Annotated in this window: 96 protein-coding genes (2 of these 96 running past the window's edge); 62 read left to right on the top strand and 34 right to left on the bottom strand. The window is 68.4% G+C overall.

Features of this window, described 5'->3' with window-relative positions:
- Positions 1 to 130 carry the final stretch of a pyruvate carboxylase gene (locus AC1DBD_RS15110; protein WP_476892762.1) on the top strand. The gene continues 3,266 nt to the left of window position 1, outside the view, so only the last 130 of its 3,396 coding nucleotides appear in the window; its start codon lies off the left edge, out of view; its stop codon occupies positions 128 to 130.
- Between the two features lie 92 nt (positions 131 to 222).
- Here the strand turns inward: AC1DBD_RS15110 and AC1DBD_RS15105 are convergent, their stop codons facing one another.
- Entirely contained in the window at positions 223 to 2,043 is a 1,821-nt protein-coding gene (locus AC1DBD_RS15105) for an AMP-dependent synthetase/ligase (protein WP_476982412.1), read from the bottom strand.
- 253 nt (positions 2,044 to 2,296) lie between these two features.
- Between AC1DBD_RS15105 and AC1DBD_RS15100 the strand changes: the two genes are divergently transcribed.
- Positions 2,297 to 3,319: an ROK family glucokinase gene (locus AC1DBD_RS15100; protein WP_476982426.1), complete on the top strand. Its 1,023-nt coding sequence runs from the start codon at positions 2,297 to 2,299 to the stop codon at positions 3,317 to 3,319.
- A 45-nt stretch (positions 3,320 to 3,364) separates the two neighbouring features.
- Here AC1DBD_RS15100 and AC1DBD_RS15095 read toward each other — a convergent pair whose 3' ends face one another.
- From AC1DBD_RS15095 to AC1DBD_RS15085, 3 genes are read right to left on the bottom strand one after another with little or no spacing between them, the layout of a single operon-like run.
- Entirely contained in the window at positions 3,365 to 3,913 is a 549-nt protein-coding gene (locus AC1DBD_RS15095) for a hypothetical protein (protein WP_476982411.1), read from the bottom strand.
- Positions 3,906 to 4,709 carry an alpha/beta hydrolase gene (locus tag AC1DBD_RS15090; protein WP_476892761.1) on the bottom strand — a complete coding sequence of 268 codons (804 nt, stop codon included), beginning with the start codon at positions 4,707 to 4,709 and terminating at the stop codon, positions 3,906 to 3,908. Before AC1DBD_RS15090 ends, AC1DBD_RS15095 begins: the two co-directional genes overlap by 8 nt.
- 14 nt (positions 4,710 to 4,723) lie before the next feature.
- The gene (locus AC1DBD_RS15085) at positions 4,724 to 5,548 is read right to left on the bottom strand and encodes an alpha/beta hydrolase (RefSeq protein WP_476982410.1); all 825 of its coding nucleotides are present in this window, start codon (positions 5,546 to 5,548) and stop codon (positions 4,724 to 4,726) included.
- A gap of 111 nt (positions 5,549 to 5,659) precedes the next feature.
- Here AC1DBD_RS15085 and AC1DBD_RS15080 point away from each other — a divergent pair, with 111 nt between their 5' ends.
- Both AC1DBD_RS15080 and AC1DBD_RS15075 read left to right on the top strand, forming a co-directional pair.
- Entirely contained in the window at positions 5,660 to 6,400 is a 741-nt protein-coding gene (locus AC1DBD_RS15080) for a lysophospholipid acyltransferase family protein (protein WP_175321586.1), read from the top strand.
- Positions 6,401 to 6,465: 65 nt separating this feature from the next.
- Positions 6,466 to 7,914, top strand: coding sequence for a class II 3-deoxy-7-phosphoheptulonate synthase (locus AC1DBD_RS15075; RefSeq protein ID WP_441418894.1), 1,449 nt, complete (start codon positions 6,466 to 6,468; stop codon positions 7,912 to 7,914).
- Between the two features lie 110 nt (positions 7,915 to 8,024).
- Here AC1DBD_RS15075 and AC1DBD_RS15070 read toward each other — a convergent pair whose 3' ends face one another.
- Both AC1DBD_RS15070 and AC1DBD_RS15065 read right to left on the bottom strand, forming a co-directional pair.
- Positions 8,025 to 10,154, bottom strand: a complete 2,130-nt coding sequence (locus AC1DBD_RS15070) for a protein kinase domain-containing protein (RefSeq protein WP_476982409.1) — start codon at positions 10,152 to 10,154, stop codon at positions 8,025 to 8,027.
- A gap of 104 nt (positions 10,155 to 10,258) precedes the next feature.
- On the bottom strand, positions 10,259 to 11,662 hold the full coding sequence (locus tag AC1DBD_RS15065) for a lytic transglycosylase (protein WP_476982408.1): 1,404 nt from the start codon (positions 11,660 to 11,662) through the stop codon (positions 10,259 to 10,261).
- 315 nt (positions 11,663 to 11,977) lie between these two features.
- On the opposite strand from AC1DBD_RS15065, the gene AC1DBD_RS15060 reads away from it, so the two are divergent.
- The gene (locus tag AC1DBD_RS15060) at positions 11,978 to 12,331 is read left to right on the top strand and encodes an Rv2175c family DNA-binding protein (RefSeq protein ID WP_441418891.1); all 354 of its coding nucleotides are present in this window, start codon (positions 11,978 to 11,980) and stop codon (positions 12,329 to 12,331) included.
- A 113-nt stretch (positions 12,332 to 12,444) separates the two neighbouring features.
- Here the strand turns inward: AC1DBD_RS15060 and AC1DBD_RS15055 are convergent, their stop codons facing one another.
- Both AC1DBD_RS15055 and AC1DBD_RS15050 read right to left on the bottom strand, forming a co-directional pair.
- Entirely contained in the window at positions 12,445 to 13,539 is a 1,095-nt protein-coding gene (locus AC1DBD_RS15055) for a polyprenyl synthetase family protein (RefSeq protein ID WP_476982407.1), read from the bottom strand.
- Positions 13,536 to 14,063, bottom strand: a complete 528-nt coding sequence (locus tag AC1DBD_RS15050) for a hypothetical protein (RefSeq protein ID WP_476892756.1) — start codon at positions 14,061 to 14,063, stop codon at positions 13,536 to 13,538. Before AC1DBD_RS15050 ends, AC1DBD_RS15055 begins: the two co-directional genes overlap by 4 nt.
- A gap of 97 nt (positions 14,064 to 14,160) precedes the next feature.
- Here AC1DBD_RS15050 and dinB point away from each other — a divergent pair, with 97 nt between their 5' ends.
- From dinB to dnaE, 23 genes are all read left to right on the top strand, one after another.
- A complete protein-coding gene (gene dinB / locus AC1DBD_RS15045) occupies positions 14,161 to 15,387 on the top strand; it encodes a DNA polymerase IV (protein ID WP_476909557.1) in 1,227 nt (408 codons plus the stop codon).
- A 319-nt stretch (positions 15,388 to 15,706) separates the two neighbouring features.
- Positions 15,707 to 16,078: a DUF3040 domain-containing protein gene (locus AC1DBD_RS15040; RefSeq protein WP_175321592.1), complete on the top strand. Its 372-nt coding sequence runs from the start codon at positions 15,707 to 15,709 to the stop codon at positions 16,076 to 16,078.
- A gap of 351 nt (positions 16,079 to 16,429) precedes the next feature.
- Positions 16,430 to 16,858 carry a division/cell wall cluster transcriptional repressor MraZ gene (gene mraZ, locus AC1DBD_RS15035; RefSeq protein ID WP_056740915.1) on the top strand — a complete coding sequence of 143 codons (429 nt, stop codon included), beginning with the start codon at positions 16,430 to 16,432 and terminating at the stop codon, positions 16,856 to 16,858.
- Positions 16,859 to 17,043: 185 nt separating this feature from the next.
- On the top strand, positions 17,044 to 18,045 hold the full coding sequence (gene rsmH, locus AC1DBD_RS15030; RefSeq protein WP_476917443.1) for a 16S rRNA (cytosine(1402)-N(4))-methyltransferase RsmH: 1,002 nt from the start codon (positions 17,044 to 17,046) through the stop codon (positions 18,043 to 18,045).
- On the top strand, positions 18,042 to 18,713 hold the full coding sequence (gene ftsL, locus AC1DBD_RS15025; protein ID WP_441418886.1) for a cell division protein FtsL: 672 nt from the start codon (positions 18,042 to 18,044) through the stop codon (positions 18,711 to 18,713). The genes rsmH and ftsL overlap by 4 nt, the downstream gene beginning before the upstream one ends.
- Before the next feature lie 45 nt (positions 18,714 to 18,758).
- On the top strand, positions 18,759 to 20,561 hold the full coding sequence (locus AC1DBD_RS15020; protein ID WP_476982406.1) for a peptidoglycan D,D-transpeptidase FtsI family protein: 1,803 nt from the start codon (positions 18,759 to 18,761) through the stop codon (positions 20,559 to 20,561).
- Between the two features lie 113 nt (positions 20,562 to 20,674).
- Positions 20,675 to 22,330 (top strand): UDP-N-acetylmuramoyl-L-alanyl-D-glutamate--2,6-diaminopimelate ligase, encoded by a 1,656-nt coding sequence (locus tag AC1DBD_RS15015; RefSeq protein WP_476982405.1) that lies wholly within the window; start codon positions 20,675 to 20,677, stop codon positions 22,328 to 22,330.
- Positions 22,331 to 22,336: 6 nt separating this feature from the next.
- The gene (locus tag AC1DBD_RS15010; protein ID WP_476982404.1) at positions 22,337 to 23,860 is read left to right on the top strand and encodes a UDP-N-acetylmuramoyl-tripeptide--D-alanyl-D-alanine ligase; all 1,524 of its coding nucleotides are present in this window, start codon (positions 22,337 to 22,339) and stop codon (positions 23,858 to 23,860) included.
- The gene (gene mraY / locus AC1DBD_RS15005; protein ID WP_175321598.1) at positions 23,857 to 24,966 is read left to right on the top strand and encodes a phospho-N-acetylmuramoyl-pentapeptide-transferase; all 1,110 of its coding nucleotides are present in this window, start codon (positions 23,857 to 23,859) and stop codon (positions 24,964 to 24,966) included. The genes AC1DBD_RS15010 and mraY overlap by 4 nt, the downstream gene beginning before the upstream one ends.
- Positions 24,948 to 26,549, top strand: a complete 1,602-nt coding sequence (murD, locus tag AC1DBD_RS15000) for a UDP-N-acetylmuramoyl-L-alanine--D-glutamate ligase (protein ID WP_476982403.1) — start codon at positions 24,948 to 24,950, stop codon at positions 26,547 to 26,549. The genes mraY and murD overlap by 19 nt, the downstream gene beginning before the upstream one ends.
- Positions 26,550 to 26,551: 2 nt before the next feature.
- Complete coding sequence (gene ftsW / locus AC1DBD_RS14995; protein WP_476982402.1) at positions 26,552 to 28,066, top strand: putative lipid II flippase FtsW; 1,515 nt, start codon at positions 26,552 to 26,554, stop codon at positions 28,064 to 28,066.
- 6 nt (positions 28,067 to 28,072) lie between these two features.
- Positions 28,073 to 29,200 carry an undecaprenyldiphospho-muramoylpentapeptide beta-N-acetylglucosaminyltransferase gene (gene murG / locus AC1DBD_RS14990; RefSeq protein ID WP_476917440.1) on the top strand — a complete coding sequence of 376 codons (1,128 nt, stop codon included), beginning with the start codon at positions 28,073 to 28,075 and terminating at the stop codon, positions 29,198 to 29,200.
- A 91-nt stretch (positions 29,201 to 29,291) separates the two neighbouring features.
- Positions 29,292 to 30,704, top strand: a complete 1,413-nt coding sequence (gene murC / locus AC1DBD_RS14985) for a UDP-N-acetylmuramate--L-alanine ligase (protein WP_476982401.1) — start codon at positions 29,292 to 29,294, stop codon at positions 30,702 to 30,704.
- Positions 30,697 to 31,599: a cell division protein FtsQ/DivIB gene (locus AC1DBD_RS14980; RefSeq protein WP_476982400.1), complete on the top strand. Its 903-nt coding sequence runs from the start codon at positions 30,697 to 30,699 to the stop codon at positions 31,597 to 31,599. The genes murC and AC1DBD_RS14980 overlap by 8 nt, the downstream gene beginning before the upstream one ends.
- 285 nt (positions 31,600 to 31,884) lie before the next feature.
- On the top strand, positions 31,885 to 33,099 hold the full coding sequence (gene ftsZ, locus AC1DBD_RS14975) for a cell division protein FtsZ (protein WP_175321604.1): 1,215 nt from the start codon (positions 31,885 to 31,887) through the stop codon (positions 33,097 to 33,099).
- Between the two features lie 129 nt (positions 33,100 to 33,228).
- Positions 33,229 to 33,987: a purine nucleoside phosphorylase YfiH/LACC1 family protein gene (locus AC1DBD_RS14970; RefSeq protein WP_441418877.1), complete on the top strand. Its 759-nt coding sequence runs from the start codon at positions 33,229 to 33,231 to the stop codon at positions 33,985 to 33,987.
- Positions 33,984 to 34,721 carry a YggS family pyridoxal phosphate-dependent enzyme gene (locus AC1DBD_RS14965; protein ID WP_476982399.1) on the top strand — a complete coding sequence of 246 codons (738 nt, stop codon included), beginning with the start codon at positions 33,984 to 33,986 and terminating at the stop codon, positions 34,719 to 34,721. The genes AC1DBD_RS14970 and AC1DBD_RS14965 overlap by 4 nt, the downstream gene beginning before the upstream one ends.
- 101 nt (positions 34,722 to 34,822) lie before the next feature.
- On the top strand, positions 34,823 to 35,353 hold the full coding sequence (locus AC1DBD_RS14960) for a cell division protein SepF (protein ID WP_175321607.1): 531 nt from the start codon (positions 34,823 to 34,825) through the stop codon (positions 35,351 to 35,353).
- Between the two features lie 150 nt (positions 35,354 to 35,503).
- Positions 35,504 to 35,812: a YggT family protein gene (locus AC1DBD_RS14955; RefSeq protein WP_441418875.1), complete on the top strand. Its 309-nt coding sequence runs from the start codon at positions 35,504 to 35,506 to the stop codon at positions 35,810 to 35,812.
- A gap of 150 nt (positions 35,813 to 35,962) precedes the next feature.
- Positions 35,963 to 36,646 carry a DivIVA domain-containing protein gene (locus AC1DBD_RS14950; RefSeq protein ID WP_476982398.1) on the top strand — a complete coding sequence of 228 codons (684 nt, stop codon included), beginning with the start codon at positions 35,963 to 35,965 and terminating at the stop codon, positions 36,644 to 36,646.
- Positions 36,647 to 36,796: 150 nt separating this feature from the next.
- Complete coding sequence (gene lspA / locus AC1DBD_RS14945) at positions 36,797 to 37,444, top strand: signal peptidase II (RefSeq protein ID WP_476982397.1); 648 nt, start codon at positions 36,797 to 36,799, stop codon at positions 37,442 to 37,444.
- A complete protein-coding gene (locus AC1DBD_RS14940; protein WP_476892745.1) occupies positions 37,437 to 38,393 on the top strand; it encodes an RluA family pseudouridine synthase in 957 nt (318 codons plus the stop codon). The genes lspA and AC1DBD_RS14940 overlap by 8 nt, the downstream gene beginning before the upstream one ends.
- A 65-nt stretch (positions 38,394 to 38,458) precedes the next feature.
- Positions 38,459 to 42,016 (top strand): DNA polymerase III subunit alpha, encoded by a 3,558-nt coding sequence (gene dnaE, locus AC1DBD_RS14935; RefSeq protein WP_476982396.1) that lies wholly within the window; start codon positions 38,459 to 38,461, stop codon positions 42,014 to 42,016.
- 83 nt (positions 42,017 to 42,099) lie between these two features.
- On the opposite strand, the gene AC1DBD_RS14930 is transcribed toward dnaE, so the two are convergent.
- A complete protein-coding gene (locus AC1DBD_RS14930) occupies positions 42,100 to 42,558 on the bottom strand; it encodes a flavin reductase family protein (RefSeq protein WP_175321743.1) in 459 nt (152 codons plus the stop codon).
- Positions 42,559 to 42,764: 206 nt separating this feature from the next.
- On the opposite strand from AC1DBD_RS14930, the gene AC1DBD_RS14925 reads away from it, so the two are divergent.
- From AC1DBD_RS14925 to nrdR, 3 genes are all read left to right on the top strand, one after another.
- Positions 42,765 to 43,346: a hypothetical protein gene (locus AC1DBD_RS14925; RefSeq protein WP_441418870.1), complete on the top strand. Its 582-nt coding sequence runs from the start codon at positions 42,765 to 42,767 to the stop codon at positions 43,344 to 43,346.
- Positions 43,343 to 44,764: a histidinol dehydrogenase gene (hisD, locus tag AC1DBD_RS14920; protein WP_476982395.1), complete on the top strand. Its 1,422-nt coding sequence runs from the start codon at positions 43,343 to 43,345 to the stop codon at positions 44,762 to 44,764. The genes AC1DBD_RS14925 and hisD overlap by 4 nt, the downstream gene beginning before the upstream one ends.
- Before the next feature lie 163 nt (positions 44,765 to 44,927).
- Positions 44,928 to 45,419 (top strand): transcriptional regulator NrdR, encoded by a 492-nt coding sequence (nrdR, locus tag AC1DBD_RS14915; protein WP_175321615.1) that lies wholly within the window; start codon positions 44,928 to 44,930, stop codon positions 45,417 to 45,419.
- A gap of 142 nt (positions 45,420 to 45,561) precedes the next feature.
- Here the strand turns inward: nrdR and ppgK are convergent, their stop codons facing one another.
- The gene (ppgK, locus tag AC1DBD_RS14910; RefSeq protein ID WP_441418868.1) at positions 45,562 to 46,365 is read right to left on the bottom strand and encodes a polyphosphate--glucose phosphotransferase; all 804 of its coding nucleotides are present in this window, start codon (positions 46,363 to 46,365) and stop codon (positions 45,562 to 45,564) included.
- 66 nt (positions 46,366 to 46,431) lie between these two features.
- Positions 46,432 to 47,310 carry a type I methionyl aminopeptidase gene (map, locus tag AC1DBD_RS14905; protein ID WP_441418867.1) on the bottom strand — a complete coding sequence of 293 codons (879 nt, stop codon included), beginning with the start codon at positions 47,308 to 47,310 and terminating at the stop codon, positions 46,432 to 46,434.
- Positions 47,311 to 47,408: 98 nt separating this feature from the next.
- On the opposite strand from map, the gene AC1DBD_RS14900 reads away from it, so the two are divergent.
- Entirely contained in the window at positions 47,409 to 47,576 is a 168-nt protein-coding gene (locus tag AC1DBD_RS14900; RefSeq protein WP_175321618.1) for an SPOR domain-containing protein, read from the top strand.
- A 132-nt stretch (positions 47,577 to 47,708) separates the two neighbouring features.
- On the opposite strand, the gene panB is transcribed toward AC1DBD_RS14900, so the two are convergent.
- A complete protein-coding gene (panB, locus tag AC1DBD_RS14895; RefSeq protein WP_441418866.1) occupies positions 47,709 to 48,659 on the bottom strand; it encodes a 3-methyl-2-oxobutanoate hydroxymethyltransferase in 951 nt (316 codons plus the stop codon).
- 273 nt (positions 48,660 to 48,932) lie between these two features.
- Between panB and glnA (AC1DBD_RS14890) the strand changes: the two genes are divergently transcribed.
- The 5 genes from glnA (AC1DBD_RS14890) (at position 48,933) to AC1DBD_RS14870 (ending at position 56,246) form a co-directional block, all read left to right on the top strand.
- A complete protein-coding gene (glnA, locus tag AC1DBD_RS14890) occupies positions 48,933 to 50,273 on the top strand; it encodes a type I glutamate--ammonia ligase (RefSeq protein ID WP_138769615.1) in 1,341 nt (446 codons plus the stop codon).
- Between the two features lie 9 nt (positions 50,274 to 50,282).
- A complete protein-coding gene (locus AC1DBD_RS14885; protein ID WP_476892741.1) occupies positions 50,283 to 53,294 on the top strand; it encodes a bifunctional [glutamine synthetase] adenylyltransferase/[glutamine synthetase]-adenylyl-L-tyrosine phosphorylase in 3,012 nt (1,003 codons plus the stop codon).
- A 186-nt stretch (positions 53,295 to 53,480) separates the two neighbouring features.
- Positions 53,481 to 54,926, top strand: a complete 1,446-nt coding sequence (locus tag AC1DBD_RS14880; protein WP_441418934.1) for an amino acid ABC transporter substrate-binding protein/permease — start codon at positions 53,481 to 53,483, stop codon at positions 54,924 to 54,926.
- Positions 54,923 to 55,672, top strand: a complete 750-nt coding sequence (locus AC1DBD_RS14875) for an amino acid ABC transporter ATP-binding protein (RefSeq protein ID WP_441418864.1) — start codon at positions 54,923 to 54,925, stop codon at positions 55,670 to 55,672. Before AC1DBD_RS14880 ends, AC1DBD_RS14875 begins: the two co-directional genes overlap by 4 nt.
- Before the next feature lie 58 nt (positions 55,673 to 55,730).
- Positions 55,731 to 56,246 (top strand): GNAT family N-acetyltransferase, encoded by a 516-nt coding sequence (locus tag AC1DBD_RS14870; RefSeq protein ID WP_441418863.1) that lies wholly within the window; start codon positions 55,731 to 55,733, stop codon positions 56,244 to 56,246.
- A 63-nt stretch (positions 56,247 to 56,309) separates the two neighbouring features.
- Here AC1DBD_RS14870 and AC1DBD_RS14865 read toward each other — a convergent pair whose 3' ends face one another.
- From AC1DBD_RS14865 to glnA (AC1DBD_RS14855), 3 genes are all read right to left on the bottom strand, one after another.
- A complete protein-coding gene (locus AC1DBD_RS14865) occupies positions 56,310 to 56,594 on the bottom strand; it encodes a DUF6221 family protein (protein ID WP_441418862.1) in 285 nt (94 codons plus the stop codon).
- Positions 56,595 to 56,624: 30 nt separating this feature from the next.
- Positions 56,625 to 57,074, bottom strand: coding sequence for a hypothetical protein (locus tag AC1DBD_RS14860; RefSeq protein ID WP_476909510.1), 450 nt, complete (start codon positions 57,072 to 57,074; stop codon positions 56,625 to 56,627).
- Between the two features lie 191 nt (positions 57,075 to 57,265).
- Positions 57,266 to 58,690: a type I glutamate--ammonia ligase gene (gene glnA, locus AC1DBD_RS14855; RefSeq protein WP_476982394.1), complete on the bottom strand. Its 1,425-nt coding sequence runs from the start codon at positions 58,688 to 58,690 to the stop codon at positions 57,266 to 57,268.
- A gap of 298 nt (positions 58,691 to 58,988) precedes the next feature.
- On the opposite strand from glnA (AC1DBD_RS14855), the gene AC1DBD_RS14850 reads away from it, so the two are divergent.
- Positions 58,989 to 59,426, top strand: coding sequence for an RDD family protein (locus tag AC1DBD_RS14850; protein WP_476982393.1), 438 nt, complete (start codon positions 58,989 to 58,991; stop codon positions 59,424 to 59,426).
- 160 nt (positions 59,427 to 59,586) lie between these two features.
- Here the strand turns inward: AC1DBD_RS14850 and AC1DBD_RS14845 are convergent, their stop codons facing one another.
- From AC1DBD_RS14845 to lipB, 4 genes are all read right to left on the bottom strand, one after another.
- Complete coding sequence (locus AC1DBD_RS14845; protein ID WP_476909511.1) at positions 59,587 to 59,949, bottom strand: DUF3817 domain-containing protein; 363 nt, start codon at positions 59,947 to 59,949, stop codon at positions 59,587 to 59,589.
- Positions 59,950 to 60,117: 168 nt separating this feature from the next.
- Complete coding sequence (locus AC1DBD_RS14840) at positions 60,118 to 60,879, bottom strand: DUF4191 domain-containing protein (RefSeq protein WP_175321643.1); 762 nt, start codon at positions 60,877 to 60,879, stop codon at positions 60,118 to 60,120.
- A 90-nt stretch (positions 60,880 to 60,969) separates the two neighbouring features.
- Positions 60,970 to 61,977, bottom strand: a complete 1,008-nt coding sequence (lipA, locus tag AC1DBD_RS14835) for a lipoyl synthase (protein WP_175321644.1) — start codon at positions 61,975 to 61,977, stop codon at positions 60,970 to 60,972.
- Entirely contained in the window at positions 61,974 to 62,642 is a 669-nt protein-coding gene (lipB, locus tag AC1DBD_RS14830) for a lipoyl(octanoyl) transferase LipB (RefSeq protein WP_441418858.1), read from the bottom strand. The genes lipA and lipB overlap by 4 nt, the downstream gene beginning before the upstream one ends.
- 107 nt (positions 62,643 to 62,749) lie before the next feature.
- Between lipB and AC1DBD_RS14825 the strand changes: the two genes are divergently transcribed.
- Positions 62,750 to 64,456, top strand: coding sequence for a protein kinase domain-containing protein (locus tag AC1DBD_RS14825; protein ID WP_476982392.1), 1,707 nt, complete (start codon positions 62,750 to 62,752; stop codon positions 64,454 to 64,456).
- 25 nt (positions 64,457 to 64,481) lie between these two features.
- On the opposite strand, the gene AC1DBD_RS14820 is transcribed toward AC1DBD_RS14825, so the two are convergent.
- Complete coding sequence (locus tag AC1DBD_RS14820; protein WP_476982391.1) at positions 64,482 to 65,375, bottom strand: TIGR01777 family oxidoreductase; 894 nt, start codon at positions 65,373 to 65,375, stop codon at positions 64,482 to 64,484.
- A gap of 74 nt (positions 65,376 to 65,449) precedes the next feature.
- Here AC1DBD_RS14820 and AC1DBD_RS14815 point away from each other — a divergent pair, with 74 nt between their 5' ends.
- A complete protein-coding gene (locus AC1DBD_RS14815; RefSeq protein WP_476982390.1) occupies positions 65,450 to 69,070 on the top strand; it encodes a S41 family peptidase in 3,621 nt (1,206 codons plus the stop codon).
- Positions 69,071 to 69,141: 71 nt separating this feature from the next.
- Here the strand turns inward: AC1DBD_RS14815 and AC1DBD_RS14810 are convergent, their stop codons facing one another.
- The 5 genes from AC1DBD_RS14810 to AC1DBD_RS14790 all read right to left on the bottom strand — a co-directional run bounded on the left by AC1DBD_RS14810 (position 69,142) and on the right by AC1DBD_RS14790 (position 75,390).
- Complete coding sequence (locus AC1DBD_RS14810; RefSeq protein ID WP_441418854.1) at positions 69,142 to 69,570, bottom strand: OsmC family protein; 429 nt, start codon at positions 69,568 to 69,570, stop codon at positions 69,142 to 69,144.
- Positions 69,571 to 69,805: 235 nt separating this feature from the next.
- Positions 69,806 to 70,156, bottom strand: a complete 351-nt coding sequence (locus AC1DBD_RS14805; RefSeq protein ID WP_441418853.1) for a hypothetical protein — start codon at positions 70,154 to 70,156, stop codon at positions 69,806 to 69,808.
- Between the two features lie 96 nt (positions 70,157 to 70,252).
- Positions 70,253 to 72,040, bottom strand: coding sequence for a 2-oxoglutarate dehydrogenase, E2 component, dihydrolipoamide succinyltransferase (sucB, locus tag AC1DBD_RS14800; protein WP_476982389.1), 1,788 nt, complete (start codon positions 72,038 to 72,040; stop codon positions 70,253 to 70,255).
- Positions 72,041 to 72,166: 126 nt separating this feature from the next.
- Entirely contained in the window at positions 72,167 to 73,552 is a 1,386-nt protein-coding gene (lpdA, locus tag AC1DBD_RS14795; RefSeq protein WP_441418851.1) for a dihydrolipoyl dehydrogenase, read from the bottom strand.
- A gap of 311 nt (positions 73,553 to 73,863) precedes the next feature.
- Positions 73,864 to 75,390, bottom strand: a complete 1,527-nt coding sequence (locus tag AC1DBD_RS14790) for a leucyl aminopeptidase (RefSeq protein ID WP_476982388.1) — start codon at positions 75,388 to 75,390, stop codon at positions 73,864 to 73,866.
- A 335-nt stretch (positions 75,391 to 75,725) separates the two neighbouring features.
- On the opposite strand from AC1DBD_RS14790, the gene AC1DBD_RS14785 reads away from it, so the two are divergent.
- From AC1DBD_RS14785 to AC1DBD_RS14770, 4 genes are all read left to right on the top strand, one after another.
- A complete protein-coding gene (locus tag AC1DBD_RS14785; protein ID WP_441418849.1) occupies positions 75,726 to 76,664 on the top strand; it encodes a proteasome assembly chaperone family protein in 939 nt (312 codons plus the stop codon).
- Positions 76,665 to 76,698: 34 nt separating this feature from the next.
- Positions 76,699 to 78,030, top strand: a complete 1,332-nt coding sequence (locus tag AC1DBD_RS14780) for an MFS transporter (protein WP_476892736.1) — start codon at positions 76,699 to 76,701, stop codon at positions 78,028 to 78,030.
- 66 nt (positions 78,031 to 78,096) lie between these two features.
- Positions 78,097 to 79,464 carry a DUF4192 family protein gene (locus AC1DBD_RS14775; protein ID WP_476982387.1) on the top strand — a complete coding sequence of 456 codons (1,368 nt, stop codon included), beginning with the start codon at positions 78,097 to 78,099 and terminating at the stop codon, positions 79,462 to 79,464.
- A 275-nt stretch (positions 79,465 to 79,739) separates the two neighbouring features.
- Entirely contained in the window at positions 79,740 to 81,074 is a 1,335-nt protein-coding gene (locus AC1DBD_RS14770; protein ID WP_441418846.1) for an RNA polymerase sigma factor, read from the top strand.
- Positions 81,075 to 81,278: 204 nt separating this feature from the next.
- On the opposite strand, the gene AC1DBD_RS14765 is transcribed toward AC1DBD_RS14770, so the two are convergent.
- Positions 81,279 to 81,500 carry a DUF7455 domain-containing protein gene (locus AC1DBD_RS14765; RefSeq protein WP_441418845.1) on the bottom strand — a complete coding sequence of 74 codons (222 nt, stop codon included), beginning with the start codon at positions 81,498 to 81,500 and terminating at the stop codon, positions 81,279 to 81,281.
- Positions 81,501 to 81,726: 226 nt separating this feature from the next.
- On the opposite strand from AC1DBD_RS14765, the gene AC1DBD_RS14760 reads away from it, so the two are divergent.
- Positions 81,727 to 83,835 (top strand): DNA gyrase/topoisomerase IV subunit B, encoded by a 2,109-nt coding sequence (locus AC1DBD_RS14760; protein WP_476917427.1) that lies wholly within the window; start codon positions 81,727 to 81,729, stop codon positions 83,833 to 83,835.
- A gap of 55 nt (positions 83,836 to 83,890) precedes the next feature.
- Here AC1DBD_RS14760 and AC1DBD_RS14755 read toward each other — a convergent pair whose 3' ends face one another.
- Both AC1DBD_RS14755 and AC1DBD_RS14750 read right to left on the bottom strand, forming a co-directional pair.
- Complete coding sequence (locus AC1DBD_RS14755; protein ID WP_476909520.1) at positions 83,891 to 84,895, bottom strand: M56 family metallopeptidase; 1,005 nt, start codon at positions 84,893 to 84,895, stop codon at positions 83,891 to 83,893.
- 5 nt (positions 84,896 to 84,900) lie between these two features.
- The gene (locus AC1DBD_RS14750) at positions 84,901 to 85,287 is read right to left on the bottom strand and encodes a BlaI/MecI/CopY family transcriptional regulator (protein ID WP_441418842.1); all 387 of its coding nucleotides are present in this window, start codon (positions 85,285 to 85,287) and stop codon (positions 84,901 to 84,903) included.
- A gap of 310 nt (positions 85,288 to 85,597) precedes the next feature.
- Here AC1DBD_RS14750 and AC1DBD_RS14745 point away from each other — a divergent pair, with 310 nt between their 5' ends.
- The 4 genes from AC1DBD_RS14745 to AC1DBD_RS14730 are packed head-to-tail and all read left to right on the top strand — an operon-like array spanning position 85,598 to position 92,819.
- On the top strand, positions 85,598 to 87,196 hold the full coding sequence (locus tag AC1DBD_RS14745; RefSeq protein WP_476917425.1) for a cytochrome ubiquinol oxidase subunit I: 1,599 nt from the start codon (positions 85,598 to 85,600) through the stop codon (positions 87,194 to 87,196).
- A gap of 34 nt (positions 87,197 to 87,230) precedes the next feature.
- Entirely contained in the window at positions 87,231 to 88,280 is a 1,050-nt protein-coding gene (cydB, locus tag AC1DBD_RS14740) for a cytochrome d ubiquinol oxidase subunit II (RefSeq protein ID WP_476982386.1), read from the top strand.
- A gap of 6 nt (positions 88,281 to 88,286) precedes the next feature.
- Positions 88,287 to 91,808 (top strand): thiol reductant ABC exporter subunit CydD, encoded by a 3,522-nt coding sequence (gene cydD / locus AC1DBD_RS14735; RefSeq protein ID WP_476982385.1) that lies wholly within the window; start codon positions 88,287 to 88,289, stop codon positions 91,806 to 91,808.
- A 21-nt stretch (positions 91,809 to 91,829) separates the two neighbouring features.
- A complete protein-coding gene (locus tag AC1DBD_RS14730) occupies positions 91,830 to 92,819 on the top strand; it encodes a GNAT family N-acetyltransferase (RefSeq protein ID WP_476982384.1) in 990 nt (329 codons plus the stop codon).
- A gap of 30 nt (positions 92,820 to 92,849) precedes the next feature.
- Here AC1DBD_RS14730 and AC1DBD_RS14725 read toward each other — a convergent pair whose 3' ends face one another.
- Complete coding sequence (locus AC1DBD_RS14725) at positions 92,850 to 93,368, bottom strand: DinB family protein (protein WP_476982383.1); 519 nt, start codon at positions 93,366 to 93,368, stop codon at positions 92,850 to 92,852.
- 64 nt (positions 93,369 to 93,432) lie between these two features.
- On the opposite strand from AC1DBD_RS14725, the gene AC1DBD_RS14720 reads away from it, so the two are divergent.
- Positions 93,433 to 93,816 (top strand): VOC family protein, encoded by a 384-nt coding sequence (locus AC1DBD_RS14720; protein WP_441418836.1) that lies wholly within the window; start codon positions 93,433 to 93,435, stop codon positions 93,814 to 93,816.
- Between the two features lie 327 nt (positions 93,817 to 94,143).
- On the opposite strand, the gene AC1DBD_RS14715 is transcribed toward AC1DBD_RS14720, so the two are convergent.
- Positions 94,144 to 96,666: a DNA gyrase/topoisomerase IV subunit A gene (locus AC1DBD_RS14715; RefSeq protein WP_476982382.1), complete on the bottom strand. Its 2,523-nt coding sequence runs from the start codon at positions 96,664 to 96,666 to the stop codon at positions 94,144 to 94,146.
- A gap of 110 nt (positions 96,667 to 96,776) precedes the next feature.
- Between AC1DBD_RS14715 and AC1DBD_RS14710 the strand changes: the two genes are divergently transcribed.
- The 3 genes from AC1DBD_RS14710 to AC1DBD_RS14700 all read left to right on the top strand — a co-directional run bounded on the left by AC1DBD_RS14710 (position 96,777) and on the right by AC1DBD_RS14700 (position 101,586).
- Entirely contained in the window at positions 96,777 to 99,524 is a 2,748-nt protein-coding gene (locus tag AC1DBD_RS14710; protein ID WP_476982381.1) for a bifunctional acetate--CoA ligase family protein/GNAT family N-acetyltransferase, read from the top strand.
- A 33-nt stretch (positions 99,525 to 99,557) separates the two neighbouring features.
- Positions 99,558 to 100,301: a DUF5998 family protein gene (locus tag AC1DBD_RS14705; RefSeq protein ID WP_441418833.1), complete on the top strand. Its 744-nt coding sequence runs from the start codon at positions 99,558 to 99,560 to the stop codon at positions 100,299 to 100,301.
- Positions 100,302 to 100,380: 79 nt separating this feature from the next.
- Positions 100,381 to 101,586, top strand: a complete 1,206-nt coding sequence (locus AC1DBD_RS14700; RefSeq protein WP_476982380.1) for an alkaline phosphatase family protein — start codon at positions 100,381 to 100,383, stop codon at positions 101,584 to 101,586.
- 25 nt (positions 101,587 to 101,611) lie between these two features.
- Here the strand turns inward: AC1DBD_RS14700 and sepH are convergent, their stop codons facing one another.
- Complete coding sequence (gene sepH, locus AC1DBD_RS14695; RefSeq protein WP_476982379.1) at positions 101,612 to 103,018, bottom strand: septation protein SepH; 1,407 nt, start codon at positions 103,016 to 103,018, stop codon at positions 101,612 to 101,614.
- A gap of 324 nt (positions 103,019 to 103,342) precedes the next feature.
- Between sepH and AC1DBD_RS14690 the strand changes: the two genes are divergently transcribed.
- Entirely contained in the window at positions 103,343 to 103,642 is a 300-nt protein-coding gene (locus tag AC1DBD_RS14690) for a DUF4193 domain-containing protein (RefSeq protein ID WP_138769577.1), read from the top strand.
- A gap of 57 nt (positions 103,643 to 103,699) precedes the next feature.
- Here AC1DBD_RS14690 and AC1DBD_RS14685 read toward each other — a convergent pair whose 3' ends face one another.
- The gene (locus AC1DBD_RS14685; protein ID WP_476892724.1) at positions 103,700 to 104,185 is read right to left on the bottom strand and encodes a DUF3093 domain-containing protein; all 486 of its coding nucleotides are present in this window, start codon (positions 104,183 to 104,185) and stop codon (positions 103,700 to 103,702) included.
- Between the two features lie 120 nt (positions 104,186 to 104,305).
- Between AC1DBD_RS14685 and dut the strand changes: the two genes are divergently transcribed.
- The 4 genes from dut to AC1DBD_RS14665 all read left to right on the top strand — a co-directional run bounded on the left by dut (position 104,306) and on the right by AC1DBD_RS14665 (position 106,733).
- The gene (gene dut, locus AC1DBD_RS14680) at positions 104,306 to 104,836 is read left to right on the top strand and encodes a dUTP diphosphatase (RefSeq protein ID WP_476892723.1); all 531 of its coding nucleotides are present in this window, start codon (positions 104,306 to 104,308) and stop codon (positions 104,834 to 104,836) included.
- 79 nt (positions 104,837 to 104,915) lie between these two features.
- Positions 104,916 to 105,632: a DUF3710 domain-containing protein gene (locus AC1DBD_RS14675; protein WP_441418829.1), complete on the top strand. Its 717-nt coding sequence runs from the start codon at positions 104,916 to 104,918 to the stop codon at positions 105,630 to 105,632.
- On the top strand, positions 105,625 to 106,032 hold the full coding sequence (locus AC1DBD_RS14670; RefSeq protein WP_441418828.1) for a hypothetical protein: 408 nt from the start codon (positions 105,625 to 105,627) through the stop codon (positions 106,030 to 106,032). Before AC1DBD_RS14675 ends, AC1DBD_RS14670 begins: the two co-directional genes overlap by 8 nt.
- Positions 106,029 to 106,733, top strand: a complete 705-nt coding sequence (locus AC1DBD_RS14665; protein ID WP_441418827.1) for a DUF3159 domain-containing protein — start codon at positions 106,029 to 106,031, stop codon at positions 106,731 to 106,733. Before AC1DBD_RS14670 ends, AC1DBD_RS14665 begins: the two co-directional genes overlap by 4 nt.
- Before the next feature lie 61 nt (positions 106,734 to 106,794).
- Here AC1DBD_RS14665 and AC1DBD_RS14660 read toward each other — a convergent pair whose 3' ends face one another.
- Entirely contained in the window at positions 106,795 to 107,565 is a 771-nt protein-coding gene (locus AC1DBD_RS14660; protein WP_476917421.1) for a potassium channel family protein, read from the bottom strand.
- The gene (locus AC1DBD_RS14655) at positions 107,566 to 108,237 is read right to left on the bottom strand and encodes a potassium channel family protein (protein WP_441418825.1); all 672 of its coding nucleotides are present in this window, start codon (positions 108,235 to 108,237) and stop codon (positions 107,566 to 107,568) included. It lies immediately after the preceding gene.
- A gap of 154 nt (positions 108,238 to 108,391) precedes the next feature.
- Here AC1DBD_RS14655 and AC1DBD_RS14650 point away from each other — a divergent pair, with 154 nt between their 5' ends.
- From AC1DBD_RS14650 to dxs, 4 genes are all read left to right on the top strand, one after another.
- Entirely contained in the window at positions 108,392 to 110,368 is a 1,977-nt protein-coding gene (locus AC1DBD_RS14650) for an APC family permease (RefSeq protein ID WP_441418824.1), read from the top strand.
- A complete protein-coding gene (locus AC1DBD_RS14645) occupies positions 110,365 to 111,711 on the top strand; it encodes a class I SAM-dependent RNA methyltransferase (protein ID WP_476926253.1) in 1,347 nt (448 codons plus the stop codon). Before AC1DBD_RS14650 ends, AC1DBD_RS14645 begins: the two co-directional genes overlap by 4 nt.
- Before the next feature lie 146 nt (positions 111,712 to 111,857).
- Positions 111,858 to 114,671, top strand: coding sequence for an aconitate hydratase (locus AC1DBD_RS14640; RefSeq protein WP_441418822.1), 2,814 nt, complete (start codon positions 111,858 to 111,860; stop codon positions 114,669 to 114,671).
- Between the two features lie 141 nt (positions 114,672 to 114,812).
- Positions 114,813 to 115,343 carry the 5' portion of a 1-deoxy-D-xylulose-5-phosphate synthase gene (dxs, locus tag AC1DBD_RS14635; protein ID WP_476892719.1) on the top strand. It continues 1,443 nt past the right edge of the window, so the window shows 531 of its 1,974 coding nt (coding positions 1-531); its start codon is at positions 114,813 to 114,815; its stop codon lies beyond the right edge, outside the window.

Raw genomic sequence — 115,343 nt, 5'->3', positions numbered from 1 at the left:
GGTCGCGACCATCGAGGCCATGAAGATGGAAGCCTCGATCACGACGCCGGTGGCCGGGACCGTGTCGCGGCTCGCCGTCGGCCCCGTCGAGCAGGTCCAGGGCGGCGACCTGCTGCTGGTCGTGGAGTAACGCGGCCGGACACGGCAGCACAGCAAAAAGGGCTCCTCCGGCTACGGCCGGAGGAGCCCTTCCTGGTTTATGCCAACGCGTGGAAGCGGGTCTTAGGCGTGCGTGGTGCGCTTCGCGGAGTACATCTCCTCGATCACGTTCTCGAAGTCCTTCATCACCTGGGCGCGCTTGACCTTCATGGACGGCGTCAGGTGGCCGGAGGCCTCGGTGAAATCGGAGGGAACAATCCGGAACGACTTGATGGCCTCGGCCTGCGAGACGGACTGGTTCGCACGGTTGATCAGCTCCTGGACCGCCGCCGTGACGGCGGGGTTTACGGTCGCCTCGGCCACCGTGGTCGACGCCGGCAGGCCGTGGCGCTGCAGCCAGCCCGGGAGCGCCTCCTCGTCGAGCGTCACGAGGGCGCCGATGAACGGACGGTTGTCTCCGACCACAAGGACCTGCGAAACCAGCGCGTCGGCGCGGATCTGGTCCTCGAGCAGGGCCGGCACCACGTTCTTGCCGCCGGCGGTGACGATGATTTCCTTCTTCCGCCCGGTGATGGTCAGGAAGCCCTGCCCGTCAAGCTGGCCGATGTCGCCGGTGCGGAACCAGCCGTCCACGAAGGCTTCGGCCGTGAGGTCCTCCCGGTTGAAGTAGCCCCGCATCACGCAGACGCCCTTGGCGAGAATCTCGCCGTCGTCGGCGATCTTCACGGCGTTGCCGGGAATCGGCGCGCCGACGGTGCCGATCTTGATCAGGCCGGGCGTGTTGACCGTGACCGGGGCGGTGGTTTCGGTCAGGCCGTAGCCTTCGAGGATCTGCAGGCCGATGCCTTGGAAGAAGTGGCCGAGGCGTTCGCCGAGCGGGCCGCCGCCGGACACCGCGTGCGCGACCTGGCCGCCCATGGCGTCGCGGAGCTTGCCGTAGACGAGCTTGTCAAACAGGGTGTGCTTGAGCCGCAGGCCCAGGCCCAGCTTGCCCGCCTGGCGAGCCCGCGAATAGGCGATGGCGGTTTCCGCGGCGCGATGGAAGATCGCCCCCTTACCGCCGTCCTCGGCCTTGGTCAGAGCGGAGTTGTAGACCTTTTCGAAGACCCGCGGCACCGCGAGGATGAAGGTCGGCTTGTAGCTCTGCAGGTCCGGCAGCAGGTTCTTGATGTCCGGAGTGTGCGCCACGGTAACGCCGGCCGCCACCGCCAGCACAGAAATGAAGCGGGCGAAGACGTGCGCGAGCGGGAGGAACATGATGGTCCGCGCCTGCTCGTGGACGATCTGGCCCAGGGACGTGGCCAGCACATTGTCGGAGAGCTCCACGAAGTTGCCGTGGGTCAGCTCGCAGCCCTTGGGCCGGCCGGTGGTGCCGGAGGTGTAGATGATGGTGGCGAGATCGTTGAGCGAGGCCTGACTGCGGCGGGCTTCGAGTTCCTCGTCGCTGATCCCGCTGCCGGCGGCGCGGACCTCGTCGAGGGCGTCACCTTCCAGCTGCCAGACGTGCCTCAGCCCGGTGAGGCCCTCGGAGCTGGCAGCCTGCCGGATGATGTCCTCATGGTGGGCGGACTCGCCGAAGGCGGCGACGGCGCCGGAGTCGCCGAGGTTCCAGGCAACCTGTGAGGGGGAGGACGTTTCATAGATCGGGACCGAGACGGCGCCGGCAAACCAGATCGCGAAGTCGATCAGGGCCCATTCGTACCGGGTGCGGGACATGATGCCGACCCGGTCGCCGGCAGCCACGCCGCTGGCCATCAGGCCCTTGGCGAGCAGGGAGACATCGGCCAGGAAATCGGTCGCCCGGACGTCCTGCCACTGGCCTGCGGCGTCGAGCCGTGAGAACAGGGCCGGGTTGGACGCCTTCGCGGCCTGGCGCAGGACCAGGTCCGTTACGTTCGTCGCCGGTGGGACGGTGACCAGGGGCGGGACACTGATTTCTCGCACGATAGCTCCTTTGATATCCATTGGCCCGCAAGGGGGGTACGACTAACAGTAGTATGTGGCCCCGGCGGGGTGTGTTCCACTTCACCTACTGGCGAGTAACTTTACGGTCAAGGCCCGTGTTGCGCCACCCGGGAGAGGGCCGGCGGCCCGGCCGCGCCGCTCGCTGAGGGCCCTAGAATGGGGAACGATGCATACTCCAACACCCGGCCAGAAGCCCGGACCGCAGCGCAGGACCGCCGCCTGGCGGCGCCGGATGCAGGGCTTTTCCGGCGCCTCCGGGGCCGGCAATTTCCGTGAACACCTGCGGCTCGGGCGCAAGGGCCTCGCGATCGGCGTCGACATCGGCGGCACAAAGGTGGCGGCCGGCGTTGTCGACGCGGAAGGGCGCATCCTCAGCCAGGCCAAGCGGTCAACGCCGGGCAGCGATCCGCGCGCCGTCGAGCAGGTGATCGTCGAACTCGTGGAGGAACTGGGCCGGGGCCACCGCATCTGGTCGGTCGGCATCGGCGCGGCCGGGTGGATGGACCTCGACGGCGCCACCGTGCTGTTCAGCCCGCACCTGGCCTGGCGCAACGAACCGCTGCGTGAGAACCTGCAGCGGCTGCTCCGCCGTCCGGTGCTGCTGACCAACGACGCCGACGCCGCCGGCTGGGCGGAGTGGCGCTTTGGCGCCGGGAAGGGCGAGAGCCGGCTGGTCTGCATTACCCTGGGCACCGGAATCGGCGGGGCCATGGTGATGGACGGGCGGCTCGAACGTGGGCGCTTCGGCGTGGCCGGTGAATTCGGCCACCAGATCATCATGCCCGGCGGCCACCGCTGCGAGTGCGGCAACCGCGGCTGCTGGGAGCAGTACGCCTCGGGGAACGCCCTTGGCCGGGAGGCCCGGGAACTCGCCGCAGCCAACTCGCCGGTGGCCCAGGAGCTGCTCAAAGCAGTGCACGGCCATGCCGACCGGATCACGGGCGTGGTCGTCACCGAACTCGCCAAGGCCGGCGATCCCACCGCGCGTGAACTCCTCGAAGACGTGGGGGAATGGCTCGGCCTGGGACTGGCGAACCTGGCGGCGGCCCTGGACCCGGGAACCTTCGTCATCGGCGGCGGGCTCTGCGACGCCGGCGAACTCCTCGTGGAACCGGCGCGGAAGGCCTTTGCCCGGAACCTGACCGGCCGCGGGTTCCGCCCGGCGGCCACGATTGAACTGGCCGCGCTGGGCCCCAATGCCGGGCTGATCGGCGCGGCCGACCTTTCCCGGGTCAGCAGCCGCATGCGCAGCTAGCCGGCGCGCGGCCGGCTCCGCAGCCGCCAGCCGGACAGCATCCGGCTAAACGCGGGCCCCGTCGTCGTTCTCGTCCTTCTCCTGCGGCAGCTTCATGATCAGGAACACCACCGACGCCGCGAAGGCGACCACCATGCCGACGACCGCCAGCAGGGGTGCGCTCCGCCAGAAAATGGCGGACAGCATCAGCGCGATCGGGCCGCCGACGGCGCCCAGCCATGCGAGCATCGTCAGCGGGTCGGACCCGGCCAGGCTGGGCGGCTCTTCGGGGACGAACGCGCCGTCGTCGTCGTCCGGTTCGTAGTCCCGCGGGCCGGAGGCGCCCTGGCCGGCCGCGGCTTCGTCACTCCCGCGCAGCGAGGCCGCCCGGCCGCCGGCCGGGGGTTCGACCGGTGCCGGTGCCGGTGCCGCAAGGCCCAGCGGGTCGAAGTCGCGGAACGTCCGCGCGGCGGGGCTTCCGGCGTCGGCGCTGCCGGCCGGACCGGAGTCGGTGCCCTCCAGCCTGGCGACCAGATCCAGCCAGACGGCGTCGTCCTCGTTGGCGCTGGAGTCCGGGGAATCGGGGTCCGGCGAGCCCGGGTCGAATCTAGTCATCTGCCGTTTCTTTCTGGCTGGCACCGGCGGCGCCCGGGTTGGGCCCTTCCACGACCGACCGGATGAACTCCGCTGTGCCGCGGAAGATCTGTGGCGCGTCGTTGTCCATGGTAGCCACGTGGTAGCTGTTCTCCAGCCGGATGACCTCCAGCGGGGCGTTGCTCAGTCCGCGGCGCAGGGCGGCCAGGCTGGCGTCGGAAACGACGTGGTCCACGGTGGACCGGTAGACCCGGACCGGGGCCGTGATCCGGGGCAGCAGCCGCAGGGTGTCCTTGAACATCTTGTTCAGCTCGTGGGCCGCCGCGACCGGGGTCCGCGGATAGGCGCCTTCATCCACGCCCTCCTTGAGGATGTCATTGGCGATCGCCGGGGTGCTCTTCAGCACGAATTTCAGGATCCCGGCCAGCGGCGCGCGGGGATCATCGATGACCAGGCCGGGGTTCACCAGCACCGCCCCGGCCACGGGGCGGGTGGCCGCCAGCCGCAGCGCGAGGGCGCCGCCCATCGAGAGCCCGGCCACCACGACGTGGTCGCACTCCGAGGCCAGTTCCAGGTAGGCGGCGTCGAGTCCGGCATGCCAGTCCTGCCAGCGTGTCCGGGCCAGTTCCTGCCAGCTCGTGCCGTGCCCGGGCAGCAGCGGCATCCGGACCGCGTAGCCGGCCGCGGCCAGGGACTCGGCCCACGCCCGGACGCCGTGCGGGCTGCCGGTGAACCCATGGGAGACCACGACGCCGGTCCGGGGACCGGATCCGGTGAACGGACTGCTGTACGGCGAGTGGTCGGCGGCTGTGCTCATGGATGCTCCGTGGTTCATGGCTGCTCAGTTTTTACTGGCTGAGGGCCTGCGGGGACAGTGGACTGGGCTGGGGACGGGGCCGCGTGCTCCCGGAAGAAGCGGGCGGACTGCGAAAAGATTACGGGAGCGTCGACGTCGAGCGTTGCAACGTGGCCGCTGGACGGCAGCGGGACCACCGTAAGGTCCGGCGATCCGAGGCGCCCGCGGAGCAGCTCCAGCGAGGTCGGCGGCACCACCGCGTCCGTGTCGGACTTGAACACGATAGCCGGAACGTCGACGGCGGGCAGTTCGCGCAGGGTTGCGGTGAAGAGCTTGCGCAGTTGGTGGACGGCCGCGAGCGGGGTCAGTGAGTAGTCGCCGTCCTGGGTGGCGGCCGCCGTCGACTCCGTCTCCTGGAGCGGGACGGTGGTGCGCTGCAGGTACTTGAGCACCCCGATGTAGCGCACCCGGCGGTCGTAGAAACTGAGCCCGGGGTTCACGACGGCGACGCCGGCCACGCGGTGGCGGGCAGCGGTGCGCAGCGCGATGGTTCCGCCCATGGACAGGCCCGCCACGAAGCACGAGCGGGTTCCGGCGGCCAGGTCCAGGTACGCGGCCTCGAAGGCGCCGTACCAGTCCTGCCAGCCGTGCCGGGCGAGATCCCGCCAGTCGGTGCCGTGGCCGGGCAGCAGCGGGACGGAGACGGCGAACCCGCGGGAGGCCAGGTGCTCGGCCCAGGGAAGCACACTCAAGGGGCTACCGGTAAAGCCATGGCAGATCGCGACGCCGGTGCCCGCATTGGCGCCGTGGCCGGGGTAGCGAAAAGCGGCAGGCGCCACTGGAGTGCTGCTTTCGCTCATGAGCCCATCGTGTCACTGTTCCCGACAAAACTCACTAGAGTAGGGTGTCACTGAAGTCCTGGCCGGGTCCGAAGAAGGGCCGGCCAGACGCCTGCCGGAGAGGTACACCACGTGTTTTATTGGTTCATGAAGACGTTCGTCCTTGGGCCGGTCCTGAAGACGCTCTTCCGGCCGTGGGTCAAAGGCCTGGACAATGTTCCGGCCGAGGGCGCCGCGATCCTGGCCTCCAACCACCTTTCTTTCTCCGATTCCATCTTCATGCCGCTGATGGTGCCCCGGCCGGTGGTGTTCCTGGCGAAATCCGAGTACTTCACCGGCAAGGGAATCAAAGGCAAACTGACCGCCGCCTTCTTCCGGCTGACCAACCAGCTGCCGATGGACCGGTCCGGGGGAGCGGCGTCCGCCCGCTCGCTTGATGCCGGCATGGATGTGCTGAAGAACGGTTCGCTCCTGGGCATCTACCCCGAAGGCACCCGCAGTCCGGACGCCCGCCTGTACCGCGGCAAGGTCGGGGTCGCCCGGCTCGCCCTGCAGGCCCGGGTCCCGGTGATCCCGGTCGCGATGATCGGCACCGACAAGGTCCAGCCCATCGGCAAGCGGATGCCCAACATCCGCCGGATCGGGATGATCTTTGGCGAACCGCTGGACTTCAGCCGCTACTACGGCATGGAAGACGACCGCCTGATCCAGCGTTCCGTAACGGACGAAATCATGTACGAACTGATGCGGCTCTCCGGCCAGGAATACGTCGACGAGTACGCCGCCGTCGTCAAACTGCGTCTCGCCGGAAAAGCCACCGAGGCACCGGAGGCCGGCGCCGGCCAGGAACCGGAGACGCCCGGAACTGTGTGACGGGGCGCCTGCGGTCAATGACGCCGGGCGCCGCCGTTCAACGCGGAGGCAACTATCCTTAGAGGGTGACTGAGCTATCTGCGCCTTCGACGTCCCTGAACAACTCCACGCCGGCGGGCCCCGCCCCCGCAGGCTCCGCTTTTGCCGGTTCTGCTTTCACGAGCACGGCCCAGAGCGGCGCCGCCAACTATCCGGGACTGGACCACTGGCGGGAGCTGCCTGCCTCGCAACAGCCCAGCTGGTCCGACGCGGCAGTCTTTGAGGCCTCGGTCAAGGAACTCTCGGTGCTGCCGCCGCTCGTCTTCGCCGGCGAAGTGGACATCCTGCGCGAACGGCTCGCCGCGGCCGCGCAGGGCAAGGCGTTCCTGCTCCAGGGCGGTGACTGCGCGGAGACCTTCGAAGCCGCCACGGCGGACAAGATCAGCGCCCGGGTCAAGACCATCCTGCAGATGGCCGTCGTGCTCACCTATGGCGCGGCGATGCCCGTGATCAAGATGGGCCGGATGGCGGGCCAGTTCGCCAAGCCGCGCTCGTCCAACGACGAAACCCGCGACGGCGTCACGCTGCCGGCTTACCGCGGCGACATCGTCAACGGCTATGACTTCACGCCGGAGTCCCGCGCGCACGACGCCAGCCGGATGCTCAAGGCGTACCACACCTCGGCATCGACCCTGAACCTGATCCGGGCGTTCACGCAGGGCGGCTTCGCCGACCTGAGGCTGGTGCACCAGTGGAACAAGGGCTTCACCGAGAACCCGGCGCACGCGCGTTACGAATCCCTGGCCCGCGACATCGACCGGGCCATCAAGTTCATGTCCTCCTGCGGCGCGGACTTCGAGGCGCTTAAGCGCGTCGAGTTCTACGCCAGCCACGAGGCGTTGCTGCTGGACTACGAGCGGGCCCTGACCCGCATCGACTCGCGAACCGGCCTGCCGTACGACACCTCGGCGCATTTCCTGTGGATCGGGGAGCGCACCCGGGAACTGGACCACGCGCACGTCGATTTCCTCTCCCGCGTCCGCAACCCGATCGGCGTCAAGCTTGGCCCCTCGACCACCGGCGAGGACGCCCTCCGCCTGATCGACAAGCTTGACCCCAACCGGGAACCCGGCCGCCTGACCTTCATCACCCGGATGGGCGCCGGCAACATCCGCGAGAAATTGCCTCCCATCGTCGAGCGCGTCACCGCCTCCGGCGCCCAGGTCCTCTGGGTCACCGATCCGATGCACGGCAATACGGTGACCTCGCCCAACGGCTACAAGACCCGCAACTTCGACGACGTCATCGACGAGGTGCGCGGCTTCTTCGAGGTGCACCACGGCCTCGGCACCGTTCCGGGCGGCCTGCACGTGGAAATGACCGGCGACGACGTGGCCGAGTGCCTCGGCGGCGCCGACCCGATCGACCAGGACGCCTTCCTGGACCGCTATGAATCCGTCTGCGATCCGCGGCTGAACCACATGCAGTCCCTCGAAATGGCGTTCCTGGTGGCGGGAGCCCTCGCCAAGCGCTAAGCCGCGCCGGCCGACACGGGCCGATGCCGCAAGCGGCGACGCCACAGACAGTAAGAGCTCCGCCCCGGCTGTTTCCAGCCGGGGCGGAGCTTTTACTTATTTGGCAGAAGTCAGGTCACGGTGATCGTGACGAGTGAGCCTTCGGGCTGCCGCCCGGTCTTGTCCTGGCCGGCCACCAGGCCCAGCACGGATGAACCGAAGGCGTAGTTGACCTTCACCTCGAAGCCGGCATCCTTGAGGGCCTGCACCGCCTCCTCCTCCGGCTTGCGGAACACGTCCGGGACCTGGACGAATTTCGGCCCCTTGGAGATCGTCAGGGTCACGGCGCCGCCCTTGGTGAGATTCCCGGTGGCCGGGTCCTGGCCGGCAACCGCGCCCTTTGGCACCTCCCGGTCGAAAACGGCTTCCGGGGCGACGACGGCTTTGAGCCCGGCGGCTTCCAGCGTTTTCACCGCGGTCTCCTGGTCCTTGCCGCGCAGCTCGGGCACCGGGATGGGCCGCGGCCCCTTGGAGACCGTCAGCCCCACGGCTGTCCCGTGCTTGGCGGGGGTGCCTTTGCCCGGCTTCTGGGCCAGCACGGTTCCAGCCGCCGCGGCCTCGTCGTAGCGCTCGGTGACGGGGCCCAGCGCCATGCCGGCGCCATTGAGGGCCGTCTTCGCCGCATCGAGCGACTTGCCCGTCAGCTGGGGCAGGGGAAACAGCTCCGGACCCTTCGAAACGGCCAGCGAGACGGACTGGAATTTCCGGACCACCTGACCCGCCTGCGGCTCGGAGCCGACCACGAGGCCAGGGGACACGTCGTCGTCAAAGACGTCTCGGGTGGTCGACTCGAAACCGGCAGTGCGGAGCAGCTGCTGTGCTTCGGCCACGGTCTTGTTGGCCAACTGCGGAATGGTCCCCGGAGACCCCGGGCCCATGCCGAAGAACCAACCGGCGCCGGCCGCGAGCAGCGCCACCAGGACCAGCACCAGGATCCAGGCCAGGCCCCGGCGCCGCGGGTTGCCCGCCCGGAGGCTTCGGCTGGGGGTCGCGGCAGCACGCTGCCGCGCCTTTTCCTCCTCGCGGTCCTGCTTGCGTTGTGCACGCTTGCTTGCCGGCTCCGGACGGCCGTCCGGAGCATCCTCAGGATAGGCGCCAAACTCTCGTTCCTCCGGCGCGGCTAGCGGACCGTAAGCGCCGGGCCGTGACCTGCCGGCGAGGACGGTGGTGGGGTTGCTGCCGCGGTTGATGACTTCCGTGGGCTGCTGGAGGCCACCGAGGAATTCCGTGTGTGCCTCGGCGGCGGCCGGGCGGGGTTCCGTCGCGGGCCGCCCGGGCGTGGAACCGCCGGGGCCTGCCGCCGCGGCGCCGGCAACGGGCGCCGCAAGGGCGGCCGGGGGCCGCAGGTCCAAGTCGGCGTCGCTGAGGTTGGTGCGGATGTGACGAAGTTCGAAGAGCAATGCATTGCCGTCGACGGGGCGCTTGTCCGGGTCGTTCGCCGTGCACCACTGCACGAGCTCGTCGAGTTCTTCGGCCAGCCCCGGGACCAGGGCCGACGGCGGCCCGACGGTCGAGTTCACGTGCTGGTAGGCGACCTGGATGGGAACCTCGCCGTCGAACGGCTGGCGACCGGTGATCATCTCGTAGAGCATGATCCCGAGTGAATAGATGTCGCTGCGGGCGTCGGCCTGCTGGCCCAGCACGAGCTCGGGGGAGAGGTAGGCGACGGTCCCGATCAGGGCGCCGGTGCTGGTCGTCGTCGTGATCGCCCGCGCCAGCCCGAAGTCGCCGATCTTGATCCGACCGTCGTCGGCGATGAGCACGTTCTCGGGCTTGACGTCGCGGTGGATGAGGCCGGCCGCGTGGGCGGCTCCGAGTCCTTCCACGACCGGGTCGATCAGCGCCAGGGCAAGCCTCGGCGTGAGGGCTCCCTTTTCCTTGATCACGTCCCGCAGCGTGTGCCCCTTGATGTATTCCATCACCAGGTAGGCCAGCGGGCCGTCGTCGCCCTGGTCCAGGACGCCCACCACGTGCGGGTGCGACAGCCGGGCGGCGGCCTTGGCTTCGCGGCCCAGCCGGTCCAGGAACTGCGGGTCTCCGGCCATGTGCGGATGCAGGACCTTGAGCGCCACGTCCCGCTCGAGCCGCCGGTCGGTGGCGAGGTACACCGTGGACATCCCGCCTCGGGCCAGCTTGGATCGAATCAGGTACCGGTTGTCCACCAGGGTCCCGACGAGAGCGTCCGATGTGTATTCCTGCACCCTTTGATCCTAAGCTCTGCACGGAAACGGGCCCGGATTGACATGCAACCCGGACCCGTATCGTTACGCGACGGAGGTCTCAGCCCCGTGCGATGCTGGCGGTTCTAGCTGAAGGTCTTCTGCAGCGCCTTGATCGACGCCACATAGGCCTTCGTATCCTCGTACATGCCCTTCGTGCTCACCGAGTACTGGCCCTGGTAGTACCCCGCGATGGCGTAGTCCAGGTTCTTGCTGGTCGCGACCAGTTGGCGGATGATGGCGATGCCGGCCGTGGCGTTGTCGTACGGATCCAGCAGGTTCAGCTTGCGGCCCACGAGTTCCGAGGCCCACCCTCCGGAGGACGGAATGACCTGCATGGTGCCGATCGCGTTCGCGGGGGACACCGAGCGGTGGTTGAAGCCGGACTCCTGGTAGGCGAACGCCATGGCCAGCGACGGCGCCACGCCCATCCGGCGTGCGGTGTCCGCCACGATCTGCTTCATCTGCTCGCGGGTGGGAACCGGCGAGGCATTCAGCAGCGCCTTGTTCTGGTTGGCGGAGCTGACGACAGCCTTCGGGTAGCTGAACCCCAGGAACGTGCTGGGCACGAGCGGGGTCACGGTCGCCGCGGGCTGGCTTGAGGCGGGCTTCAAGGTCCCGGTGCCGGCACCGGGAATGACGAGCTTGTGGCCGGGGTAGATGATGCTGCTCATGGTCAGCCGGTTCGCCGACAGGACGGCGGAGAGCTTTACGCCGTGCCGGGCGGCAATACCGGAGAGCGTGTCACCGGATTTGATCGTGTAGGACCCCGAGCTGACTGGGGCCGGGGCGGGCTTGGGGGCGGGCTTCGGCGCCGCGGTCCGGACCGGCGCGGGTGCTGCCGCGGCGGCGCCGATGTTGATCCGCTGGCCAGGGTGGATTACCGAGCGCATGTTGAGCCCGTTCCGGCTGAACACGTCCGACAGCTTGACCCCGTGGCGGGCGGCAATGCCGCTCAGGGTGTCGCCGGACTTGACCGTGTAAACGCTGCCGGCGGACCGGACCGGAGCAGCCTTCGCCGGGACTGCCTTGGCCGGAGCTGCCTTGGCCGGAGCTGCCTTCGCGGCGGGGCCGCCGGTGAGCTTGATTTTCTGGCCAGGGTAAATCACGGAGTTGGCGCGGAGCTTGTTCAGCGTAAGGACGGACTGGGTGCTCAGTCCAAACTTGTGGGCGATCGCGCTGATCGTATCGCCGCGGACGATCGTGTACTGGGCCGGTGCGGCGACCTTGGCGGGGCGGAACGCGGTCGGCAGCGCTACCGCAACCTCGGTTGCCGGAATCCGAGCCGAGGGCAGTGCCGCGGCGGCCTGACCCTGCGCCTTCATGGCCGCCGCCAGCGTCGCCGGGATCGCCCGGGGGCGGGATTCGGCAGCAGCGGGCTGTGCGATCGCCAAGGAGGAGAGCATGACGGCGGGGAGAGCCGCCGTCGTCGCCGCAATCAGCGGGAGGCCGGGCCTCGGGTTGGGCTTTGGCGAACGTGACGTCGTCATGGGAAAGATCCTCTTCTCAGCGGCGAACCCTGCAGCACGGACAGTGTTACTGGTGTTACCAGTGTGACTGAAGATACTGCAGTTACAAATGTGATCTATGCGAATCTCTCATGAATTGCGAATTAGCACAAGAACTGTTTGACATTCTGCTACGCGGCTATTGGGAGTGTCGGCCCAGGGGCCCCGGCCGGGGCCCGCGAAGGCGTCCGCGCCGGCGGCCATTTCGCAGTCCCTTTTATACGCCGGGTTAAGCGGTCGCATTATTGGGTCGTGGCTGACTAGGCGCATTCCGCCCCGGCATGGCAATCTTGATCCGTGAGTACTGTAGAAAGCCTTGTAGGCGAATGGCTGCCCCTGCCCGACGTAGCCCAGCTGCTGAACGTTTCCATCACTAAGGTTCATGCGCTGCTTGACGAGCGCGCGCTGGCGGCAGTGCGGATCGGCGACCGGCGGATCCGTTCCGTGCCCGCGGCGTTCATCCAGGACGGCCACCCGGTGGAGAGCTTGAAGGGCACAATTGTTGTCCTCGCCGACGCCGGCTATTCGGACGAAGAACTCATCACCTGGCTGTTCACGCCGGACGAGTCCCTGCGCGGCCGTCCGATCGATGCCCTCCGCGAAGGGCGCAAAACCGAAATCCGCCGCCGGGCACAGACCATGGCCTGGTAGTACGGCCCAAAAGTAAGCTCTGGTAATACGGCAAAGGCCGTGGACGGCGGATCCCGCTGTCCACGGCCTTTTTCGTCTCCGTTTTCGTCTGCCTGCGTGTTTTGGCCTTGCGTTTAGGCGGTGCGGCTGACGGCGGCCTCAGCCAGTTTCCGGAGCGCGGTCTTGGGCAGCTCCTCCAGCGGCAGCAGGTCCAAGGCGTCGAAGGCGGCCCGGCCGAATTCCTCGATCAGGACCTCCGTGGCCTGCAGTGCCCCGCAGTCGACAATGATGCGGCGGATCTCCTCGACGTCGGCGGTGCTCAGGTCCGGGCTGCCCAGCTTCGCGTCGACAAAGCTCGATTCCGCCGGCGCGGCCTGGTCGAGGGCTAAGGCCACCAGCACCGTACGCTTGCCCTCGCGGAGATCATCACCGGCCGGTTTGCCGGTGGTGACCGGGTCGCCGAAGACGCCCAGGACATCGTCGCGGAGCTGGAAAGCCTCGCCGAGGGGGAGGGCGAACGCGGAGTAGCCGCGCAGCAACTCGTCGGGGGCGCCGGCCAAGGCGCCGCCCAGCGCGAGCGGATGCTCGGTGGAGTACTTGGCCGACTTGAAGCGGATGATCGACTGGGCGCGGCTGACGGCGCCGGCACGGTCTCGGTGCGGCCCGGCCACCTCTTCCAGGATGTCCAGGTACTGGCCGGCCATGACTTCGGCGCGCATCAGGTTGAAGATGAGCCGGGCCTGGCTGCCCGAGGCGGCCCGATCGCCGATTTCGGTGAACGATTCCTCGCTGAAGGACAGGCACAGGTCGCCGGTCAGGATCGCCGCCGCGTGGCCGAAGCGCTCGGGATCCAGGGCCCAGCCCTGGCTCGCGTGCAGTTCACTGAAGCGGCGGTGCACGCTGGGGCCGCCGCGGCGGGTGTCCGAGCGGTCAATGATGTCGTCGTGGATCAGTGCCGCGGCCTGGAACAGCTCCAGCGCCGAGCCGGCCGTGACCACTTCGCGGGCTCCGGCGCCGCCCCCGGCCCCACGCCAGCCCCAGTAGCACATCAGGGCCCGGAGGCGCTTGCCGCCGGTGACCAGGTTGGAGATGGACCCCATCAGCGGGTCGATGTCGGGGGAAATGGCGGACATCACCGTGGTGCGGGCGGTGAGGAAGTCGGTCAGCTTGCCGGCGACGGCGGCCACGAAGTCCGTCTGCTCAACCCGCAGTTGTTCGGCCAGGCTCACTTGACGGACTCGGCGGCGACGTTGGCGCCGATCGTGAAGGTGGAGACCCCGGCGGCCTCGACGACGGCGAGATTCACGGTTTCATTGTCCCCGCGCAGGAAGTCCTTGGACGCCACCGAACCGACGGTGCCGCCGGGGACTGCCTTGAAGCCCTGGCTTTCCAGTTTCTTGCTGTAGTACGCGACCACTCCCGCCGCCGGCGAGGTGATTTTCGCCACCAGGGCGACGGTCGCGGGAGCACCGTTCTTGTCGAAACTGCTGGATTCCACCTGTGCGCCCGGCATGACCGGCAGCAGCTTCTTGGGGAAGCCCGCAACCAGGGCACCCACAGTGGCGGAGGTGCCGGGCTCGGCGGACGGGCTGGGAGGGGCCGTGGTGGAGGGCTGGGCGGTGGACTGCGCCCCGGGCGCAGACGCCGAAGGCGACGGGGCTCCCGGGCCGGGGGTGCACGCGGCCAGGGCCAGCAAGGCGCCGGCGGCGGCAACGGCCGTCACGGCGCGTTTGCGCTCTCCAATAACCTTCACGGGGACATTCCTCCTGGTGTTGACGCCGGATCCAGCCTCCAGTTTAGTCAGTACCTGCGCATAGGATTGATGCGTGGGGCCGGACAGGGAAAATCACATCGATAAACACAGCGGGACACAATACAGCGAGGCGGGCCTTCGCGAACTCCGGCGCAGCAGCATCCTGCACGTGGACATGGACGCCTTCTTCGTCTCGGTGGAACTGCGCAGCCGTCCGGAGCTCAAGGGACGCCCGGTGATCGTGGGCTATCCGGCGGACCGCTCGGTGGTCCTCTCGGCTTCCTATGAGGCCCGCAAGTTCGGGGTCAAGTCAGCGATGCCCATGGCGGTGGCGGCGCGGATGTGCCCTTCCGCCGTCATCATCGAACCGCGGCACAAGCTGTACTACGAGGTGTCGGGACAGATCATGGCCATCTTCGGATCGATCACCGACCTCGTGGAACCCCTGAGCGTCGACGAGGCCTTCCTCGACGTCGGAGGTGCCATCCGGCGGCTCGGTCCGCCCCGGGACATCGGCGAACTGATCCGGCGCAGGGTCGAGGGCGAGCTGGGCATCACGGCGTCGGTGGGGATCGCGGCCAGCAAGTTCGTCGCCAAGATCGCCTCGACCCGGTGCAAGCCCGACGGCCTGCTGCTGATCGGTCCGGACGAGACGGTGCCCTACCTGCATACCCTGCCGGTCAACGCCCTCTGGGGAGTCGGTGCCAAGACCGTGGAGGTGCTCGCCCGGATGGGGATCCGGACGGTCGCCGACGTCGCCGCAACGCCGCTGCCGTCACTGCGCAAGATCCTCGGCGCCACGGGGGAGCACGTGTACCGGCTGTCGTGGGGGATCGACCCCCGGCCGGTGACGCCGGTCCGGCTGGAAAAGAGCATCGGGGCGGAAGAGACCTTTGCGGTGGACACCGCCGACGACGCCCTGCTGCACCGCGAGCTGCTCCGGCTTTCGCACCGCACGGCGGAAAGGCTCCGGAGCGCCGGGATGCATGCCAGGACGGTTGCCTTGAAGCTGCGTTACGCGGACTTCTCCACAATTACCCGCAGCCGCACCGTCAGCACGCCCATTGACAGCGCCCAGTTGCTTTACGGCGTCGCCGTGCAGTTGCTCGAGTCCGTTGGCCAGCGGCCCATGACCGTGCGCCTCGTGGGGATTAGGGCGGAGCAGCTCGAGGAAGCCGCCCAGGCGCCGCTGCAACTCAGCCTGGACCGCCGGGATGACAACTGGCGCGCCGCCGAGCAGGCCCTGGACCGCGTCACCCGCAAGTTCGGCAACAAGTCGGTTCTCCCGGCCCGGTTGCTTGACCCGGGGCCGGCCGCCGAGTGAGCTGGCAGTGCACGGGCGCAGGCCGTCCCGGTCGGCACTGGCGGGGCTGCGTCCAAGGGGCGGGCAGGCGCCGCGAAGCCGGGCCTAGCGTCTTTCAGAACAGGGCGCAACAATCTATCCTTAGATATACATAGTTTTCGAACGACTGGATCGAACGTTCGGGTTGCCGGCCATGCCAACTAAACACCTTTCAGGGAACCGCGGATCCTTATTTCACCAATGACGGGAAACAAGGAACCAGCCGGCCATCCCGGTCGTTAGGGTTTTAGGGACAAGGACCGCGTCAAATCTGGACGTTGGTCGACTTAAGGAGGTCGTGATGCCGCTCTCGGAGCACGAACAGAAGTTGCTTGAGCAACTTGAGAAGCAGCTGCACGAGGACGATCCCAAGTTTGCCAGCTCGATGGGCTCGGATCCGGGTCGCTCCTGGTCCACCCGTCATCTGGTCATCGGGGTCCTCGGTGCCCTCGCTGGCATCCTGTTGCTGTTGCTGGGCGTCTCGTTGCAGAGCATCATCGTGGGTGTCCTTGGCTTCGTCGTCATGGGTGCCGGCGTTTACTTCGCGACCATGCGCAGCGCGGGCGGCAAATCCAAGTCCGGAGCCGCCGGCCGGAAGCCGGGCAAGCCGCGCAGTTCCTTCATGAGCAACCTGGAGGAGCGGTGGGAGGAAAGGCACCGCGGGGACGCCTGACACGTTCCCGGTTCCGTCGCCGCAACCGCCCCTCCATTCCGCCCACCGCGACCTCCGGTAGGCACCTAAAGACCCGCTTCGGCGGGTCTTTTGCCGTTAAGCCGGGCATCGACTGCTGCGTAGGTGCCCTTCCGGCTGCCCGGCCTCCCCGGGGCAAATCCCTCCACTGCGCCCCACTTTTGACGCTTCCCTTTATTTGCAACGGACATTTGTTTGAAAACTCGCCCAAAATTGCTCCAAAATGTCCCCGATGTCGTTGACGGGGGAGCGAAGTGGAGTAATGTGGAGGACGTAAGAGGGTAGTGGCAGCACGGGGACGTTGGACTTCCTACAACAGACAGGCGGTGGGCCGTGTTTCTCGGCACTCATTCGCCACGTCTGGACGAAAAGGGTCGAATCATCCTCCCGGCGAAGTTCCGCGAGGAACTTGCCGCCGGCCTGGTTCTCACAAGGGGCCAGGAACGTTGCATCTACGTCTTCAGCGAGGCGGAATTCGGCCGGGTTCACGAGCAGATGCGGGAGGCTCCAATCTCCTCCAAGCAGGCTCGTGACTACATCCGCGTTTTCCTCTCTGGAGCCTCCGACGAGGTGCCTGACAAGCAGGGGCGCGTGACGATTCCGCCGGCGCTCCGGGAATACGCAGGTCTCGGCAGGGAACTGGCCGTCATTGGCGCCGGCACCCGCGCGGAGATCTGGGACGCCCAGGCCTGGAACGAGTACCTGGCCGAAAAGGAAACAGCCTTCTCGGAAACCGACGACGCCATCCCGGGGATTCTCTGAAGCCCCGCAGGCGCCGGCACCATCAGCACCAACCGTTTCTTGATCGAGATCTCCAGCCGCCCATCCGGCAGTTCACCTGGCTCACTTCCCCGGAGCCAGGCGGACCGCAGGGTAGGCGCGGATGGGGATCTGGACCAAGAAGCACACCACCCGACAGGTACTTCCCGCAACGAAAGGACGCAGGCATGAGCGAAGACTCCAACCAGGCGAAGCCTACGTCCGAACGCCATGTACCGGTCCTCAAGGACCGGTGCATCAATTTGTTGGCACCGGCTTTCGAAGAAGCGCGACGCCGCGGCGAGACGCCCGTCGTCGTCGATGCGACGCTCGGCATGGGGGGCCACTCCGAAGCCATGCTGCAGCGGTTTCCGGACCTGCACCTGATCGGCATCGACCGTGACGAGGAGGCTCTCGCCCTTGCCGGCGAACGCCTCAAGCCTTTCGCGGACCGGATCGACCTGGTCCACGCGGTGTACGACGAAATCCCCGAGGTCCTGGAAGACCTTGGCTTCACCGAAGTCCACGGCATCCTGATGGACCTCGGCGTTTCCTCGCTGCAGCTCGACGAGCGCGAACGCGGCTTCGCCTACTCCTTCGACGCGCCGCTGGACATGCGGATGGACACCGGCCGCGGCCAGACCGCCGCCGACGTCGTGAACAACTACAGCGAAGAAGACCTCGTCCGGATCATCCGGAAGTGGGGCGAGGAGAAGTTCGCCGGCCGGATCGCCAACCGGATCGTCGCCGCCCGCGCCGAAAAGCCCTTCACTACCACCGGGGAACTTGTCGAGACCATCCGCGCCGTGGTGCCCTCCGGTGCCGCCAAGTCCGGCGGCCACCCCGCGAAGCGGACCTTCCAGGCCCTCAGGATCGAGGTCAACGAGGAACTCGAGGTCCTGGAGCGTGCAATTCCGGCGGCCGTGGCCTCGATCGCCCTCGGCGGCCGCGTTGTCGTCATGTCCTACCACTCGCTGGAAGACAAGATCGTCAAGGGAGTCTTCCAGGCCGGTTCCAAGTCCTCGGCCCCGCTCGGTTTCCCGGTGGAGCTTGAGGAACATAAAGCCGAACTCAAGACCCTGACGAAGGGCACCGAGGTGCCCACCGCCGCAGAAATCGCAGAAAACCCACGCGCTGCCTCCGCCAGGCTCCGCGCCGTGGAACGCATCAAAGCCAGGAGAGTCGCATGAGCACCGCCGCCGTCAACAGCTTCCCCGTTGCCACAGCTGCCACGGCCCGTGCCCTCCCGGACCTGCACCCGGGTGCGCCCGCACGCAAGTCCCGCACTCCGCTCTCCGTCGTCCGCTCCGTTCCGCGCAAGCGCCGGGCACCGTTCGTCGTGATGTGCTTCGGAATCCTGGCCCTTGCGCTGATGGCGGTGCTGGTCCTGAACATCTCGGTCTCCTCGGCGCAGTACCAGCTGGTGGAGCTGCGGGCCAAGCAGTCCACGCTGACCAAGCAGAACCAGGACCTCACCCAGCAGGTGCAGAATTTTGACGCCCCGCAGAACCTGGCTGCCAAGGCCACGGAGCTGGGCATGGTGGCCTCCACGGTCAAGGGCCAGATTGACCTGTCCACCCTCGCGGTGACCGGCCAGGCCAAGCCCGCCGTCAAGGGCGACGCCCCCGGTGCCGTCATTGCCGCGCCGGCCGTTGCCGGCCAGGTCAATGTGGTTCCGGCCGCCACGGCGAATGAACCCCTCCTGAGCCGCAAGCCGGCCGCGAGCATTCCGGCAGCTGCAGGCGGTGCACCGGCCGTGCCCGCGGCAAAGGCCCCGGCCGTCCGGGCGCCCGCCCTGTCCGTGAACCTGTACGGCGGCTCCGTTCCCGCCCCCGCGCAGAAGGTCCCCGGGAAATAGCCGACGGGACCGACCACCAGCCCAGGCGAGCAGCAAGGAAACATCGTGGCGCAGAACACCGGCAAGGCACGGACAGGCAAGACGCCGAGCGCCACGCGGCGACTGCGGCTCGGACTGGGCATCATGCTCACGCTCCTGTTGGTAGTGGGCGGGAAGCTGTTTCTGGTGCAGGGCCTCGACGTCGGCGGCATGGCTGAGGCAGCCCTCAAGAACCGGCTGAAGCCGATTGAGCTGCCCGCGGAGCGCGGCAGCATCCTTGACGCCAACGGCACCGTCCTGGCCAGCAGCGTGATCCGTTACAACGTCGTGGTTGACCAGACCGTCAACACCAACACCGAATCCTTCCCGCGGCTCGAAAAGGTCGACGGGAAGGACACCGTCGTCAAGATCCCGCGTGACCAGGGCATCGAAGAGCTCGCGACCGTGCTCGGCATGAAGAAAGACGACCTCAAGGCGGCGGTGACCGGGACGTCGCGCTACTACATCGTGGCGAAGGACATCAGGCCCGACGTCGAGGACCGCATCTCCAAACTCCAGGTGCCCGGCATCGTCACCGAGGGCACCAGCAAGCGGGTCTACCCCAACGGCTCGGTGGCGGGCGGAATCGTCGGCTTCCTCAAGGACGGCACCACCGGCCAGGCCGGGCTGGAGCAAACCCAAGACGAGGTGCTCAAGGGCACCGCGGGCAAGCGGCTGTTCGAGATTGGCGCCGACGGGCTGCGCATCCCGGTGGGCGTGGACCAGTTCACGCCGGCCGTCAACGGCAAGGACATCAAGCTCACGCTGAACTCGGACCTGCAGTACTTTGCCCAGCAGGCCATCCAAAGCCAGAAGGACAAACTCAGCGCGGAGTGGGGCATCATCGTCGTCTCAGACGCCAAGAACGGCAACATTATCGCGATGGCCGACACCGACGCGCCGGACCCCAATGATCCAGGCAAGGTCGCCGCCAAGGACCGCGGAGTCCGTGCGGTGACCGCCGCCTACGAGCCGGGCTCGGTGGAGAAGATGATCACCGCCGCGTCCGCCATCGAGGAGGGCACCGCCCGGCCGCTGGATAAATTCATCATCCCGCCGAGCTACACGGTGGACGGCCAGACGTTCACCGACGCCTTCGAACACGGCACCGAGAAGAGGACCCTGGCGGGCATCGTAGGCTATTCCATGAATACCGGGACGGTCATGGTGGGCCGGCGGCTCAGCAAGGAAAAACGGCACGACTGGCTGCAAAAGTTCGGCATCGGCGAGGCACCGGACATCGGCCTGCCCGCCGAGTCCAAAGGCATCCTCACGCCGGCCGACCAATGGGACGGCCGCCAGCAATACACCGTGCTCTTCGGCCAGGGCGTGGCCCAGTCGACGCTGCAGACGGTCCGCGCCTACCAGAGCATCGCCAATGACGGCGTCATGGTCCAGCCGCGCCTGATCGACAGCTACGTCAACCCGGACGGCACCGAAGAGAAAGTCCCGGCCAAGCCCACCCGCCAAGTTGTCTCCAAGAACACCGCCAAGCAGGTCCGCGACATCCTGGAAAGCGCCGTCACCGAAGGCGAGATCAAGGACGCCGCGATTGACGGTTACCGCGTGGGCGCCAAGACCGGCACCTCCGAGTCGCCGTGCGACGACGGCAAGTCGGGTTTCTGCGGCTACACGGCCTCGATGGTGGGGATGGCGCCGATGGACGATCCGCGGTTTATTGTTGAAGTGGTCCTGCAACGGCCCAAGGGCAGCATCTACGGCATCACGAACGGACCCGTGTTCCGTTCGGTCATGAGCCAGACGCTGCGCACGTACAACGTTGAGCCGTCCACCGGTAAACCGGTCAGGCTGCCGCAGTACGCCAAGTAGCACCCAGCTTCACGAGTCAGCAGCAACAACCAGTTCCACGCAGCAGGGCCTGCGTGCGGGGCAATCCTCCGCGCGCGGCGCACGCTGCCCCAGTACCGCAAACGGAGATCCCTTTGTCAGAGCTCAATGCCCAGGACGCGGCCGCCGCGCCGTCCGGCCAGGACTCCACTTCGGCGTTCCGGCCGACGGCGGTTGCCGCGGTGCCGCTCGAAACCATCGGTGAGTGGATCGGCGTCGTCGTTCCCGGCTCCTCCGCCGCCGTCCCGGTCACCGGGATCTCGCTGAACTCCCGGGCCGTCCGGCCGGGGGACCTGTACGTCGCCCTGCCCGGTGCCACCCGGCACGGCGCGGACTTTGTGTCCCAGGCGGTCGACGCCGGCGCCGTCGCGGTACTGACCGACGACGCCGGCGCCCGCCTCCTGGCGCTCTCCAACGACATCTCCGTGCCGGTACTGCTGACCGATGAGCCGCGCAGCCTGGTCGGGCGCCTCTCCGCGCTGATCTACCAGAGCCGGCCGGAGCACTCCGCGGCGCCGGCCCTGTTCGGCGTCACCGGAACCAACGGCAAGACGACCACCACCTACTTCATCAACTCCCTGCTCCAGGCGCTGGGCAAAAAGACCGGGTTGATCGGGACCATCGAGATCCTGGCCGGCGGCGAAGCGATCCCCAGCCTCCTGACGACCCCCGAGTCGACGGACGTGCACGCCCTGCTGGCCCTCATGCGCGAACGCGGCCTGGACGCCGCGTCCATGGAGGTCTCCTCGCACGCCATCTCCTTCCACCGGGTCGACGGCGTGGTGTTCGACGTCGCCGGCTTCACCAACCTCACCCAGGACCATCTGGACCTGCACGGGACCATGGAGGAGTACTTCCAGACAAAGGCCCGGCTCTTCACGGCAGAGCGCGCCCGTGCCGCCGTCGTGACCGTTGACGATGAGTGGGGCCGAAAGCTGGCCGCCGACGCCGGCATCCCCGTCACCACGCTCGCCACGGGCTCCGACGCAGCAGAAGCGGTTGCTCCGGGAGCGGACTGGAGGGTTGTGGACCCCCAGCCGCGCAGCCTCGGCACCGAGTTCGGCCTGCGCCACCGGGCCGGTACCGAACTGCGCCTGCACACCGGGCTGCCCGGCAGCTTCAATGTCGCCAACGCCGCCCTGGCCACGGCCATGGTGCTCGCCACCGGTATCTCCGCGGCCGAGGTGCAAGCCGCCCTGGACAGCGCGGACCCCTTCACCGTGGCCGTCCCCGGCCGTATGCAGCTCGTTGCGACGGCTCCGGCCGCCGTGGTCGACTTCGCCCACAACCCGGATGCCCTCGCCCGGGCGCTTGAGGCAGTGCGCTCCCAGACGCCGGGGTCCAAGGTGATCGTCGTCTTCGGCGCCACCGGCCAGCGCGACCAGGGCAAGCGGCCCGCGATGGGAGCGATTGCGGCCCGGCTTGCGGACATCGTGATCGTCAGCGACGACGACCCGCACGATGAGGACGCGGCAGCCATCCGCGCCGACGTGATGGCCGGAGCCATCGAGGCCAAAACCGCGGAGGGCCTCGGCTGCACGGTCCTGGAGGTCTTCCCCCGCGACGCCGCCATCCGCAAGGCGGTGGAACTCGCCGGCCCGGAGGACACCATCCTGGTTGCCGGGCGCGGCCACGAGGTCTGGCAGGAAGTCAAGGGCGTCAACCTGGCGCTCGATGACCGGGTGGAGCTGCGGACCGCCTTGACAGTACGAGGATTCACCGTTCTCGATGACCAGCGGATAGAGTCCTAAACCGAGATGATTGCATTTACAGCGGCGGAAATCGCCGAAATAACCAACGGCCGGCTGGCCGCCGAACCGGGCCTCACGCCCGGCTCTGTGGTGACCGACTCCCGCGAGGCCACGGCGGGTTCCCTCTATGTGGCCAAGCCGGGGGAGGCCGCCGACGGGCACGATTTCGTGGCCGCCGCCTTCGAACGCGGTGCCGTCCTGGCCCTAGTGGAGCGGGACGTCCCCGCCGCTGACGGGCAGAATTTCCCCGCAGTCGTCGTTGCGGACTCGGTCCTTGCCATGGGCGCCCTCGCTGCTGAAGCGGTGCGCAGGATCCGTGCCCGCCGCGCAGCCCGCGGCGAGGAACTCACCGTGATCGGGATCACCGGGTCCGCGGGAAAGACCACCACCAAGGACCTGCTGGCCGGGATCCTCGCCGAACACGGCGAAACGGTGGCGCCCCAGGGTTCCTACAACGGCGAGGTCGGCGTTCCGCTGACCGTCTTCAAGGCCGGCTATGAGACCCGCTACCTCGTGATCGAGATGGGCGCCACCGGCGTCGGGCACATTCGCTACCTCGCGGACATGGTCCGCCCGGAGATCGGTGTGGTGCTGGCCGTCGGCACGGCCCACGCCGGTGAATTCGGCGGCGTCGAAAACATCACCCTGGCCAAGGGCGAACTGGTCGAGGCCCTCCCCGCCGACGGCACGGCCGTGCTGAACCTGGACGACGCGAGGGTGGCTGCGATGTCCGCGCGGACCTCCGCGACGGTCCTCGGTTTCTCCGCCCAGCCCGCCCGGGGCGGCCAGCAGGCCGCCATCCAGGCCGAAAACGTCGAGTTGAACGCCGGGGGAAGCCCTGAATTCGACCTCCTGCTTCCGGGCGAGAGCGCGCGGCACCACGTCTCGGCCAAGCTGATCGGGGCCCACCACGTGGGCAACCTGCTCGCCGCGGCCGGGGCGGCCCACGCCGCCGGAATCCCCGGCGCGCAGATCGCCGCCTCGCTGAGCGCCCAGGCGGCTGCCAGCCGCTGGCGGATGGAACGCACCGAACGGCCCGACGGCGTGACCATCATCAACGACGCCTACAACGCCAACCCCGAATCGATGCGCGCCGCCCTGCGGACGCTGGCGGACCTGGGCCGTGGCCGCCGGACCTGGGCCGTGCTCGGCGCGATGCTGGAACTCGGCGAGGACTCCATCCGGGAGCACACCGCCGTCGGCACCCAGGTGGTCCGGCTCAACATCTCCCGGCTGCTGGTAATCGGACGCGAGGCCCGAGCGCTCTACGTCTCGGCCGTCAACGAGGGCTCCTGGGGGGACGAATGCCTGTTTGCCGAAACCGCGGACGAGGCCTACGAAATCCTGCGCTCCGAACTGGAGCCCGGTGACCTCGTCCTCTTCAAGTCTTCCAACAGCATCGGGCTGCGCCATCTGGGGGATCGGATAGCATTACCCCCACATGCGCCGGACGCGCCGGCCGGAAGCTCGGCCGGAAACACTGCTGAATCCGCCGCCGGAACCGCCACTGAAGGGAGTGCGCTGCTGTGATCGCACTGCTGATGGGCTCCGGTCTGGCCCTGCTGCTCTCCTTCCTGGGGACCCCGCTCTTCATCCGCTTCCTGGTCCGCAAGAGCTACGGACAATTCATCCGGGACGACGGACCCACCTCGCACCACACCAAGCGCGGCACGCCGACAATGGGCGGGACGGTGGTGGTGGTCGCGGTACTGGTCAGCTACGGCATCACGCACCTGGTCATGTGGATGATGAACCCCCGGTCGCCGGGGCCGTCCGCCTCGGCCCTGCTCCTGCTCTTCCTCATGGTCGGCATGGGCCTGGTCGGGTTCCTGGACGACTTCATCAAGATTTCCGCGCAGCGCAGCCTGGGCCTCAATGCCAAGGCCAAGCTGATCTTGCAGGCCGCGGTCGGCATCATCTTCGCGGTCCTGGCCCTCAACTTCCCGGACGAGAACAACGTCACACCGGCGTCGTACCAGATCTCGCTGGTGCGGGACATCCCGTGGCTGAACCTCGCGTTCGGCGGCACCGTGCTGGGCGCCATCCTGTTTGTGCTGTGGTCCAACCTGATTGTCACCGCAGCGACCAACGGGGTAAACCTCACGGATGGCCTGGACGGCCTGGCCGCGGGCGCCTCCGTGATGGTCTTCGGGGCCTACACGATCATCGGGATCTGGCAGAGCAACCAGGCCTGCGGCTCGCCCCGGCAGGCCGGCGCCGGCTGCTACACCGTGCGTGACCCGCTCGACCTCGCCTTGCTTGCCGCCATCCTCAGCGCCGCGCTGGTCGGGTTCCTGTGGTGGAACACCTCGCCGGCGAAGATCTTCATGGGCGACACCGGGTCGCTGGCCATTGGCGGCGCCGTCGCCGGCTTCGCCATCCTGTCCCGGACCGAACTGCTGCTCGCCTTCATCGGCGGCCTCTTCGTCCTGATCACCCTCTCGGTCATCATCCAGGTCGGCTACTTCAAGATCACCAAGGGCAAACGGTTCTTCAAGATGGCCCCGCTGCAGCACCACTTCGAACTCAAGGGCTGGGCGGAAGTGACCGTCGTGGTCCGGTTCTGGATCCTCTGCGGGCTCTTCGTCGCCGCGGGCCTGGGCATCTTCTACGCCGAATGGGTGGTGCTGCTGTGAGCGGGAACATTCCCGAGCCGCTGGCCACGTCCCCGCGGCTGGACACGCTGACCACCTGGGACTCGGACTGGGCCGGCCTCCGCGTGGTCGTCACCGGCATCGGCATCTCCGGTTTCGCCGCCGCCGACACCCTGATCGAACTCGGCGCCCGGGTGGTCGTGGTGGACGCCGCGGACAGCGCGAAGGCCCGCGCCCAGGCGGACACACTCCGGATCGTCGGTGCCGCGGACGTACTGCTCGGCGACGACGCCGTCGCGTCGGTGCCCAGGGTCGACGGCGAGAAGCCCGAACTGATCGTTACCTCGCCCGGCTGGCGGCCCGACCAGTCCCTGCTGGCCGCCGCCGCACGGGCACACATCCCGATCTGGGGCGACGTCGAACTCGCCTGGCGGGTCCGGGAACGCGAGGGCCGCAAGACGGCCGACTGGCTCACCATCACCGGCACCAACGGCAAGACCACGACCGTCGGCCTGACCGAATCGATGCTGCAGGCCGCCGGACTCAAGGCGATCGCGGTCGGCAACGTCGGCACGCCGATCCTGGACGCCCTCCGCGACCCGGTGGACTACGACGTCTTCGCCGTCGAACTCTCAAGCTTCCAGCTGCACTGGAGCCACTCCGTGTCGCCGGTCGCCAGCGTGTGCCTGAACGTCGCCGAAGACCACGTGGACTGGCACGGCTCCTACGACTCCTACCTGGCGGACAAGGCCAAGGTCTACGAGCGCACACAGAAGGCGTGCATCTACAACGCCGAGCAGATTGAAACCGAGCGCATGGTGGAAGACGCCGACGTCGTCGAGGGTTGCCGCGCGGTGGGCTTCACAACCGTCACCCCGGCGATCAGCATGGTCGGCGTCGTCGAAGGCCTGCTCGTGGACCGCGCCTTCATTCCCGAGCGCAAGGACAGCGCCGCCGAACTGGCGGCAATGTCCGACCTCGGACCCGTGGCGCCCCGGCACATGGTTGCCAACGCCCTCGCCGCGGCCGCCCTCGTGCGCGCCTACGGGGTGGAGCCGTCCGCCGTTCGCCAGGGGCTGCAGAACTACCTGCCGGGGGACCACCGCATCCAGCCGGTCGCCCGCCACGAAGGCGTGCTTTGGATCAACGACTCCAAGGCCACGAACCCGCACGCCGCGGCCGCCTCACTGTCCGCTTTCCAGAACGTGGTGTGGATCGCCGGCGGCCTGTCCAAGGGTGTGAATTACGACTCACTGGTCCGGGACAACGCCGCCCGGCTCAAGGCTGTGGTGCTGATCGGCACGGACTCGTCCGGCCTGCTGGCCTCGCTCCAGCGACACGCGCCGGATGTCCCCGTGATCGGCCAGGCCAAGGGTGACACTGAAAACGTGCAGACTGCCGAAACGGCCCACGCCGACGCAGGCCCCTCGCCAATTTACGGCGAGACCGTGATGGCACGGGCCGTCGCGTCGGCGGCACAGCTGGCCACCTCGGGGGACACTGTGCTTCTGGCCCCGGCAGCTGCATCCATGGATCAGTTCTCTTCCTATGCTCACCGTGGCGACGCCTTCATCGAAGCTGTCCGCGAGCTCGTGGAAGGGCAGGCTCAGACCACCGAGGAGTAGCAATGGTCAGCACGCCCACCCGTCCCGCCGCGGCGCGGACGGCCGCCCCAGGCACTAAACCAAGCAGCAATACAGCCAGGACACCCGTTCGGACGGCGAGCACAAGAGCCGCGGCCGCCGGACCGGTTCCAACACCCGCAGCCCGGGTCCGGGGCTGGTACCGCGGCTTCTGGTCGGCACTGGAAGGCACCGGCAAGTCCCGGAACGGTTCCACGTACTACCTCATCCTCGGCTCCACCCTCGCGCTGACCGCGATCGGCATCATGATGGTGCTCTCCGCGTCGAGCGTGGAGGCGATCGCGGCAGGGGAGTCGCCCTACTCCGCAGCCCTGAAGCAGGGGCTTTTCGCGGCCATCGGCGTCTTCGTCATGTTCGTCCTGTCCCGTGTGAACGTGGTGTGGCTCAAACGCATCGCCTGGTTCGCCATCCTCGGGGCGCTCGTCCTGCTGGTCCTGGTGCTCCTGGTGGGCCGCAGCGCGCTGGGCAACCAGAACTGGATCGAAGTCGGCGGTATCACCTTCCAGCCTTCCGAGGCGGCCAAACTGGCGCTGGCGCTCTGGATGGCCACGGTGCTGCACGCCAAGGCCAAGCTCCTCCATCAGGCCAAGCACGCCCTGATTCCCGTGGTGCTCCCGGGGGCGGCCGGGGTGATCGGCCTGATCCTGCTGGGCAACGACCTCGGCACGGCCATGATCGTCATGATGATCACGGCCGCCGCCCTGTACTTTGCCGGGGTGCGGCTGTATCTCTTCGGCATCGCCGGTGTGGTCCTGGCCGTGGGCACGGTGGTGCTCGCCATCACCAGCCCCAACCGGGTTTGCCGCATCCTGTCCTGGACAGGACAGACCTGCGCCGACGGCTCGGACGTAAACTACCAGTCCACCAACGGCCTCTACGCCCTGGCCTCCGGCGGCTGGTTCGGCGTCGGACTGGGCCAGAGCCGGCAGAAGTACAGCTGGATCCCGGAGGCCCACAACGACTTCATTTTCGCCATCATCGGCGAAGAGCTTGGCCTGATCGGCACCGTCGTGGTCCTGGTCCTGTTCGCGGTCCTGGGCACGGCCATCTACCGCGTCGTGGTGGCCCAGCAGGATTTGTTCCACCGCGTCCTCGCCGGCGCGATTATGGTGTGGCTGCTGGGCCAGGCCACCGTCAACATGGCAGTGGTCACCGGCTTGCTCCCCGTTATTGGCGTACCGCTGCCGTTTATCTCCTACGGCGGCTCGGCCCTGCTGATGTCGCTATGTGCCATCGGCGTAGTGTTGTCGTTGGCCCGGGCCCAGATGGAGCCGAACATGCAGCCGAAGGGGATGCTCAAGTTCGGGCCTGCGGGCTTCGCCAAAGTACTCCGCAAGCGGGCGGGGGCCAGGAGCGCTGCCAGGCGTCCGGCCGCGGCGGCGTCTGCCAAGGCCCCGGCTGCCAGGCCGGCTGCCGAACCGATTACAGCCAGCTCGCCCGGCCGGAAGCCCGGCACCAGGACCCCCGCCCCCAAGAATCCCGCACGGAAGCGTACCTAGCCCACCATGAACACCAAGTCGTCCCTGTCCGTCGTCCTCGCCGGCGGCGGCACTGCCGGGCATATCAGCCCGCTGCTGGCCATCGCCAACGCCATCCTTGAGGTCCGGCCCGAGGCGCAACTCCTCGCCGTCGGCACCCCCGGTGGCATGGAAGCCCGCCTGGTCCCGGCCGCGGGGCTGGAGCTCGCCACGGTGAGCCGGGTTCCGTTTCCACGCAAACCTTCGATCGAACTGCTGCGGCTCCCCGGCAAGCTCGCCGGCGCCGTGCGGCAGGCCGGCGCCATCCTCGACGAAGCCAGGGCAGACGTCCTCGTTGGCGTCGGCGGCTACGTCTGCACGCCGCTGTATCTTGCCGCGTGGCGCCGCAAGATTCCGATTGTGGTGCACGAGGCCAACACCCGGCCCGGGCTCGCCAACCGCGTCGGTGCCCGGCTCAGCCGGCATGTGGCCGTAGCTTTCGCCGCGACCCGGCTGCGCGGGGCGCGGCACGTCGGCATGCCGATGCGGCGCGAAATCTCGGGCCTGGACCGGACGGCGGCCCGCGAGGCCGCACGCACGGCCCTCGGCCTGGAACAGGACAAGCCCACCCTGATCGTCACCGGCGGCTCCTCCGGCGCGCAAAGCATCAACCGCGCCGTCGCCGCCTCTGTCACGGCCCTGGCCGAGGCCGGCATCCAGACCCTGCACATCACCGGGCGGGGCAAGACCGTCCATGATGCCCAGGGCAAGCTGCTGGCCGCGCCCGGCTACCGCCAGGTGGAGTACGTCGACGGCATGGAACTGGCCTACGCCGCCGCCGACTTGCTGCTGGCGCGCTCCGGCGCCGCAACCGTCTGCGAGGTCGCCGCCGTCGGCGTCCCGGCCGTTTTCGTCCCGCTTCCGATCGGGAACGGCGAGCAGGCCCTGAACGCCGCCGGCCTGGTCGACGCGGACGCCGCGCTCCTGGTCGAAGACAGCGCCTTCGACGCCGACTGGGTCGCCGGCCACATCATCCCGCTGCTGCGTGAGCCCGCCCGGCTGGACCGGATGGCCGCCGCCGCGGAACAGCTCGGCATCCGGGACGCAGACCGGCGGATGGCCGCCCTGGTCCTCGAAGCCGCGCAGTCCCCGGCCAGCACCGCCGCAACTCCGTGACCAGGACAGAACCGACCGGAACAGCAGCTTTGAACGACCGAGCACTTTGAACACCGAGCACTTTGAACAGCAGGCAGGAAGCGGTAAAGCAATGACCCAGGCCCAGAACGGCACCCCGCCGGCGGTCCGCACCCAGGACTCCCTGGGGCGCGTGCACTTCATCGGCATCGGCGGCGTGGGGATGTCCGCCGTCGCGCGCATCATGGTGGCCCGCGGCGTGCCGGTGAGCGGCTCCGACGCCAAAGACCTGCCGGTGATGGCCGAACTCGCCGCGGCCGGCGCGCGGATCGCCGTCGGCTATGACCCGGCAAACCTGGGCGACGCGCAGACCGTCGTCGCCGGTTCGGCCATCCGCCCGGACAACCCCGAGCTGGCCGCCGCCCGCGCCGCCGGGCTGCCGGTGCTGCACCGCTCCGAGGCCCTGGCCGCGACGATGGCGCAGGACACGGCCGTCACGGTCGCCGGCACGCACGGCAAGTCCACCACGACGTCGATGATCACGGTGCTCCTGCAGGGCGCCGGGCTGGACCCGTCCTTCGCCATCGGCGCCAACGTCCCCGCCCTGGGGGTCAACGCGGCCACCGGAACCTCCCCGGTCTTCGTCGCGGAAGCAGATGAATCGGACGGTTCGTTCCTGAACTACCGCCCGCAGATCGCGGTCGTGACCAACGTCGAGCCGGACCACCTGGATTACTACGGCACGGCGGAGGCCGTCTATGCCTCCTTCGACCGCTTCACCGAGCTGCTGCCCGCTGACGGCCTGCTGGTGGCCTGTGCCGACGACGACGGCGCCCGCGCCCTCGCGCTGCGCACCCGGGACCGGGGCAACACCCGCGTGCTCCTCTACGGCACCGCGGCGGACGCCGACGTGAGGCTGCACGACGGCGGACCGGGCGACGTCTGGATCTCGACGCCCGCAGGCCGCTTTGCCGTCGAACTCCAAGTGCCCGGCCGGCACAACGCGCTCAACGCCGCCGCGGCCTTCGCGGTGGCGCTCGAACTCGGTATCGCCCCGGAAACCGCCGCCGGCGCGCTGGCCAACTTCTCCGGCGCCTCACGCCGCTTCGAATTCAAGGGCGCGGGCCGCGGCGTGCGCGTCTACGACGACTACGCCCACCATCCCACCGAGGTCCGGGCGGCCCTCGCCGCGGCTCGCTCGGTGGCCGGCGAACACCGGGTCCACGTCCTCTTCCAGCCCCACCTGTTCTCCCGGACCCGGGAGTTCGCGCACGAGTTCGCGGAGGCCCTCAACGCCGCTGACACCGCGCTGGTGCTGGAGATCTACCCGGCCCGGGAAGATCCCATTCCCGGCGTTACCAGCCAGCTGATCGCGGACCACCTCGGCCGGGGCGGGCGGCTGGTGGGCCCCGGCGACGAGGCTGTCACGGCTGTGCTCGAGGCCGCGGCTCCGGGGGACATCGTCCTCACGGCCGGCGCGGGCGACGTCACTGCCTACGGCCCGCTCATCGTCGAGGCGTTGACGGTCGAGGCGCCCGGTGGCTAGCACGCGCCGGCCCCCTTACCCCACCGGCCCGCGCGGGTCTGCCTCCGACCGGCCGGCGGCAGGGCAGGAGGACGTCATCTCGGCGTCCAAGGCGGACCACGCAGGCACCTCTTCCGCCGGCACGGCCCCAGCCGGAGACCCGGCCGGGGCCGGCACGCCGCAGCCTCAGGGCGGCAATGTGCTCGCCTTCCCCGAACCGAAGGCCAAACGGCGGCGCCGGATCATCCTCACGACGGTGGCCGCAATTGCGGTGCTCATCGCAGGGATCGTGGCAGCGGCCGTGTACTCGCCGTGGCTTGCCGTTCACACCGTCACCGTGGAGGGCAACCGGATCCTCAGCACTCAACAGGTCAAGGCCGCCCTGGCGCCGCTTCAGGGTAAGCCCCTGACACAGATCAGCGATGAGGAAGTGAGCGGGCTGTTGCAGCCCCTGGTCCAGGTCAAAGCCGTCACCACCCAGGCCCGGCCGCCGTCCACGCTTCAGGTCCGAATCACCGAGCGCGTCCCGGTGGCTCTGGTCAAGCAGGCCGAGGTGTACCAGCTGGTCGACGTCGACGGCGTGCAGCTCGGAAAGGCCAAGGACCCGGCTTCGATAAAGCTTCCGGTCATCGAAAGTGGCCGAGGCGCGCTGCCCAAGGACCTGTTCCACGCCATCACCGGGGTTCTCGGGGCGCTCCCGCCGGACGTCCTGGCCCGGCTCTCCGATGCCTCGGCCAAGTCCGTGGACGCCGTGGAACTCAAACTCGTGGACGGCCAGACGATCGTCTGGGGCAACGCGGGGGAGAAGGAGCTGAAAGCCAGGGTGCTCACGGCCCTGCTGAAGGCGCCCGCGGATCCCAAAAACCCAGTGGCAATCTACGACGTCAGCGTGCCCCGGCACCCGGTCACCCGATAGCTCTCCATCACTTACATCGCGCCGTGCGCGGGCGATAGTGGAAATGGTGCATCCGCCGGGACCCGGCGCAGCCACCAGGCAGCAAAAAAGCAGAAACGGACGGCATTTCCCCGGTATTACCGCGACACGCGGAGCCGGTTATTGAATGTCCTCTGGATAGGAAATAGCGTCACAGACATGAGTTACTTGACATAACTATAACCTTCAACTGGAAGGTTAAGGTTCAAAGCCTCAAGCTCGACTCCATCAGTTTTCGCAATAGAACACGAACAAGGGACACGTAACGTGGCAGCTCCGCAGAATTACTTGGCCGTCATCAAGGTCGTCGGCATCGGCGGCGGTGGCGTGAACGCAGTCAACCGCATGATCGAGGTCGGTCTTCGCGGCGTCGAATTCATCGCCATCAACACGGACGCGCAGGCGCTGTTGATGTCCGATGCAGACGTCAAGCTCGACGTCGGACGCGAACTGACCCGCGGCCTGGGAGCCGGTGCGAATCCTGAGGTCGGCAGGCAGGCAGCAGAGGACCACGCCGACGAGATCGAAGAGGTCATCCGTGGCGCCGACATGGTCTTCGTGACCGCCGGCGAAGGCGGCGGCACCGGCACCGGCGGCGCACCCGTCGTGGCCCGCATCGCACGCTCCCTCGGCGCGCTGACCATCGGCGTCGTCACCCGCCCGTTCACCTTCGAGGGCCGACGCCGCGCCGGCTCCGCCGAAGCCGGCATCGACGCCCTGCGCGACGAGGTCGACACCCTGATCGTCATTCCGAACGACCGGCTGCTCTCCATCAGCGACCGCAACGTCTCTGTGCTGGACGCTTTCCGCTCCGCCGACCAGGTCCTGCTCTCCGGTGTCCAGGGCATCACCGACCTGATCACCACCCCGGGCCTGATCAACCTTGACTTCGCGGACGTCAAGTCCGTGATGCAGGGTGCCGGTTCCGCGCTCATGGGCATCGGTTCGGCCCGCGGCGAAGACCGCGCCGTCAAGGCTGCCGAGCTGGCCATCGCCTCGCCGCTGCTGGAGGCCTCCATCGACGGCGCCCACGGCGTCCTGCTCTCCATCCAGGGCGGATCGGACCTGGGCCTGTTCGAAATCAACGAGGCAGCCCGCCTGGTGCAGGAAGTGGCCCACCCGGAGGCCAACATCATCTTCGGCGCCGTGATCGACGACGCCCTCGGCGACGAAGCCCGCGTGACCGTCATCGCGGCCGGGTTCGACGACGTCAAGGCCACCTCGCCGTCGATGGACCAGTCCCAGCCCGCTCCGGCCCGCCCTGCCGCTCCCGCCCCGGCTCCGGCCCAGGCGCCCGCTTCCGCGCCGGTCCAGCCGCTGCACGCCGGCGTCGGTGCCTCCGGGCTCAGCAACTGGGGCCAGCAGCGCCCCTCGGCCGTGCCGGCCGACTCGGGCTTTGATGTGGACCTGCCCTCCGTCGTCGAACCGGATCTCTCCGGCCGCCACTCGGACGACCTGGATGTGCCTGACTTCCTGAAGTAGGCATCGGTCCAAGAAGCAGCAATCAGCACCATGGCACTGCCTCCGGCGGTGCCATGGTGCTTTGGCGGGGTTACGGTGTTTGGTATGGGTTTTTCAATGATTCCGGTTCCTGAAGTGGCGGTGTGCTGAGTGTTCTCCTGGCGAGCTGAGGTGCGGCCCGGTGTCTGGGCGGCCTTCACCAACGTTGCGGCGGGCAACCTGGCGCTCCATGTCGGGGACAACCCGGCCGCGGTGCGCCGGCGCCGGGAAATGCTCGAGCGGGCCGCCGGGCTCGGCTCACGCCGCTTCCGGTTCATGAACCAGGTCCACGGCAGCGAGGTGGCCCTCATCTCCAGCGCCGGCACTGCCCTGGCCTCCGGCCCAGCGCACGCCGATGCGGCCACCGCCGATGCGCCAACCGCCGACGCCATGGTCTCCACCGGGGAGCCGCTGGCGGTCATGGTGGCCGACTGCGTGCCGATCGTGCTGGTGGGAGAGGGCGGCCCCGCGGAGCCGGTGCTCGGCGTCGTACATGCCGGAAGGCCGGGCCTGGCCGCCGGTGTGGTGCCGGCCGCGGTGGCGCGGATGCGTGCTCTGGGAGCCGCGGACATCGGTGCCTGGATCGGCCCTTCCATCTGCGGGAACTGCTATGAGGTTCCGGAAGCCATGCGCGCGGACGTCGCGGCAATCGTCCCGGCGGCCTGGTGCACGACCGCCCAGGGCACCCCGGGGCTGGACCTGCCGGCCGGGGTCCGCAGCCAGCTCGAAGCCGAGGGGGTCGCCGTCGAATACTCCGGCGGCTGCACCCGCGAGGACGAGGGCCTGTACTCCTACCGGCGCAACAGCCGCACGGGCCGGTTTGCGGGCCTGGTCTGGACCGGCGACGAAGCTGCCGGAGTAGCCAAATGACCGTGCCGGCGGCAGCGGCAGGACATCCGCGCCTCGATCAGCTCCGCGAACGGCTCGACGCCGTGCGGCAACGGATCAACGCCGCGGCGGCCGACGCCGGACGGGACGCCGCGCCGCAGCTGATCGTGGTGACCAAATTCCACCCGGCCGAGGACGTCGCGCGGCTCGCCGCCCTCGGCGTCACCGACGTCGGCGAAAACCGCGACCAGGAAGCAGCGGACAAGGCGGCCCGGCTGCAGGAACTGCAACTGCGCTGGCACTTCATCGGCCAGCTGCAAAGCAACAAAGCCAAATCCGTCGTGAAGTACGCCCACGCCGTGCATTCCGTGGACCGGCCGCAACTCGTCGACGCCCTGGCCAAGGCGGTACGCGCGGAGCAGGAGCGAACCGGCCGCGGGGACCTCGAGTGCTTCATCCAGGTCAGCCTGGATGAGGACGCCGACGGCCACCGCGGCGGCGCATTGCCCGCGGACGTCCCGGCCCTGGGCGAACAGCTCTCCGCGGCGGCCGGACTCCGGCTGGCCGGCGTGATGGCCGTGGCGCCGCTGGGTGCGGCGCCGGAGGGGGCGTTCAAGAAGCTGGCGGAAATCTCCGCTCGGCTGCGCGCTGACCATCCGCAGGCCACGGCCATCTCCGCCGGAATGAGCCAGGACCTCGAGGCGGCCATCCGGTTCGGGGCGACACACCTTCGAATAGGCTCCGATATTCTCGGTCCGCGCCCGGCCTTGCGGTAGGTTCAACGTATTGGAAGGTAATGGCGGGGATTCCAATGAAGTGACTCCAGAACTGTCGAGTCACTAAGCGGCCCCCATACGGACACGATTAGGAGTCGACCATGGCTGGCGGTCTGCGCAAGACAATGATCTATCTTGGGCTCGCTGATGGCGACGAACACTACGAGTCCGAGCATCACACACCGCACAAGGATGAGGACGATTCCATGGAGCACGACCGCGAAGAGCGCCGCGCGCCGGCACCCGTCCGCGAAGCCCCCAGGGAAGAGCCCTACGCCGCTGAAGAGGAATACCGCGCACCCGTGACACCCATCAAGCGAGCGGCCGCCAGCCGCGAAGAGACCACCGGCCTCCGGCAGATCACCACGATCCACCCGCGGTCCTACAACGACGCCAAGCTCATCGGTGAAAGCTTCCGTGACGGCATCCCCGTCATCATGAACGTCACCGACATGGGGGAGGCGGACGCGAAGCGCCTCGTCGATTTCTCCGCAGGTCTGGTGTTCGGCCTGCGCGGCAGCATCGAGCGAGTGACCAACAAGGTGTTCCTGCTCTCGCCGTCGTACGTCGAAGTGATCGGTGACGACAAGAAGGTCAGCGAGACGCAGGCCGCCTTCTTCAACCAGAGCTAGCCCAGGATTCCCGTTCGGATGCCAGGCAGGGGTACCTGCCTGGCATCCGTGCTGAGGTTTCCGTGTTGGAATAGACGTGTTGGAATGGATGCGCAACCACTGTCAGGACACTGCGGTATCCGGAATGATCATGGAGATATGAGTTAACTCATGGGAATTGTTTTCGGACTTGTCTATATCGCACTGCTGCTCTTTTTTGTCGCCCTGATCATCCGCCTGATCTTCGACTGGGTGCAGATGTTCGCCCGCAGTTGGCGTCCGCGCGGCGTGGCGCTCGTCACCGCCCACACTGTGTACTCAATCACAGACAAGCCCCTCAAACTGCTAGGCCGGATCCTCCCGCCGCTGCGGCTCGGCGGAATTTCGCTGGACCTGGCGTTCCTGGTGCTCTTCCTGGCCGTCTCCGTGGCCATGGGCTTCGCCAGGTACTTCACCTACGCGCAGCCGATCGCCACGTAATCCGGCAACGGACCCGGTCCGCTTGCCACAAAAGATAAAAACTCCGGTTTGACACTGCGGTGTTGAATTAGAGGAACCAGACCATATTTAGGTACCGTAGTTTTGACGGCCGGAAGGCCTACTGACTAACTAGACCAACGAGGTGACCAGATGGCTTTGACGCCAGAAGACGTTGTCAACAAGCGCTTTCAGCCGACCAAGTTCCGCGAAGGCTACGACCAGGACGAAGTTGATGACTTCCTGGACGAGATCGTCGTTGAACTGCGACGCCTGAACCAGGAGAACGACGAGCTGCGCAAGAAGCTCGCCGAAGCCGGTTCCGGCACGGCCGCCAGCTCCGCTGCTGGCGCTCCCGTCGTGGAGAAGGTGCCGGCAGCCGTCAAGGCCGAGAAGGAAGACCGCGCCAAGGCAGAAGCCGAGGCAAAGGCCGCCGATGCCGCCGCCGCCAAGAAGAAGGAAGCCGAGAAGGCTCCCGCTCCGGCAGCAGCCCCGGCCCCCGTCGCCGCCACCGCGTCCGCCGAGTCCGCTGCCGGCCTGCTGGCCATGGCGCAGCAGATGCACGACAAGCACGTCGCCGACGGCGAACAGCAGCGTGACAAGATCATCGCCGAAGCGCAGATCGAAGCCAGCAGCCTCGTCAACGACGCGCAGGAAAAGTCCCGCAAGATCCTGGGTGCCCTCGAGCAGCAGCGCTCCGTGCTGGAACGCAAGGTCGAGCAGCTCCGCGGCTTCGAGCGCGACTACCGGTCCCGTCTGAAGGCCTACATCGAAGGCCAGCTGCGTGACCTGGACGCCCGTGGTTCGGTTGCGGCCCCCGAGGTCGAAGCCAACTAGGACGTTTTACAAGTATTCTGAAAGCCGGTGGCTGAGGACTCCTCGGCCACCGGCTTTTGGCATTAACCGCCGCCTTCGCGGCCTCCTTCGGGTGCCTGCACGCGCAAGCAGCAAGCCCCCAGCCACCCCCGGCACCGGAACGAAAGCACTATGACTGACGCACCAACCCCAGACGCCGCCCAGCCCGCGGACGCCGTCCAGCCCGCGCCGTCCGCGGACGCCGCAGCGGCGCCGGCGCGCAAACCGCGCCGCGCCCTGCTGCTCACCCTTTTCGCCGGATTCGCGGTATTCGCCTACGTGTTCGACCAGCTGACCAAACTCTGGGTCACGTCGACCATGACCGAGGGGGAACGGATCCCGGTGCTGCCGCCTCTGCTGCACTGGTACTACATCCGCAACTCCGGTGCCGCGTTCTCGATCGGTGAGAACGTCACGTGGGTCTTCACGATCATCATGGCGGCGGTGTCCATCGCGATCCTGCTGCAGCTGCGCAAGCTCGGCTCCGCCTGGTGGGCGCTGGCGCTGGGGCTGCTGCTGGGCGGCGCGCTGGGCAACCTCACCGACCGGCTGTTCCGCGAACCTTCGTTCGCGATGGGCCATGTGGTGGACTTCATCCAGCTGCCCAACTTCGCGATCTTCAACATCGCCGATTCAGCCGTGGTGTCCTCGGTCGTCATCATCTGCCTGCTAACGCTGCGCGGTGTGGCGCTTGACGGCTCACGGCTGAACCCGCGCCGGGACAGCAGCGCCGGCCGGCCGGCTGTGCTGGAAGAAAACGGACGGGAACACAATGTCTGAGCCCGGCCCGGCCAATGCGCCGGAACGCCGGCACTTCACCGTCCCGGCGGAGCTGGCCGGCGTCCGGGTGGACGCCGGGCTGGCGAAGCTGATGGAGATCTCCCGGTCGCAGGCGGCCACGCTGATCGCGGAGGGCAACGTCAGCAGCCATGGCAAAGCCGTGGGGAAGTCCCTCAAGCTCAGCGCCGGCGGCGAGCTCGACGTCGTTGTGCCGGAGCGCCGGGACCCGCTGGAAGTTGTGGAGGAAGTTGTGGAAGGCCTAAAAATCCTGCTGGACGACGACGAGTTCGTCGTCGTCGATAAACCCGTTGGTGTGGCAGCGCACCCGTCGCCCGGCTGGGTCGGGCCGACGGTCGTCGGCGGCCTTGCCGGCGCCGGTTATCGGATCTCCACCTCCGGCTCGCCGGAACGCGCCGGGATCGTGCACCGGCTCGACGTCGGCACCTCCGGGGTCATGGTGGTCGCCAAGACCGAGAACGCCTATACGGCGCTCAAGCGGGCCTTCAAGGAGCGCACCGTGGACAAGGTCTACCACGCCGTCGTCCAGGGCCTGCCGGACCCGCTGGCCGGCACCATCGACGCGCCCATCGGCCGCCACCCCGGCCACGACTGGCGCTTCGCCGTGATCGAGGACGGGCGCGACTCGATCACCCACTACGAGGTGCTGGAAGCCTTCGGCAAGGCCTCGCTCGTGGAGGTGCACCTGGAAACCGGCCGCACGCACCAGATCCGGGTGCACTTCGCGGCGCTGCGCCACCCCTGCGCCGGGGACCTGACCTATGGGGCTGACCCCCGGCTCGCGGCCACCCTGGGCCTGACCCGGCAGTGGCTGCATGCCCGGCAGCTGTCCTTCGACCACCCCCGGACCGGGGAGCGGGTCACCGTGACCAGCGAGTACCCGCAGGACCTGAAGTATGCCCTCGAAGTGTTGGAGTCCGGCAACGCCTAGCGGAGGTCCGCACCTACCGCCGCGCCGGGCACGTGGGTGTCGCTGCCCGGCACTAGAATGATTCGGTGACTTCCAGCAACAACTCGTTCGTCCACCTCCACAACCACACCGAGTACTCCATGTTGGACGGCGCGGCGCGCCTCGGGGAACTCTTTGATGAGACCGAGCGGTTGGGCATGCCCGCCCTGGCCACCACCGACCATGGCTACCTCTTCGGGGCGTTCGACTTCTGGAAGCGGGCCACCGACAAGGGCATCAAGCCGATCATCGGTGTCGAGGCCTATGTCACGCCGGGGACCGCGCGCACGGACAAGACCCGCGTGCGCTGGGGCGAAGAGAACCAGCGCAAGGACGACATCTCCGGCGGTGGCGCCTACACGCACATGACGCTGCTGAGCTACAACAACGTCGGCATGCGGAACCTGTTCCGTGCCTCCTCGATCGCCTCCCTGGACTCCGTCTTCGGCAAGTGGCCGCGGCTGGACCGCGAGCTGCTGAATACCTATTCCGAGGGCCTGATCGCGACCACCGGCTGCCCGTCCGGCGAAGTCCAGACGCGGCTCCGGCTCGGGCAGTACCGGGAAGCCCTCGAGGCCGCGGCCGAGTTCCGCGACATCTTCGGCGCCGAGAACTACTTCTGCGAACTCATGGACCACGGCCTGGACATCGAGCGGCGCGTCACCGGGGACCTGCTGCGGCTGGCCAAGGAACTGAACCTCCCGCTGGTGGCCACGAACGACCTGCACTACACGCACGAGCACGACGCCAAGGCGCACGAAGCCCTGCTGGCCATCCAGTCCGGCTCCACCCTGCTGGAGCCCACGTATGACAACGGCGGTTCACGCTTCGCCTTCTCCGGCAGCGGCTACTACCTGAAGTCGCCGCAGGAAATGCGGGAACTGTTCCGCGACCACCCCGACGCCTGCGACAACACGCTGCTGATCGCCGAACGCTGCGAAGTGTCGTTCAATACCGGCGCCAACTACATGCCCCGCTTCCCCTGCCCCGAAGGGGAGGACGAGACGTCCTGGCTGGTCAAGGAAGTGGACAAGGGCCTCCACTACCGCTACCCCCAGGGCATCCCGGACAAGGTCCGCCAGCAGGCCGACTACGAGCTCGAAGTCATCACCTCGATGGGTTTCCCGGGCTACTTCCTGGTGGTGGCCGACTTCATCAACTGGGCCAAGAACAACGGCATCCGGGTGGGCCCCGGCCGTGGCTCCGGTGCCGGCTCCATGGTGGCCTACGCCATGCGCATCACCGACCTGGACCCGCTGCACCACGGCCTGATCTTCGAGCGCTTCCTGAACCCGGACCGCGTCTCCATGCCCGACTTCGACGTCGACTTCGATGACCGGCGCCGCTCCGAAGTAATCGACTATGTGACTCGCAAGTACGGCGACGAACGCGTCGCCATGATCGTCACCTACGGCACGATCAAGACCAAACAGGCCCTCAAGGATTCCTCCCGCGTGCTGGGCTACCCGTTCAGCATGGGCGAGCAGCTCACGAAGGCGCTGCCGCCCGCCGTGATGGCCAAGGACATTCCGCTGGCCGACATCCAGAACCCCGAGGCCAAGCGCTACGGTGAGGCCGGGGACTTCCGGCAGCTGATCAGCACGGACCCGGAAGCCGCGAAGGTCTTCGAGACCGCGCTCGGCATCGAGGGCCTGAAGCGGCAGTGGGGTGTCCACGCCGCCGGCGTCATCATGTCCTCGGACCCCATCATCGACGTCATCCCGATCATGCGCCGCTTCCAGGACGGCCAGGTCATCACGCAGTTCGACTACCCGACCTCCGAGGGCCTCGGCCTGATCAAGATGGACTTCCTCGGGCTGCGGAACCTGACGATCATTTCCGACGCACTGGAAAACATCAAAATGAACCGCGGCGTGGACCTGGACCTCGAATCCCTCGCCCTGGACGATGCCGCCTCCTACGAGCTGCTGGCCCGCGGCGACACCCTGGGCGTCTTCCAGCTCGACGGCGGCCCCATGCGCTCCCTGCTCAAGCTGATGAAGCCTGACAACTTCGAAGACATCTCCGCCGTGCTGGCGCTGTACCGCCCGGGACCGATGGGCGCCAACGCGCACACCGACTACGCGCTGCGCAAGAACAAGATCCAGGACGTCATCCCGATCCACCCCGAGCTCGAGGAGCCGCTCGCCGAGATCCTCGGCGGCACCTACGGCCTGATCGTGTACCAGGAGCAGGTCATGGCGGTGGCGCAGAAGCTCGCCGGCTACACCCTGGGCCAGGCCGATATCCTGCGCCGCGCCATGGGCAAGAAGAAGAAATCCGAGCTGGACAAGCAGTTCGCCGGCTTCTCCCAGGGCATGCAGGACAACGGCTACTCGATGGCCGCGGTCAAGACCCTTTGGGACATCCTGCTGCCCTTCTCCGACTACGCGTTCAACAAGGCGCACTCCGCCGCGTACGGCGTGATCTCCTACTGGACCGCGTACCTGAAGGCCCACTACGCGCCGGAATACATGGCGGCCCTGCTCACCTCCGTCGGCGACGACAAGGACAAATCGGCGATCTACCTCAACGAATGCCGCCGCATGGGCATCACCGTGCTGCCGCCGGACGTCAACGAGTCAGCGCTCAACTTCACCCCGGTCGGCAACGACATCCGCTTCGGCATGGGAGCCATCCGCAACGTCGGCGCCAACGCCGTCGACGCGATGGTGGCCGCCCGCGAACGCGAAGGCGCCTACACCTCCTTCAAGGACTACCTGATGAAGGTCCCGGCGGTGGTCTGCAACAAGCGCACCATCGAATCCCTGATCAAGGCCGGCGCCTTCGACTCGCTCGGCCACCACCGCCGTGCCCTGGCCATGATCCACGAAGAAGCCATCGACTCGGTCATCACGCTCAAGCGCAACGAGGCGATCGGACAGTTCGACCTGTTCGCCGGCATCGATGACACCGAGTCGGAGTCCTCGCTGAGCATCGAGATCCCCGAACTGCCCGAGTGGGAGAAGAAAGACAAGCTCTCCTTCGAACGCGACATGCTCGGACTCTACGTCTCGGACCACCCGCTGCAGGGCCTCGAGGGGCTGCTCAGCCAGCACGCGGACCAGTCGATCACCTCGATCATCGCCGAGGACGGACCGCACGACGGCGCGATCATCACCATCGCGGGCATGATCACCTCGCTCAGCCGCCGGATCGCCAAGGCCAGCGGCAACGCCTACGCGCGCGCCGAGATCGAGGACCTCGGCGGCTCTGTGGAAGTGATGTTCTTCGGCCAGGTCTACGGACCGATCGCCTCGGTTTTGGCCGAGGACCTGATCGTCGTCGTCAAGGGCCGGCTGCAGCGCCGCGACGACGGCGCGGTGGCCCTGAACTGCATGGAACTCTCGGTGCCGGACCTCAGCGAAAGCCTGGACGGGCCGCTGGTGATCACCATGCCGACGCACAAGGCCACCGAGGCCGTGGTGAACGAACTCGGTGAAGTCCTCAGGACCCACCGGGGCAAATCGGAGGTGCGCCTGCACCTGCACGGCGATTCCCGGGTGGAGGTCATGGGCCTGCCCGTGCATCTGCGCGTCAACCCCAGCCCGTCCCTGTTCGGCGACCTGAAGGTGCTGCTCGGCCCGACCTGCCTGGACAGCTGACCCCCGTTTCGACGGTTCCCTGCTGGCTCGACGCCGCTGAGCGTCCTGGCGGCAGGGAACCGTCGAAACGGCCCGCGGGCGGCCTAGATTTCGTAGTCGAGCGGCACCGGCTGGCCGTAGCTGCCGCCGTGGTAGAGCAGCGGCGCGCCCTCGCCGCCGATCGCGCCGTCGACCACCTCGACGACCACTACCGCGTTGTTTTCGAAAGAGAGCCGCATCTGGATCTTGCCGATCAGCCAGCCGGAGACATCCTTGAGGATGGGCACCTCATGGGGCCCGAGCTCCCAATGGTCGCCCTCGAAGCGGTCCCGGGAGCGGGCGAAGCGGTCGGCGAGCTGCTGGTTGCCCAACCCCAGCATGTGCACGCCGATGTAGCCGGAATTCGCGACGGCGGGCCAGGAGCGTGAGGTCCGCGCCATGTTGAAGGTGAACCGGGGCGGCTTGGCCGACAGGGACGCCACCGAGGTTGCGGTGAAACCGTAAGGGACGCCGTCGTAGTTCACGGTGATGATGGCGACTCCGGCCGCATGGCGGCGGAACATTTCCTTAAACGTTCCTTCGAAGGCTTCTTCGGCTGAGGCCACGGTGGGTCATCTCCCTGCTGTTCTGCGACTGGTGCTCACTGCCAGCGTATTCCTGCGGGCGCCGCCTGCGGTATTCGGCCGGCGCCCGGGAGGGATCCGGGCGTCACGTCCCGTGCGGCGGCGTAATGTCCGGCGCCGCCGGATCCTTTGTTAAGGTTTGTTGCATGACACAACCTGCGGTGCACGTGCCCGTTCACGACCACGACGGCGGACCCTGGCCTGCCGCGCCCGGCCGGCCGGGCGCGTCCGTGCCGTGGACGGGGCTGGCCGTGATCGCCGCTGCAGGTGTTCCGGTGGGACTGTTGTGGTGGCTGCTGGCGCCGACCGGGCTGAACCTCATTACCCGGGACCCGGCATTGGCCGCCGGCAGCAACCCCGAAACGTGGCTGCCGCGGGACCTTGTCCTGGCCGGGCTGTTCCTGCTGGCCGGCTGCCTGTCCGGGATCTTCATTGCCGGCAACCGGCCCGCCCGGCTGGGAACCGCGACGGTGGTCCTGGCCGTCGCCGCGGGTGCCGTTGGGGCCCTGCTGGCCTGGGGGACCGGCGTGCTCGCCGGAACCTGGTGGAGCGCTCCGGTGGATACTTCGGCCAGCGCCAGCATCGCCTTCTCGCTCCGGGCCTACGCGATGCTGGTCATCTGGCCTGCCGCCATCGCCCTCGCGATCTTCCTCTCCACAGTGTTTGGCTCATCGGAGCCCAAGCCGGCGTCCGGGGGCACCGCGCCGGAGCGTAAAATGGACGAGTGACTCCAACTGCTGACAGCCCTGTGCCCTCCGCCCCCTCCGCCCTCAACTTCCGCACCGTGGACGTGCGCGGGCAGCGGTTGTCCCTCGCCGGGCTCCGCGCCGCCGTTCCGCGGGCGCAGCACGGCACCGTGGCCGACGCGGAGCAAAAGGTCCTGGACATTATTTCGTCGGTCCGGACGCGCGGCTTCGAGGCGCTGCGCGAGCTGGCGCTGAACTTCGACGGCGTCGAACAAGCCCACCCGCGGGTTCCCGCCGAAGCCCTCAAGGCAGCCCTGGACGGCCTGGACCCCGCAGTGCGTGCCGCCCTGGAGGAGTCCATCCGCCGGGCACGCCGCTTCGCTGACGCTCAGCGTCCGGCCGACACCGACGTCGAACTCGGCGAAGGTGCCGTGGTCAGCCAGAACTGGGTCCCGGTGGCCCGGGTCGGGCTCTACGTCCCCGGCGGTCTGGCGGTCTACCCCTCCTCGGTCATCATGAACGTGGTCCCGGCGCTGGCAGCAGGCGTGGAATCCATTGCCCTGGCCTCGCCGCCGCAAAAGGACTTCGGCGGCCTCCCGCACCCCACGATCCTGGCGGCGGCATGCCTGCTGGGCATTGAGGAGGTCTACGCGATCGGCGGCGCCCAGGCCATTGCAGCGTTCGCCTACGGCATCCCCGGTGGAACCGGAACCGGGACCGGAACCGGGACCGGGACCGGCGCTGCCGCCGGCATCGACGCCGGTATCGACCCGGTCGATGTCGTCACCGGACCCGGAAACATCTTCGTGGCCACCGCCAAACGGCTCGTGAAGGGTGTGGTGGGAATCGACTCGGAGGCCGGCACCACCGAAATCGCCATCCTGGCCGACGCCACCGCGCGTCCGGGCCTAGTCGCGGCCGACCTGATCAGCCAGGCCGAGCACGACCCGCAGGCCGCTTCCGTGCTGATCACCGATTCCGAGGAGCTCGCCGCCGCCGTGCGCCGCGAGCTCGAGCTCCAGGCCGCCGCGACCAAGCACAGCGCCCGGGTCCGGCAGGCCCTGTCCGGTCCGCAGTCCGGCGTCGTCCTGGTCGAGGACCTTGAGCAGGGCATCGCTGCCTGCGACGCCTACGCGGCTGAACACCTCGAAATCATGACCGCGGACGCCGCCGGCGTCGCCGCCCGGATCCGCAACGCCGGCGCCATCTTCGTGGGGGACTACAGCCCGGTCAGCCTGGGCGACTACTGCGCCGGTTCCAACCACGTGCTGCCCACCAGCGGAACGGCCGCGTTCTCCTCCGGGCTCAACGTGACCACGTTCCTGCGCGCCATCCAGGTGATCAACTACAGCCGGAGCGCGCTGGAGGAGGTCAGCAGGCACATCGTCAGCCTCTCCGTCGCGGAGGACCTGCCTGCTCACGGCGAAGCAGTCACCGCACGGTTCTCGGCCAGCAGTTAGGGCGGCTGGCGGGCAGTCCCGCCGGAACAGCGCCCAACCACAACATGTAGTAATTACAGGCTTGTTATTCAGCAACATCTAGTCGTAAACTGATCCCGGAAGCACCAAACGTGGTGCCTCGGCTCTCTACAGGGATCCAGCTTGCGGCAGGGGAGGAACCGACGTGTATTGCCCGTTCTGTCGTAACCCTGATTCGCGCGTGGTGGACAGCCGCATCGCCGACGACGGCTCCGCCATTAGGCGCCGCCGGCAGTGCCCCGAATGCGGACGCCGGTTCACCACGGTGGAAACCACTAGCCTGACCGTGATCAAGCGCTCCGGCGTCGGCGAGCCGTTCAGCCGCAGCAAGGTCATCAACGGCGTTCGTAAGGCCTGCCAGGGCCGCCCCGTCACCGAAGACGACCTCGCCATGCTGGCCCAGGAAGTCGAGGAGACCATCCGGGCCTCCGGCGCAGCCGAGATAGATGCCCATGAGGTGGGCCTCGCGATCCTCAACCCCCTGCAGCGCCTCGATGAGGTGGCCTACCTGCGCTTTGCGAGTGTGTACCAGGCCTTCGAATCGCTGGAAGACTTCGAGTCCGCCATCGCCCTGCTCCGCCATGAGGCCGAGTCCAAGGGGCTGGAAGGCAAGAGCTCGCAGAAGAGCCCGCTCTAGGCTCAACCAAGTTCCGGTGGTGGCAGCGGAGGGGAAGCCGCGGCCACCACCGGCTCCAACCCAACTGACTCGCAGTTGTTGTCGCTTTGAGCGTTCAAAACGACACCTAGTGCCAGTCAGTTGGGTTGTTGTGCGTCCGGGACTACTTGGCCAGCTTGTGCGTGAGGGCGACCTCGATGGCCGCGCCCACGATGCCCGCGTCGTTCTTCAGCTCGGCCGGAACGATCGGCGTGCGCAACGACATGTGCGGCAGGTATTCGTCGGCCCGCTTGGAGATGCCGCCGCCCACGATGAACAGTTCCGGTGAGAAGAGGAACTCGACGTGGGAGAAGTAGCGCTGCAGCAGCACGCTGTATTCGGCCCAGCTCAGGCCGTCGCGCTCACGGGCGACGGCGGAGGCCTTGCTCTCGGCGTCGAAACCGTCGATTTCCAGGTGGCCCAGTTCGGCGTTGGGGACGAGCTTGCCGTCGAAGATGAAGGCGGAGCCGATGCCGGTGCCGAGGGTGATCACCAGGACGGTGCCGGAGATGCCTTCGCCGGCACCGTAGCGGGCCTCGGCCAGGCCGGCGGCGTCGGCGTCGTTGATGACCTCGACCGGGCGGCCGAGCCGTGCGGTGAGCAGGGCATCGATGTCCAGGTTCAGCCAGGAGTTGTCGACGTTCGCCGTCGAGTGGACCACGCCGTGCTGGATGATGCCAGGGAAGGTCACGCCGACCGGAGAGTCGGCTGCGGGGGCGTCGGGACGCTTGGACAGCTCCGCTACCACCTGCGCCACGACTTCGGCAACGGCCTCCGGAGTGGACGGCTGCGGGGTGGGCACGCGGAGCCGGTCGCCCACGAGCTTGCCCTTCTTCAGATCAACGATTCCGCCCTTGATGCCGGTGCCACCGATGTCGATGCCGATCAGCGGTGCGTTCTTCTTCGACTTCTCGTCCTTCTTGGCCAATGTTGTTCCGTTCGTGGCAGGGGCGGGGTGGGTCTTGTTGTTGATTTTTGAAAGGCGGTGCGGGGATCAGGGGAGGGTCAGGACTTCGGCGCCGGACTCCGTGACCAGCAGGGTGTGCTCGAACTGTGCGGTCCGTTTGTGGTCGCGCGTCACCACCGTCCAGTCATCGGCCCACATGTCCCATTCGACCGTGCCCAGCGTGAGCATCGGCTCGATCGTGAAGACCATGCCGGCCTCCATGACGGTGTTGTAGGCCGGGGCGGCATCGTAGTGCGGGATGATCAGCCCGGTGTGGAAGGCCTCACCGACGCCGTGCCCGGTGAAGTCCCGGACTACGCCGTAGCCGAATCGCTTGGCGTAGGACTCGATGGTCCGGCCGATGACGTTGATTTCGCGGCCCGGGGCCACGGCGCGGATGGCGCGGCGCAGGGACTCTTCGGTGCGTTCGACCAGCAGCCTGGACTCCTCGTCGACGTCGCCCACGAGGAAGGTGTAATTGGTGTCGCCATGCACGCCGCCGATGAAGGCCGTGATGTCGATGTTCAGGATGTCGCCGTCCTGGACCACGGTGCTGTCCGGGATGCCGTGGCAGATCACTTCGTTGAGCGAGGAGCACAGGGACTTGGGGAAACCACGGTAGCCGAGGGTGGACGGGTAGGCGTTGTGGTCGAGCAGGAATTCGTGCCCCACCTTGTCCAGCTGGTCGGTGGTGACGCCGGGGACGATGTGCTTGCCGACCTCCACGATGGCCTGGGCGGCAATCCGTGAGGCGATCCGGATCTTCTCGATGGTCTCGGCTGACTTGACCTCTGAGCCCGTGAACTTGGCCGGAGCAGGCTTGCCGACGTATTCAGGGCGCGGTATGGACGCCGGCACGGCAAGCTGCGGGCTGACTGTTCCCGGGACAAGGGTGCCGATGGGTGCAGTCGAGGTGAGGGAAGGCATAGATTGATTCTATAAGCCCCCGGGCGCAGCCCGGAAAATACAGCGGAAAATGCATCCGGAAAAACAGCCGGAACCAGGCACACGCAGAAGGAGCCCCGATGACCGAATACTGGTACAACGTCAACACCCACGAGATCGAGGAAGACGCCATGTCCGACTGGAGCCAGCTGATCGGCCCCTACAAGACCCGCGAGGAAGCCGAACACGCCCTCGAAAAGGTCAAGGCCCGCAACGAGGCCTGGGAAAAGGGCGACGACGACGCGTAACGGCGTGCCGGCTCCCGTTGTCCTCCTGGTCCATGGGTTGCCCGGCTCCGGCAAGTCCACGCTCGCGGCGCAGTGGAAGTTGAAGCGCTGTGCCGGCCGCTCCGGCCCCTGCTGGAACCCGTTGCTTTGCGGTTAGAAGGAATGTTCCGGGCCGGGGAAGTGGCCTGATCGGACGTCGTCGCCGTAGGCCTTCGCGGCGTCGCTGAGGGTGGTCCGCAGATCCGCGTACTGCTTGACGAACTTGGCCATCTTTCCGCCGCGCAGCCCGGCCATGTCCTGCCACACCAGCACCTGGCCGGTGGTCGCGTTGCCGGCGCCGATGCCGATCGTGGGGACCTCGACGGCGGCGTCCACGGCGGCCGCCGTCGGCGCCGGAACCATTTCCATCAGCACACAGAACGCGCCGGCGTCGGCCAGCGCGACGGCGTCGTCGATCAGCCGCTGGGCGTCGTCGCCGCGGCCCTGGACCCGGTAGCCGCCGAGGGCGTGCTCACTTTGCGGCGTGAAGCCGATGTGCGCCATCACCGGGATGCCGGCCTGGACCATGGCCCGGACGGTCTCGGCATAGAACTTGCCGCCCTCGATCTTGACCGCGTGCGCGAGCCCTTCCTTGAGGAACCGTACGCCCGTCGCCACTGCCTGCTGGGCGGAGACCTCGTAGCTGCCGAAGGGCAGGTCGGCCACCACGAGGGCGCGCCGCGCGGAACGGGTTACCGCGCGGCACAGCGGGATCAGCTCGTCCACGGTGACGGGCAGGCTCGTTTCATTGCCGAAGACATTGTTGGAGGCCGAATCTCCGACCAGCAGCACCTCGATGCCGGCCGCATCGAAGATCTCGGCGGTGTACTGGTCGTAAGCCGTCAGCATGGCGAAGCGCTCACCGTTGAGCTTGGCCTGGCGCAGGTGGTGCGTGCGGATGCGGCCGGCGGGTTTGGCGGCAGTGTCTTTGGCGGCGCTGTCTTTGGCGGCGCTGTCCGGCGCCGGCTCCTGGCCTGCGCCGGCCGCGCCCGTTGCGGGGCCGTTGCCGTAGGGTGCGGCGAGTTCTGCGGACGTGCTGGAATCGGGGCTGTTGCTGGGGGCCATGCCACGAGCGTAGTGCGATACCCGGCGTCCTAGCTACCGGGCGGCCCCCCGGCCCGGTGATAGCCGTCACAAACGGGGCGTCCGGGCACCACGGGAGGGACACCCAAGCGGCGGTTCGGCGGCCGTTGTGTTAACGGTGTGTTACGCCGGTGCGCTACGCCAGCAATCCCCGGGAATGCTTAGTAGAGTGATTCGAGAGCAGCTGCGGGCGCCAGCCAGGACGAGTAGTCGGGACGGGTCCGGGGCACGGACGTAGACCCGGAAAGAGGCACCATGGACCGCCAGCAAGAGTTTGTCCTGCGGACGATCGAAGAGCGTGACGTGCGCTTTGTGCGCTTGTGGTTCACCGACGTCGTGGGATCGCTGAAGTCTGTGGCCCTCGCCCCGGCCGAAGTTGAAGGCGCCTTCGAAGAGGGCCTGGGCTTCGACGGGTCCTCGATCGAGGGCCTGGCCCGCGTCTTCGAATCCGACATGCTGGCCCAGCCGGACCCCTCCACCTTCCAAATCCTGCCGTGGCGCGGCGAGACGGAAGCGACCTCGCGGATGTTCTGCGACATCCTGACGCCCGACGGCGAGCCCTCCGCGGCGGATCCGCGCAACGTCCTCAAGCGCAACCTCGCGAAGGCCGCGGACATGGGCTTCACCTGCTACACCCACCCCGAAATCGAGTTCTACCTGCTCAAGTCCCAGCAGCCGGGCCCGGACGGCGCGCCGGTTCCGGTGGACGAGGGCGGCTACTTCGACCACGTTCCCGGGGGCGTGGCGCAGGACTTCCGGCGGACCGCCGTGACCATGCTGGAGTCGGTGGGCATCTCGGTCGAGTTCAGCCACCACGAGGCCGGCCCGGGCCAGAATGAGATCGACCTGCGCTACGCGGACGCCCTGCAGACCGCGGACAACATCATGACCTTCCGCACCGTGATCAAGGAGGTCGCGCTGCAGCAGGGGACCTACGCGACCTTCATGCCCAAGCCGTTCACCGCGCACCCGGGCTCCGGCATGCACACGCACTTCTCGTTGTTCGAGGGCGACACCAACGCCTTCTACGAAGCCGGGGCGGAATTCCAGCTCTCCGAAACGGCCCGGCAGTTCATCGCCGGCATCCTCAAGCACGCCCCCGAATTCACTGCCGTGACCAACCAGTTCGTGAACTCCTACAAGCGCCTCTGGGGCGGGGGAGAAGCGCCCAGCTACCTGAGCTGGGGCCACAACAACCGCTCGGCCCTGGTCCGGGTTCCGCTGTACAAGCCCGGCAAGGGCCAGTCCGCGCGGATCGAATACCGCGGCATCGACTCGGCCGCCAACCCTTACCTCGCCTACGCCGTGCTGCTTGGTGCCGGGCTGAAGGGCATCGAAGAGGGCTACCAGCTGCCCGCCGCCGCCGAGGACGACATCTGGTCGCTGAGCTCGGCCGAGCGCCGTGCCATGGGCCACGATCCGCTGCCGGCCAGCCTGCACGACGCGATCCGGACCATGGAGGATTCCGAGCTCATGCCGCAGATCCTGGGCGAGCAGGTCTTCGAGCACTTCCTGCGCAACAAGCGGGCCGAGTGGCAGGACTACCGCCTCCAGGTGACGCCCTACGAGCTGCAGCGCAACCTGGCCATCCTTTAGGCGGCCGCGGTGAGCCTGGCACGGCGCCTCATCGCCGCGGGTTTTAACGACCTGGACAAGGGCGAGCGGTTCCTGGCCGCCCCGGAGCTGGCGGGCCTGGACGAGGATGCCCTGTTTGCCGGGCTGCAGCTGGCCGCCAACCCGGACACGGCTCTGCAGTCCCTGGTCCGGCTGATCGAGAAACACCCGAAGCTGCGGGACCTGGCCGCGGCCGAGCCGGACCGCAGCGAGCCGCTCTACCGGGTGCTCGGCGCTTCCGAGGCGCTGGGCGAGTTCCTCATCCGGCACCCCGAGCACCTGGACGCCTTCGACACGACGGCCAGCCCCGAGCCGCAGGCAGCCGACGCCGCCGGGTTGCGCACCCGGCTGCTGCAGTCGGTCCGCGCCGACCCGAAGGCCGCCCGTCCGGTCGCGGCCGTGACCGGGCAGGAAGGGTACGAGGCCCTCCGCACGGCGTACCGGCGGGGGCTCGTGGAGCTCGCCATCAAAGACATTTGCGCCGCCGATCCGCTGGACTTCATGCCCGCCGTCGGGGCCGAACTGGCTGACCTGGCCGGCGCCGCGATCGAGGCAGCCCTGGCCGTGTCCCGGGCCGAGGCGGCGGAGCAGTTCAGCGCAGCGGACGTGGCCGACATCGGTCTGGCCGTGATCGGGATGGGCAAGTGCGGCGCCCGCGAACTGAACTACATCTCCGACGTCGACGTCATCTATGTGATCGAGGCCGGCGCCCTGGAGGACTCGCGGGCGAACACCATCGGCACCGCCCTGGCCTCGGGGATTTCACGGGCCATCATGTCCACCGGCCGGGAGCCGGGGCTCTGGGAGGTCGACGCCAACCTCCGGCCGGAGGGCAAGTCCGGGCCCCTGGTGCGCACCTTGGCCTCGCACGAGAGCTACTACGCGCGCTGGGCCGAAAGCTGGGAATTCCAGGCCCTGCTCAAGGCCCGCACCATCGCCGGCGACGCCGGGCTCGGCGCCCGCTACGAGGCCGCCGTCGCGCCGCTGATCTGGTCCTCCGCGGGCCGCGAAGGGTTCGTCGAGTCGGTCCGTTCGATGCGCCGCCGGGTCACCGAGCACATCCCGGCCGAGGAGGAGCAGCGGCAGATCAAACTGGGCCGAGGCGGGCTGCGCGACGTCGAATTCACCGTCCAGCTGCTCCAGCTGGTGCACGGCAAATCCGACGAAACCCTGCGCTGCCGGGACACCACCTCGGCCATCGCTGCGCTTTCCGCCGGCGGCTACATCGGACGCTCCGACGCCAAGGAATTCGACCGCGACTACCGGTACCTGCGCCTGCTCGAGCACCGGATCCAGCTCTTCCAGCTGCGCCGCACCCACCTGATGCCGGTCAAGGAAGCGTCGCTGCGCTCCCTCGCCAAGGCGGTGCTGGGCCCGTTCTCCAACGAACGTCCGCACCCGGACGCGCTGCTCAAGGCCTGGCGCCAGACCAAACGTTCCGTGCGGGAACTGCATGAACGCATCTTTTACCGGCCGCTGCTCAACACCGCGGCCGCGCTGAGCAGCGAGGAGGCCAAGCTCACGCCCGAAGCCGCGCAAGGCCGGCTCGCCGCGCTCGGCTACCTCGATCCTCCCGGCGCCATGCGGCACATCGAGGCGCTCACCGGCGGCGTGAGCCGGCGCGCCGCGCTGCAGCGCCAGCTGCTGCCGATCCTGCTCGGCTGGCTCGCCGAGGGCGTGGACCCCGACGGCGGGCTGCTGGCCTTCCGCCGGGTCAGCGAGGCGCTCGGCACCACGCACTGGTACCTCGGCCTGCTGCGGGATTCGACGGCGGCGGCCGAGCGGCTGTGCCATGTGCTCTCCAATTCCCGGCTCATCTCGGACCTGCTGGAGGTCTCGCCAGAGTCCGTGGCCTGGCTCGGCTCGGACAAGGACCTGGCGCCGCTCAGCTACGAGGCGCAGTGGCTGGAGATCACCTCCAAGATGTCCCGGCACTCGGACCCGGAAAGCGCCATGCGCCTGATCCGGCTGATCAGGCGCCGGGAGATCCTGCGCATCGCCATCGCGGACAGCGCCGGACTGCTGGACCAGGACCAGGTGGGCGCGGCCCTGGCCGATACCGACCGGGCCGCCGTCCTCGGCGCCCTGCGGGTGGCCGAGACGGTTGTTGCCGCCGGGGAACCACTCAAAACCCGGGTGCTGGTGGTGGCTATGGGGCGTCAGGGCGGTCGCGAGATCGGCTACGGCTCGGACGCCGACGTCATGTATGTGCACCGCGGCCTGCCCGGCGTGCCGGAGGACGAGGCGCAACAGCAGGCAGCCCGGATTGTCGGCAAGCTCTCCAGCCTGCTGACCCAGCCGCTCAAACCTGCCATCCTGGCCGAACGCGTGCTGATGGTGGACGCGGACCTGCGTCCGGAGGGCAAGAGCGGACCGATGGTGCGTTCGCTGGAGTCCTACGCCGAGTACTACCGCCGCTGGTCCCTCATCTGGGAGGCCCAGGCGCTGCTGCGTGCCCGGCCGATGGCCGGCGACGACGAACTTGCCGCCGATTTCGTAGCGCTGATCGATCCCATCCGCTACCCGGAGACCGTTGCGGAGCAGGATGTCCGTGAGGTCAGGCGGGTCAAGGCCCGCATGGAGTCCGAACGTCTGCCACGCGGCGCGGACCCGGCCCGGCACCTGAAACTGGGCCGCGGCGGCCTGAGCGACGTCGAATGGCTCGCGCAGCTGCTGCAGCTGCGGCATGCCGGCAGGCACCCGGAGCTGCGGACGACTTCCACCGTCCAGGCCCTCGAAGCAGCCGCCAGCCTGGAGCTGCTGGAGGCCGGGGAAGTGGTGCTGCTGCTGCGGGCCTGGCGGCTGGCGAGCCGGATCCGCTCCGCCAACGTGATCTGGACCGGACGCGCCTCGGACGTGCTGCCGTCCTCGCGCCGCGACCTGGAAGCCGTGGCCCGCTGGTGCGGCTACGGCCACGGCAACGCCGCCGAGCTTGAGGAGGACTACCTGCGGCTCAGCCGGCGGGCACGGGCCGTCTTCGAGCGCGTCTTCTACGGCCAGTAGGCGGCCGGGCCGACATCTGCCTCGCCGTCGGTCAAATGCGGGTAGCCTCGAGGGGTACTTTGCCGGTCCTCCGGACCGGCTGCCGCACTTACCTAGGGGTTGTTTAACTTGCCCAGACTCCAGCAGACCGGGGCCGCCCGGCCGCGAACGGCCACGGTCATCGGAGCGTTGCTGGCCTTCGCCGCCATGCTCTTCGGTGCCTCAGGTGCCGCCGCGGCCCCCGCGGCCGCACCCGCAGCGCACCAGTCCGTCGACCGGGCCCAGCCGGCCGCCGCGCCGTCGAGCCTTTCCGGAAAGACCTTCGTCATCGGCACGGACACCACGTTCGCCCCCTTCGAATTCCGTGACGCCGGCGGTGAACTGACCGGAATCGACATGGACATCATCCGTGAGATCGCCAAGAGCCAGGGATTCGCCGTCGAGATCAAGTCGCTCGGCTTCAACGCGGCCCTGCAGGCGCTGTCCTCCAACCAGGTCGACGGCGTGATCGCCGGCATGTCGATCACGGAACCCCGCAAGCAGATCTACGACTTCTCCGACCCGTACTTCGAATCGGGCGTCCAGATGGCCGTCGCCAAGTCCAACAAGGACATCGAGGGCTACGAGGACCTCAAGGGTAAGACGGTCACCGCCAAGACCGGCAGCGAGGGTGAGACGTTCGCCAAGTCGATCGCCGGCAAGTACGGCTTCACGGTCAAGTCCCTGGACCAGTCCGCCACCATGTACGAACTCGTGAAGTCCGGCAACGCCGTCGCAGTCTTCGATGACTACCCGGTGCTGGCCTACGGGATCAGCCAGAACAACGGCCTCAAGGCCGTGTCCGAGAAGGAAAAGGGCGGCTCCTACGGTTTTGCCGTCAACAAGGGCAAGAACCCGGAACTGCTGAAGGCGTTCAACACCGGGTTGGCGGAGCTGAAGTCCAGCGGCAAGTACCAGGAAATCCTGGACAAGTACCTCAAGGACCCCACGCAGGCCGCCCAGTCCAGCTTCTGGGAGCTGCTGGCCAACAGCTTCCCCGCCCTGATGAAGGGCCTCGGGAACACCGTCCTGGTCACCGCGATTTCCTTCGCCCTGGCCATGCTGATCGGCCTTTTCATGGGGTTCATGAAGATCTCCACGAGCGCGCTGCTGCGCGGGATCGCCACCACCTTCGTCAGCATCTTCCGCGGGACCCCGCTGCTGGTCTGGGCCTTCTTCTTCTACTTCGGCATCCCGCAGCTGACCGGCCAGCCGATCGACATCTGGGTGGCCGGCGTGCTGACCCTCAGCCTCAACGCCGGCGCCTACATCACCGAAATCGTCCGGGGCTCCATCCAGTCCGTGGACCCGGGCCAGCTCGAAGCCAGCCGCAGCCTGGGCCTGGGCTACGCGAAATCCATGCAGAAAGTCGTGGTCCCGCAGGCGTTCAAGATCATGACGCCGTCCCTGATCAACCAGCTCATCATCATGCTCAAGGACAGCTCGCTGCTGCTCGCCATCGGCTTCGCCGAACTGCTTTACCAGGGCCAGCAGATCTACGCCGGGAACTTCCGGATCACCGAAACCCTGCTGATCGTCGCGGTCCTGTACTTCGTGGTGATCATGCTGCTGACCAAGCTGGCCAACGTTGCGGATAAGAGGTTCAACAAATGAGCACGGCAGTCACTGCACCCAGCAAGATTTCCGTCCGGGAGCTGAAGAAGTCCTTCGGCGCCAATGAAGTCCTCAAGGGCATCAACGCGGAGGTTGCCGAAGGCGAGGTGGTCTGCGTGATCGGGCCCTCCGGCTCCGGCAAATCCACTTTCCTGCGCTGCCTGAACAAGCTGGAGGACATAACCGCCGGCCACGTCACGGTGGACGGTTTCGACGTGACCGACCCCAAGGTGGACATCAACGAGGTGCGCCGGCACATCGGCATGGTCTTCCAACACTTCAACCTGTTCCCGCACATGTCCGTGATCGAGAACATCATGCTGGCACCGGTGGAGTCGAAGAAACAGGGCAAGGACGAAGCCCGGGCCAACGCCCTGAAACTGCTGGAGCGCGTTGGTCTCGCCGAGAAGGCCGATGCCCGTCCGGCGTCGCTCTCCGGCGGCCAGAAGCAGCGCGTGGCGATCGCCCGGGCGCTGGCGATGAACCCGGACATCATGCTCTTCGACGAGGCCACATCCGCGCTGGACCCGGAAATGGTCGGCGAGGTGCTGCAGGTGATCAAGGACCTTGCCCGTGAGGGCATGACGATGGTGCTGGTCACCCACGAGATGGGCTTCGCCCGTGAAGTGGCCGACCGAGTGCTGTTCATGGCCGACGGCGTCATCTGCGAGCAGGGCGCTCCGGAGGAGTTGTTCGGCAACCCGCAGCAGCCGCGGACCCGGGAATTCCTCTCCAAGGTCCTCTAGGCGTTGTCCGCCGGGCTGCCCGACGGCGGGGCAGCCCGGCTTTGGATACGCTTCTGATATGTCTGAACACGTGTGGCTGATCGCCTTGAAGAACCTCGACGACGACGCCCGGGCCATCAAGCTCGGGGAGGTCGCCGGACTGGAGCTGGGCGAGGGGCAACGGAAGTTCGTCGGGGATCCGCTGCGGATGATGCTGATGGGACTCGAAGAGGGTAGCCGCTTTCCCTATGTCATGGATTCCAACGGCTCGGCCGTCGGCGTAGCAACCCTGCAGGCCGGGGCCGCACGCGCCGCCGGCTGGGCCGACGACGATTCCGCCTGGCTGCTGCGCGGTTTCCTCGTGGACCGGCGGCAGCAGGGCAGGGGATTCGGTGCGGCCGCGGCTGCCGCGGCCGTGCGTGAAGCCGCCAGGCTCACGTCCGCGCTGGGCGGGGAGCAGCGCGGCGTCGTCCTGTCCGTCAACGAGGCCAACCCGGCCGGTCAGGCCGCCTACCGCAAGGCCGGATTCGAGGACCGCGGGCAATACCTGGGCGGCGACGCCGGCCCGCAGCGGATCATGTACCGGGGGTTTTGACCGGCGCACGAGACATTCCGCCCGGGCTGCTGATTGTGAGGTTACGTGCGGAACGCGCCGCACTCATTCGTGGGTCGCGGCCCACTCCGGGTCGAAATCCGGGTGGTCCTCGTAACCTGCGGCGAGGATGTTGAGCATGGCGCGGCGGGCCATGGCCAGTTCGCCCTGGGCGTCCGTGCTGTCGAAGAGGTCCGCCGAGGCCCGCTTCCAGCGCGCCAGGATCTCCCGCTTCTGGGCACACTCGGCGCGCATTGGCGCGGCGAGCGGGGGAGACGCGGAGTGGTCCGGAACGGGGGCGTGCCGGAGCTCTGCTTCTTCTTCATCGATTCGAGCTTCTAGAAACTCCACAATATCCACACGAGGGATTGTGCCACGCCACTACGCCGGGTGGGAGGTTTCGTCGCCCGGGGGACGATTGTCATCCGCTGAGGTGAGGGCTGCCCGGATGAGCCGGGAGTAGTGCCGGTCATGGGGAGCGAGGCGGTCCAGGTGCGCAGCCAGTTCCTCCACCCGCTCAATCACGGTCCGCCGCTCTTCAACGAGGGCTAGCAGGTAGCGCCTGTCCCGGGCGGACTGGTCGGCCACGCCGCCGACAAATTCGTTCTCGTCTGCCGTGAGTCTTTCCTCAATTGCGGCGAGAGCCGCGTCCGGGGAGTCTGCCGGGGCGGGTGCGGGGGTGGGCGCCGTCGGGGATCCTGCTGGCTCGCCCGGCGTCGCCGCAACCGCCGCCGATTCCCCGAGGCCATCACGGCGGTCCAGGCGGGAGTAGCCGGGTGCCGGGTCGTCGGCCACGAGGTGTTGGCGTACAAAGCTTCGGAACCGGGACATCACCGCTCCTCGATGTAGTTCCTGGGACCAAGCGTAGCCTCGAATTGGCGGAGACGGACGGCTAATTATCTCCGGGTGCGGCACAAAGCGGCTTGGCCCCGGCCTGGACAGCGCGGCTAAGCGGCACATGACACAAAAAAGGCCGGCCCAGAGGTTTCGCGAACCTCCGGACCGGCCTTTTGTCTGCGGGGCTAGACGCCGTAGTAGAGCTCGAACTCGTACGGGTTCGGGCGCAGCGAGAGCGGGCGGATCTCGTTCTCGTACTTGTACTCGATCCAGGTGTCGATCAGGTCCTGGGTGAAGACGCCGCCGGCCTGCAGGAACTCGTTGTCCTCGGCCAGGGCTTCCAGGGCTTCCTCGAGCGTGCCCGGGGCCTTGGGGATGTCCTTGGCTTCCTCGGCGGGGAGCTCGTAGAGGTCCTTGTCGATCGGCGCCGGCGGTTCGATGCGGTTGCGGATGCCGTCAATACCGGCCATCAGCTGGGCCGCGAAGGCCAGGTACGGGTTGGAGGAGGGGTCCGGAGCGCGGAACTCGATGCGCTTGGCCTTCGGGTTCGAGCCCGTGATCGGGATGCGGATACCGGCGGAGCGGTTGCCCTGCGAGTACACCATGTTGACCGGAGCTTCGAAGCCCTTGACCAGGCGGCGGTAGGAGTTCACCGTCGGGTTGGTGAAGGCCAGGACGGCGGAGGAGTGCTTCAGCAGGCCGCCGATGTACCAGCGGGCGGTGTCGGACAGGCCCGCGTAGCCCTTCTCGTCGTAGAAGAGCGGCTCGCCGCCGTTCCACAGCGACTGGTGGCAGTGCATGCCCGAGCCGTTGTCACCGAAGACCGGCTTCGGCATGAAGGTAACCGACTTGCCCCAGGCATCGGCGGTGTTCTTGATGACGTACTTGAACTTCTGCAGGTCATCGGCCGCGTGGGTCAGGGTGGTGAACTTGTAGTTGATCTCAGCCTGGCCGGCGGAACCGACCTCGTGGTGGCTGCGCTCGACCTCAAGGCCGGCCTCATCCAGCGCGATGCACATGGCGTCGCGCAGGTCGGCCTGCTTGTCGGTCGGGGAGACCGGGAAGTAACCGCCCTTGACGGGGGTCTTGTAACCGAGGTTTCCGCCTTCTTCTTCGCGGCCAGTGTTCCAGTGGGCTTCCTCGGAGTCGATCTTGTAGAAGCTGCCCTGCGGGGAGGACTGGTACTGAACGTTGTCGAAGACGAAGAACTCGGCCTCGGGGGCGAAGAACGCGGTGTCGGCAATGCCGGTGGAGGCCAGGTAGGCCTCGGCCTTCTCGGCCACGCCGCGGGGATCGCGGTGGTACGGGTCGCCCGTGCGCGGGTTCACGATGGAGAAGTTCAGCGCGAGGGTCTTCCCGATGCGGAAGGTGTCAACGAACGCCGTCGTGACGTCCGGGATGAGCTGCATGTCCGACTCGGCGATGCCCTGGAAACCGCGGATCGACGATCCGTCGAAAAGCTGGCCGTTGACGAAGAAGTCCGCGTCAACACTCTTGGCGGGGACGTTGAAGTGCTGCTGAACGCCCGGGAGGTCGGTGAAGCGGATATCAACGAATTTGATGTCTTCGTCTTTGATGAACTTGAGGACTTCGTCCGCAGTCTTGAACATCTATGCTCCTTACGCATATGAAAGATCTGGCCGTGAGGCCGTGTGGTCCAGCGCAGTCCGACGGCGGGGAAAACGCAGTGTTCACCCCGCCTACGGTGCCGCTAGCAACTGTTACCACCCTAAGGACACGGGATTTCCCCGCGGTGTCCGCTTTGTTTCGGGCAGGTTACAGAATGCGCTGACGTGTTAAAGCTAGTCGCTGTCCACAGTGTGGCCTATCCGGGTCCGCTCTGTGACCGCCCAGCGTCCAGATGGTGAACACCCCCGAGGGCCGCCCGGGAGCCGATAGGCTTGGGGGGTGGTTGATCGTAAAGACATAAGCTCGTGGCTCAGCGGACCGGACACGTCCGGCATCTCCAAGTATCCGGGGGAGCGGCTGGGCCTGCCCGAGTCCGGCCCCGGCTCGATTGCCCGCGCGGGCCGGCGGATCCTGGCCATCTGCATCGACTGGGGGATCGCTCTGTTGATCAGCAACTTCGCTTTTGGCGGGAACTCCTGGGCCACGCTGGCGGTGTTCGCCGTCGAACAGGCCCTGCTGGTCGGAACCCTGGGCTACAGCATCGGGCACCGGATCATGGGGATCCACGTCATCCGGCTTGGCGGCGGTCCGGCGGGTCCGCTCCCGGCCCTGGTCCGGAGCGTGCTGCTTTGCCTGGTGATTCCCGCCGTCATCTTCGACCCGGACCACCGCGGCCTGCACGACAAGGCAATGAACACGGTGCTCGTCCGGATGTAGCCGCCGCGGGGTTGGGCTTCGGCGACGAACCGCCGCCGTTCTGTGCCGAAAGCGGCTGCGAATTGCCGAAAATGGCCGCTATGGCACCCGACTAAGCGGCCGTTTGTGGTGAATGGACGGGCGTGGTGCCGCAAGGTGATCCCACCGGACCCTGCTGACTCTAGACCCGGGTTGTTTCCTCGGCCGGGATCGATGTGACTCCGTGCGGACCTTCAGCCAGATAGCCGCGCCCGCCGGCCCAGCGTTCGAACCAGATGGTGGTGAACGGCAGGACCGCGGAGAGCCCTGCGAACAGCGCCACCCGGAACGGCCAGCGCTGCAGCCGCCACAGCGCCAGGGCGGACAGGCCGTAGCCGATGAAGAACGCCCCGTGGACCGGCCCCGCCAGTTCGACGCCCAGTTCGGTGGTCCGGAGCACCCACTTGAGGAACATTCCCACCAGCAGTGCTGCCCAGCTGAAGGCTTCGGCGACGGCCAGGATCCGGAAGATCCTGATCACGGCGGTCTTGGCGGGAAGTTTCATGGGGCAGTCTCCGGATTCGGTCGTGGCGGTTCCGCGCGCTGGGGCCGGCGCCCGGCGTCGTACGGTCGGTGGTCAGGGATAACGCAGGGGTTAAAGTGGACCGCCCCGGCTCCCGGCAAGATGCCGGCAACCGGGGCGCCCCGGGAAAGCTGTGGCCAACGGGCGTCCCTAGCGGCCGCGGGCCGCCTTGCGGTCGGGGCGGGCCTTGTAGGGGTCGATTCCCTTGGGGATCGGCAGGCGGTTGCCGAGCGAGGAGATGCGCTTCGAAACGGTGCTGACCTCGGTCTTGGTCAGTTCGTTCTTCATCTTGCCCATCTTCTTGGCGACCTGGCTGATCGGCACCTGGCCCTCGCCCCGGCCGCTCTCGATCACGTGGATGGTGACGTTGGGCAGGATGCGGGCGAGGCGCTTGCGTTCGCCGTCGAGCAGTGGCTTGACCCGGTGGCTGGGGCCTTCGCTGACCAGTACGACGCCGGGGCGTCCGATGGCGCGGAAGACGGCGTCCTGGGTGCGCGGGTTGACGGCGACCGGCTGGTCCTCGGTGATCCAGCCGCGGCGCAGGGTGCCCAGTGCGGCGCCCGAGGCCCCCGGCTGGTTCTCAATCTGGGCGAACGCGGCGCGCTCGGCGCGGCGGGACAGGATCAGGGTGGCGGCCAGGATGCCCAGCGGAATGCCGATGATCAGGCCCGTGATCCAGTTATCCAGCAGGAACCCGACGAGGAAGCTGACCGCGACGACGCCGAGGAACGCCAGCAGCATGAGCCACGGGACCATCGGATCGTGGCGGCGGGTCATCTGGAAGACTTCCCTGATCTGCTTCAGCCGGCTCGGCTTCTTGGCCTTGGCTTCCTTGGGCTTGCGGGAAAAAAGGCCACGCTTCGGCTCATCGGCTGAAGAAGTGGACGTGCTGGAGTCAGGGAAATTCGCCATAGTGCCTTAATTCTACGTGATGCACGGCTCAGGGCCGGACACCGGATTGCTCCGGTGCCGGCCCTGGGCGGCAATGGTGTGCGGTGTCTGTCAGGAGTGCGCCGCGAGCAGCGAACTGGCTTCCTGGCGGGTGCTGCCGGAGCTTTCGATGTGCGCCAGCTCGGCCGGGATTTCCCAGCCCTTCTTGCGCATCGCGGTGGCCCAGAGCCGGCCGGCACGGTAGGAGGAACGCACCAGCGGTCCGCTCATCACGCCGAGGAAACCGATCTCGTCGGCCTCCTGCTGCAGGTCCACAAACTCCTGCGGCTTGACCCAGCGGTCTACCGGAAGGTGGCGTTCGGACGGGCGCAGGTACTGGGTAATGGTGATCAGGTCGCAGCCGGCCTCGTGCAGGTCGCGCAGTGCCTCGGAGATCTCCTCGCGGGTCTCTCCCATGCCCAGGATCAGGTTGGATTTCGTGACCATGCCCAGCTTGCGGCCCTGCGTGATGACGTCCAGGGACCGCTCGTAACGGAACGCGGGACGGATCCGCTTGAAGATCCGGGGGACAGTCTCGACGTTGTGCGCGAACACCTCGGGCTTGGAGTCGCAGATCGCCTCGATGTGCTCGGGCTTGCCGGAGAAATCGGGGATCAGGAGTTCGACGCCGGTGCCCGGGTTCAGCTCGTGGATCTTGCGGACCGTCTCGGCGTAGAGCCAGACGCCCTCGTCGGCGAGGTCGTCGCGGGCCACTCCGGTGACGGTGGCGTAGCGCAGCTGCATGGACTGGACCGAGCGGGCCACCTTGGTGGGCTCGAACATGTCCACGGGGGAGGGCTTGCCGGTGTCGATCTGGCAGAAGTCGCAGCGCCGGGTGCACTCGGAGCCGCCGATCAGGAAGGTCGCTTCCTTGTCTTCCCAGCATTCGAAGATGTTGGGGCAGCCGGCCTCTTCACAGACGGTGTGGAGGCCTTCCTTCTTGACGAGGTTCTTGAGCTGGACGAACTCCGGGCCCATCTGGACCTTGGCCTTGATCCACTCGGGCTTCCGTTCCACCGGGGTGGCCGCATTGCGCTGCTCAATACGCAGCATCTTCCGGCCTTCTGGTGCCAGTGTCACAGTAGAGCTCCTTCGTGGGTTGCAACTAGGGCTTCTTCATTGTTGCGCAGTTCCTCGGTGATCCGCGACACGAGGTCTGCCGGGGCGACATCCCGGCCGGTCTCCTGCGCGATCGTGGTGACGCCGGCGTCGGTGATGCCGCAGGCGATGATCTGGCCGTAGGGGGCGAGGTCATTGTTGCAGTTGATGGCGAAGCCGTGCATGGTGACGCCCTCGTGGACCCGGATGCCGATCGCGGCAATTTTGCGCGCCGGGCCCTTCTCGTCCTGCTCGATCCAGACGCCGGCACGGCCCTTGATCCGGACGGCGTCGATGCCGTAGTCGGCCAGGACAGCGATGATGACGGCTTCGAGCCGTTCGACGTAGTCACGGATGCCGGCCGGGTTCTTCAGCTTGATGATGGGATAGCCCACCAGCTGGCCCGGGCCATGCCAGGTCAGCTTGCCGCCGCGGTCCACGGGCACCACGGGGGTCCCGTCGAAGGGGCGTTCGTGGTCCTCGGTGCGTTTACCTGCGGTGTAGACCGGGGAATGTTCGAGCAGCAGAACGGTGCTGGGTGCGGTTCCGGCGACGACCTTCTCGTGGAGTTCGCGCTGGATATCCCAGCCGCGGGTGTAGTCGACGAATTCAGGAGCGAGACCCAGCTGGGAGAACTCAAGAGTCATGGCATCCAGCTTAGTCCTCGGCTGTCGCGCCCACCGATTCTGTGGTGAAGCTCTCATGCCTGTGGATAACTCCTGCAGGGAAGTCGAAGATCCGCTATTCCTAAACCATGGATGATTACGAACGGTCCGCGTCCCCTGCTTCCGCTTCCGATCCCGCCCCGGCCCCGGAGGTTTCCGGATACGACGTCGGGCGGCTGCTGGGCCGCGGCGGCAGCGCCGCCGTCTGGCTCGCCACTGACCAGGTGACGCGGCGTGACGTGGCGCTGAAGTGCTTCAACGCCGTCGGTCCAGCGGGAGAGCCGCAGCGGGAACGACGAAGGGCGGTGGATGCCGAGGAAGCCGTGCGGCGTGAGGTGCGGATCCTCTCCGCCCTTGACCATGAGCACCTCGTCAAGGCGCATGCCGTGGTGCGGGTGGCTTACGGGACCAGCGGCGGCCCCGGGCTGGGGCTTGTGCTTGACTACGCCGCCGGCGGCTCGCTGGCCGAACTCCTTGGGGCCCGGGGCAGCCTGGCGCCGGGGGAGACCGTCACGGTGCTGACCCCGATCGCCCAGGCGCTGGCGTACCTGCACCGGAACGGATTTACCCATGGCGACGTCTCACCGGGCAACGTGCTGTTCACTGCGCAGGGAAAGCCGCTGCTGGCCGACCTCGGGGTGGGGCGGATGCTGGCGGAGCCGCAGGATGCCTCCGGCGCCGGCACGGACGGGTTCCGTGACCCGGCCCCGGTGGATGCCGTCCGGGCCGGGCTCCAGCCTGAAAGGGATGTCTACTCCGTGGCGGCGCTGGGCTGGTTTTGCCTCACCGGCCGGGCGCCGGAGCCGGAACCCCAGCGTCCGCCGCTGCCGCTGCTGGTTCCCGCCGTTCCGGCGGAGCTCGCGGACGCGCTCGAGGCGGGACTGTGCAGTGACCGACGTCGGCGGCCGTCGGCCGCGGAGCTGGCCGAGGCGATTTTCCGCGGCGCCCCGGCGGCGCCCGTGGATCTTTCCGTGTCGGTGCATTCGACCGTGCTGCCGCAACTGCTGACCCGGCGCTCCCTTCCGGCCGGCGCGCGGGAAAGGCGGGCGTTGCGGCTGTGGCGCTGGCGGCGCCGGGTGGCGCTGCACCCCCCGGTCGGACCAAGTGCGCGGCACGCGTCCATGCCGGTGCGCCGCCAGCCGGGAGCTCGGCCGGGTGTCCGGCCGGGAATTAGGCGCGTGAGCGTTCGGCGTGGCCTGGCGGTCCTCGTGACGGCGGTGCTCTTCACGGCGGCAGGCGTCTTCGGGACGTTGCTGCTCGCCGGGAGGCTGGCGGTGGGGGAATGGGCCCCTGAGGTCCGGCCGCTGTCTGGACCGGCAGCGGTACCGGTGACCGGGGCTGCCACCGATCCGCAGGTCGCGGCGGCCGGAGCCGTGCCGGCCGCTCTGCAGAAGCTGCTCGCCGCGCGACGGCCCGAAGACGCGGTGCGCGGCCTCGCTGGCCTCCGTTCCTACGCCTTGAGCACGGGGAACCTCGGGCTTCTGGAACAGGTCAATGCGCCCGCGTCCCCTGCCGCGGCAGCAGACGCCGGCGTCGGCTCCCGGCTGGCGGTGTCCGGCCACGTCCTCGACGGCTTCGAAGCCCGCCTTAGCCTGGTCAAGCGGCAGCCGGAGAGCACAGCCGCGCGGGCCGTGGTGTCGCTCAGCGTGGCCTCGCCGTCGTACCGGGAGCGCGACGCCGCGGGGACGGTGGTGGCCGAGGCGGCGGCCGTCCCGCAACAGCGGCTTCGCCTGGTGCTGGTGCCGGTGGACGGCAAATGGCGGATCCAGGAGGTCCTCCGCGCCGCCGGGGGCTAGGACGGGCGCCTCCGGCGCCGCCCGGTCAGCCGCGGGCCGCCACCCAGGCCGCGGCCTGGGCCAGCGAGGGGTGCTGCCACTGGAACCCGGCGCCGGCCAGGGCAGCCGGTTCCATCCGCTGGCTGGCGAGCAGCAATTCATTGGCCAGTTGGCCCATCACGAGGCGCAGTACGGGCGCCGGCACCCGCAACAGAGCCGGCCGGTGGAGTGATTCGGCCAGCCGGGAGATCAACGAATTCACGTCCGCGCTCTCCGGGGCGCAGACGTTCACCGGTCCGGCCAGCGGCGCGGTGAGCAGGAAGTTGAAAGCGCCGGCCACGTCCGGAAGCGTGATCCACGGCCAGTACTGCCGGCCGTTACCCAGCGGGCCGCCCACGCCCAGGCGCAGCAGCGGCAGGAGCCGGCCGAGGGCGCCGCCGCTGCGGCTCAGGACGACGCCGGTGCGCGCGGTAACAACGCGGACCCCGGCCGGCGCCTCCTGGGCCGCGGCCTCCCAGTCGGCGCAGATCCGGGCCAGCACGCCGCTGCCGGCCGGCGCGTTCTCGCGCAGCACGGCCTGGCCGGCATTTCCGTAGTAACCGGAGGCGGACTGGCTCAGGAAGACCGGCGGCGGGTTGTCCATCCGGCCCATCGCCGCGGTCAGGGTCCGCGTCGGGCCCAGCCGCGAGGCGCTGAGCTCGTTGATCCGGCCCCGCGTCCACGGCCGGTCGCCGATCCCGGCACCGGAGAGGTTGATCACCGCGTCCGCACCCTTGAGGGCCGTGTCGTCGATGCGGCCCGCGGCGGGATCCCACTGGAACTCGGCGGGCGAGGCGGGCGGGCGCCGGACCAGGCTCGCGACGTCGTGCCCGCTCTCGCGCAACGTGCTGGAAAGGGCGGTTCCGATCAGCCCGGAGGCGCCTGCTACAAGGATTCGCATGATCCATCTCACCATGCCCGGCACGGCAGGGAAACCTCCCCGGGGCTAGGGGAGGTTTTGACTATGATCGAACGATGACCTCTTCGAGCTACCTCCGTTTCCCGCATCTGCATGGCGATCTGGTCACCTTCGTGGCCGAGGACGACGTCTGGATCGCGCCCCTCGACGGAGGCCGCGCCTGGCGGGTCTCCTCGCTGCAGCTGCCGGCCCGCAACCCGCGGTTCACCCCCGACGGAAAGCGCCTGGTCTGGACGGTCGTCCAGGGGACCGCCCCGGAGGTTGTCACGGCGGACGTCGACGGCGGCGGATACCGCCAGCTCAGCTACTTCGGCCACAGCTCCACCAAGGTCAAGGGCTTCACCCCGGACGGCGACGTGGTGGTCACGAGCGCCTTCCGGCAGGCGGACAGCCGCCTCACGCACGCCTACAGCCTGCCCGTCGACGGCGGCTGGGCCGAGGAGCTGCCCTACGGACCGGTCGAGTCCGTGGCCTACGGCACCGTCGTCGGGGATGAACGGCCCGTGGTGCTGGCCAGTGTGCTCTCCCGTGAACCGGCCTGGTGGAAGCGGTACCGGGGCGGCGCCGCCGGGAAACTGTGGATCGACGCGGACGGCAACGGCGAATTCGAGCGGCTCGCGCCCGAACTTGACGGCAACCTCACCGACCCGATGTGGGTCCAGGGCCGGGTCGCCTTCCTCTCCGACCACGAGGGCTACGGCAACCTGTATTCCGTGCTGCCCAACGGCACGGACCTCCGCCGCCACACGGACCACGAGGACTTCTACGTCCGGCACGCGGCCACCGACGGTGAACGGGTGGTCTTTGAGTCCGCAGGCGAACTCTGGCTGCTGGCCGGTCTCGACGCCGACGCGGTCAAACTCGACATCACGCTCGGCTCCGCCTCGCAGGCCCGGCGCTCGTCGGCGCTGAAGCCCTCCCGCCACCTCGGTGACGTCATCCCGGACCACACCGGCGACTCCAGCGCCGTGGAAGCCCACGGCACCCTGCACTGGCTGCGGCACAAGGACGGTCCGTCGCGCATCCTCGAGGCGACGCCGGGTGTCCGGGCACGACTGCCGCGCCCCTTCGGTGCCGGCCGGATCGCCTACATCGCGGACCACGAGGGCGCCGAGGCGCTCTACCTCAAGCCCATCGCCGCGCCCGTGCACGGCGGCCACGGATCCGGCAACCACGGATCCGGCAACCACGGATCCGGCAACCACGGATCCGGCAACCACGGATCCGGCAACCAGGTGCAGGCCCCCGCACCGGCCGCCGCGGAGGCCGGGCAGGACGCCGACGGCGGGACTCCGCTGCCGCGGCCAGTCTCCGCTGCCGCCCTCACCCGCTCCGACGCCGCGCCGGCGACCTCCGTCGTCGCCGCTGCCGAGGCCGTGCCGGTGGTGGCCGCGGATGCCGCCTCCGCCAGCGCCTCTTCGGGTGCCGGCTCCGCGCCGGAGCAAGCCGACAGCGGTCGACCGACCCGGATCGACTTCCCGAAGCCCAGCCGGGCCAGCGCGATGGAGGCAAGCCCGGACGGCAACTGGCTCGCCGTCGGCACCTCCTTCGGCGATATCTTCCTCGCAGACACCCGCACCGGCGCCCTGTCGCTGCTGAGCAGCATCGGCGAGGGCAGCATCGACGGCTTCAGCTGGTCTCCGGACTCGGCGTGGCTGGGCTGGGCCGAGCCGGTCACCTCCTTCGGCTCCAGGACCCGGCTGCGGCTGGCCCGGATCGATCGGGCAGGAACGGCAACGCCCGCCGCGGCCGGGGCGGATAAGCCTGCGATCATCGACGTCACCGACGGCCGCTTCCGGGACGAGTCGCCGGCGTTCACCCCGGACGGCAAATTCCTGGCCTTCCTGTCCAACCGCAGCTTCGACCCGGTGTACGACGGGCACTCCTTCGACCTGTCCTTCCCGAGTCCGATCAAGCCCTACCTCGTGGCCCTGGCAGCCGACACACCGTCCCCGTTCGGGCCGAGCGTCGCACTCCCCGAAGACACGGAGGACTCCCGGGACGGGGCCGCCGCCGAAAGCGGTGCCGGAGACGCAGCCAAAACCGCCGCGCCGGTCAGGGTCGACGCCGAGGGCCTGGCGCACCGCGTCATCAGCGTCCCGGTCCCGCAGGGCAACTACTCGGACCTTGCCGCCGCCGCGGGCGCGCTGCTCTGGCTCGACCACGAGCTGGCCGGCGTGACCGGCGACGGCCGGGCCAGCCTGGAGGACAAGAACGCCGCCCCGAGCCTGGTCCGCTTCGACCTCGCCAAGCGCCGCGCCACCACGATCGTCGACGCGCTGGACAGCTACCGGCTCACCGGCGACGGCGAAAAGGTCGTCCTGGTCCAGGACAAGCAGATCCGTGTCTCGCCCGCGGCATCGAAGGCCGACGAGGAATCCGGCCAACTGGTCAAGGTGGATCTGAACCGCATCCGGGTCCGGTTGGACCCGGTCAGTGTCTGGGGCCAGGCCTTCGACGAGGCCTGGCGCCTGCAGCGCGACTTCTTCTGGACCGCGGACATGGCCGGCCAGGACTGGGATTCGGTGCACGCCCGCTACCGGCCGATCGTGGACCGGCTCGGCTCCCACGATGACCTCGTGGACCTGCTCTGGGAACTTCACGGCGAGCTGGGAACCTCCCACGCCTACGTCCGCCCCGCCCTGGTGACGGAGAACGGCAGCAACGGCCAGGGCCGCCTCGGCGCCGATCTCGCGTTCACCGGTGAGGGCTGGGAAATCACCCGCATCCTGGCCGGGGAATCTTCGGACCCGCTGGCCACCTCGCCGCTGACCCGGCCGGGCGTGGACGCGCGGCCCGGGGATGTGTTGCTGGCAATCGACGGCGTCGAACTCTCGGCGTCGCTGACGCCGGCCGTGCAGCTGGCCGGAGCCGCCGGCCGCGCCGTGGAACTGACCCTGCGCAACGGTGCCGGCCACGGCGCCCGGGCAGGGGAGCAGCGCCGCGTCGCCGTCGTGCCGGTCAAGGACGAGGAACGGCTGCGCTACCAGGAATGGGTCGCGTCCAACCGCCGCACCGTGCGGGAAGCCTCGCAGGGCACCTTCGGTTACCTGCACATCCCGGACATGATGGCCAACGGCTGGGCGCAGCTGCACCGCGACCTGGATACCGAGACCTCCCTCGACGGCCTGATCGTGGATGTCCGCCGCAACCGCGGTGGCCACACCTCGCAGCTCGTCGCGGAGCTGATCGGCCGCAAGGTGACCGGCTGGAGCATGCCCCGCGGCGAGCGTCCGCGCACCTATCCGCACCACGCACCGCGCGGCCCGGTCATCATCCTCACCGATGAGTTTGCCGGCTCCGACGGCGACATCATCACCCAGGTCTCCAAGCTGCGCGGGATCGGACCGGTCATCGGCACCCGGACCTGGGGCGGCGTCGTCGGTATCGACAACCGGTTCGCCCTGGCGGACGGCACCGGGGTCACCCAGCCGCGCTACGCCACCTGGTTCACCGGCGGCGTGGGCTGGGGCGTAGAAAACTACGGTGTTGCCCCCGACATCGAGGTCTCCTTCCCGCCGCACGCCTATGCGGCCGGCACGGACCCGCAGCTCGAATACGGCATCGGCGCGCTCAAGGAAATGATCCAGGAGCTTCCCACCGACCGCCCGCCGCTCCGCGAGGGCTACCGCACGGTGCGGCCCGCCCCGCTGCCGGCCCGCCGGCAGGGCAACTAGCGCACACGGCGAAGGCCCCCGCTCCGGACAATCCGGGGCGGGGGCCTTCGTGTATCTGCGGTTGCCGGCTGCTAGGCGGCCAGGGTGGCGTCGAGGGTGATCTTGATGCCGGTCAGGGCAGCCGAGACCGGGCAGCCGGTCTTGGCGTCCTCGGCGATGCGCTGGAACTCCTCCTCGGAGATGCCGGGCACCCGGGCGTTCAGGGTGAGGTGGCTGCCGGTGATGCCGGTGCCGGGTTCGAACGTGACGTCGGCCTTGGTGTTGACTTCCTCCGGCGTGTGGCCGGCCTGCGCCAGGGCGTGGCTGAATGCCATCGAGAAGCATGCGGAGTGCGCGGCGGCGATCAGTTCTTCCGGGCTGGTCTTCCCCTCGGCCGCTTCGGCGCGGGCCTTCCAGGTGACGTCGAAGTTGCCGAGCCCGGAGCTGTCGAGGCTGGTGTTGCCCGCCCCCGACATCAGGTCGCCGTTCCATACAGTGTGTGCGGTGCGTGTTGTTGCCATGTCCACTCCTCAGCGTCGTTGAGTCAGCGATCCGGCCAGGTAAGCGGATCCTGCCGTGTCCCATCCTAGGGACTCGGTCCGGTCGCCGCACCCGGTGTCCGCTGTCAGAGAATTGCCTCGACATAGCGGGGCGGCAGGGATAAAGCCCAGCCGCTGTCCCGCCGGGAGGAACGGGTTAACGACGACGGCGGCGCACCCCGGTTGGGGGTACGCCGCCGTCGCTGCGGTCTAGTGCCTACTGCCAGAGGGTGGCGATGGCGACGTTAAGCAGCGCCAGGCCGCCAACGCTGTGGGCGAGGCCCCTGCTGACCGGCTCGTCCTTCTTGTACTTGCGGCTGCCGATGAACGCGAGCACGGCCACGGCGAGGGCGATCACCAGTTTGAGGCCGAGCTTGGCGTAGTTGGCGTCCATGTTCAGGGCCGGGATGAGCCCCATCATGACAATGCCGGTGATGAGCTGGAGGGCGGCGCCGTCGAACTGGCGCGGGTGCACGGTGGGGTTCTTCATCTGGGCGATCCAGATACCCACGATCATGGCGGCGCCGATGATGTGCAGGAAGACCATGATGTTATAGACGATGTTCATGGGACCTAGCTTAGCGACAAAGTGTCCATAAAGAGCGAAGGGCACCTTCCCTTGCGGGGAGGTGCCCTTCTCTCACCCAGATGGATGAGCTGGCTGCTAGAGGCCGAGGTCTGCTTCGAACGCGCCTTCTTCAAGGCGTGCCTTCAGCGTCTGCAGGAAGCGTCCTGCGTCGGCGCCGTCCACCAGGCGGTGGTCGTACGTCAGCGACAGGTACATCATCGAACGGATGGCGATCGAGTCGTCGCCGTTCTCATCGGAGACCACGACGGCGCGCTTGACGATCGCGCCGGTGCCGAGGATGGCCACCTGCGGCTGGTTGATGATCGGGGTGTCGAAGAGGGCGCCCACGGAACCGATGTTGGTGATGCTGAAGGTTCCGCCGGAGAGCTCGTCCGGGCCGATCTTGCCGTTGCGGGTGCGGTCCGCGACGTCGGCGATCTTGCCGGCCAGGCCGGCCAGGTTCAGGTTGCCGGCGTCGGCGATGACCGGAACCAGCAGGCCCTTGTCGGTGTCCACCGCAATCGCCAGGTGCTCGGCGTTGTGGTAGGTGATCTCCTGCTTGTCCTCGTCGTAGGAGGCGTTGACCTTCGGGTGCTGCTTCAGGGCCTCGGCGACGGCCTTGGCAATGAAGGGCAGGAAGGTCAGCTTGGAGCCGTTCTGCGCCTGGAACGAGTTCTTGGCCTTGGCCCGCAGCTTGGCGACCTTGGTCATGTCCACCTCGTGCACCTGGGTCAGCTGGGTGGAGATGTCCAGCGACTCGCGCATGCGGCGGGCGATGACCTGGCGGATCCGCGGGGCCTTCTGCACGGTGCCGCGCAGCGACGAGGCCTCAGCAGATGCTGCAGGGGACGCTGCTGCCGGGGCTGCGGACGACGCGGCCGGCGCGGAAGCTGCGGCCGCCGGGGCGGCCTTGGCCTCGGCTGCGGCCAGCACGTCCTGCTTGCGGATCCGGCCGCCGACGCCGGTGCCGGTCAGCGAGGAGATGTCCACGCCCTGCTGGTTGGCGAGCTTGCGGACCAGGGGAGTGACGTAGCCGGACTCGGCAGGAGCCGCAGCTGCGGCGGGGGCAGCTGCCTGCTTCGGGGCCTCCTGCTTGGGGGCTTCCTGCTGGGGAGCGGCGGCCGGAGCGGGTGCCGCGGGGGCTTCCTGCTTGGGAGCCGCGGCCGGAGCCGGGGCCTCCTGCTTGGGAGCTTCCTGCTTCGGCGCCTCCTGCTTGGGAGCCTCCGGAGCCGGAGCAGCGGCCGGTGCGGCAGCGCCGGAGCCGATCACGGCGAGGACGGAGCCTACCTCGGCCGTTTCATCCTCGGCAACGCGGATTTCCTGCAGCGTGCCGGCGACCGGCGACGGGATTTCGGTGTCGACCTTGTCCGTGGAAACTTCCAGCAGCGGCTCGTCCACTTCGACGGCGTCGCCGATGCTCTTGAGCCAGCGGGTGACCGTACCTTCGGTGACGCTCTCGCCCAGGGCGGGGAGCGTGACTTCGTGGCCTTCGCCGGCCGGCGCGGCCTCCGCGGCGGGTGCCGGAGCGGCAGCCTCGGCGGCCGGGGCGGGGGTTTCGGCTTCGGGGGCCGGGGCCTCGGCGGCCGGGGCGGGGGTTTCGGCCGGCGCTTCCTCGGCGGCCGGAGCGGCAGCCTCGGCGGAGCCGGAGCCGTCGCCGATGCGGACCAGAGGTGCTCCGACTTCAGCGGTCTCGTCTTCGGCGACGAGGATTTCCTCGATCACGCCGGCGATCGGAGAGGGGATCTCGGTGTCTACTTTGTCGGTGGAAACTTCGAGCAGGGGCTCGTCCACCTCTACCCGGTCACCGACCTGCTTGAGCCAGCGGGTGACGGTTCCTTCGGTGACGCTCTCACCGAGGGCGGGCAAGTTAACGGATTCAGACATGTCGTCCCCGTTCTCCTTATTGATCTTTAGTGCGGATGGTTGCTGCCTTGTTCGAGCTTAGTGCACCCGGTTTTTCGGGTCGGGTGCACTAAACACGGAGTTCTTGCGGTGCTGCGGGCGGAACTGCTAGCCGTGCAGGGGCTTGCCGGCGAGGGCGAGGTGGGCTTCGCCCAGGGACTCGTTCTGCGTCGGGTGGGCGTGGACCAGCTGGGCCACGTCCTCCGGGTAGGCTTCCCAGTTCACGATCAGCTGGGCCTCGCCGATCTGCTCGCCCATACGGGCGCCGATCATGTGGACGCCGACGACGGGGCCGTCCTTCTGGCGGACCAGCTTGACCAGGCCGGACGTGCCCAGGATGGAGCTCTTGCCGTTGCCGGCGAGGTTGTATTCCTGGGTTTCGACCTGGTCGTCGCCGAACTTGGCCTTGGCGGCCTTCTCGGTGTAGCCGACGGTGGCGATCTCCGGCTCGGAGTAGGTGACCTTGGGGATGTTGACGTCCTCAACGACAACCGGCTTGAGGCCGGCGATTTCCTCGGCCACAAAGATGCCCTGCTGGTAGCCGCGGTGCGCGAGCTGGACGCCCGGGACGATGTCGCCCACGGCGTAGATGTTGCCGACGCCGGTGTGCAGGCGCTCGTTGGTGATGACGAAGCCGCGGTCGATCGTCAGACCGGCTTCTTCGTAACCAAGGTTGGCGGTGACCGGGCCGCGGCCGACGGCGACCAGCATGAGGTCCGCTTCGAAGGTCTTGCCGTCGACGAGGGTGACCTTGACGCCGTCGTCGTTCTGCTCGACGCCCTGGAAGAAGGTGCCGGTGGAGAACTTGATGCCGCGCTTCTTGAACGCACGCTCGAACGCCTTGACGATGGTCGCGTCCTCGTTCGGGACGAGGGAGGGCAGGCCTTCGATGATGGTGACGTCGACCCCGAAGGACTTCCAGACGGAAGCGAACTCGACGCCGATCACGCCGCCGCCGAGGATGATGGCGCTCTTGGGGATGAAGTCCATGGTGAGGGCTTCGTCGGAGGTGATGACCTTGCCGCCGATTTCGAGGCCGGGCAGCGTGCGGGAGTAGGAGCCGGTCGCGAGGACGATGTTCTTGCCCTTGTACGCGGTGCCGTTCACGACGACGGTGTCGGAGCCCTGGAGCTTGCCCTCACCCTCGATGACGGTGATGCCCTTCTTGCCCTTGATGAGTCCCTGGAGACCCTTGAACTTGCCGGCAATGATGCCGTCCTTGTAGGCGTTGACAGCGTTGATGTCGATGCCGTCCAGGGTCACGTTGACACCGTACTTGGCGGAGTCACGGGCGTGGTCGGCCAGTTCCGCGGAGTGCAGCAGGGCCTTGGTGGGGATGCAGCCGTTGTGCAGGCACGTGCCGCCGAGCTTTCCCTTTTCGATGAGTCCGACGGTAAGGCCGAGCTGGACGGCGCGGAGCGCAGTTGCGTAGCCGCCGCTGCCGCCGCCGAGTACCAGGATGTCGAATTCTTGCGCAGTTGCCTGATCGGCCACTAAAACGCTCCCTCGCGTGAACGATGACACGAGAGTACGCATCATCTGGTCTTGGAACTGTCTGCCGTGATTATGCCAGCAGGCCGGTTCCCTTTCGTTTGGAATTGCTTCTATGAAGCTAATTGCTGTGAAACTACGGTTCACCTTAGCGAACCACTAATACATGCTCCACCTTGCCATGGCGTTTGTGGAGCGCTTGTGTCCAGTGTCACGCGGCCCTGTGGCCGGGGTATCAGCCCCGTGGCCGCAAGGCCGCGTGAACGGACAGTGCTTCAGGACCGGCGGTTCCGGACGCCCGCCGGCGGCCCCGCTCAGGCGGCTTGGGCGAGGATGTCCTCGACGTAGGCCACCAGGGTGCGCACGGTGCTGCCGGTGCCCTGCTTGTGGTTGTAGCCGTAGGGGCTGCCGTTGTTGAAGGACGGTCCGGCGATGTCGATGTGGGCCCACGGGATCTGCTCGCCGTCCTTGCCCTTGCCGACGAACTCGCGCAGGAACACCGCGGCCGTCATCATGCCGCCGTGGCGTTCGCCGATGTTGGCGATGTCCGCGACCTGCGAGTCCAGGCTGGGACGCAGCTCTTCGGGCAGCGGCATCGGCCAGACCAGTTCGCCGGCGCGGTCCGCCGCGGCCTTGAGCGCGCCGGTGACGGAGTCCGAGCCCATAACGCCGGCGGTGCGGTCGCCGAGGGCGATCAGCTGGGCGCCGGTGAGGGTCGCGACGTCGATGATCGCGTCCGGGTACTCCTGGCTGGCGGCGACGATGCCGTCGGCCATGACCAGGCGGCCCTCGGCGTCGGTGTTCAGGACCTCGACGGTCTTGCCGCCGAAGATGGTCAGCACGTCGGCGGGACGCTGCGCGGCGCCGGAAGGCATGTTCTCCGCGATGCACAGCCAGGCGGTCGCCTTGACCGGCAGGCCCAGTTCCGCGAGGGCCAGAACGGTGTTCAGCACGACGGCGGCGCCGGCCATGTCGGACTTCATGTCGCCCATGCCGAGGTGCGGCTTGAGCGAGATTCCGCCGGTGTCGAAGGTGATGCCCTTGCCCACCAGCGCGATCTTGGCGGTGGCCTTGGTGGGGGCGTATTCGACCTTGACCAGGCGCGGCTGGCGGGTGGAACCCTTGCCGACGCCAAGGATGCCGCCGAATCCGTCCTTCTCCAGGCGCTTCTCGTCCCAGACGGTCACCTTGACCGGCAGGCCCTTGGCCAGTTCCTTGGCGGCGTCGGCAAACGTTTCGGGGTAGAGGTGGCTCGGCGGCTGGTTGACCAGCGAGCGGGTGGCGTTGACGGCCTTGCCGATCAGGGCGGCGCGCTCCAGCACCGGTGCCAGCGCCTTGTCCGCGGCGAAGTCGGTGAGGATGCGGACACTCTTGACCGGATCCTTGAGACCGTCCTTGGTGGAGCGGTACTCGTTGAAGGAGTAGGCGCCCATCGCGGCACCTTCGGCGACAGCCGCGACGGCGGCAAGGTCCGGCGTCGGGAGCGCGAGGGTCACAGTGGCGACGCCGGCGAGCTGGCGGACGGCCGAGCCGGCCGCGCGGCGCAGTGCCTCCTCGGATAGCGGGGTGCCCGCGGAAACCTTGCCGACGCCCGCGAGGACCAGGACGGAAGCTCCAGCTTCCGGCAGGCCGGGGAGGCGGTGCGCCTGGTCGGCGGCACCGGTAAGGCCAAGAACGCCCAGTGACTCGGCCAGCGCCTCGGCCGCCTTGGCCGTTAGCGGGTTGTCCAGCAGCACGGGGCCGTCGGTGCCCTGTCCCACGCCCACGACTAGGGCGTCGGACGGGGACTTCTTCAAGTCTCCGGCGATCGCACTGAGTTTGACTTCGGTATTCTTGACCACGAGGACAGTCCTCAATTCTCTGTGATTTTTCGGCAGGAACTGCATGTTCGGCGCCCTGCCATGGGTACCTGAGCCACCGTCGGCACTGCACGTAACCGGGTGTCTGCAAGGCCGTCTATAAGGCCAGTTCCGATCGTAGTCTCTCCCCGGCGCCGGAGTTCAATTTAATGAGAGCTGGCACACAGTCGGGGCAGGAATGCCCCCGGCCGACGGCGCGTTGTAGCTGGTATCGGCACTTCGGGAACCGTCTGCGCGCGTGCCTTGTCTGCGCATCGACCCGACGGTCCGCCACGGCGGCTGCTGCCGCCCACCTGCTACTGCGAAAGGAACATGTCGTGATGGAACGGATTTCCGGCTCCTTGCTGGACCCTGAAACGCTCTACGTCCGTGATGACGCGCTGTTCCGCAGCCCCGAACTGCACGGGCTGAACCTGCTTATGGGCTTCACCGGTTTCGCCGACGCCGGTCACGTGGTGAGCCAGATCACCACGGAACTGCTCGACACCCTCGACTCCGAACTCGTCGCCGAGTTCGACGCCGACCAGCTGATCGACTACCGCTCCCGGCGCCCGCAGGTGAGCTTCGTCGAGGACCACCTGCAGGACTACCAGGCGCCGCGCCTGGCCCTGTACCGGCTGATCGACGGGCTGGGCAACCCCTTCCTGCTGCTGGCCGGGTTCGAGCCGGACCTGCAGTGGGAACGGTTCGCCCGCGCCGTCGTGGGGATCGTGGAGGAACTGGACGTCAACCTGGCGGCCTGGATCCACTCCATCCCGATGCCGGTGCCGCACACCCGGCCGGTCGGTGTCACCGTGCACGGCAACCGGCCGGAGCTGATCGAGGGGATCTCGGTCTGGAAGCCCACCGTCGAGGTTCCCGCCGCCGTCGGCCACATCCTTGAACTGCGCCTCGTCGAGGCAGGCCGGAACATCGCCGGCTACGTGATCCATGTCCCGCACTATCTGGCCGAGGCCGAATACCCGACGGCCGCCGTCGCGGGACTGGAGTACCTGGGTGCGGCCACCTCGCTGATGCTTCCCACGGACCGCCTCCGCGAGGCGGGCCGGGAAGTCGGCCGGCAGATTGCCGAACAAATCAATGCCTCCGAAGAAGTCCAGCAGGTCGTCTCCCGGCTGGAGACACGGTACGACGAGAAGGCGGAGGGAACCGTGCGCCGGTCGCTGCTCGCCGACGAGAACGACCAGATCCCGAACGCCGACGCGCTGGGCGCCGCCGTCGAGGCCTACCTCGCCCGTAAAGAACCCGGCGAATAAATACTATTTATGACGTCCGGGGCATAATGGGGGAGTGACCTCCCCCCGCGCCTGGCTGATCTGGATTATCGGGATCTTCGCATACCTGGTGGCGGTCAGCCAGCGCACCTCCTTCGGTGTCGTCGGGCTGGAAGCCACGGCCCGTTTCCATGCCAGCGCCGCCGAAATCTCCTTCTTCACCGTGCTGCAGCTGCTGGTCTACGCGGGCCTGCAGATCCCGGTCGGCGTCCTGGTGGACCGCTTCGGGTCCCGGGCCATGATCGCCGGCGGCGCCCTGCTGATGGGTCTGGGCCAGCTCCAGCTCGCGTTCGCGGACAGCATCCCGGGCGGCGTCCTGGGCCGCGTGCTCGTGGGCGCGGGCGATGCCATGACCTTTATCTCCGTGATCCGGCTGATCCCGCTGTGGTTTGCCCCGTCCCGGGTGCCGCTGCTGACCCAGCTGACCGGCATGTCCGGCCAGCTCGGCCAGCTCTTTTCCGTGGTGCCGTTCGCGATGATCCTGCACTCGGCCGGCTGGACCCCGGCGTTCCTGACCCTGGCCGGCATGTCCGGGCTCGCCGTCGTGCTGACGGTGCTGCTGCTGCAGGACCTGCCGCCCGGACACCCCGCGCCGGAGCCGTCGCAGGGCCTGCGCGCCACCGGCGTTTCACTCTCCCGGGCGTGGAAGCAGCCGGGCACCCGGCTGGGGCTGTGGAGCCATTTCACCGTGCAGTTCAGCGGCACCGTTTTCGCAATGACCTGGGGCTACCCGTTCCTGATCTCGGCCCAGGGGCTGGAGGCCGGCACCGTGTCGGCGCTGATGGCCCTCTACGTGGCGGCCGCGATCGCCGCCGGGCCGCTGATGGGCAGCTTCGTGGCCCGCCACCCGCTGCGCCGATCCACCATGGTGCTGCTGATCTCCGGTGCCACGGCAGCCGCCTGGGCCGCAGTGCTGCTCCAGCCGGGCCGTTCGCCGCTATGGCTGCTGGCCGGCCTGGTGGTGGTCCTGGCCATCGGCGGACCCGGCTCTATGATCGGTTTCGACTTTGCCCGGACTTTCAACCCGGCGCACCGGATCGGGACGGCCACCGGAATTGTCAATGTCGGCGGGTTCATCGCCGCTCTGCTGTCGATCTACCTGATCGGGGTGGCCCTGGACGCGCTGCACCTGGCCGGCGCCTCGCCGGGCGGGCTGTACAGCCTCGGCGCCTTCCGGATCGCGCTGAGCGTGCAGTTCCTGCTGCTGGCGGTGGGCGCCGCAGCCATCCTCATCACCCGGCGGAAGGTGCGCCGTCAGATGGCCGCGCAGGGCGTCATCGTGCCGCCGCTGCTCAAGGCCCTGGCCCAGCAGCGCCGGCTCGTCGCGGAACGCCGCCGTACGCCCTGACGGACTTGTCCACATAAGGAAACTCCCCGGCTGACGCCCGCCGCGGGCGCGGGCGAAGCTGGACTTATGACAGCTCCCGACCACCTGAAAATCACCGGCCCCGAGGACATCCTCGGGTTCATTCCGCATTCGCTGGGCTACTGGCCAGCCAACAGCCTCGTTGCCATGACCATGCAGGGAAAACGGCTTGGGGCGACGCTGCGAGTCGACCTCCCGGACGCTTCGCGCTGCCGCGGCCCCGGGCTGGCGGCCTTCGCCCGGACCGTCCGGGACTACCTGGAGTCCGACGACGCGGCCGACGGCACGCTGCTTGCCTTTTTCACCGGCGCGCCGGCGGACGCCGAGGCCGGCGATCCAGTCGACGATGCGACCGAGGATGCGACCGACAGCGCTGCGGGGGAGCCCGGTGCGGATCCCGCTGTTGATCCCGCCCCGGATCTTGCCTTGGATCCCGCCGTGCTGGCCCGGCTGCTGCGCGAACTGGAGCGCACCCTCGGCAGAGCCGGGCTGCCGGTGCGCGACGCGTGGCTGGTCGGGGAGCGGTACTGGCGCAACGCCTTCTGCGCAGACCCCTCGTGCTGCGCCCCGCCCGGCCGGCCGATCGAGGAGATCCGGAACAGCCGACTCAATGCGGAGCTGGTCTTCCGCGGCAGCAGCGTCGGCGCGGCCCCGGGGAGGTCCGCGCCCGCCGCGCTGCCCGAGCTGGGCGAACCGGCCGTGCTGGAAGCCGAGGAGGGCTGGGCGCGGGAGTTCTCGGGCCGGTGGCGGGACCGGGCGCAGTTCGGTGCAGTGCTGGACGTGTGGCAGCGCGTGTTCGACGCCGGCGGCCGCCAGTCAGCAAGGGCGGCCAAGGCCCGCGAGGCCGCCCTGCCGGCCGGGCTCGCCGGCTACCTGCGCGCCTCGCTGCGCGTCGCGGCGTGGCGCGACGCGGTCCTCGTCATGGCCGCCGCCGGGCGCGACGCCGCCGAGGCCGGTGCCGAGGAGTTCGGCATGTTCGACGGCGGCCCGGGCAACCCGGCCGCGCTGCCCGGGCTCGACGGCCTCCCGGTTGCGGAGAGTGCCGGGACCCCAGAGGAAGCCGGTCCGGCCGGGGCAGCAGCCGCCGAGACCCCGGGCTACGGGGACGTCCTCCTTGGCCTCGCGCCGCCGGCGCCCGACTGGGGCCGGCTGGCCGAACTCGACCGGGTCCTCCGTCAGCTCGGCAACTGCGGCGGCGGCGAAGCGCGGGCTGCGGCCCTTACAGCGCGGGGCTGGATCGAATGGTGCCGGGGCCGGGGATCGTTCGCCGATGCGCTCTTCACCGCGGCCGGAGCGGAGCAGCCGGGCTACCGGCTGGCGGAGCTGCTGGCCGAGCTGGGCCGCCGCGGCACGCTGTGCGGCTGGGCCCGCCGGCGGGAGGCGGCCTGGCAGAAGTTCGATCCGGATGCGGCCTGAGCCTCGGCGCCCGGGCCGCAACATTGTGTCGACGCGTGCGCTCCGAGGTCCCGTTCCGGAAAATCGTGAGACAATGGTTGGCGAGACCCGGTTGGGTCCGTGTATCGAGTGCGTGTAGCGAACCTTGGAAACAGGGAACATTACGGTCGCCCCGGCAGTTCTACTAAGTGGCTCTGCTGGACGTGATTGCGCCTGATGTGAAACACGGACTTGACAGGGTCATAGTGGTGTTGCCCGTATGGTGATTCCACAGACCGCCGCTAGAAAGGTTTTCTGTGACCCCGTCTTCCGCGAAGAAGGAACCCGCCGACCAGGCCGTATTGTCCCCCGAGGAGAAGAAGGCGGCGGCAAACGCAAAGCGTGCCGCCACGCGTGCAGCCAACAAGGCCGCAAAAGACGCCGCCTCCGCAGCGGGTGATGACACCGCCTCGGCTGTCGCCAAGCCTGAGCCCAAGAAGCGCGGGCCCAAGCCCGGCGCCAAAGCCGCGGCCGAAGCCGCCAGTAAGTCCCGGGACGAGGACTCCGACGACGTCGAGGTCGAAGAGGACCTGGATGAAGTGACCCCGGATGCCGTCGAGCTCGGTGAAGACGGCGAAGAGGTAGCCGGCAAGGCAGCGGTAGCCGCCACCGGCTCAGGCTTCGTCTACTCCGACGCCGACGACGATGACGCCCCCGTGCAGCAGGTCATGTCAGCGGGCGCCACCGCCGACCCCGTCAAGGACTACCTGAAGCAGATCGGCAAGGTTGCCCTGCTGAACGCCGAGCAGGAAGTCGACCTGGCCCTGCGGATCGAGGCCGGGCTGTTCGCCGAGGAGAAGATCGCGGCGGACGACGGCTCCATGGACCCCAAGCTCAAGCGCGAGCTCGAGTACGTGATCCACGACGGCAAGCGCGCCAAGAACCACCTGTTGGAGGCCAACCTCCGCCTCGTGGTCTCGCTGGCTAAGCGCTACACCGGCCGCGGCATGCTGTTCCTGGACCTGATCCAGGAAGGAAACCTGGGCCTGATCCGTGCGGTCGAGAAGTTCGACTACACCAAGGGCTTCAAGTTCTCCACCTACGCCACCTGGTGGATCCGCCAGGCGATCACCCGCGCCATGGCCGACCAGGCCCGCACCATCCGTATTCCGGTGCACATGGTGGAAGTCATCAACAAGCTGGCCCGCGTCCAGCGCCAGATGCTGCAGGACCTCGGCCGCGAACCCACCCCGGAAGAGCTGGCCCTCGAGCTGGACATGACCCCCGAAAAGGTCGTCGAAGTCCAGAAGTATGGCCGCGAACCGATCTCGCTGCACACCCCGCTTGGCGAGGACGGCGACTCCGAATTCGGCGACCTGATCGAGGACTCCGAAGCCGTGGTTCCGGCCGACGCCGTCAGCTTCACCCTGCTGCAGGAACAGCTGCACTCGGTTCTGGATACCCTCTCCGAGCGTGAGGCCGGGGTCGTGGCGATGCGCTTCGGGCTGACCGACGGACAGCCGAAGACTTTAGACGAAATCGGAAAGGTCTACGGCGTGACGCGCGAACGCATCCGCCAGATCGAATCGAAGACGATGTCCAAGCTGCGCCACCCCTCCCGCTCGCAGGTCCTGCGCGACTACCTGGACTAAGCGGCTCGGAGTAAACGCCGGTTCCGGCAACGCGGGGCCACGTCCCGCCTGTGATCTACGGATCACGGGCGGGAGGTGGCTCCGCGTTTCCTGCTTAAACAGCGGCTTGGGCCGTTGTCCCAGTCCAGGAAGTTAAAGCAGAAGGACCCCTCCGCTTGGGAGGGGTCCTTCGGGTGGATCCCAATCGGGATCACTGTGGGACGTCTAGTCGACCGGAACCGGTGCCTTCTCGTGGAGGCGGCCCGTCTCGTCGTGCCAGTCGGAGCTGAGCGGACGAAGGTTCGCTTCCACGGCACGGGCGTGGTGACCGCAGAAGAGCAGTTCACCGCCGGAGGCGCCGAGAACAACCCGGACGTATGCCTGAGCTCCGCAACGGTCACACCGGTCAACGGTGGTGAGTGTGCGGTCCGCTACTGCTGTTGTCATGTTCGGCCTCCTTGGTAGATCGATACATCTATATAACCAGCATTCGCTGCCGTTCCATGGCAAGGATGGGGCACTTTCGCTGTCCGCGTATCACGGCTCAGTAACAGCGGCAGGATCTTGACGGCCGTGTTGTCTCTTCGGGGAGTGGCAACCCGGAGTCCGGCGCCGGGCCGACTAACCTAGGAAGAGCGTCTCTGCGTTCCATCCCTGAAGGAGTTTCCGACCCGTGGCACCAAGTTCTGACTACACCGCCCGGCATCTGTCCGTGCTGGAAGGCCTCGAGGCCGTCCGCAAGCGCCCGGGTATGTACATCGGCTCCACGGACTCCCGCGGTCTCATGCACTGCCTCTGGGAGATCATCGACAACTCCGTCGACGAAGCCCTCGCCGGCTTCGGCCACGACATCAAGATCATCCTGCACGCCGACAATTCGGTGGAGATCCATGACGACGGCCGCGGCATCCCGATCGACGTCGAGCCCAAGACCGGGCTCACCGGCGTCGAGGTGGTCTTCACCAAGCTGCACGCCGGCGGCAAGTTCGGCGGCGGTTCCTACACGGCCTCAGGCGGCCTGCACGGCGTCGGCGCCTCGGTCGTGAACGCCCTGTCCTCCCGCCTGGACGTCGAAGTGGACCGCGGCGGCAAGACCTACAAGATGTCCTTCCGCCGCGGCGAGCCGGGCCGGTTCAAGGACCCGGGCACCAAGCCGGATCCGGCCGCCGTGTTCGAGCCCTTCGTCGATGGCTCCGTGCTCGACGTCGTTGGCAAGGCCAAACGCGGTGTCACCGGCACCCGGATCCGCTACTGGGCCGACCGCCAGATCTTCACCCCGGACGCGAAGTTCTCCTACGACGAGCTCGCCGCCCGCGCCCGGCAAACGTCCTTCCTGGTGCCCGGGCTGAAGCTCACCGTCCGGGACGAACGCAAGGTCGCCGGCACCCCCGGGGAGTTCGGTCCGCACGAGGAGATCTTCCACCACGACGGCGGCCTCTCCGAGTTCGTCGAGTTCCTCGCCGCCGATCCGGCCGTCACCGACGTCTGGCGCCTGCACGGCGCCGGCAAGTTCAAGGAAACAGTCCCCGTCTTGGACGAGCGCGGCCACAGCCAGCTCGCCGAAGTGGAGCGCGACTGTGAGGTTGACGTCGCCCTGCGCTGGGGCATCGGCTACGACAGCACCGTGCGCAGCTTCGTGAACATCATCTCCACCCCCAAGGGCGGAACGCACCAGTCCGGCTTCGAACAGGCCCTGCTCAAGACGTTCCGCAAGGCCGTGGAAAGCAATGCCCGCAAGCTCAAGGCTGGCAACGACAAGATCGAAAAGGACGACATCTTCGCCGGGCTCACGGCCGTGCTGACGGTCCGCCTCGCCGAGCCTCAGTTCGAGGGCCAGACCAAGGAGATCCTCGGCACCTCGGCGGTCCGCGCCATCGTGGCCAAGGTGGTGGAGCAGGAGATCAACGCCAAGCTCACCTCGTCCAACCGCAACGACAAGGCCCAGTCAGCGCTGCTGCTGGAAAAGGTCGTCAGCGAGATGAAGTCGCGCATCTCTGCCCGCGTCCACAAGGAGACGCAGCGGCGCAAGAACGCGCTGGAGACCTCCTCGATGCCCACCAAGCTGGCGGACTGCCGGACGGACGACGTCGGACGCTCCGAACTGTTCATCGTCGAAGGTGACTCCGCCCTTGGCACCGCCAAGTTGGCGCGTTCCTCGGACTTCCAGGCGCTGCTGCCGATCCGCGGCAAGATCCTGAACGTGCAGAAGGCCTCGGTGGGGGACATGCTCTCCAACGCCGAATGCGCCGCCCTGATCCAGGTCGTCGGCGCCGGTTCCGGCCGCAGCTTCGATATCGGCGCCGCGCGTTACGGCAAGGTCATCCTGATGACCGATGCCGACGTCGACGGCGCCCACATCCGGACCCTGCTGCTGACGCTGTTCTTCCGCTATATGCGCCCGATGATCGATGAAGGCCGCGTCTTCGCCGCTGTCCCGCCGCTGCACCGGGTGGAAGTCATCAACGCCGGCCAGAAGGCCAACGAGATGATCTACACGTACTCGGAGGCGGAGCTGCACGTGCTGCTCGCCCGCCTGGCCAAGGAAGGCAAGCGCTACAAGGAACCGATCCAGCGCTACAAGGGCCTGGGCGAAATGGACGCCGAGCAGCTCGCGGAGACCACGATGGACCCGCGGCACCGCACCCTGCGCAAGGTCGGGATCGAAAACGCGAAGCAGGCCGAGGAGACCTTCGACCTGCTGATGGGCTCCGACGTGGCGCCGCGCAAGGACTTCATCATCGCCGGGGCGGCGAGCCTGGACCGCGAACGCATCGACGCCTGAGCGGGCGCAACCCGTCCCGCGCGCCGGGCAACCCCGCGCCGGCAGGGAATCCGGTTCAGCCGAGCAAGCCCGGCACGATCAGCAGCGCCGTGGGCACCGCCAGCAGCAGCAGGCAGGCGCCCAGCACGGCGTAGCGAAGGACCTCCGGCAGCGGCGGCTGCGGGGAGAGCAGCCGGCTGACCCGCGAGGCCGTGGTCACCGCCGAACCGGCACCTCCGGTGGCTCCGGGCTGGCCGGCGTCGGCCTCGGTGCCGGCGTCGCCGAACGCCATCCGGGCCGCCGGCACCGCCGTCGCAGCGCCAGGGCCGGCGGAACCGCTCGCCACGATCGCGATCGCCTTGATCAGGGTGGCCTTGCTTTCGGTCTTCAGGGCAACGTCGTCGGCGAGCATCTCGATCAGCGAGTTGACGGCCTCCTGCGCGAGCCGGGTGGTCGGCAGCCAGGGCAGCGCCTGCCGCCAGGCCGCGAACGCCCACAGCAGCAGATGGTGTCGTTGGCTCAGGTGGGCGTTCTCGTGGATCAGGACCGCACGCAATTCGTCCGGCTCCAGTGCCGCCATCAGTCCATCGGAGAGCACCGTGACGGAGCGGGCGCCGCCCGGCAGGCAGTAGGCCACGGGGGAGTCATGGCTGATCACCATGGTCCGGGCGCCGTCGGCCGAGGGGGAGGCGAGCAGCGCGAGCAGCTCGCGGTGCCGCCGCCGCTGGCGCTGGATCTTGTAATAGGTGAGCAGCAGGGTGAAGACCAGGTGGGCGCTCAACAGGGCCGCTGCCGAGAGGGCGAAGATATGCCAGAAGCCCAGCGCCGTGGTCGGCTCGTTGCGCAGGACCATGCCGGCCAGCGAGCGGAGGCCGGCCAGCAGGTTGTCCCCGACCGGCTCCAGGCCGTAGACAAGCATGGCCCCGATCATCGACAGGCCGCCGGCGAGGGCGATTGCCTGCCAGAGCAGCATGGCCGTAAAAGGGGAGCGGGCCGGCCATTGGGCACGCGAAAGCAGGATAGGTACCGGCCACGCCAGAACTATCGCCAGGACCGCCAGAAAGTATGAGGTCCAGAACACCGGTGTTAGCTGTGGTCCAGCAGTTTGCGCAGCGTTTCAGCTTCGGTCGCGGACACGGAACCAATGAAGCGGGCCAGCACGGCCTCCCGGTCGGGGGCGGAGCCGAGCACCTCGTGCATCAGTTCCGCGGTGTGGTCCGCGCGGCTGGAGACGGCCTGGTAACGGTGCGGGCGGGTGCCGCGTTCCCGCTCCACCAGGCCCTTGCGCTCAAGCCGGGACAGGACGGTCAACACGGTGGTGACGGCCAGGTCCTTGCCCTCGTGACCGGCAGAGCCGCCCGCCGCCTGCGTGCTCTGCGCGAGCAGGTCCCGCAGGGTGTTCGCGGTCGCAGCCTCCTGGCCTGCCCAGAGCAGGTCCATCACTGCCCGTTCCAGTTCGCCGAGACTTGCCATTCCGTACGTCCTTCTTAAGTGCCGCCTTGGGCAGTGGTCCCGCCCGGGTGGTTTGCCGGATACTTCAGCTTTAAATTTACCGCGTTTTCCGCCCAGTTTCTACATGAGGTAGAACAGGGCCGCCGCGGCGTGTCGCCTGCGGCGCCGGGCCGGGCGGCCCGGCGCCGGCTGCCCGCGCCGATCCATTGCGGGGCAGGGCACGCCGTGCCACGCTGGGGTGCGGGAGGGTGCGAACTTGTTCTACACTCTGTAGAAGTATCAGTTCTACACGACGTAGAAATCTCTCGGGAACCTAGCCAAAGGGACTGCCTTGGACGCCTTGGAAATCGCACGCTGGCAATTCGGCATCACCACCGTCTACCACTTCATGATGGTGCCGCTCACGATCGGCCTGGGGCTGGTGGTGGCGGTGATCCAGACCCTCTGGTACCGCACCGGCCGGCCCGAGTACCTCCGGATGACCAAATTCTGGGGCAAGCTCTTCCTGATCAACTTCATCATGGGCGTGGCCACCGGCATCGTGCAGGAGTTCCAGTTCGGCATGGCGTGGAGCGAGTACAGCCGCTTCGTCGGGGACGTCTTCGGGGCGCCGCTCGCCATGGAGGCGCTGCTGGCCTTCTTCGTGGAATCCACTTTCCTGGGCCTCTGGATCTTCGGCTGGAAGCAGCTCAAGCGCGGCGTCCACCTGGCCTGCCTCTGGATCGCCGTCATCGGTTCGGTCTTCTCCGCCTACTTCATCATTGTGGCCAACAGCTGGATGCAGCACCCGGTGGGCGTCGAGATGATTGACGGGCGTCCGGTAATGACCGACGCCTGGGCCGTCTTCACCAACAACACGGCGCTCGTGGCCGTGCCGCACACCCTTTTCGGCGCCCTCGCCGTCGCCGGGGCCTTCCTCCTCGGCATCGCGTGGTACCACCTGTGGCGCCGCCGCCACGACGGCATCGACACCGTGGGAGCCGACGGCAAGGTGATCCCCGGGGAGTCGGAGATCCCGGGCCGGGACCGCGCGGACCACGCCGTCTGGATCCGCTCGCTGCGGATCGGCGCCGTCGTCGCGATGATCTCCTTCGCGGGCACCGCCATCACGGGCGACCTGCAGGGCAAGCTCATGTTTGAGCAGCAGCCCATGAAGATGGCCGCTGCCGAGGCGGCCTGCCACGACGGCACCGGCTTCTCCATCCTGAGCGTCGGCAACGTCGGCTCCAAGAACTGCGACGACGTCGTCGCCGTGATCGAGGTCCCCGGCATCCTGTCCTTCCTGGCCAAGGGCGACTTCACCACCGAGGTGAAGGGCGTCAACAGCCTGCTGGAGCAGTACAAGGCCGACTACGGCACACACCTGCCGGACAACCCGATCTACGGTGACCGCGCCGGCCAGGAAATCCAGTACGTCCCGGTCATGGAAGTCACCTACTGGGGGTTCCGGATGATGATCGGCTTCGGCGGCGTCGCAGCCCTCGCAGCCCTCGTGGCACTCTGGATCACCCGCAAGGGCACCGTCCCGGCCTCCCGCGGCCTGATGCGGCTCGCCGTCTTCGGCATCCTGGCCCCCTTCGGCGCCAACGCCGCCGGCTGGATCTTCACCGAAATGGGCCGCCAGCCCTTCGTGGTTGCCCCCAACCCGGATCCCAGCGGGATCGACCAGGTATTTATGTTCACCGCCGCGGCGGTGTCCCCGGGCGTCTCCGCCGGCGAGCTGCTGACCTCCCTGGTGGTGCTGACGGCCGTGTACGCGGTGCTGCTGGTGGTGGAGGTGAAGCTATTGGTGAAGTACATCCGCGGCGGTGTGGTCTCCGCGATGCCCGAGCTGGCCCACGCCCCGGCGGACGAAAACGAGGACCAGACCCCGCCCGGCGGCACGCCCGGCAAACCCGGGGCCGACGACGTCCTGGCCTTCGCCTACTAACGCCCCCCCGAACAAGAAGCAGAGGAAATTCAGCATGGAACTGCTACCCACCATCTGGTTCATTGCCATCGCGCTGCTGTGGACGGGCTATCTATTCCTGGAGGGCTTCGACCTCGGAGTCGGCATGCTCATGAAGGGCTTCGCCCGGAACAACACCGAACGCCGGGTGCTGCTCAACACCATCGGCCCGGTCTGGGACGGCAACGAGGTGTGGCTGCTCACCGCCGGCGGCGCCACCTTCGCGGCCTTTCCGCTCTGGTACGCCTCCCTCTTCTCCGCCCTTTACCTGCCGCTGCTGCTGGTCCTGGTAGCGCTGATCTTCCGCGCCGTGGCCTTCGAATACCGCGGCAAGGTGGACACCCCGCAGTGGCGTGCCCGCTGGGACTGGGCGATCGCGCTGGGCTCCCTGGTCGCCGCCTTCGGGGTCGGCGCGGCTCTGGCGCTGACCACCACGGGACTGCCGCTGAACGCCAACGGTGACCGCGAGGGCGGCCCGTTCGCCTGGTTCAGCGCTTACGCCGTGCTGGGCGGACTCGCCGTAGTCGGCTTCTCCCTGCTGCACGCGCTGGCGTTCCTGGCGTTGAAGACCGACGGCGACGTCCGGCACCGCGCACGGCAGTGGTTCGTCCGGCTGCTGCCGGCGCTGCTCCTGCCGATTGCCGGCTGGGCGATCGTGCTGCAGCTGCAGAGCGGCAAGGCCTGGACCGTCGCCGCCGTCGTCGCCGCCGTCGTGGCGGCCGCCCTGGCCTGGAACTTCGCCCGTGGCGGCGCCGAAGGCCGGGCCTTCCTGTCGCTGGGCGTCTTCCTGCTGCTCGGCAGCGCCTCGATTTTCGGCGCGGCCTTCCCGGTGGTGCTGCCCTCGACCCTCAACCCGGACTTCAGCCTGACGGTCGCCAACGCCTCGTCCTCGGACTACACCCTGGGCCTGATGACCATCGTGGCCTGCATCGGGCTGCCGCTCGTCCTCGCCTACCAGGCCTGGACCTACTGGGTGTTCCGGCGCCGGGTGAGCGCCGCCCACATCCCGGAAGCGCACAGTTTCCTGCCCGCGATTGCCGCCAAGGCCCTGGCGCCGAAGGACTAGCCGCCGATGAGACCGCAGTTCCCCGCAGGCCCCGCCACCCACTCCGCGCTCTACCTGCTGGGGCTGCTGGCTGCCCTCAAGGCCCTGTCCCTCGTGCTGATGGGGCAGGCGGTCGCCGGCATGCTGGCCGGCCTGATGGCGCACAACCCCGCCTGGGCCGAGCAGCTCGGCTGGGGAATGGCCGGGGTAGTGCTGCGCTCGCTCACCGTGTGGGCGCAGGCGGTGGCAGCCCGCCGCGCCGCACTGGGGGTCAAAGAGGAGCTGCGCTCAGAGCTCCTGGACCGGGCTCTGCATACCGGCATCCGCAGCGCCGGGCCGGCCGACGGCGGACTCGCGGTCCTGGCGACGCGCGGACTGGACGCCCTGGATAACTACTACACCCAGTTCCTGCCCGCACTGGTGAACTGCGCCGCCATCCCGCTGCTGCTTGGGGCCAGGATCCTCTTCGCGGACTGGATCAGCGCCGTGGTGATCGTCCTGACCGTTCCGCTCGTGCCGCTGTTCATGGTCCTGATCGGCCGCTACACCGAGGACCGGGTGCGGGAAGCCCAGTCGGCCCTGTCCCGGCTCTCCGGGCACATACTGGAGCTCGCCAAGGGCCTGCCCGTGCTGGTGGGCCTGGGCCGCGCGGCCGCCCAGCGCAAGGCCCTCGAGGACATCTCGGAGGACTACCGCTCCAAGACCATGGGGACCTTGCGCACCGCCTTCCTCTCCGCCTTGGCGCTGGAGCTCATCGCCACGATCTCCGTGGCCGTGGTGGCCGTTTTCATCGGTGTCCGGCTGGTGCACGGGGACATGGCGCTCGAGGCAGGGCTGCTGGCCCTGATCCTGGCCCCCGACTGCTACCTTCCGCTGCGCGAACTCGGCACCGCCCACCACGCCAGCGACGAAGGACGCGCCGCGCTCGCCGACACCACGGAGGTCCTCGACGCCGTCCAGGCCGCACCGCTCGTCCCCGCCGCGGTCCGCCGGGACGGAGTCGCTCCCGTTCCGCCGGCCGTCACGGTCCGCGGGCTGACCGTGCGCTACGCCGGCCGCGCGGAGGCCGCCGTCGGACCGCTGAGCTTCACCGCCGCCCCCGGCGGGATCACGGCCCTGGACGGCCGCAGCGGCGCCGGAAAGAGCACCGTCCTGGGCGTCCTGGCCGGCACCATCGGCTCCGGCACCGGGACTGAGGTCACCGGACGGCTGGAGGGGTTCGCGACGGCGGACCTCGCCTGGGTGCCGCAGCACCCCGTGATGGTGGAACCCACAGTCCTTGCGGAGGTCCTGCTATACCTCGGTGCCGGCCCGGACCGGTCCCCGGCGCAGCCCAGCACCGAGGACATTGCCGAAGCCAGGCGCTGCCTCGCCGCCTGCGCCGCGGAACACCTCGCCGCGAAGCATCCCGCCGAGCTCAGCCCGGGGGAGTTGCGCCGGGTGGCCGTGGCCCGCGGGCTGGCCCGGATCGCGGCCGGCGCCACGGTGCTGCTGCTGGACGAGCCCACCGCGCACCTGGACCGGGCGTCCGCCGATGCGGTCAGCCGCACCATTTCCGGACTGCGCGGGAAGGCCACGGTGCTGCTGGTCGCCCACGACCGGCAGACCCGCGAACTCGCGGACCGGCTGGTGGGCGTTGGGGGACCTGCCGGCGGCACCGGGACCGTCGCCGCGGCCGTGGCGCCGCCCTTGGCCAGCCGAGACCGCGCCCCGGACGGGCAAGACCTCCCGCCGGCATTAGCCGACGCGGCCGCCTTCGACGCCGGCAATCCCGGCGACGCCGGCACTCCTGCCGAGGCCGCAACGTCGGCCGCCGGAGCTGCGCGCTTTGGAACTGCTGCCGCCCAGCTGCGCCGGCTGCTTGCGCCGGTGGCCGGGAAGTTTGCCGCCGCCGGCGCGGTCGGGGTCCTGGCCGCGCTGTTCGCCGTCGCCCTGTCCGGGCTCTCCGGCTGGCTCATCATCCGCGCCAGCGAGCAGCCGCCCATCCTGTACCTGCTCACCGCAATCGTGGGGGTGCGCTTCTTCGGCGTCGGCCGAGCCGCCCTGCGGTACACCGAACGGCTGCTCCTGCACGACGCGATCTTCAGGGCGCTGACGCGGCTCCGCGGCCGGCTGTGGGAGTCTCTGAGCCGGCGGGCGCTGTCGCTGCGGCGACTTCTGCAGGGCGGCAACGTCCTGGGGGCCGTGGTGGACGACGTCGACACCGTCCGCGAGCTGCTGCCGCGCGTCGTGCTGCCGCCGCTGACCGCCGTGGCCGTGGGCGCGGCCGCGGTCACGGGCGTCGGGCTGCTGCTCCCGGCAGCGCTCCCGGCCGTGGTTGCCGCCGCCGTCGTCAGTCTCGCGGCCTCGCCGGCCTTGGCACTGCTCGCGGACCGGATGTCCGCCGGAACCGAGCAGCAGCTGCGGTCCGGGGTGCTGCGGCGGGTTGCCGCGGCGCTGGATGCCCGCGCCGAACTCCATGCCAACGGTGTGGGCGCCCCGGTCCTTGCCGATATCCACCGTGCCGACCGGGAGGCGACTGCCGCGTCGCAGCGTTCGGCCCTGGCCGAGGGGCTCGGGCAGGCGCTGACGGTGCTGGCCTGCGGGGCCGCCGCGCTGGCCAGCGCGGTGCTGGCCGCCCCGCTTGCCCTCAGCGGCGCCGCCGAGCCGGCGACCGTTGCCGTCGTCGTGCTGCTGCAGCTGGCCCTCGTGGAACCGTATTCGGCGATCACGACGGCGGTGCGGCAGTATCCGGCGCTGCGCTCGGTGCTGCGGCGCATCGGCGGCTCCGGTGTCCTGGCTGCGGAGCTGCCCGAAGGATCCGGCGGACCAGTGCCGGTACCGGCGCGGCCCGGCGGACGTCCCGGCGTGGAACTCGACCACCTGGTGGCGGCGTGGCCGGGCGGCACGGAGGTCTTCACCGGGCTGACCGCCAGCGCCGAACCGGGCCGCTGGCTCGCCGTGACCGGCGCCTCCGGTTCCGGAAAGTCCACCCTGCTGGCCGTCATGCTCGGCTTCCTCCCGGCCGCGGACGGCCAGCTCTTCCTGACCGGACGCGCGGCCTGGTGCCCGCAGGAGGCGCACCTCTTCGACTCGACCATCCGCGGCAACCTGATGCTGGGGCTGCCCGAGGGCGATCGTCCCACGGACGGAGCAACAGGCGCGGCCACCGGGCTCGACCTGCAACTTTCCGCTGCGCTGTCCGCCGTCGGCCTGGAACCGCTGCTGCAGCGGCTCGACCGGGGCCTGGACGCGCCCATCGGGCCCGGCGGGGCGTTCCTCAGCGGCGGGGAGCGCCAACGCCTGGCGGTGGCCCGCACACTGCTGACCGGAGCCGATGTGATCCTGCTCGACGAACCCACGGCCCACCTGGACGCGGAAGCCGGCCGCGAAATGCTGGCCGAGCTGCGCCGCGGGCTGGCCGGCCGCACGGTCGTCCTGGTGACGCACAACCCGGAGGACATCAGCCCGGAGGACAACCGGCTGGACCTGGACCGGGACCGGGACCAGAACCTGGACCTGGACCGGGCAGGGTCGACACAGCCGGAGCGGCTGCTGGCGCGGGGGTAGGGCCGCCGTTAGCCTGTAGCCATGACCGGACGCACCGACCCGCAGACCAGCCTGGATCCCCGACTTTCGTGGCGGCCGGCCGGCGCCGCGGAGCTGGACGACTGGGCCGCCCTGATTGCCCGTACTGCGGCCGTCGAGCGGCCCGTCTGGTTTGAGCGGCGCGACGACCTGGCGCAGATCCTGGAATCCCGGACAAACCCCGTGCCCGCGAACAGCATTCTCGGCTTCGACAGCCGGGGAGTTGCGCGGGCCTATGCCAGGCTGACGAAAAACCCGGCCGGAGACAAGGCCGTCGGCTTCGGCTGCGTGGACCCCGAGTGGCAGGGCAAAGGGATCGGAACCGGGCTCCTGGGCTGGCTGGAGTCCCGAACGCTGCAGCGGTTCGCCGAGGATGCCGGCGCCGCCGCTCCGAGGCTGCGCCTCTACATGGAACAACAGCACATCCATCAGGCATCACTCTTCGAGGGCCGCGGCTACCGAATTGTCCGCTACTACAACGAGATGCACCGGCCGCTGGATGCGGACTTCCCGGAGCCGGAGCTCGACGACGGGCTGGAACTCGTGGACTTCGGGCCCGGCCTGCATGAGGCCGTGCGGCTGGCCCACAACGAGGCCTTCCGGGACCACTGGGGCAGCGAGCCCCGCGACGAGGAAGCCTGGGGATTCGTGGTGAACGATCCGCAGGCCCGGCCGGACCTCAGCGCCGTCGTCGTGGAGACTTCCAGCGGGAGGGTGGCCGGCTACCAGCTCGCCAGCCACGATGCCGAGGGCGCGGCGGACCGCGGCTTCAAGGAGGGCTACACCGACCTGCTCGGAGTGCGCCGCGAGTTCCGCGGCCGGGGCGTCGCCCAGGCGCTGCTGGCCGACGCCATGCGCCGCTTTGCCGCGGCGGGAATGGACAAGGCCTCGCTCGATGTCGACTCGGAGAACCCCACGGGAGCCCTGGCGCTCTACACCAAGATGGGATACCGCACGGTCAACCGCAGCATGGCCTGGGACAAGGAACTCTAGACAGTCCCCGGCACGTCAGCCATCCACACGCTATCCATCCACATCGTGGAGGTGGTGCACGACGTCGTGCAGGAAATACTGCGCGAAGCTCAGCACCGTGAATTCCGAGCCGTTGCTGCGGGTGCCCTTGCGGCCCCAGTCCTGCTCCGGGACGCGGCCGAAGGACGCGGCGATTTGCTCGCCTTCGGCCGTCAGCTCGGCGCTCACCTCGGCGGGGTCGGCTCCCGCGTAGTCCTGCTCCACCGCGGTCCGGTCCTGGTCCCAGTCCTCGAAGCGGGCGTCGTCCTGGGTCAGCATCAGGTCGAGGCGGTGGTCGAAAAGGGTAAAGACGTCCCGGACGTGGCAGGCGTACTCCAACGGAGACCAGGTGACCTCATCCGGGCGCACTGCGGCGTCCGGGCGCCGCAGCACGGCGCGCCAGCGCGGCAGCATGCTGGCGACCCGTCCCGGCGCCGTGGCGGGGGTGCAGGCGGAGATGTCGAAACCGCACTCGGGGCACGGCCGTGACAGCACCCAGGTCCAGTCTTTTTGATCGGGCACGATAGGCATGTCTGCAGTCTAGGCGAAGGAGTAGGATGCGTTCCGGGGGAAGGGCCTGGAAAGGAACATAGCCATGCTCAAAGACCACCCGGTCGGCGCCGTCCTGCCGGCCGCGGACCTCGCCCGTGCGCGGGGTTTCTACCGCGACAAACTCGGACTCGAACCGGATAACCCGGATGCCGAGGACAACCTGATGTACACGTGCGGCGCCGGCAGCAGATTCCTGGTGTACCAGACGCAAAACGCCGGTTCGGCCAAGAATACCCAGATGGGATGGATGGTCCCCGATGTGCCGGCCACCGTCGCCGAGCTCCGCGCGGCGGGGGTCGTCTTCGAGGACTACGACTTCCCGGGCCTGAAGACCGAAGACGGCATCGCCACGCTGCCGGACGGCAGCACCGCTGCGTGGTTCCTGGACAGCGAAGGCAACATTCTAAACATCAACTCGGGGATGTAGGACCCGCCAGATGACCCCGGGCGGCCGCTCCTGGCGGCGGCCCGGAGTCCGCTGGCCCGAAGACTTCTGGCCCACCCCGGCGTGCGCCCGGAGACTTACCGCATGTGCGCGGAAGCGCTGGTCCGGCTCGACGGGCTGACCATCGAAGGCGGCGAGGTTTTCGGCTGTCTGGCTCCGCCACAATGCGGGTTCGCAACTGATTGCGCCCGGCCGTTTGCCAGAAATGGACGCTAAGCCGGGCAAGTTAGCGGCCATTCGTGGCGAATGGGGGGACCTGGAAGCTTGCGCCGGCCCGCACGGCACCGGATGCCCGGTCTGACGGCCCGCCTAGGCCTCCGGCGCCGCTTCTTCCCGGGCCCAGGCCATGCTCGGTCCGATCGCGTCGATGGCCTGGGACAGCGGAATGCCGGAGCCGTCGCGGCGGCCGTGCTCGCCCGGAAGCGAGCGGGCCACCCCGGCCAGCGAGGATGCCTTCGCCGGGCCGTGACCGGCCCAGGCGAGGAGCAGGGTGTCCTCGCCCTTGAGGAAGCGGTGCGCGCGGACACCGGCCGTGCCGCGGCCCTTGGCCGGGTACTCTGCCAGCGCCGTCACCTTGGCCGCACCGGGGGCGGTGCCCGGTAGCGCGCCCTCGGTGCCGGCGATGGTGACCACCACGGCGGCGTCGTCGTCTGGGCGCGCCGTGCCGAAGTGCAGCACCCGGTCACCGGCAGCCAGCTTGATCCCGGCCATACCGCCGGCGGTGCGGCCCTGCGGCCGGACCGCGGAGGCGCTGAAGTGCAACAGCTGGGCCTGGCGCGTCACGAAGACCAGCTCGACGTCGTCGGCGGCGGCGGGCTCGACGCCCACCACGGTGTCCTTGTCCTTGAGCGCGATCACTTCCCAGTCCTCGCGGTTCAACGGGTAGTCCGGCTGGACGCGTTTGACCACGCCCTGCGCGGTTCCGATCGCAAGGACCTGATCCAGCGGCGCGAAGGCCACGAGGGTTTCGCCCTTGAGCAGCGTGATGAAGTCCTTGGCGGGGACGCCGCCGGCCATGTTGGGGGTGCCCGAGGTGGGCGGCAGCACCGGCATGTCCATCACCTGGAGGCGCAGCATCCGGCCCTGCGACGTGACCGCGGCAATCTCGCCGCGAGCGGAGGTTTTGACCACGGAGCGGAACACGTCGTGCTTGGCCCGCGGGCCCGACTCGGCGAGGCTGTCCTGGTTGGCCGTGCGGGCGATCTGGCCGGAGGCCGTGAGGATGGCCCAGCAGGGGTCGTCCGCGATCTCCAGGGCCAGCGGCGCGGCCTTGCCCTTGGCGCCGGGTGCGGCGGCGAGGGCGGCGGCCACCGTGGGGGAGACGGCCTCGGATTCGAGCAGCACGGTCCGTCGCGGCGTGCCGTACTTGTCGGCGAGTTCGCCGAGCTCGTCGGAAACCAGCCCGCGCAGCAGCTCGGGGGAGTCCAGAATGGCCTGGAGTTCCGCGATCTCGCGGCGCAGCTCCTCCTGTTCCTTCTCCAGCTCGATCCGGGAGTACTTGGTCAGCTGACGGAGCCGCAGCTCCAGGATGTAGTTGGCCTGGATCTCGGAGAGATCGTAGATGGACATCAGCCGGGTGCGGGCCGCGGCGGCCTCGTCCGAGGAGCGGATGATCTGGATGACCTCGTCGATGTCCACGATCGCGATGAGCATGCCCTCGACCAGGTGCAGGCGGTCCTTCTTCTTGCCCAAGCGGAAGGAGGTGCGTCGGCGGACCACGTTGATGCGGTGGTTCACGTAGACGGAGAGCAGCTCCAGCAGGCCCAGGGTCTGCGGCTGGCCGTCGACGAGCGTGACGTTGTTGATGCCGAAGGAATCCTCCATCGGCGTGAAGCGGTAAAGCTGCTGGAGCACCGCGTTCGGGTTGAAGCCGTTCTTCAGCTCGATCACGAGCCGCAGCCCGTGCTTGCGGTCGGTGAGGTCCACGATGTCGCTGATGCCGGTCAGCTTCTTGCCGTTGACCGCGTCCTTGATCTTCTCGATCACCTTCTCCGGGCCCACCATGTACGGCAGCTCCGTGACCACGAGGCCGGTGCGGCGCGCCGAGAGCTGTTCGACGTCGACCTTGGCCCGGGTCTTGAAGGAGCCGCGGCCGGTGGCGTAGGCGTCGCGGATGCCGTCCAGGCCTACGATCCGGCCGCCGGTGGGCAGGTCGGGGCCCGGGACGAACTTCATGATGTCCTCGAGCGAGGCGTCCGGATGCGCGATCAGGTGCCGCGCCGCCGCCACCACTTCACCCAGGTTGTGCGGGGCCATGTTGGTGGCCATGCCGACGGCGATGCCGGTGGCGCCGTTGACCAGAAGGTTCGGGAAGGCGGCCGGGAGCACGTCGGGCTGGGTGAGCTGGTTGTCGTAGTTCGGGACGAAGTCCACCACGTCTTCGTCGAGGTGGTCCGTCATGGTCAGCGCCGCCGCCGCCAGCCGGGCCTCGGTGTAGCGCGGGGCGGCCGGGCCGTCGTCGAGCGAGCCGAAGTTGCCGTGGCCGTCGATCAGGGGCAGCCGCAGGGAGAAGTCCTGCGCCATCCGGACCATGGCGTCGTAGATCGCGGTGTCGCCGTGCGGGTGCAGCTTGCCCATCACTTCGCCTACCACGCGGGCGCTCTTGACGTGTCCGCGGTCCGGGCGCAGGCCCATCTCGCTCATCATGTACAGGATGCGCCGCTGCACGGGTTTGAGGCCGTCGCGGGCGTCGGGCAGGGCCCGGGAGTAGATGACCGAATAGGCGTACTCCAGGAACGAGCCTTCCATTTCGGAAGTGACGTCGATGTCGACGATGTTCTCGATGAAGTCCGGGGATTCCCCTGCCGGGGGCGTGGTTTGGCGGCGTGCCATGAGGCTGGTGGGTCCTTCTACGGGTTACTCAGTTGATGGTGCGTTGGACTTGCGTGGCTGTTGAGGCGCGATGACGGCGGGCAGCTCAAGTTTATGGCTAGGCTAAGCCTATGGTGGATCAGCCCGCGGACGGCGTATATCCGGAACATTGGGAAGCCGATGTCGTGCTGCGCGACGGCGGGACAGCGCACCTGCGCCCCATCCACCCCGCCGACTCCGACGCGGTGCAGGCCTTCCATGTGGGCCAGTCGCAGAAGTCGATCTACATGCGCTTCTTCGCCTTCAAGTCCAAGCTGTCCGCCAAGGAACTCAAGCGCTTCACCGAGGTCGACTACAAGGACCGGGTGGCCCTGGTGATCACCATCGGCGGAGAAATCATGGGCATCGGCCGCTACGACCGGCTCGACGACCCGGAAGAGGCGGAGGTGGCGTTCAACATCGCCGACGCGCACCAGGGCCGCGGGATCGGCTCGATCCTGCTCGAACACCTCGCCGCTGCGGCCCGCGAGAATGGCATCCGCAAGTTCAGCGCCGAGGTGCTGCCGGAGAACCGCAAGATGCTGATGGTGTTCTCCGACGCCGGTTACGACGTCAAACGGCACTTCGACGACGGCGTCGTGAGCCTCGAGTTCAACATCGACCCCACGGACAAGTCCCGGGCCGTGATGGAGTCCCGCGAACACCGCGCCGAGGCCCGCAGCATCCAGGAACTGCTCGCCCCGTCCTCGGTGGCCGTCATCGGTGCCAGCCGCAAATGGGGCACCGTCGGCTACCAGCTGCTGGAACACATCATCGAGGGCGGCTTCACCGGCCCGGTCTACGCGATCAACCCCGAGGCCCTGGAACTGGCCGGCATGCTGTCCTTCGCCAAGCTCTCCGAGGTCCCCGGACCGGTCAAGCTCGCCATCATCGCGGTCCCGTACGACGAGGTGCCCAAGGTGGTCCAGGAGTGCGGGGAAGCCGGGGTCAAGGGGATCGTGGTGGCCACCGCCGGCTACGCGGACGACGGCGAACGCGGCCTCGCCCGGCAGCGCGACCTGGTCCGCCAGGCCCGCGCCAACGGCATGCGCGTGATAGGCCCGGCCTCGCTGGGCATCGTCAACACCAACCCCGCCGTGTCCCTCAACGCCTCGATGGCTCCCTCGCTGGCGCGCCGCGGCGGCCTCGGCCTGTTCAGCCAGTCCGCGGCGATCGGCGTCTCGCTCTACGCCGCCTCCAGCCGCCGCCGGGTGGGCATCTCCACCTTCCTCTCCGCCGGGAACCGCGCCGACGTGTCCGGCAACGACATGATGCAGTTCTGGGAGGACGACGCCGACACCACCGCCGTCGGGCTCTACCTCGAATCGATCGGCAACCCGCGCAAGTTCTCCCGGCTGGCCCGGCGGCTCGCGCGGACCAAGCCGGTGATCGTGGCCAAGTCCGATGCGATGGGCCTGAACCTGCCTCCCGGCCACGCCGTGCGCACCACGCAGGCGCCGCCCGAGGCCCTGGACGCCATGATGCGGCAGGCGGGCGTGATCCGGGTGGAGACCATTGAAGAGCTGATGGACGTCGCCCAGATCGTCTCCAGCCAGCCGCTGCCGAAGGGGCCCGGCGTGGCCGTGTTCAGCAACTCAAGCGCGCTCGGCAAGGTGGTGGCCGACCGGGCCACCGCGGCCGGTCTCGGCGTGGAGCGCATCGTGGCCGACGTCGACCTGGACGCCGGCATGTCCCGGTCGCTGCCGGCACTACGCCGCAGCCTGCAGGAGACCCTGACCGTCGACTCGGTGCACGCCGTCGTGGTCGCGCTGTTGCCGGCCCGGGGGCTGACCGTCGAAAAGATCGGCGCGGTGCTGGCCGAGTGCTCGGCGGCCGCCGGGAAGCCTGTGGTTGCCGCGTTCACCGGCCTTCTTGACCCGTCCATCTACGTCGAGGGCATGGTCGGCGCTCCCGCCGAAGCCGGCGCGGGATCCGCGGCCGCGGGAGCCGCCGCGGAAGTCACAGCTGCGGAACCGGCCGCCGGGGTGCCCTGCTACTCCAACCCCGGGGCCGCCGTCGCCGCCCTCGCCGCGGTGGTGCGCTACGCCCACTGGGTGGTCCGCGACCAGGGGCTGTTTGTGGAGCCCGAAGGCTGCGACCCGGAGGGCGCCCACGAGGACCTGGAGGAGCTGCTCCGGCCCGTGAGTGGCGAGCAGCTGGTCCGGTTGGACCCTCCGTCCGCCGCGAAGCTGCTGGGCCGCTACGGCATCCGGGTGCTGCCCTCGGAGGGCTTCGAGTCGGAAGACGACGCCGTCGCCGCGGCGGAGCGGCTCGGCTGGCCGGTGGCGCTGAAGACCACGGACCCGGCGCTGCGGCACCGCCTCGACCTTGGCGGGGTACGCCTGGACATCCAGGACGCCGACTCGCTGCGCCGCAACATCGCCCAGATGCGCAAATCGCTGCAGCGCTACGGCTCACCGTCCCTCGAGGTCCAGTCGATGGCCCCGGTGGGGCAGGCCTGCACCTTCCGCGCCATCGAGGACCCGCTGCTGGGCCCGGTGGTGTCCTTCGGGCTGGCCGGCGACGCCGTGAACCTCCTCGATGACTGGGCCCACCGGGTGCCGCCGCTCTCCGGCTCCGACGTGCACGACTTCATCCGCGCGCCCCGCGCGTCGCGCAAACTCTTCGGCTACCAGGGCCTGCCCGCCGTCGACGCTGCCGCGCTCGAGGACCTGGCGGCTCGGCTGACCAGGCTCAAGGACAACCACCCCGAGATCGCCCTGGTGGAGTTCAACCCGGTGCTGGCCGGACCCGACGGCGCCGTGATCCTGGCCGCCGACGTCCGGATTGCCAACGCCGCCCAGCGCACGGACACGGCCAGGCGGGCCATGCGCAGTTAGCATGTCCCCAGCCGATCTGTGAAAATGGGAGCCATGAGTTCCCAGCCTCCAGCATCCCAGCCCCAGGCGTCCGTCTCCGGCCGCCACGGCTCCCCGCACCAGGGCCTGCACGACCACAGCGCGCAGGGCCAAAGCCTGGACGGCGCCCTCCAGCAGGCAGGCTTCTACCCCCGCCTGGTCGCCGACGTCGTCGCCGACGCCTTGGACGGCCGCGACTGCGTGGCCCACCTGGTCCACCTCGAGACCCACTTTGACCGTGCCGAAGTGCGCCGGCACATCACCGTGCTCGTGCTGACCGAGGACATGCTGGTGATCACCCATGTGGACGACCAACAGCTCGACGAGGCCGGCGAGCAGATCGTCGCTCAGGTCTCCACCGAATCGGTCCCCGTCACGCAGATCCGCTCGGTGGTGCTCAGCTACGTCTACGCACAGCCGCAGGACTACAAGCCCTCGGACCCGGTCCGTGAGCTGACCCTCTCGATCGCCTGGTCCGGCGGCCAGCGCCTCGACATGGGCCCCGCCAGCTGCGGTGACCCGCAGTGCGAAGCCGACCACGGCTACAGCGGCACGATCGCGCAGGAGGACATCGTGCTGCGGATCAGCGCCGAAGCCGACGGCCTGCAGGCCGTGCAGGACGCGAAGCTCTTCGCCCGCGCACTCCGGGCCGTGAACACCGGCTCCACGGCCCCCGCGCCGCACGGTGTCCCCACGCTTCCGCCGCGCCCGCGTACCGGCGTCTTCGGAAACCGCCTCAGCCGCGGCCACCAGCGCTGAGATGGTGCCGGTCCGCGCCTCCGGGTCCCCGCTGCCTTCGCCGCAGGCGTCCGTCCGTGCTCCCGGCGGACCCGCCGGGATGCCCGCGCCCCCGGCCTATGGGGAACGTTCCATCGCGGAGGTGCTCAGCAGCGCCGCGGCCAGCCTCGGCGTCCCCGGTTTCCAGAACCGGCTGAACCTCCCTTCGGCAAAGCACGTCTGCGTCGTCCTGGCCGATGGCCTCGGCCGGCAGCTGCTCAAGCAGAAGATCGCCCACACCCCGTTCCTGCGCTCGGTGCTGCAGGCCGGCCAGGGAGCCGTGCCGGTGTGGCTCGATGCGGCCTTCCCCTCCACCACGGCCGCGTCGCTGGCCAGTTTCGGGACCGGGCTGGCCGCCGGGCAGCATGGGATGGTCGGCTACGACGTGCTGGACCCGGACCAGGACCGGGTGGTCAACATGCTGGGCAACTGGGACGACGGCGTCGACCCTCAGCTCTGGCAGCCGCTGCCCACCGTGTTCGAGCGGGCCGCCGGGCACGTCGACGTGAGCACTGTCGCCCTGCCGCGGTTCAGCGACTCCGCCATGACCCAGGCCGCGCTGCGGGGCGGACGCTTCCTGGCCGGAACCACCTCGCACGCCCGGACCGCGGCCGCGGCGGAAGCCATGGCAGGGGCGGACAGCTCGCTGATGTACTTCTACGTCCACGAACTGGACAAGGCCGGGCACCGCTACGGCTGCCAGTCGCCGCAGTGGGAACACCAGCTCGAAGAGCTCGACGCGACCGTCCGCCGGCTCAATGCCACCCTCCCCGTCGGCACCACCGTGCTGGTCACCGGGGACCACGGCATGCTCGACGTGCCTGAATCGCAGCGGATCGACTACTCCGCCGAGCCGGACCTCATCGCAGGCGTCCGGCACACGGCAGGGGAGCCGCGCATGGTCCACCTCTACCTGGAGGATGGAGCCGGCGACGCCGGCCGGCTGCGGCTACTGGAGGCCTGGCAGGCCCGTTTCGGTGACCGGATCTGGGCCTTCACCCGGGAAGAGGCCGTGGCTGCAGGACTCTTCGGCGAGGTCCGGGGCCCGGTCGGGCCGCGGATCGGCGACATCATGATCGCTGCCCGCGACGCGCTGGCGTTCTACGACACCCGCAGGGTCCAGGCCAGGGCGCTGGAGGTGGTGGGGCAGCACGGCTCGCTGACCAAGGCGGAGCGCGAAATACCGCTGCTGTGCTTCGCCGCGGAAGGAAAGCCGGGTGGGCCCAAGGCCGCCGGAAAGGCCGCCAATAAAGCTCCGCGCCGCTGATTTGGTCCCTGGCGGGGCGGAGACCCTAGTCGCTGCGGGTGCCGAAGACGATTTCGTCCCAGCTGGGCACACTGGAGCGCTTGGGCTTGGAGGGCTGGCGCTCCGGCGTTTCGGGCTCACGTTCGTTCCGGGAGGCTTCGTTCCGGGAGGCGTCGCTGCGGGATGCCGCTGATGACTCGTTCTGCGCCCGCCGGGACGGTCCGCCGCCCAGGAGCTCATCCAGTCCGGGGCTGGACGTGGGACCGGTGCGTACCGGGCGCAGCTGCGAGGCCGCGATGGTGATCTCGCGGGTCTCGGTGCTGACCCCGTCGTGAAGCTTCAGCGCGTCGTCTTCGCTATTGTCCTGGTGCCGTGGCGCCAGGCTCAAGCGGGAGAGCATGGACGGCCGGGCGTCCCGGCGTCGGGTCAGGGCGTCGGGGTTGGGAATCGAATGCGGTTCGGCTGACGCCGCGGGCGGGGTTGCTTCCTCTGCCGGCTCGTCCTCCCGGGGCGCCTCAACCTCCACCACGTCGTCTTCGGTCTCGTTCAGCGACGGAACCTCGGACGGCCGCGGGTGGGCGGCGGGAACACCGTTTGTCAGCAGCAGCGCCAGGGCGTCGTCGGCGTCTTCATCCAGGCCGAGACGCTGCCCGCGGCGGGAACGGAGCATGTCCAGCAGCCCGTCGGCGTCCTTCTCCTGCTGAACTCCGTGCTGCTGAACGATGCTGAGCTGCGCCGTGGCACTGCGTGCCGCGGCTTCCGCATCGGTCTCGAAATCAAAGGGCCGGTCCGAAACCGCCGAGAGGCGGCGGGCCGGGACAGGGCCGTCCATCGGCTCGAGTTCGCTGAGCTGCTGGGCCCAGCGGTTGGCGTTCTGCAACGACTTGCGCGCCGGGCTGAACGTCCACATGGCCGGCGGCTCTTCACCGATCGCGGCGTGGGCGCCGGGCTGTGCATCGAAACGGGCCACCACGTTCCAGCTGCCGTCCGGGCGTCGCCAGGAGTCCCATTCCACCGTTGAAGGCTCGATTTTATGGGCCCGCAGCCGGTGCATGACCATGTCGTCCAAGGTCGCTGGCTGGTCGCCGAAGAAGGAACGGTAGCTGTCGTGACCCGCGGAAGGGGAGGCCACTTCGATTTTGCGTGCCTGCTGGGCGACGTACTCGCGTTCGGCCAGCACGGGGCCCTCGTACCGCTGCACCTTGGCCAGCGGAATGCCGGAAAGAGCGGCCACCTCCGCGGCGGTCGCACCGCTGCGGATCCTGGCCTGGATATCGCGGGGGGACATGGCAATGGGCTCCGCGCCCCCGCCGGAAGCAGCCCTCGCCGGCGTCCGGCTCGCAGCCGCCCGAAGAGCCTCATCGATCGGCAGCTGGAACATCTCGCCGCCGGTGCCACTCAACAGGAGATGCTCCCCGTCGTCGTGGACGCCTACAAGCCGTAGATCCTGCATACAAATCCTCCACCCTGGCATTACTAACATTCGAAACTCTGCCACCGTTGGGTCCCAATTCGGGTTAGGAGGGAGGGCGCGCCGTGATTTTCCGCGACTTTCCGCCGGATGGGGGCCGTCCGGAGCGGACGGCGCCGCCGCCGGACCACTGGCCTCTGGCGCTCGGCAGGGGTTTGGGCAAAAATGACCCGACATCGGGCACAAAAAGCGATTGTCCGGCGTTGACATCGGTGAACCGAACCCGGACCGGGGCGGGGGCTTCCAGCCCCGCCGGTGCGGCGGAGGCGGACCAACCCAACGAATGCGGAGTGTGAGCAACAACTAATGGCGACAGACTACGATGCGCCGCGCAAGACTGAGGAAGACCTCAACGAGGACTCCATCGAGGAACTGAAGTCGCGGCGTACGGACAAGCCTTCCGCGGTGGTCGATGAAGACGAAACCGACCTCGCCGAAGGCTACGAACTCCCGGGCGCCGACCTGTCCGGCGAGGAGCTGCTGGTCCGGGTGCTGCCCGCCCAGGCAGACGAATTCACCTGTGCCTCCTGCTTCCTGGTCCGCCACCGTTCGCAGATCGCCCGCGAAAAGGACGGCCTGAAGTACTGCAAGGACTGCGAGGGCTAAGGGCCGCCGCCCTCCTGCCGGCCTGGGACCGGCCCGGGCTGTTGTTAGCCGGGGTTGTTAGCGCGACAGCGCCGTGACGAGCTCGTCGGGGTGCCGCGTGGACGCCAGCCAATACGGGGTGCGGTCCGAGGGGTCGGTGATCTCGATGCGGACCACCGGGTCGATCCAGCCGCGGATGCACATGAAGGCGAGGCCGTTGAGCCGGGTGCCGCGCTCCGCCGTCGCCTCCGCGCCGCGGAAGGCCGTGGCCTCGCCGACGAAACGGCGTTCAATCGTCGCCCGGCCCACGCGCAGCGTTGCGGCCGTCACCGTGATGGACGGCGTGGACACGATCAGCAACACCGCCAGGATCGTGAAGAGCACGACGGCGGCGGTGATGCCGGCGGCCATACTGATCGGCGCGAACACCAGGATGCCGGCCGCGGCCAGCCCGGCAGCCACCAGCCAGATCCAGAAATTCGGCCAAAGCTTTTCGCTGAACAGGACGGTGGCGTCGTTGGGGGTGCTGTTGGAGGCCGGCATGGCTGCGCTGGATTCGGGCATGAGCCCAGCTTTCCACTTTTCCCGGGCCATTTCACCTTGGCCGCCAGGCCGCCGCCCGCGGACACCGGGGGCGGCGGCGCGGTAGGTCTATCCTCCCCGCGGGCGTTACAGTGGGGAACTGTGACTGAAGAAACCACTGCCGTGAATACCCCGGCGGCAGACCCCTCGGCCAGCGGCCTTCCGGCCTACGGAGCTCCCACCCTGACGGTGCAGCTGAAGATGCTCGACGACGGCCTGCAGCCGCCGTCGTACGCCCACCCGGGCGACGCCGGCGCGGACCTGCGTGCCCGCGAGGACGTTGTGCTCGGGCCGGGGGAGCGGCGGCTGGTGCCCACCGGGGTGTCCATCGCGCTTCCTGACGGCTTTGTCGCCTTGATCCACCCCCGTTCCGGCCTGGCCACCAAGCACGGCCTGACCGTGGTGAACGCACCCGGCACGGTGGACGCGGGCTACCGCGGGGAGATCGCCGTGACTCTGCTGAATACTGACCGCGACGAGGCGATTGAACTGCGCCGCGGCGATAGAATTGCACAAATGGTCATCCAGCGCGTGGAGTACGCGGAGTTCGTGCCCGTCCAGGAGCTCAGCGATTCGGTCCGCGGCGCCGGCGGCTTCGGCTCCACCGGCGGTTTCGGCGCCCCCGGGGCCTGAGCCCCGCCCGTTTGACGCATCTGTTCCCTGTCCCGAGGCCGAGCGCCTGGCACAGGATCACAACTAAGGAGACAACACCATGGTTTTTGGGCGTGGCAGGAAAGCCAAGCAGGAGCAGTTGACGGACACCGGCGACACCCGGGAGGACGCAGCTGTTGACGCCGGCGCGCCCGCCGAGGGCACGGCTGGCGCCCTGCGGAGCGCCGGTCCCCATGACGTCGCGGACATCGACAACCAGGACGGCTACGTCGACCTCGGCGCCCTGTTGATTGCCCCGCGCGAAGGGCTGCAGCTCCGCCTTGAGGTCGAGGAAGCCACCCAGCGCGTCGTGGCCGTCACCATGGACCTGGAAGGTTCGAGCCTGCAGCTGCAGGCCTTCGCCGCGCCCCGCTCCGAAGGTCTCTGGGACGAAATCCGTGAGCAGATCGGCCAGTCCGTGGGCAGCCAGGGCGGCCAGGTTGAGGAGATTGAGGGCCACTTCGGCATCGAGCTCGTCGCCAAGCTGCCTGCCGGCGACGGCAGCGAGGGCTATCGGGTGGCTCGGTTCATCGGCGTCGACGGCCCCCGCTGGTTCCTCCGCGGTGTCCTCGGCGGAGACGCCGCACTGGACCGCGACGCCGCCGCCGGACTCGAGGAACTGTTCCGCCAGATCGTCGTGGTGCGGGGCGAGAGCCCCATGCCGCCGCGCGAGCTGCTTCAGCTCCGCCTTCCCCGGGACTCCGGCGTCGCGGCACCGCAGGGTGCCCCGGAGTTCGAGCAACCCGAGCGCGGACCGGAGACTACCCAGATTGGTTGATGCCGCCGGCAAGAAAGCTGCCGCAGCTGTCCCCGTGCGGGGGCTGCCCGAGCGCGGACGTGTGCTGTGCCGCGGCTTCATTGAATCTGTGACCTATGCCCCGGCCAGCGAGGTGGCAGCTTTCACAGCCATCGTCACCGACCATGACGCCCCGCCGGCCAAGGCGCGGCCGGCCGCTTCTGCGGTCCAGGCCGCCCAAGCCGGCCAGCCCGGCGTCCGGCGCAAGCGGCCTGCCGCGGCCGCCGACCGGCTCCGCGTGATCTGGCTGGGACGGCGCCGCATCCCCGGCGTGAAGGCCGGCCTGGAGCTACGGCTCGAGGGCATGGTCACTGTCCGGGACGGGCTGCCCACCATGTTTAATCCGCGCTACGAAATACTCTCCCGCCTGGAGGAACAATGAGCACGCCCGAAGACCAGCAGCCCTCGGTGGCCCAGCTCGCCGAAGGCTACGCGGCGAAGGCGGGACTGCACCGCACCAGCAACGGCAACATCGACGTGCTCAAGAGCGCCGGCGGTGTCCAGGGCATCGCCGAAAGCATCCTTCCGGGGCTGGTGTTCCTGATCGCCTTCACCGTGACCCGTGAACTTCCGCTGGCCCTGATCGCCGCGCTGGCGGTGGCCGCGGCGTTTACCGTCGCCCGGCTGATCCAGCGCAAGCCGCTGACGCAGGCGCTGGCCGGCATTGTCGGCGTCGGGCTATCAGCCTGGCTCGCGAACTCGACCGGCAAGGCCGAGGACTTCTACGTCCTGGGCTTCTTCACCAACCTCGGCTACATCCTTGCGATGTCGATCTCCATCGCGGTGCGCTGGCCCTTCGCCGGGCTGCTGTTCGGTTTCATCCGGAACGAGGGCCTGGACTGGCGCAAGCATCCGGCCCGGGTGAAGGCCTACCGGATCGGCACCTGGGTGATCATTTCGGTCCTGGCCCTGCGCCTGATCGTGCAGGTCCCGCTGTACCTAATGGGGGAGCAGGGCCTCGCAGGCCTCGCCACCACCAGGCTCATCATGGGCGCGCCGCTGTACATCCTGGGCATGTGGGTCGCCTGGCTGCTCACCCGTCCCGCGCCGGCCCCGGCTGACCAGCCGAGCGAAGCCGACTAACCCGCAGTTGTTGTCGTTTTGAGCGGTCAGAACGACAACAACTGCGAGCCAGTTGGGCGGTTCAGCCGTCGAAGCCGTCGTCGCCGGCGGGCTGGGTCTCGCGGCCATGCAGGTCCGCGTTGACCGGGTGCTGGCCGGCGCTCGAAGGTTCACCGGCTGACTCGACCTCGGACTCCGGGGCCGAGAGCAGGGCCCGCAGCCCGTCCTCGGCAGCGATGGTGGTGACGAAGAACAGTTCGTCGCCGCCGTCGATCACGTCGTCCCGGCTCGGCGTGATGGGCGCCTGGTCGCGCAGGATCGCCACCAGGGTCGCATCCTCCGGCCAGTCGATGTCGCCCACGGTCAGGCCAATCACGTGCGAATCATGCGGCACCGTGAACTCCACCAGCGAGGACACCCCGGTCTGCAGGGTGAGCAGGCGGACCAGGTCGCCGATCTCCACGGCCTCTTCCACGAGGGCTGTCATCAGCTGCGGGGTGTTCACCGCGACGTCGACGCCCCAGGAATCATCGAACATCCAGTCGTTCTTCGGGTTGTTCACCCGGCCGACGGTCCGTCCCACACCGAACTCGGTCTTGGCCAGCAGCGAGACCACAAGGTTCACCTTGTCGTCGCCCGTCGCGGAGACCACGACGTCGGCGTCCTCCAGCCGGGCGTCCTTGAGGGTGCTGAGCTCGCAGGCATCGCCGACCAGCCAGTGCGCGCCGCGCAGCCCGCTGCGGCCGATCACCTCGGGCTTGAGGTCGATCAGCAGGATCTCGTGCTTGTGGGCCAGCAATTCACGGGCGATCGAGGAACCGACGCTGCCCGCCCCGACGATGACAACTTTCACTTAGGACTCCTTGGCGGGGGACTTGGCAAGAATGTGGGCGACCTCGGAGGTGCGGTCCACGCTGAGCATGGCGTGGACGGTGTCGCCGTCCTGGTACGAGGTTCCGGGCCCGGGGAGGATGCCCTCGCCGAAGCGCGTGAGGTAGGCGACGCGGATGTCGGCGGCCTTTTCAAGCGCGGACACCGGGTGGCCGATCCAGCCGGAGTCCACGTCCACCTCGGCCAGCACCAGCCGGCCGGAGGGGTCGCGGAAATCACCGGCGAGGTGCTGTTCCGGAAGGATCCGCCGGAGCACCTGGTCCGCGCTCCAGCGCACCGCCGCGACCGTGGGGATGCCGAGGCGCTGGTAGATCTCCGCGCGGCCCGGATCGTAGATCCGCGCCACGACGTGCGGAACGTGGAACGTCTCGCGGGCCACCCGGGTGGCCAGGATGTTGGAGTTGTCGCCGCTGGACACGGCAGCGAAGGCGTAGGCCTCCTCGACCCCGGCCTGCTTGAGGGTTTCCCGGTCAAAGCCGACGCCGGTGACCTTGCGGCCGGAGAAACCGGTCCGGAGCCGGCGGAACGCACGGTCGTCCTGGTCGATGATCGCGACCGAATGGCCGGCGTCCTCCAGTGTGTGCGCCAGGGTTGCCCCGACACGGCCACAACCCATGATCACGAAGTGCGCCACACGTGCCTCCTCAAGCTTCTGTGTCTGTTGCTGCGTAAAACTCTACCGGCCACCGGGGCCCCGGAGCCGGTCCGACGGCGGTGCGGCCGGGCGCCTGCCCGCAGGCAGGCTTCGCCGTCATGACATCGCGTCCGAATCAGACTAGCTTTGTCTGGTGCTGACAATTTTCAATGCCGTGAAGCGGGTGCTGGTAGGCAGGCCCTTCCGGAACGACCGTCTGGCCCACACCCTGCTGCCGAAGCGGATCGCGCTCCCCATTTTCGCCTCCGACGCCCTGTCTTCGGTGGCCTACGCGCCGGACGAAATCCTGTTGACCCTGGCGCTGGCCGGCGTCAGCGCGGTGGCGTTTTCTCCCTGGGTGGGGCTCGCCGTCATGGTGGTGCTGCTCACAGTGGTGGCCTCCTACCGCCAGAATGTGCACGCTTACCCCTCCGGCGGCGGCGACTACGAGATCGCCAACGAAAACCTGGGCAAGTACGCCGGCCTCACCGTCGCCTCGGCCCTGCTGGTGGACTACGTGCTCACCGTCGCGGTGTCGATGTCCTCGGCCGCCGCCTACCTGACCACTGCCGTCCCCTCGCTGCACGGCCAGCAGGCAGCGATCGCCACGATCGGCGTCGTAATCCTGGCCCTCGTGAACCTGCGCGGCATCCGCGAAGCCGGCAGTGTCTTCGCGGTGCCCACCTACATCTTTATGTTCTCAATCCTCGGCATGACCGCCGTCGGCGTCTTCCAGGCCGCCACCGGCCAGCTCGGCCAGGCGCCGTCGGCCGAGTTCCAGATCGTCCCGGCCCCCGGTTTCGACGAGGGACTGGTCGGACTCACCGGGGCGTTCCTGTTGCTCCGTGCGTTCTCCTCCGGCGCCGCGGCCCTCACCGGCGTGGAGGCCATCAGCAACGGCGTGCCGAACTTCCGGAAGCCCAAGAGCAAGAACGCAGCCACCACGCTGCTGCTGCTCGGCGTGATAGCGGCCTCCATGCTGGCCGGCATCATTTACCTGGCCAACGCCACCAAGGTCCACATCGTGCTGGACCCGGCGAAGGAGTTCCTGCTCAACGGCAAGCCGGTGGACGAGGACTACATCCAGAACCCGGCCATCAGCCAGATCGCACAGACCGTCTTCGGCGCCGGTTCCATCCCCTTCTACATCGTGGTCGCCGCCACCGGCGTGATCCTGGTGTTCGCCTCCAATACCGCCTTCAATGGCTTCCCGGTCCTTGGCTCGATCCTTGCCCAGGACGGCTACCTGCCCCGCCAGCTCCGCACCCGCGGGGACCGGCTCGCGTTCAGCAACGGTGTGCTGGCGCTGGCCGCCGGCGCGCTGGTGCTGATCATCGCGTTCAACGCCGACGTCACCAAGCTGATCCAGCTCTACATCGTGGGCGTTTTCATCTCCTTCACGCTGAGCCAGCTCGGCATGATCCGGCACTGGGGACGCGAGCTGAAGCTCGCCAAGGACCCGGCCACCAAGCTGCGGATGGTCAAGTCCCGCACCATCAACACGATCGGCTTCGGCATGACCGGCCTGGTCCTGGTGATCGTGCTGATCACCAAGTTTGAGCAGGGCGCCTGGATAGCGCTGCTGGCCATGTTCATCCTGTTCCTGATCATGTGGAGCATCCGGGCCCACTACGACAACGTGGCCAAGGAACTCGCCGTGGACGAGGACTCCTCGCCCCGGGCGCTGCCCACCCGGGTGCATGCCGTGCTGCTCGTCTCGCACGTGCGCAAGCCCGTGCTCCGGGCGCTGGCCTACGCCCGTGCCTCGCGGCCCTCCCGGCTGGACGCCATCACGGTGGACATCAGCCCGGAGGAGACCGAACAGACCCTGGCGGATTGGGAGAAACTGGAAATCCCGGTGCCGCTGACGGTGCTGGCCAGCCCGTTCCGCGAAACGGTCACGCCGATCATGGAGTACATCAAGAACATGCGGCGCGACTCGCCGCGCGACCTGATCGTCGTCTACATCCCCGAATACGTCGTCGGCAAGTGGTGGGAGCAGCTGGTCCACAACCAGACGGCGCTGCGGATCAAGACGCGGCTGCACTTCGAGCCGGGCGTCATGGTTGCGAGCGTGCCGTGGCAGCTGAAATCGTCCGAGGAAGCCAAGAGACTGCAGGATATCCAATGAGCACCGACACCACGACGCCCGCCCGCACCGAGCTCGTCGTCGACGTCGGCCCCGTCGCGCACGGCGGCCACTGCGTGGCCCGGCACGAGGGCCGCGTGATCTTTGTCCGTCACGGCATCCCCGGCGAGAAAGTCCGGATCCGGCTCACCGACGAGGGCGAGTCCGCCAAGTTCTGGCGCGCCGACGTCGTTGAGGTGCTGGAGGCCTCCCCGGACCGGGTGGAGCACTTCTGGCACGCGGCCGACGCGCAGCGGTCCTGGTCCCACGGCCACCCTCCCGTCGGCGGCGCCGAGCTGGGCCACATCTCGCTGGACCGCCAGCGCAGCCTCAAATCCGAGGTGCTGGCCGAGCAGCTGCACCGCCTGGCCGGCGTCGACGTGCCCGTCACGGTCGAGGCTGTGGGGGAGGCGGCCGCCGGCGCGGCGACCGGCCTGGCCTGGCGCACCCGCGCAGGTTTCGCCGTGACGCCGGGTGGCAAGCTCGGCATGCATGCGCACCGCTCCGACGCCGTGTTCCCGGTCCGTGAGATGCCGCTGGCCGTCGAGGGCATCAACGCCCTGAAACTCTGGGACATCGACCTGCAGGGGATTGAACGGATTGACGTCGCAGCTCCTGCCAACGGGTCGCGGCCGCTGGTGCTCCTGGTGCCCTCGGCCGGAACCCGGGCCAAGCGGCTCAGCGCCGTCCTGGCCCAACTGCCGGACGACGTCTCGGTGGCGCGGGTGGACCCGGGCACGGGCGAGGTGACGCAGTTGCGGGGCCGCACCTGGGTGCAGGAAACGGCGGCCGGCCACGAGTACCGGGTCACCGGCGACGGCTTCTGGCAGATCCACCGCGACGCCCCGGACACCCTGGTGGGGGCCGTGACCGGCTTCCTGCACGACGGCGGCTACCTGGCCGCCGGGGCAGTCGTGGCGGACCTTTACGCCGGCGCGGGGCTCTTCACCGCACCCCTCGCCGACGCCGTCGGCGTCACCGGCTCCGTGCTGTCCGTGGAAGGGGCGCCCGGCACCAGCCGGGATGCCCGCAAGAACCTGCACGGCGCATCCCAGGTCGAAATCGTGCAGGGGAAAGTGGAGCGCGTGCTGCGGCAGAAGCCGCGCAACTTCGACGCCCTGGTACTTGACCCGCCCCGGGCCGGCGCCGGCAAAGCCGTGGTCAACCAGCTGGTCGCGGCCGGTCCCCGGGCGATCGCCTACGTCTCCTGCGATCCGGCGTCATTTGCCCGCGACGTGGGCTACTTCCAGCAGGCCGGCTGGGTACTCGGGGAGCTGCGTGCCTTCGACCTGTACCCGCACACCCACCACATGGAGACTGTGGCGTTGCTGACTCCCCGGGGCTAAGGCCACTAGGATGGGCGGAGTAGTCCGACCTCGCGCACTGCAGTCCCTGAAATGAGTTTCACTACACATGTCCTAGTTAGGCTGCCCTAACTAGCAAGGGGTCTGCGGCGCGACAAAGATGAAACTGTTGCGAGAGGAGTCCTGCGATGAGCATTGTGGACAGCTTCGGTTCAAAAGGCAAACTTAATGTAGCCGGTACCGAATACGAAATTTTCCGGTTGAACTCCGTTGAAGGTGCAGAAAACCTTCCGTTCAGCCTCAAGGTATTGCTTGAAAACCTGTTGAGGACCGAGGACGGCGCCAACATCACGGCCGATCACGTCCGAGCACTGGCCGGTTGGGACCCCAACGCCGAGCCCGACACTGAAATCCAGTTCACGCCGGCGCGCGTGATCATGCAGGACTTCACTGGCGTGCCCTGCGTTGTCGACCTCGCCACCATGCGCGAGGCCGTGAAGGAACTCGGCGGCGACCCCAAGCGGGTCAACCCGCTGGCGCCGGCGGAAATGGTCATCGACCACTCCGTCCAGATCGACGCCTTCGGCAACTCCGGCGCACTGGAGCGCAATATGGAGATCGAGTACCAGCGCAACGGTGAGCGGTACCAGTTCCTGCGTTGGGGCCAGACCGCGTTCGACGACTTCAAGGTCGTCCCGCCGGGAACCGGCATCGTGCACCAGGTCAACATCGAATACCTGGCCCGCACCGTCATGACCCGCGAAATCGACGGCGTCGTCCGTGCCTACCCGGACACCTGCGTCGGCACCGACTCGCACACCACCATGGTCAACGGCCTGGGCGTGCTCGGCTGGGGCGTCGGCGGCATCGAGGCCGAGGCTGCCATGCTCGGCCAGCCCGTCTCCATGCTGATTCCCCGCGTCGTCGGCTTCAAGCTGACCGGGTCCATCCCGGCCGGCGCCACCGCCACCGACGTCGTGCTCACCATCACCGAGCAGCTGCGCCAGCACGGCGTGGTCGGCAAGTTCGTGGAGTTCTACGGCGAAGGCGTCGCGGCTGTGCCGCTGGCCAACCGCGCCACCATCGGCAACATGAGCCCCGAGTTCGGCTCCACCGCCGCAATGTTCCCGATCGACGACGTCACGCTCGACTACCTGCGCCTCACCGGCCGCTCGGACGAGAACGTGGCCCTCGTGGAGTCCTACGCGAAGGAACAGGGCCTCTGGCACGATCCCTCCCGCGAGATCAAGTTCTCCGAGTACCTTGAGCTGGACCTGTCGACGGTTGTCCCGTCGATCTCCGGCCCGAAGCGCCCGCAGGACCGCATCATCCTCACCGAGTCCAAGGCACAGTTCCGCGAGGACCTGCGCAACTACGTGAAGGAAGAGCTCGCGGACGGCAGCCTGGACGAAGCGATCGACGAAAGCTTCCCGGCTTCCGACTCGCCGTCGTTCACCGCCTCGGCGACCCACCTCACGGACCAGGCGCCGCACGCGCACGGTCCGAAGTCCAACGGCCGCCCGTCCAAGACCGTGGCCGTCAAGACCGCCGACGGCCGCGAGTTCGAGCTGGACCACGGTGCGGTGTCGATCGCCTCGATCACCTCCTGCACCAACACGTCCAACCCGTCCGTGATGCTGGCCGCCGCCCTGCTGGCCCGCAACGCCGTGGACAAGGGCCTCACCTCGAAGCCCTGGGTCAAGACCTCCGTGGCCCCCGGGTCCAAGGTCGTCACCGACTACTACAACAAGTCGGGCCTGACCCCGTACCTGGAGAAGCTGGGCTTCTACATCGTCGGTTACGGCTGCGCGACCTGCATCGGTAACTCCGGTCCGCTCGACGCCGAAATCTCGGAGGCCATCCAGGCCAACGACCTTTCCGTCACCGCAGTCCTCTCCGGTAACCGCAACTTCGAAGGCCGGATCAACCCGGACGTCAAGATGAACTACCTGGCCTCCCCGCCGCTGGTCATCGCGTACGCCCTGGCCGGCACCATGGACTTCGACTTCGAGAACGACGCGCTGGGCCAGGACGAAGCCGGCAACGACATCTTCCTGAAGGACATCTGGCCGAACCCGGTCGAGGTCCAGCAGGTCATCGACTCCTCGATCGACAAGGGCATGTTCGCCCGCGGCTACGAGGGCGTCTTCGACGGCGACGACCGCTGGAAGGCACTCGACACCCCGGCCGGCGACACCTTCGCCTGGGATGAGAAGTCCACCTACGTCCGGAAGCCCCCGTACTTCGAGGGCATGAAGGCCAAGCCGGAGCCGGTCCAGGACATCACCGGAGCGCGCGTGCTGCTCAAGCTCGGCGACTCGGTCACCACGGACCACATCTCCCCGGCCGGTTCCTTCAAGTCGGACACCCCGGCCGGCCAGTACCTGCTGGCCAACGGTGTGGAGCGCAAGGACTTCAACTCCTATGGCTCACGCCGTGGCAACCACGAAGTCATGATCCGCGGCACCTTCGCCAACATCCGGATCAAGAACCAGCTCCTCGACGGCGTCGAGGGCGGCTTCACGCGCGACTTCACGCAGGCCGACGCCCCGCAGGCCTACGTCTACGACGCCGCGCAGAACTACCAGGCCGCCGGCACCCCGCTGGTCGTCCTGGCCGGCAAGGAATACGGCTCCGGCTCGTCCCGTGACTGGGCCGCCAAGGGCACCGCACTGCTGGGCGTCAAGGCTGTCATCGCCGAGAGCTACGAGCGCATCCACCGCTCGAACCTGATCGGCATGGGCGTCCTGCCGCTGCAGTACCCGGCCGGCCAGAACGCCGCCAGCCTGGGCCTGACCGGCACGGAGACCTTCGCGGTCTCCGGCGTCACCGCGCTCAACGAAGGCACCACGCCGAAGACCCTTACGGTCACCGCGACGGCCGAAGACGGCTCCACCACCTCCTTCGATGCGGTCCTGCGCATCGATACCCCGGGTGAAGCCGACTACTACCGCAACGGCGGCATCCTGCAGTACGTGCTGCGCCAGATCTCCGCTAGCTAGCGGCAGCCAGGCAACACCACCCGAAAGCCCCGGCCCGTCCCTGACGGACCGGGGCTTTCGCGTTCCCGGGACCACCGGCACCCGGCCCGGTTCCGAGGCGTTAGAGTTAAAAGGCATGTCTACTACCCGGAGGAGGGGCCGTTGGGAATTTTGGAGACCATCCGGAGTCCGCAGGACCTGAGCAAGTTGTCCCAGGCGCAGCTGGACCAGCTGGCCGCCGAGGTCAGGGAATTCCTGATCGGCAACGTCTCCCAGACGGGAGGCCACCTCGGGCCGAACCTTGGCGTCGTTGAACTCACCATCGCGGTGCACCGGATCTTCGATTCCCCCCGCGACAGCATCGTCTTCGACACCGGCCACCAGTCCTACGTGCACAAGCTCCTCACCGGGCGCCAGGACTTCAGCACGCTCCGCCAGCAGGGCGGCCTGTCCGGCTACCCGGACCGGGCAGAATCCGAGCACGACATCGTCGAAAGCTCGCACGCGTCCTCCTCGCTGTCCTGGGCCGACGGCATCTCCCGCGCCCGGCAGCTGACCGGCGACGGCGACCGCTACGTGATCGCCGTCGTCGGTGACGGCGCCCTGACCGGCGGCATGGCCTGGGAAGCGATCAACAACATCGCCGCGGACAAGAAGCGCCGCGTCGTGATCGTGGTGAACGACAACGGCCGC

The sequence above is a fragment of the Arthrobacter sp. 10T419 genome, assembly GCF_056394105.1.
This window is presented reverse-complemented; position numbering and strand designations above follow the sequence as displayed.

Excerpts from the sequence above, each read along its gene's own strand:
- AC1DBD_RS14700 (WP_476982380.1), top strand. The coding sequence starts at position 100,381 with ATGCCCGCGCCCCCGGCCTATGGGGAACGTTCCATCGCGGAGGTGCTC.
- cydD (WP_476982385.1), top strand. The coding sequence starts at position 88,287 with ATGAGACCGCAGTTCCCCGCAGGCCCCGCCACCCACTCCGCGCTCTAC.
- AC1DBD_RS14640 (WP_441418822.1), top strand. The coding sequence starts at position 111,858 with ATGAGCATTGTGGACAGCTTCGGTTCAAAAGGCAAACTTAATGTAGCC.
- murC (WP_476982401.1), top strand. The coding sequence starts at position 29,292 with ATGACCCAGGCCCAGAACGGCACCCCGCCGGCGGTCCGCACCCAGGAC.
- glnA (WP_138769615.1), top strand. The coding sequence starts at position 48,933 with ATGGACCGCCAGCAAGAGTTTGTCCTGCGGACGATCGAAGAGCGTGAC.
- murD (WP_476982403.1), top strand. The coding sequence starts at position 24,948 with ATGGGTGGTGCTGCTGTGAGCGGGAACATTCCCGAGCCGCTGGCCACG.
- AC1DBD_RS15100 (WP_476982426.1), top strand. The coding sequence starts at position 2,297 with ATGCAGGGCTTTTCCGGCGCCTCCGGGGCCGGCAATTTCCGTGAACAC.
- AC1DBD_RS15085 (WP_476982410.1), bottom strand. The coding sequence starts at position 5,548 with ATGAGCGAAAGCAGCACTCCAGTGGCGCCTGCCGCTTTTCGCTACCCC.
- AC1DBD_RS15040 (WP_175321592.1), top strand. The coding sequence starts at position 15,707 with ATGCCGCTCTCGGAGCACGAACAGAAGTTGCTTGAGCAACTTGAGAAG.
- AC1DBD_RS14645 (WP_476926253.1), top strand. The coding sequence starts at position 110,365 with ATGAGCACCGACACCACGACGCCCGCCCGCACCGAGCTCGTCGTCGAC.
- AC1DBD_RS15090 (WP_476892761.1), bottom strand. The coding sequence starts at position 4,709 with ATGAGCACAGCCGCCGACCACTCGCCGTACAGCAGTCCGTTCACCGGA.
- glnA (WP_476982394.1), bottom strand. The coding sequence starts at position 58,690 with ATGTTCAAGACTGCGGACGAAGTCCTCAAGTTCATCAAAGACGAAGAC.
- AC1DBD_RS14750 (WP_441418842.1), bottom strand. The coding sequence starts at position 85,287 with ATGGCAAGTCTCGGCGAACTGGAACGGGCAGTGATGGACCTGCTCTGG.
- sepH (WP_476982379.1), bottom strand. The coding sequence starts at position 103,018 with ATGCAGGATCTACGGCTTGTAGGCGTCCACGACGACGGGGAGCATCTC.
- AC1DBD_RS14870 (WP_441418863.1), top strand. The coding sequence starts at position 55,731 with ATGTCTGAACACGTGTGGCTGATCGCCTTGAAGAACCTCGACGACGAC.
- ftsL (WP_441418886.1), top strand. The coding sequence starts at position 18,042 with ATGAGCACCGCCGCCGTCAACAGCTTCCCCGTTGCCACAGCTGCCACG.
- AC1DBD_RS14705 (WP_441418833.1), top strand. The coding sequence starts at position 99,558 with ATGAGTTCCCAGCCTCCAGCATCCCAGCCCCAGGCGTCCGTCTCCGGC.
- AC1DBD_RS14940 (WP_476892745.1), top strand. The coding sequence starts at position 37,437 with ATGTCTGAGCCCGGCCCGGCCAATGCGCCGGAACGCCGGCACTTCACC.
- AC1DBD_RS14710 (WP_476982381.1), top strand. The coding sequence starts at position 96,777 with ATGGTGGATCAGCCCGCGGACGGCGTATATCCGGAACATTGGGAAGCC.
- cydB (WP_476982386.1), top strand. The coding sequence starts at position 87,231 with ATGGAACTGCTACCCACCATCTGGTTCATTGCCATCGCGCTGCTGTGG.
- rsmH (WP_476917443.1), top strand. The coding sequence starts at position 17,044 with ATGAGCGAAGACTCCAACCAGGCGAAGCCTACGTCCGAACGCCATGTA.
- AC1DBD_RS14675 (WP_441418829.1), top strand. The coding sequence starts at position 104,916 with ATGGTTTTTGGGCGTGGCAGGAAAGCCAAGCAGGAGCAGTTGACGGAC.
- ftsW (WP_476982402.1), top strand. The coding sequence starts at position 26,552 with ATGGTCAGCACGCCCACCCGTCCCGCCGCGGCGCGGACGGCCGCCCCA.
- AC1DBD_RS14860 (WP_476909510.1), bottom strand. The coding sequence starts at position 57,074 with ATGTCCCGGTTCCGAAGCTTTGTACGCCAACACCTCGTGGCCGACGAC.
- AC1DBD_RS14900 (WP_175321618.1), top strand. The coding sequence starts at position 47,409 with ATGACCGAATACTGGTACAACGTCAACACCCACGAGATCGAGGAAGAC.
- AC1DBD_RS15010 (WP_476982404.1), top strand. The coding sequence starts at position 22,337 with ATGATTGCATTTACAGCGGCGGAAATCGCCGAAATAACCAACGGCCGG.
- lspA (WP_476982397.1), top strand. The coding sequence starts at position 36,797 with ATGACTGACGCACCAACCCCAGACGCCGCCCAGCCCGCGGACGCCGTC.
- murG (WP_476917440.1), top strand. The coding sequence starts at position 28,073 with ATGAACACCAAGTCGTCCCTGTCCGTCGTCCTCGCCGGCGGCGGCACT.
- AC1DBD_RS14840 (WP_175321643.1), bottom strand. The coding sequence starts at position 60,879 with ATGGCGAATTTCCCTGACTCCAGCACGTCCACTTCTTCAGCCGATGAG.
- AC1DBD_RS14810 (WP_441418854.1), bottom strand. The coding sequence starts at position 69,570 with ATGGCAACAACACGCACCGCACACACTGTATGGAACGGCGACCTGATG.
- AC1DBD_RS14825 (WP_476982392.1), top strand. The coding sequence starts at position 62,750 with ATGGATGATTACGAACGGTCCGCGTCCCCTGCTTCCGCTTCCGATCCC.
- sucB (WP_476982389.1), bottom strand. The coding sequence starts at position 72,040 with ATGTCTGAATCCGTTAACTTGCCCGCCCTCGGTGAGAGCGTCACCGAA.
- panB (WP_441418866.1), bottom strand. The coding sequence starts at position 48,659 with ATGGCCCCCAGCAACAGCCCCGATTCCAGCACGTCCGCAGAACTCGCC.
- AC1DBD_RS14730 (WP_476982384.1), top strand. The coding sequence starts at position 91,830 with ATGACCGGACGCACCGACCCGCAGACCAGCCTGGATCCCCGACTTTCG.
- AC1DBD_RS14965 (WP_476982399.1), top strand. The coding sequence starts at position 33,984 with ATGACCGTGCCGGCGGCAGCGGCAGGACATCCGCGCCTCGATCAGCTC.
- map (WP_441418867.1), bottom strand. The coding sequence starts at position 47,310 with ATGCCTTCCCTCACCTCGACTGCACCCATCGGCACCCTTGTCCCGGGA.
- AC1DBD_RS14930 (WP_175321743.1), bottom strand. The coding sequence starts at position 42,558 with ATGTTCCGCCGCCATGCGGCCGGAGTCGCCATCATCACCGTGAACTAC.
- AC1DBD_RS14685 (WP_476892724.1), bottom strand. The coding sequence starts at position 104,185 with ATGCCCGAATCCAGCGCAGCCATGCCGGCCTCCAACAGCACCCCCAAC.
- AC1DBD_RS15065 (WP_476982408.1), bottom strand. The coding sequence starts at position 11,662 with ATGACGACGTCACGTTCGCCAAAGCCCAACCCGAGGCCCGGCCTCCCG.
- lipB (WP_441418858.1), bottom strand. The coding sequence starts at position 62,642 with ATGACTCTTGAGTTCTCCCAGCTGGGTCTCGCTCCTGAATTCGTCGAC.
- AC1DBD_RS14690 (WP_138769577.1), top strand. The coding sequence starts at position 103,343 with ATGGCGACAGACTACGATGCGCCGCGCAAGACTGAGGAAGACCTCAAC.
- AC1DBD_RS14805 (WP_441418853.1), bottom strand. The coding sequence starts at position 70,156 with ATGAACATCGTCTATAACATCATGGTCTTCCTGCACATCATCGGCGCC.
- AC1DBD_RS14950 (WP_476982398.1), top strand. The coding sequence starts at position 35,963 with ATGGCTTTGACGCCAGAAGACGTTGTCAACAAGCGCTTTCAGCCGACC.
- AC1DBD_RS14725 (WP_476982383.1), bottom strand. The coding sequence starts at position 93,368 with ATGCCTATCGTGCCCGATCAAAAAGACTGGACCTGGGTGCTGTCACGG.
- AC1DBD_RS15095 (WP_476982411.1), bottom strand. The coding sequence starts at position 3,913 with ATGACTAGATTCGACCCGGGCTCGCCGGACCCCGATTCCCCGGACTCC.
- AC1DBD_RS14720 (WP_441418836.1), top strand. The coding sequence starts at position 93,433 with ATGCTCAAAGACCACCCGGTCGGCGCCGTCCTGCCGGCCGCGGACCTC.
- AC1DBD_RS14665 (WP_441418827.1), top strand. The coding sequence starts at position 106,029 with ATGAGCACGCCCGAAGACCAGCAGCCCTCGGTGGCCCAGCTCGCCGAA.
- AC1DBD_RS14820 (WP_476982391.1), bottom strand. The coding sequence starts at position 65,375 with ATGCGAATCCTTGTAGCAGGCGCCTCCGGGCTGATCGGAACCGCCCTT.
- AC1DBD_RS14955 (WP_441418875.1), top strand. The coding sequence starts at position 35,504 with ATGGGAATTGTTTTCGGACTTGTCTATATCGCACTGCTGCTCTTTTTT.
- AC1DBD_RS14925 (WP_441418870.1), top strand. The coding sequence starts at position 42,765 with ATGACACAACCTGCGGTGCACGTGCCCGTTCACGACCACGACGGCGGA.
- AC1DBD_RS14765 (WP_441418845.1), bottom strand. The coding sequence starts at position 81,500 with ATGACAACAGCAGTAGCGGACCGCACACTCACCACCGTTGACCGGTGT.
- AC1DBD_RS14960 (WP_175321607.1), top strand. The coding sequence starts at position 34,823 with ATGGCTGGCGGTCTGCGCAAGACAATGATCTATCTTGGGCTCGCTGAT.
- AC1DBD_RS14815 (WP_476982390.1), top strand. The coding sequence starts at position 65,450 with ATGACCTCTTCGAGCTACCTCCGTTTCCCGCATCTGCATGGCGATCTG.
- AC1DBD_RS14715 (WP_476982382.1), bottom strand. The coding sequence starts at position 96,666 with ATGGCACGCCGCCAAACCACGCCCCCGGCAGGGGAATCCCCGGACTTC.
- AC1DBD_RS14845 (WP_476909511.1), bottom strand. The coding sequence starts at position 59,949 with ATGAAACTTCCCGCCAAGACCGCCGTGATCAGGATCTTCCGGATCCTG.
- AC1DBD_RS14875 (WP_441418864.1), top strand. The coding sequence starts at position 54,923 with ATGAGCACGGCAGTCACTGCACCCAGCAAGATTTCCGTCCGGGAGCTG.
- AC1DBD_RS14880 (WP_441418934.1), top strand. The coding sequence starts at position 53,481 with ATGCTCTTCGGTGCCTCAGGTGCCGCCGCGGCCCCCGCGGCCGCACCC.
- AC1DBD_RS14775 (WP_476982387.1), top strand. The coding sequence starts at position 78,097 with ATGACAGCTCCCGACCACCTGAAAATCACCGGCCCCGAGGACATCCTC.